General features: G+C 41.6%; 105 protein-coding genes, 1 tRNA gene, 1 pseudogene and 1 riboswitch (1 of these 108 running past the window's edge). Of the genes and pseudogenes, 87 read left to right on the forward strand and 20 right to left on the reverse strand.

Translation table 11 applies throughout. From position 1 onward, the window contains the following. The first annotated feature begins 182 nt into the window (after positions 1–182). Together istA and istB are read left to right on the forward strand one after the other, a co-directional pair. Positions 183–1,416 (forward strand): annotated as a pseudogene (gene istA, locus E6139_RS05340) (IS21 family transposase). 9 nt (positions 1,417–1,425) lie between these two features. Further along, complete coding sequence (gene istB / locus E6139_RS05350) at positions 1,426–2,175, forward strand: IS21-like element helper ATPase IstB (RefSeq protein ID WP_316402009.1); 750 nt, start codon at positions 1,426–1,428, stop codon at positions 2,173–2,175. 169 nt (positions 2,176–2,344) lie between these two features. Here the strand turns inward: istB and E6139_RS05355 are convergent, their stop codons facing one another. Then, the gene (locus E6139_RS05355; protein ID WP_316402010.1) at positions 2,345–5,098 is read right to left on the reverse strand and encodes a DNA methyltransferase; all 2,754 of its coding nucleotides are present in this window, start codon (positions 5,096–5,098) and stop codon (positions 2,345–2,347) included. A gap of 784 nt (positions 5,099–5,882) precedes the next feature. Between E6139_RS05355 and E6139_RS05360 the strand changes: the two genes are divergently transcribed. Beyond that, positions 5,883–6,380, forward strand: coding sequence for a type II TA system antitoxin MqsA family protein (locus tag E6139_RS05360; RefSeq protein ID WP_316402012.1), 498 nt, complete (start codon positions 5,883–5,885; stop codon positions 6,378–6,380). 130 nt (positions 6,381–6,510) lie between these two features. Here E6139_RS05360 and E6139_RS05365 read toward each other — a convergent pair whose 3' ends face one another. Then, on the reverse strand, positions 6,511–6,741 hold the full coding sequence (locus E6139_RS05365; RefSeq protein WP_316402013.1) for a type II toxin-antitoxin system RelB/DinJ family antitoxin: 231 nt from the start codon (positions 6,739–6,741) through the stop codon (positions 6,511–6,513). A gap of 235 nt (positions 6,742–6,976) precedes the next feature. Between E6139_RS05365 and E6139_RS05370 the strand changes: the two genes are divergently transcribed. The 8 genes from E6139_RS05370 (at position 6,977) to E6139_RS05405 (ending at position 16,557) form a co-directional block, all read left to right on the forward strand. Further along, on the forward strand, positions 6,977–8,170 hold the full coding sequence (locus E6139_RS05370) for an ATP-binding protein (protein WP_316402014.1): 1,194 nt from the start codon (positions 6,977–6,979) through the stop codon (positions 8,168–8,170). Between the two features lie 824 nt (positions 8,171–8,994). Then, positions 8,995–10,515 carry a hypothetical protein gene (locus tag E6139_RS05375; protein ID WP_316402015.1) on the forward strand — a complete coding sequence of 507 codons (1,521 nt, stop codon included), beginning with the start codon at positions 8,995–8,997 and terminating at the stop codon, positions 10,513–10,515. Positions 10,516–10,864: 349 nt separating this feature from the next. Beyond that, a complete protein-coding gene (locus E6139_RS05380) occupies positions 10,865–11,524 on the forward strand; it encodes a response regulator transcription factor (RefSeq protein WP_316402016.1) in 660 nt (219 codons plus the stop codon). Further along, complete coding sequence (locus tag E6139_RS05385) at positions 11,517–12,902, forward strand: HAMP domain-containing sensor histidine kinase (protein WP_316402017.1); 1,386 nt, start codon at positions 11,517–11,519, stop codon at positions 12,900–12,902. Before E6139_RS05380 ends, E6139_RS05385 begins: the two co-directional genes overlap by 8 nt. A 165-nt stretch (positions 12,903–13,067) precedes the next feature. Further along, positions 13,068–13,388: a hypothetical protein gene (locus E6139_RS05390; RefSeq protein ID WP_316402018.1), complete on the forward strand. Its 321-nt coding sequence runs from the start codon at positions 13,068–13,070 to the stop codon at positions 13,386–13,388. A gap of 28 nt (positions 13,389–13,416) precedes the next feature. Beyond that, a complete protein-coding gene (locus E6139_RS05395; protein ID WP_316402019.1) occupies positions 13,417–14,670 on the forward strand; it encodes an efflux RND transporter periplasmic adaptor subunit in 1,254 nt (417 codons plus the stop codon). Next, positions 14,663–15,325 carry an ABC transporter ATP-binding protein gene (locus E6139_RS05400; RefSeq protein WP_316402020.1) on the forward strand — a complete coding sequence of 221 codons (663 nt, stop codon included), beginning with the start codon at positions 14,663–14,665 and terminating at the stop codon, positions 15,323–15,325. The genes E6139_RS05395 and E6139_RS05400 overlap by 8 nt, the downstream gene beginning before the upstream one ends. A gap of 20 nt (positions 15,326–15,345) precedes the next feature. Next, positions 15,346–16,557, forward strand: a complete 1,212-nt coding sequence (locus E6139_RS05405) for an ABC transporter permease (protein ID WP_316402021.1) — start codon at positions 15,346–15,348, stop codon at positions 16,555–16,557. 201 nt (positions 16,558–16,758) lie between these two features. Here the strand turns inward: E6139_RS05405 and thyA are convergent, their stop codons facing one another. Then, positions 16,759–17,634, reverse strand: coding sequence for a thymidylate synthase (gene thyA, locus E6139_RS05410; RefSeq protein WP_316402022.1), 876 nt, complete (start codon positions 17,632–17,634; stop codon positions 16,759–16,761). A gap of 263 nt (positions 17,635–17,897) precedes the next feature. Between thyA and E6139_RS05415 the strand changes: the two genes are divergently transcribed. Continuing rightward, positions 17,898–19,292 carry an ATP-binding protein gene (locus E6139_RS05415; protein ID WP_316402023.1) on the forward strand — a complete coding sequence of 465 codons (1,395 nt, stop codon included), beginning with the start codon at positions 17,898–17,900 and terminating at the stop codon, positions 19,290–19,292. Positions 19,293–19,398: 106 nt separating this feature from the next. Beyond that, entirely contained in the window at positions 19,399–20,172 is a 774-nt protein-coding gene (locus tag E6139_RS05420) for an HAD family hydrolase (protein ID WP_316402024.1), read from the forward strand. 217 nt (positions 20,173–20,389) lie between these two features. Here E6139_RS05420 and E6139_RS05425 read toward each other — a convergent pair whose 3' ends face one another. Both E6139_RS05425 and E6139_RS05430 read right to left on the reverse strand, forming a co-directional pair. Then, complete coding sequence (locus E6139_RS05425; protein WP_316402025.1) at positions 20,390–21,706, reverse strand: HAMP domain-containing sensor histidine kinase; 1,317 nt, start codon at positions 21,704–21,706, stop codon at positions 20,390–20,392. Between the two features lie 4 nt (positions 21,707–21,710). Beyond that, entirely contained in the window at positions 21,711–22,385 is a 675-nt protein-coding gene (locus E6139_RS05430) for a response regulator transcription factor (protein WP_316402026.1), read from the reverse strand. 138 nt (positions 22,386–22,523) lie between these two features. Here E6139_RS05430 and E6139_RS05435 point away from each other — a divergent pair, with 138 nt between their 5' ends. The 7 genes from E6139_RS05435 to E6139_RS05465 all read left to right on the forward strand — a co-directional run bounded on the left by E6139_RS05435 (position 22,524) and on the right by E6139_RS05465 (position 31,944). Next, positions 22,524–23,999 carry an ABC transporter permease gene (locus tag E6139_RS05435; protein ID WP_316402027.1) on the forward strand — a complete coding sequence of 492 codons (1,476 nt, stop codon included), beginning with the start codon at positions 22,524–22,526 and terminating at the stop codon, positions 23,997–23,999. Positions 24,000–24,011: 12 nt separating this feature from the next. After that, complete coding sequence (locus E6139_RS05440) at positions 24,012–24,671, forward strand: ABC transporter ATP-binding protein (protein ID WP_316402028.1); 660 nt, start codon at positions 24,012–24,014, stop codon at positions 24,669–24,671. Positions 24,672–24,683: 12 nt separating this feature from the next. Then, a complete protein-coding gene (locus E6139_RS05445) occupies positions 24,684–26,318 on the forward strand; it encodes an aryl-sulfate sulfotransferase (RefSeq protein ID WP_316402029.1) in 1,635 nt (544 codons plus the stop codon). Between the two features lie 649 nt (positions 26,319–26,967). Continuing rightward, entirely contained in the window at positions 26,968–27,696 is a 729-nt protein-coding gene (locus E6139_RS05450; RefSeq protein ID WP_316402030.1) for a WxL domain-containing protein, read from the forward strand. A gap of 55 nt (positions 27,697–27,751) precedes the next feature. Then, positions 27,752–28,792 (forward strand): DUF916 and DUF3324 domain-containing protein, encoded by a 1,041-nt coding sequence (locus E6139_RS05455; RefSeq protein ID WP_316402032.1) that lies wholly within the window; start codon positions 27,752–27,754, stop codon positions 28,790–28,792. A gap of 112 nt (positions 28,793–28,904) precedes the next feature. Then, entirely contained in the window at positions 28,905–29,135 is a 231-nt protein-coding gene (locus tag E6139_RS05460; RefSeq protein WP_316402033.1) for an LPXTG cell wall anchor domain-containing protein, read from the forward strand. Further along, positions 29,125–31,944 (forward strand): L-type lectin-domain containing protein, encoded by a 2,820-nt coding sequence (locus E6139_RS05465; protein ID WP_316402034.1) that lies wholly within the window; start codon positions 29,125–29,127, stop codon positions 31,942–31,944. Before E6139_RS05460 ends, E6139_RS05465 begins: the two co-directional genes overlap by 11 nt. Positions 31,945–32,045: 101 nt before the next feature. Here E6139_RS05465 and E6139_RS05470 read toward each other — a convergent pair whose 3' ends face one another. After that, on the reverse strand, positions 32,046–32,882 hold the full coding sequence (locus E6139_RS05470) for an AraC family transcriptional regulator (protein WP_316402035.1): 837 nt from the start codon (positions 32,880–32,882) through the stop codon (positions 32,046–32,048). A gap of 130 nt (positions 32,883–33,012) precedes the next feature. On the opposite strand from E6139_RS05470, the gene E6139_RS05475 reads away from it, so the two are divergent. From E6139_RS05475 to E6139_RS05505, 7 genes are all read left to right on the forward strand, one after another. Next, the gene (locus E6139_RS05475; RefSeq protein ID WP_316402036.1) at positions 33,013–34,509 is read left to right on the forward strand and encodes an amino acid permease; all 1,497 of its coding nucleotides are present in this window, start codon (positions 33,013–33,015) and stop codon (positions 34,507–34,509) included. Next, positions 34,506–37,571: a beta-galactosidase subunit alpha gene (ebgA, locus tag E6139_RS05480; protein WP_316402037.1), complete on the forward strand. Its 3,066-nt coding sequence runs from the start codon at positions 34,506–34,508 to the stop codon at positions 37,569–37,571. Before E6139_RS05475 ends, ebgA begins: the two co-directional genes overlap by 4 nt. A 207-nt stretch (positions 37,572–37,778) precedes the next feature. Next, complete coding sequence (locus E6139_RS05485) at positions 37,779–38,339, forward strand: isoprenylcysteine carboxylmethyltransferase family protein (protein ID WP_316402038.1); 561 nt, start codon at positions 37,779–37,781, stop codon at positions 38,337–38,339. A 261-nt stretch (positions 38,340–38,600) separates the two neighbouring features. Continuing rightward, complete coding sequence (locus E6139_RS05490) at positions 38,601–39,041, forward strand: fructose PTS transporter subunit IIA (protein ID WP_316402039.1); 441 nt, start codon at positions 38,601–38,603, stop codon at positions 39,039–39,041. Between the two features lie 166 nt (positions 39,042–39,207). After that, positions 39,208–40,614, forward strand: a complete 1,407-nt coding sequence (locus tag E6139_RS05495; protein WP_316402040.1) for a fructose-specific PTS transporter subunit EIIC — start codon at positions 39,208–39,210, stop codon at positions 40,612–40,614. Further along, positions 40,614–41,474, forward strand: coding sequence for a ketose-bisphosphate aldolase (locus E6139_RS05500; RefSeq protein WP_316402041.1), 861 nt, complete (start codon positions 40,614–40,616; stop codon positions 41,472–41,474). The genes E6139_RS05495 and E6139_RS05500 overlap by 1 nt, the downstream gene beginning before the upstream one ends. 101 nt (positions 41,475–41,575) lie before the next feature. Then, positions 41,576–42,346, forward strand: coding sequence for a DeoR/GlpR family DNA-binding transcription regulator (locus tag E6139_RS05505; RefSeq protein ID WP_316402042.1), 771 nt, complete (start codon positions 41,576–41,578; stop codon positions 42,344–42,346). Between the two features lie 435 nt (positions 42,347–42,781). Here the strand turns inward: E6139_RS05505 and E6139_RS05510 are convergent, their stop codons facing one another. Together E6139_RS05510 and E6139_RS05515 are read right to left on the reverse strand one after the other, a co-directional pair. Continuing rightward, positions 42,782–44,557 (reverse strand): ammonium transporter, encoded by a 1,776-nt coding sequence (locus E6139_RS05510; RefSeq protein WP_316402043.1) that lies wholly within the window; start codon positions 44,555–44,557, stop codon positions 42,782–42,784. Positions 44,558–44,692: 135 nt separating this feature from the next. Then, complete coding sequence (locus tag E6139_RS05515; RefSeq protein ID WP_316402044.1) at positions 44,693–45,049, reverse strand: DUF488 domain-containing protein; 357 nt, start codon at positions 45,047–45,049, stop codon at positions 44,693–44,695. A gap of 320 nt (positions 45,050–45,369) precedes the next feature. Between E6139_RS05515 and E6139_RS05520 the strand changes: the two genes are divergently transcribed. The 12 genes from E6139_RS05520 to E6139_RS05575 all read left to right on the forward strand — a co-directional run bounded on the left by E6139_RS05520 (position 45,370) and on the right by E6139_RS05575 (position 62,042). Continuing rightward, positions 45,370–45,720, forward strand: coding sequence for a potassium channel family protein (locus E6139_RS05520; RefSeq protein ID WP_316402045.1), 351 nt, complete (start codon positions 45,370–45,372; stop codon positions 45,718–45,720). A gap of 159 nt (positions 45,721–45,879) precedes the next feature. Then, positions 45,880–46,815 carry a hypothetical protein gene (locus E6139_RS05525; protein WP_316402046.1) on the forward strand — a complete coding sequence of 312 codons (936 nt, stop codon included), beginning with the start codon at positions 45,880–45,882 and terminating at the stop codon, positions 46,813–46,815. A 951-nt stretch (positions 46,816–47,766) separates the two neighbouring features. Further along, positions 47,767–48,504 (forward strand): AraC family transcriptional regulator, encoded by a 738-nt coding sequence (locus E6139_RS05530; RefSeq protein WP_316402047.1) that lies wholly within the window; start codon positions 47,767–47,769, stop codon positions 48,502–48,504. A gap of 280 nt (positions 48,505–48,784) precedes the next feature. Further along, positions 48,785–50,218, forward strand: coding sequence for a family 1 glycosylhydrolase (locus E6139_RS05535; RefSeq protein WP_316402048.1), 1,434 nt, complete (start codon positions 48,785–48,787; stop codon positions 50,216–50,218). Positions 50,219–50,232: 14 nt separating this feature from the next. Then, positions 50,233–51,639, forward strand: a complete 1,407-nt coding sequence (locus E6139_RS05540; RefSeq protein WP_316402049.1) for a PTS transporter subunit EIIC — start codon at positions 50,233–50,235, stop codon at positions 51,637–51,639. A gap of 56 nt (positions 51,640–51,695) precedes the next feature. Next, positions 51,696–53,834 carry a hypothetical protein gene (locus E6139_RS05545; protein ID WP_316402050.1) on the forward strand — a complete coding sequence of 713 codons (2,139 nt, stop codon included), beginning with the start codon at positions 51,696–51,698 and terminating at the stop codon, positions 53,832–53,834. Beyond that, positions 53,834–54,481: a beta-phosphoglucomutase gene (gene pgmB / locus E6139_RS05550; protein ID WP_316402051.1), complete on the forward strand. Its 648-nt coding sequence runs from the start codon at positions 53,834–53,836 to the stop codon at positions 54,479–54,481. The genes E6139_RS05545 and pgmB overlap by 1 nt, the downstream gene beginning before the upstream one ends. 457 nt (positions 54,482–54,938) lie before the next feature. After that, entirely contained in the window at positions 54,939–55,772 is an 834-nt protein-coding gene (gene licT / locus E6139_RS05555; RefSeq protein WP_316402052.1) for a BglG family transcription antiterminator LicT, read from the forward strand. 627 nt (positions 55,773–56,399) lie between these two features. After that, positions 56,400–58,247, forward strand: a complete 1,848-nt coding sequence (locus E6139_RS05560) for a beta-glucoside-specific PTS transporter subunit IIABC (protein ID WP_316402053.1) — start codon at positions 56,400–56,402, stop codon at positions 58,245–58,247. A gap of 22 nt (positions 58,248–58,269) precedes the next feature. Further along, complete coding sequence (locus E6139_RS05565; RefSeq protein ID WP_316402054.1) at positions 58,270–59,679, forward strand: glycoside hydrolase family 1 protein; 1,410 nt, start codon at positions 58,270–58,272, stop codon at positions 59,677–59,679. Between the two features lie 148 nt (positions 59,680–59,827). After that, a complete protein-coding gene (locus tag E6139_RS05570; RefSeq protein ID WP_316402055.1) occupies positions 59,828–60,976 on the forward strand; it encodes a cation:proton antiporter in 1,149 nt (382 codons plus the stop codon). A 262-nt stretch (positions 60,977–61,238) separates the two neighbouring features. Beyond that, positions 61,239–62,042 (forward strand): hypothetical protein, encoded by an 804-nt coding sequence (locus tag E6139_RS05575; RefSeq protein WP_316402056.1) that lies wholly within the window; start codon positions 61,239–61,241, stop codon positions 62,040–62,042. A 45-nt stretch (positions 62,043–62,087) separates the two neighbouring features. On the opposite strand, the gene E6139_RS05580 is transcribed toward E6139_RS05575, so the two are convergent. Then, positions 62,088–62,687: a hypothetical protein gene (locus E6139_RS05580; protein WP_316402057.1), complete on the reverse strand. Its 600-nt coding sequence runs from the start codon at positions 62,685–62,687 to the stop codon at positions 62,088–62,090. A gap of 81 nt (positions 62,688–62,768) precedes the next feature. Here E6139_RS05580 and E6139_RS05585 point away from each other — a divergent pair, with 81 nt between their 5' ends. The 13 genes from E6139_RS05585 to E6139_RS05645 all read left to right on the forward strand — a co-directional run bounded on the left by E6139_RS05585 (position 62,769) and on the right by E6139_RS05645 (position 75,655). Next, positions 62,769–63,437: a cyclic nucleotide-binding domain-containing protein gene (locus E6139_RS05585; RefSeq protein ID WP_316402058.1), complete on the forward strand. Its 669-nt coding sequence runs from the start codon at positions 62,769–62,771 to the stop codon at positions 63,435–63,437. Positions 63,438–63,791: 354 nt separating this feature from the next. After that, positions 63,792–66,452 carry a pectate lyase-like adhesive domain-containing protein gene (locus E6139_RS05590; RefSeq protein ID WP_316402059.1) on the forward strand — a complete coding sequence of 887 codons (2,661 nt, stop codon included), beginning with the start codon at positions 63,792–63,794 and terminating at the stop codon, positions 66,450–66,452. Positions 66,453–66,460: 8 nt separating this feature from the next. Further along, positions 66,461–66,853, forward strand: a complete 393-nt coding sequence (locus E6139_RS05595) for an LPXTG cell wall anchor domain-containing protein (protein ID WP_316402061.1) — start codon at positions 66,461–66,463, stop codon at positions 66,851–66,853. After that, positions 66,828–67,553 (forward strand): WxL domain-containing protein, encoded by a 726-nt coding sequence (locus E6139_RS05600; protein WP_316402062.1) that lies wholly within the window; start codon positions 66,828–66,830, stop codon positions 67,551–67,553. Before E6139_RS05595 ends, E6139_RS05600 begins: the two co-directional genes overlap by 26 nt. A 32-nt stretch (positions 67,554–67,585) precedes the next feature. Continuing rightward, entirely contained in the window at positions 67,586–68,365 is a 780-nt protein-coding gene (locus E6139_RS05605) for a WxL domain-containing protein (RefSeq protein ID WP_316402063.1), read from the forward strand. Between the two features lie 109 nt (positions 68,366–68,474). Continuing rightward, positions 68,475–69,212, forward strand: coding sequence for a WxL domain-containing protein (locus E6139_RS05610; protein ID WP_316402064.1), 738 nt, complete (start codon positions 68,475–68,477; stop codon positions 69,210–69,212). A 67-nt stretch (positions 69,213–69,279) separates the two neighbouring features. Next, entirely contained in the window at positions 69,280–70,365 is a 1,086-nt protein-coding gene (locus E6139_RS05615) for a DUF916 and DUF3324 domain-containing protein (protein WP_316402065.1), read from the forward strand. Then, positions 70,343–71,107 (forward strand): class A sortase, encoded by a 765-nt coding sequence (locus E6139_RS05620; protein ID WP_316402066.1) that lies wholly within the window; start codon positions 70,343–70,345, stop codon positions 71,105–71,107. Before E6139_RS05615 ends, E6139_RS05620 begins: the two co-directional genes overlap by 23 nt. A gap of 26 nt (positions 71,108–71,133) precedes the next feature. Beyond that, entirely contained in the window at positions 71,134–71,724 is a 591-nt protein-coding gene (locus E6139_RS05625) for a hypothetical protein (protein WP_316402067.1), read from the forward strand. Beyond that, a complete protein-coding gene (locus tag E6139_RS05630; RefSeq protein WP_316402068.1) occupies positions 71,708–73,150 on the forward strand; it encodes a helix-turn-helix domain-containing protein in 1,443 nt (480 codons plus the stop codon). The genes E6139_RS05625 and E6139_RS05630 overlap by 17 nt, the downstream gene beginning before the upstream one ends. 103 nt (positions 73,151–73,253) lie before the next feature. After that, positions 73,254–73,724 (forward strand): MarR family transcriptional regulator, encoded by a 471-nt coding sequence (locus tag E6139_RS05635; protein ID WP_316402069.1) that lies wholly within the window; start codon positions 73,254–73,256, stop codon positions 73,722–73,724. Positions 73,725–73,728: 4 nt separating this feature from the next. Then, a complete protein-coding gene (locus tag E6139_RS05640; RefSeq protein WP_316402070.1) occupies positions 73,729–74,439 on the forward strand; it encodes a B3/4 domain-containing protein in 711 nt (236 codons plus the stop codon). A 181-nt stretch (positions 74,440–74,620) separates the two neighbouring features. Beyond that, entirely contained in the window at positions 74,621–75,655 is a 1,035-nt protein-coding gene (locus E6139_RS05645) for an LD-carboxypeptidase (protein ID WP_316402071.1), read from the forward strand. Positions 75,656–75,698: 43 nt separating this feature from the next. Here E6139_RS05645 and E6139_RS05650 read toward each other — a convergent pair whose 3' ends face one another. After that, entirely contained in the window at positions 75,699–76,550 is an 852-nt protein-coding gene (locus E6139_RS05650; RefSeq protein ID WP_316402072.1) for a Cof-type HAD-IIB family hydrolase, read from the reverse strand. A gap of 302 nt (positions 76,551–76,852) precedes the next feature. After that, on the reverse strand, positions 76,853–77,275 hold the full coding sequence (locus E6139_RS05655; RefSeq protein WP_316402073.1) for a hypothetical protein: 423 nt from the start codon (positions 77,273–77,275) through the stop codon (positions 76,853–76,855). A 525-nt stretch (positions 77,276–77,800) separates the two neighbouring features. On the opposite strand from E6139_RS05655, the gene E6139_RS05660 reads away from it, so the two are divergent. The 4 genes from E6139_RS05660 (at position 77,801) to E6139_RS05675 (ending at position 82,014) form a co-directional block, all read left to right on the forward strand. Continuing rightward, positions 77,801–78,376, forward strand: coding sequence for a Crp/Fnr family transcriptional regulator (locus tag E6139_RS05660; RefSeq protein WP_316402074.1), 576 nt, complete (start codon positions 77,801–77,803; stop codon positions 78,374–78,376). A 60-nt stretch (positions 78,377–78,436) separates the two neighbouring features. Continuing rightward, the gene (locus E6139_RS05665; protein ID WP_316402075.1) at positions 78,437–79,195 is read left to right on the forward strand and encodes an SDR family oxidoreductase; all 759 of its coding nucleotides are present in this window, start codon (positions 78,437–78,439) and stop codon (positions 79,193–79,195) included. A 712-nt stretch (positions 79,196–79,907) separates the two neighbouring features. After that, positions 79,908–80,579, forward strand: a complete 672-nt coding sequence (locus E6139_RS05670) for a peptidoglycan amidohydrolase family protein (RefSeq protein WP_316402076.1) — start codon at positions 79,908–79,910, stop codon at positions 80,577–80,579. 118 nt (positions 80,580–80,697) lie between these two features. Continuing rightward, positions 80,698–82,014 (forward strand): peptidoglycan amidohydrolase family protein, encoded by a 1,317-nt coding sequence (locus E6139_RS05675; protein ID WP_316402077.1) that lies wholly within the window; start codon positions 80,698–80,700, stop codon positions 82,012–82,014. A 240-nt stretch (positions 82,015–82,254) separates the two neighbouring features. Here E6139_RS05675 and E6139_RS05680 read toward each other — a convergent pair. Both E6139_RS05680 and E6139_RS05685 read right to left on the reverse strand, forming a co-directional pair. Beyond that, positions 82,255–82,349 (reverse strand) — tRNA-OTHER (locus E6139_RS05680). Between the two features lie 182 nt (positions 82,350–82,531). After that, positions 82,532–83,299, reverse strand: coding sequence for a DeoR/GlpR family DNA-binding transcription regulator (locus tag E6139_RS05685; RefSeq protein WP_316402078.1), 768 nt, complete (start codon positions 83,297–83,299; stop codon positions 82,532–82,534). 213 nt (positions 83,300–83,512) lie between these two features. Between E6139_RS05685 and rpiB the strand changes: the two genes are divergently transcribed. The 13 genes from rpiB to E6139_RS05750 all read left to right on the forward strand — a co-directional run bounded on the left by rpiB (position 83,513) and on the right by E6139_RS05750 (position 92,524). After that, a complete protein-coding gene (gene rpiB, locus E6139_RS05690; protein ID WP_316402079.1) occupies positions 83,513–83,962 on the forward strand; it encodes a ribose 5-phosphate isomerase B in 450 nt (149 codons plus the stop codon). An 11-nt stretch (positions 83,963–83,973) separates the two neighbouring features. After that, on the forward strand, positions 83,974–84,618 hold the full coding sequence (fsa, locus tag E6139_RS05695) for a fructose-6-phosphate aldolase (protein WP_316402080.1): 645 nt from the start codon (positions 83,974–83,976) through the stop codon (positions 84,616–84,618). Positions 84,619–84,806: 188 nt separating this feature from the next. Beyond that, positions 84,807–85,580 carry a triose-phosphate isomerase family protein gene (locus E6139_RS05700; protein WP_316402081.1) on the forward strand — a complete coding sequence of 258 codons (774 nt, stop codon included), beginning with the start codon at positions 84,807–84,809 and terminating at the stop codon, positions 85,578–85,580. 2 nt (positions 85,581–85,582) lie between these two features. Then, positions 85,583–85,966, forward strand: coding sequence for a dihydroxyacetone kinase phosphoryl donor subunit DhaM (gene dhaM, locus E6139_RS05705; protein WP_316402082.1), 384 nt, complete (start codon positions 85,583–85,585; stop codon positions 85,964–85,966). 36 nt (positions 85,967–86,002) lie between these two features. Beyond that, positions 86,003–86,425 (forward strand): Lin0368 family putative glycerol transporter subunit, encoded by a 423-nt coding sequence (locus E6139_RS05710; RefSeq protein ID WP_316402083.1) that lies wholly within the window; start codon positions 86,003–86,005, stop codon positions 86,423–86,425. A 28-nt stretch (positions 86,426–86,453) separates the two neighbouring features. Further along, the gene (locus E6139_RS05715) at positions 86,454–86,792 is read left to right on the forward strand and encodes a Lin0368 family putative glycerol transporter subunit (protein WP_316402084.1); all 339 of its coding nucleotides are present in this window, start codon (positions 86,454–86,456) and stop codon (positions 86,790–86,792) included. Between the two features lie 41 nt (positions 86,793–86,833). Continuing rightward, a complete protein-coding gene (locus E6139_RS05720) occupies positions 86,834–87,826 on the forward strand; it encodes a dihydroxyacetone kinase subunit DhaK (RefSeq protein WP_316402085.1) in 993 nt (330 codons plus the stop codon). 102 nt (positions 87,827–87,928) lie between these two features. Further along, the gene (dhaL, locus tag E6139_RS05725; protein WP_316402086.1) at positions 87,929–88,573 is read left to right on the forward strand and encodes a dihydroxyacetone kinase subunit DhaL; all 645 of its coding nucleotides are present in this window, start codon (positions 87,929–87,931) and stop codon (positions 88,571–88,573) included. An 18-nt stretch (positions 88,574–88,591) separates the two neighbouring features. Continuing rightward, positions 88,592–89,404, forward strand: coding sequence for a transketolase (locus tag E6139_RS05730; protein ID WP_316402087.1), 813 nt, complete (start codon positions 88,592–88,594; stop codon positions 89,402–89,404). Between the two features lies 1 nt (position 89,405). Beyond that, entirely contained in the window at positions 89,406–90,329 is a 924-nt protein-coding gene (locus tag E6139_RS05735) for a transketolase family protein (protein ID WP_316402088.1), read from the forward strand. Positions 90,330–90,500: 171 nt separating this feature from the next. Next, positions 90,501–91,277, forward strand: coding sequence for a DeoR/GlpR family DNA-binding transcription regulator (locus tag E6139_RS05740; protein ID WP_316402089.1), 777 nt, complete (start codon positions 90,501–90,503; stop codon positions 91,275–91,277). A 155-nt stretch (positions 91,278–91,432) separates the two neighbouring features. Next, positions 91,433–91,711, forward strand: a complete 279-nt coding sequence (gatB, locus tag E6139_RS05745) for a PTS galactitol transporter subunit IIB (RefSeq protein WP_316402090.1) — start codon at positions 91,433–91,435, stop codon at positions 91,709–91,711. Between the two features lie 48 nt (positions 91,712–91,759). Continuing rightward, a complete protein-coding gene (locus tag E6139_RS05750) occupies positions 91,760–92,524 on the forward strand; it encodes a DeoR/GlpR family DNA-binding transcription regulator (protein WP_316402091.1) in 765 nt (254 codons plus the stop codon). Positions 92,525–92,561: 37 nt separating this feature from the next. Here E6139_RS05750 and E6139_RS05755 read toward each other — a convergent pair whose 3' ends face one another. Further along, on the reverse strand, positions 92,562–93,497 hold the full coding sequence (locus E6139_RS05755; RefSeq protein ID WP_316402092.1) for a 1-phosphofructokinase family hexose kinase: 936 nt from the start codon (positions 93,495–93,497) through the stop codon (positions 92,562–92,564). 244 nt (positions 93,498–93,741) lie between these two features. Between E6139_RS05755 and E6139_RS05760 the strand changes: the two genes are divergently transcribed. The 10 genes from E6139_RS05760 (at position 93,742) to E6139_RS05805 (ending at position 101,843) form a co-directional block, all read left to right on the forward strand. Next, positions 93,742–94,194, forward strand: a complete 453-nt coding sequence (locus E6139_RS05760) for a PTS sugar transporter subunit IIA (protein WP_316402093.1) — start codon at positions 93,742–93,744, stop codon at positions 94,192–94,194. 15 nt (positions 94,195–94,209) lie between these two features. Further along, positions 94,210–94,488, forward strand: a complete 279-nt coding sequence (gatB, locus tag E6139_RS05765) for a PTS galactitol transporter subunit IIB (RefSeq protein ID WP_316402094.1) — start codon at positions 94,210–94,212, stop codon at positions 94,486–94,488. Positions 94,489–94,507: 19 nt separating this feature from the next. After that, positions 94,508–95,890, forward strand: coding sequence for a PTS galactitol transporter subunit IIC (locus E6139_RS05770; RefSeq protein ID WP_316402095.1), 1,383 nt, complete (start codon positions 94,508–94,510; stop codon positions 95,888–95,890). After that, complete coding sequence (locus E6139_RS05775) at positions 95,868–96,911, forward strand: galactitol-1-phosphate 5-dehydrogenase (RefSeq protein ID WP_316402096.1); 1,044 nt, start codon at positions 95,868–95,870, stop codon at positions 96,909–96,911. Before E6139_RS05770 ends, E6139_RS05775 begins: the two co-directional genes overlap by 23 nt. A gap of 4 nt (positions 96,912–96,915) precedes the next feature. Further along, a complete protein-coding gene (lacD, locus tag E6139_RS05780; RefSeq protein ID WP_316402097.1) occupies positions 96,916–97,923 on the forward strand; it encodes a tagatose-bisphosphate aldolase in 1,008 nt (335 codons plus the stop codon). A gap of 55 nt (positions 97,924–97,978) precedes the next feature. After that, a complete protein-coding gene (locus E6139_RS05785) occupies positions 97,979–98,860 on the forward strand; it encodes an aldose 1-epimerase family protein (protein ID WP_316402098.1) in 882 nt (293 codons plus the stop codon). 11 nt (positions 98,861–98,871) lie between these two features. Beyond that, positions 98,872–99,525, forward strand: coding sequence for an HAD family phosphatase (locus tag E6139_RS05790; RefSeq protein WP_316402100.1), 654 nt, complete (start codon positions 98,872–98,874; stop codon positions 99,523–99,525). A gap of 131 nt (positions 99,526–99,656) precedes the next feature. After that, positions 99,657–101,156, forward strand: a complete 1,500-nt coding sequence (gene xylB / locus E6139_RS05795; protein WP_316402102.1) for a xylulokinase — start codon at positions 99,657–99,659, stop codon at positions 101,154–101,156. A 218-nt stretch (positions 101,157–101,374) separates the two neighbouring features. Next, the gene (locus E6139_RS05800) at positions 101,375–101,650 is read left to right on the forward strand and encodes a DUF2187 domain-containing protein (RefSeq protein WP_316402104.1); all 276 of its coding nucleotides are present in this window, start codon (positions 101,375–101,377) and stop codon (positions 101,648–101,650) included. Next, positions 101,637–101,843: a hypothetical protein gene (locus tag E6139_RS05805; RefSeq protein WP_316402105.1), complete on the forward strand. Its 207-nt coding sequence runs from the start codon at positions 101,637–101,639 to the stop codon at positions 101,841–101,843. The genes E6139_RS05800 and E6139_RS05805 overlap by 14 nt, the downstream gene beginning before the upstream one ends. Before the next feature lie 125 nt (positions 101,844–101,968). On the opposite strand, the gene E6139_RS05810 is transcribed toward E6139_RS05805, so the two are convergent. From E6139_RS05810 to E6139_RS05820, 3 genes are all read right to left on the reverse strand, one after another. Next, positions 101,969–102,424, reverse strand: coding sequence for a pyridoxamine 5'-phosphate oxidase family protein (locus tag E6139_RS05810; RefSeq protein ID WP_316402106.1), 456 nt, complete (start codon positions 102,422–102,424; stop codon positions 101,969–101,971). Beyond that, entirely contained in the window at positions 102,424–103,023 is a 600-nt protein-coding gene (locus E6139_RS05815; protein WP_316402107.1) for an ECF transporter S component, read from the reverse strand. The genes E6139_RS05810 and E6139_RS05815 overlap by 1 nt, the downstream gene beginning before the upstream one ends. A gap of 129 nt (positions 103,024–103,152) precedes the next feature. Further along, positions 103,153–103,267: riboswitch (FMN riboswitch) on the reverse strand. 151 nt (positions 103,268–103,418) lie between these two features. Then, on the reverse strand, positions 103,419–103,850 hold the full coding sequence (locus E6139_RS05820) for a GNAT family N-acetyltransferase (RefSeq protein ID WP_316402108.1): 432 nt from the start codon (positions 103,848–103,850) through the stop codon (positions 103,419–103,421). A gap of 336 nt (positions 103,851–104,186) precedes the next feature. Between E6139_RS05820 and E6139_RS05825 the strand changes: the two genes are divergently transcribed. The 5 genes from E6139_RS05825 (at position 104,187) to E6139_RS05845 (ending at position 109,858) form a co-directional block, all read left to right on the forward strand. After that, a complete protein-coding gene (locus E6139_RS05825; protein ID WP_316402109.1) occupies positions 104,187–104,468 on the forward strand; it encodes a PspC domain-containing protein in 282 nt (93 codons plus the stop codon). Between the two features lie 539 nt (positions 104,469–105,007). Next, complete coding sequence (gene liaX / locus E6139_RS05830; protein WP_316402110.1) at positions 105,008–106,891, forward strand: daptomycin-sensing surface protein LiaX; 1,884 nt, start codon at positions 105,008–105,010, stop codon at positions 106,889–106,891. A 15-nt stretch (positions 106,892–106,906) separates the two neighbouring features. Further along, a complete protein-coding gene (locus E6139_RS05835) occupies positions 106,907–107,200 on the forward strand; it encodes a PspC domain-containing protein (RefSeq protein ID WP_316402111.1) in 294 nt (97 codons plus the stop codon). A gap of 346 nt (positions 107,201–107,546) precedes the next feature. Beyond that, on the forward strand, positions 107,547–109,085 hold the full coding sequence (locus E6139_RS05840) for a helix-turn-helix domain-containing protein (protein WP_316402112.1): 1,539 nt from the start codon (positions 107,547–107,549) through the stop codon (positions 109,083–109,085). Between the two features lie 341 nt (positions 109,086–109,426). After that, positions 109,427–109,858, forward strand: a complete 432-nt coding sequence (locus tag E6139_RS05845; RefSeq protein WP_316402113.1) for an Hsp20/alpha crystallin family protein — start codon at positions 109,427–109,429, stop codon at positions 109,856–109,858. A 402-nt stretch (positions 109,859–110,260) separates the two neighbouring features. On the opposite strand, the gene E6139_RS05850 is transcribed toward E6139_RS05845, so the two are convergent. From E6139_RS05850 to E6139_RS05860, 3 genes are all read right to left on the reverse strand, one after another. Beyond that, the gene (locus tag E6139_RS05850; protein WP_316402114.1) at positions 110,261–110,383 is read right to left on the reverse strand and encodes a hypothetical protein; all 123 of its coding nucleotides are present in this window, start codon (positions 110,381–110,383) and stop codon (positions 110,261–110,263) included. A 111-nt stretch (positions 110,384–110,494) separates the two neighbouring features. Further along, the gene (locus tag E6139_RS05855) at positions 110,495–111,016 is read right to left on the reverse strand and encodes a hypothetical protein (RefSeq protein WP_316402115.1); all 522 of its coding nucleotides are present in this window, start codon (positions 111,014–111,016) and stop codon (positions 110,495–110,497) included. A 180-nt stretch (positions 111,017–111,196) separates the two neighbouring features. Next, positions 111,197–112,015: a helix-turn-helix domain-containing protein gene (locus E6139_RS05860; RefSeq protein WP_316402116.1), complete on the reverse strand. Its 819-nt coding sequence runs from the start codon at positions 112,013–112,015 to the stop codon at positions 111,197–111,199. A 428-nt stretch (positions 112,016–112,443) separates the two neighbouring features. Between E6139_RS05860 and E6139_RS05865 the strand changes: the two genes are divergently transcribed. The 3 genes in view from E6139_RS05865 to E6139_RS05875 are tightly spaced (at most 35 nt apart) and all read left to right on the forward strand, a layout consistent with a single transcriptional unit that may run on beyond the window. Next, positions 112,444–113,421: a C-terminal binding protein gene (locus tag E6139_RS05865; protein WP_316402117.1), complete on the forward strand. Its 978-nt coding sequence runs from the start codon at positions 112,444–112,446 to the stop codon at positions 113,419–113,421. A gap of 11 nt (positions 113,422–113,432) precedes the next feature. Next, entirely contained in the window at positions 113,433–114,599 is a 1,167-nt protein-coding gene (locus E6139_RS05870) for a hypothetical protein (RefSeq protein ID WP_316402119.1), read from the forward strand. A 35-nt stretch (positions 114,600–114,634) separates the two neighbouring features. Next, positions 114,635–115,343: the 5' portion of a hypothetical protein gene (locus E6139_RS05875; protein ID WP_316402120.1), read on the forward strand. Its footprint extends 509 nt past the window's final position; 709 of the gene's 1,218 nt are visible here — the first part of the coding sequence; the start codon lies at positions 114,635–114,637; its stop codon lies beyond the right edge, outside the window.

Below are 115,343 nucleotides of genomic sequence, written 5' to 3' on the forward strand. Positions count from 1 at the left end.
AGGTGGCTCTCTATCTCCGATTCGAGTGGCTCAGTTTTTCCCGATTCAGGTGGCTCAATCACGTCCGATGAAGTGGCTCCCAAACTCCGTCGTATGCAGTAGGAAAAAGGCGATTTAAAATTGTTGGTTTTCCTACATTTTTTATTTTATACTTTTCTCATCGTTACAAGGAGGATCACAAGATGAGAAAAGACATTTACGAAAAGGTGCAACAATACGTGAAGCAAGAAATCAAACCAAACTATGCAGAAATTGCACGGCAATACAATGCGGATTATCGGACGATTAAGACCGCCTATGAGAAATTACTATCCTCTCAAAAAATCGAGAATGACCAGAAAAACCAATCGAAGCAACCGAGCAAGTTGAATCCTTTCAAACAGACAATCAATGAGAAGTTAGCACTTGGCTGCAGCGCAAAGGCGATTTTTAAATTTATTGAAAAGAAAGGATTCGAGGGAAAATACACGATTGTTCGCGAGTATTGCAAGAACCACAAAGCGGATAAAATCAAGCAAGCAACGATCCGTGTTACGCATCAGCCTGCACTTTCTGGTCAAGTCGATTGGAAGGAGGAAATGAAGCTGATAAGCAAGTATGGTGAAGTTTTCCAGTTCAATATTTTTCTTTACGTACTTCCCTATTCCAAAAAGAAATTTATCACATTGACCTTTGATCGCAAACAAGATACTTTATTTCAATGCTTAGATGACGCCTTTTATCACACTGGCGGCGTACCACAAGAAATTTGGTTCGACAATATGAAAACAGTCGTGGACCATTCTCGGACACAATTTACGAATGTTCAGTTTAACGAGCGGTTTTATGCCTTTAGTAAAGATGCAGGTTTTCTTCCAATCGCTTGTCGGGCCTATCGGCCTCAAACAAAAGGCGCCGTTGAAGCGCTGGCTCGCACGATGGAACGACTGCGGGTTTACAATTACGAATTTTGCGACAGTGTCGAGTTAATCAGCATCGTAGATGATTTTTGTGAAGAACTGAATCAAGAGGTATCCCAAGCAACAGAGTGTGTGCCGGATGATCTTTGGCTGGAGAAAGAAAGAAAAAGAATACCTACACTCTCTGCCTGACAACTTATTGACTCCCTATTTTGAAGACGATATTTGCCGTATCGTTTCAAAGGAATCAATGGTGCAGTTTAGAAAGTGTAAGTACTCCGTCGACCCTAAGTATATCGGTTGTGAAGTCATTTTGGAAGTCTCTGAGGTTGAAGATCAAGTAAAAATTTATTATAGCGGTGAAGAGATTCGCGCACATGAACTGACCATTCAACCATTCAATTATCATCAAGACGACATGCGAAATATTCTGAAATCAGATGTTTTCAAGTATCATTCAGATGATGAAATCGAGCGATTCATTGAAGCATCATTGACACAATACGATTTACTTTAGGAGGAGAACATGAGCAATTATCACCAACTGCTTAGCAATTTTGATCAGCTAGGTTTATGTCGAATCAAAGAATATTTTTCCAACTACTTAGAAGTCGTGAATGATCGATCCATTCCATTTACGGAAGCTCTTTTGGAGCTGACCAATCAAGAACTTCTCTATAAGCAATCAAAGAAGGTAGAGCGTGCGTTGATCAAGGCGCGCTTTCCAAAGGTAAAGCGAATGAGCGATTTCGAATTCGGATATCAACCAAGCATTAATAAAAAGCACGTCCTCGATCTACAACATTTGAGTTTTTTGGACAAACAAGAGAACCTTATTTTTATTGGCAATCCAGGTGTTGGAAAGAGTCATTTAGCAACCAGTATCGGTGTCGCAGCGTGTGAACAAGGGATCCGAACCTTGTTCATTAACTGCCACGAGCTTTTATTACGGCTGCAATGTGCGTATGAGAACGGCACGATTGAACGTGTCATGAAACGGTATGCGAATTATGAACTACTAATCATCGATGAAATTGGCTATCTTCCGATTCAACGCCAAGAAGCAGATCTATTATTCCAATTAATCAATGCACGGTATGAACGTCATTCGACTATTTTCACGACCAATTCGAGTCTTTCGGGTTGGGGTGACGTGTTTAAGAATCCAATCGCTACTGCAGCGATTCTCGATCGCCTGGTCCATCATTCACAGATTTTCAAAATTACTGGGAAATCGTATCGACTACGTGACCATCAGGAAAAACTACAAAAATAAACAAAACGAAACAGCCTTTTTCCTACAATTCCTAACCGCCATAAACCTACAATTTTAAACCGTCCTTGACATTTGGAAAGGGATCAATAGAGGTGGCTTTATTTGTCAAAACCTCTGTCCATAATGAAACGCTGTTTTTTGTTAGCCTGCAAATAAGTATTGTCTCAACTTATTTGCCAACCATGCTGATTAAGAAGCTTAATCTATCATTATCATTTAAGAACTCCCTTCCACTATAAGCAATTTCAACTATTTTATCTAATTTGGTATGAGCTTTTCTTAGATCTGGGGGCATTATTTTTCCGTATAAATTTGCGAGTGTATTTCCTTCAGCCATGTAGCTATTTCTAATTTCTATTATTTTTTGTGCCAAATGTTCAATTCCTTCTATCTGGGCAAGGGTTAGTTTAGGAATAGGGAATGTGTTATAACATAGAGTATTTGAGTAACGAAAATCTCCTTTTAATTTTCCTGTTACTAGCCTAGCCCAAACAGTGTGTAATCTAGTTTCTAATACACCGAATAGCTCTAATGGAGCGTTTGTAACCTGATATGCAGCATCGCTGATAATTGTATTTTCATCAAAATAAGCCATTGGTATATATTTTCTCGCTGAGGAGCTAGTTCTAGGAACACCAAGTACATTTTGTTTCCAATATCTGTCTCGTTTATATAGGGTGGGGGTTTCAGCTAACGTTATATCTTCTTTACTAACAGTTTTTCTAAAATCTGAAATAGCCGTCAATCTATCACTCAACTCTTTATTGTTAACGATAAGATTGAAAGGAATATCTTTTGCATAGATGGCATATCTACTAGGGGCAGTTGTGTTTAATATCTCTTTACTACCATAATATGGATGAATATAATTTTTTAACTCAGGGTATCTTTCTAACCATCTATGATACTCATCGGGTAAAAGTATAAAATTTTGATTATCTAATAATAAACTTCCAAGAGTCATATTTGGAAAATCTGAAATAGGATTTCTTAATTTTGTATTCAGAAGTAAAAAGCTAGCGTTTATTAGGTATTCGTTAATTTTTGGAACTATTGTTTTGATAGGACTTTTTGAAATGTCATCGTAAATAAACAATTCTTTATTACGTTTATTTTGAGTCTCCATTCCAATAATAACAACAAACACACTTGCCCCATTGTTATCCCATTTGAACGTTTGATGGGCAAATGAAATATTTATACCCATGTGATTAATTTTTTTCCACAAACTTGCTGCTTGTATTCCTTGAGATATTGAATTTGTTGCAACAAAGGCAGTTTTTACGTTAGGATTTTGATTCATTACAAAGGCGGATTTAATAAACCAACCTGAAACGAAATCCAAATTTTTTATTCCTTCTAACTCAGGTGCTACTTTGTATAAAATTTGTTTATTCTCCGGTCCCATAACTTTAGCGCCTATAAAAGGTGGATTTCCAAGAATGTAGTCTAATTGACTGCAATCAATAATATTATTCCAATTAGTGAGTAAGGCATCGGCAACACTTATTTTAGCCCCTGCATGAAGAGGTAATCTCAGTACTTGTTGCCCAAATTTATTACTAGCTTCCATATTCATAAGATGATCCATTAACCATAATCCTAGTTTTGCGATAGAGGCGGCATAGGCTTGTATTTCAATGCCATAAAATTGTGCCACTTCTACTTTTATACGATCTTCAATAGAAAAAAACGTATCTTGGTAGCTAATATCTAATTTGCGGTTAAAATCTTTTACCCCAATATTGTTATCACGGATGTACTCTTCTCTCAGCTCTGCTTGAATTACATCATGTTCCAATCTTCTTATTTCACGATAGGCTAGAATCAAAAAGTTACCCGAGCCACAGGCGGGGTCAAGAAATTTTAGGGAGGATAATTTATCATGAAATTGATTTAATCTTCTTAGTCGGTCAACTTTATAATTTAAGATTTCGTCGAATTCTGTACGTAGTTCATCAAGAAAAAGTGAGGAGATGACTTTCATTATATTTGTTTCAGAAGTAAAATGAGCCCCAAGATCGTGACGGGATTCATTATCCATAGCCCCCTCAAACATTGAGCCAAATATGATTGGGCTAATCATTCCCCAATCAAGCTTTGTAATTCGTATAAGCATATCTCTGGCTACTTTATTTAAAGGAACGCCTTCAAGCTTAACTTTAAAAAGACCACCATTAATAAATCGAAAATCTTGAATAGCAGTGTTTTTTATACGCAAATTTTTAGGTGTATCTAAAGCTAAAAACAAATCAAGAAGTTTATACAGTAAATCAGATCCATCTTCGTTTGTCTCATTTAAAATATAATTCCTAAACTGATCCTTTTCAAAAATCTCTGTATCATCAGCAAACATACAAAAAACAATTCTTGTCATGAGTAGTGATCTTGAATTTTTTGGATAGTTTAACTCTCTTAATGTATCATGGAATTTTTCTAACTCTTTAGCAGCTTCTGCATTGACTGGTGATTGTGGCTCTCTAGCCACAACCTCTTCACCAAAGAAAAAATCGAATAACTCGATGTACTTTGGTAATTCTTTTGTTAGAAATTTAAAGTGTGTATTTTTATCTAAATTATAAAGTACAATGTAATTGAAATCAGATACCATAACATACTTAGGAATATCATTATCTGATAATTCCATCACATAATCAAAAGCTTGTCTTTTAGCTACTTCTAAATCTTTTCCAGCACTTTTCATTTCGGTAAGCAATAATCCATTGAATAGATGATCAATATAACCACCTTTTACGCGATGTTCAAAACCAACGTTCACCTTTGATTTGTTGATGCCAAAAACATCTACGAAAAGATCGCGTAACCACATTTGAGCTTGTTGTTTTTCATCAGTGTAATCTTTATGCTCTTTTACAAATTTCAAAGCTTTGTTTATCAGTCCATCTCTTTTTTTTGAATCCAAGAACAACACCATCCCACTCTTCTATTTAGATAATTATATCAAATAAATATAGATAGAAGAATCCATGTATTAGTTTTCTGAATAAACATATATAAATAGATCTTGAATTGTTTTTTAAAACGATAAAAGAAGTAAAAATGACTCTTACACACTTCATTACAAAATTATTGAGTTCTATTCATGAAGCTAACCTCATATTTTAGGATGTATTCGAATTAGTTTGGTTTTTCTTCAGGGTTTGACAGCTTGCGGTATTAGTCAACCTTTATTGAAAACAAGAATAACTAATGCTTAGTAGTTCTTGTTAAAAAGAGTTTGCTTAAAATCGTACTATTATATAAAAAATGGCATTAATCTATTTACATGGTTTAAGTTCTTTACTATACTAAGGTTACTCAGGGGTAACCTCAGAGGGCAGATATGGCTGAATATCGAGAAATACAGAATATTATTGATTCATTCAAAAAGGATCTTAAAGTGGGAAAATGCAGTATCATTCCGCGAGAAAAGAATCAAGATACGCTTAACAGACTTCAATGGATCGATGAGGAAGCGTTGCATTATCTTGAAAAGAATCTAAAAGTTGAGCATTATCAATCGGGACCTGAGCAGCCGCATTTTAGGAGTGGGAGGTTGAGAACGGGATCAGTTTGGAAGTTCCTAATGCCTGTAGTTTCTTCAAAGGCTAATATTAGGCTAGAGGTTTACGTCAAATTTCATTATTGCAGAGACGGAACGATTTTTATTTCATTTCACGAATCAGTTTAGAAGGAGGGTGCTTTTAATGGAGAGAATGTGCTATGAGTGCGGCGATGACGAGTTCAAAGAGATTCATGTTTCAAAGAATGTGAAGGTCAAAGAGCTGGAATTTGAAGTTGAACATCGCTATTTCGAGTGCACAAGTTGCGGAGAAAGATATTGCGATTTTGATCATCCAAATGAAAATTTAGTGCGAAATTATAATAAGTACCGGAAGCTAAAAAAATGGCTGATTCCTGAAGAGGTCCGCAATATCCGCGGGAAGTACAAGCTAAGCCAGAAGGAGTATGCCAGTCTTTTAGGAATCAGCTATTCTACTTTGAGTGCTATCGAGAACGGTTCATTGCAAAATAAAGCTCATGAGTCACAATTCGTTCTGTCTCAAAGCGCTATGGGGATGAAGCAGCTGGTGGCTCACAATCAGGAGTTATTCAGCTCGCAAAAGTTATCCGAGCTGCTGAGCCTGCTAGATACTTTGATCGTTGATGAGTATCAAGAGGTGGTGAAGAAGTCTGTGATTTGATTAAAAACCTAGCGACCAGTATTTTTAATTGTATAGAGATATTGGTTGTAAGGTTTTTATTTTTTTATTTAGTCATGTCATAGTTTTTTTCAGAAATGATTTGAAGTTTCTTTTAAACACCGAAGTTCGTCTAATTTTCATCTAGTAAGTCTCTCATGAGCTCTTCTTTTGTAAAAAAAGTTTGGTACTCGCCATTTTCCATTTCCTTGATTGATTGTGCCAAATCATCATTTTTAACGGTCATTTCAAAAGGAATTCCTTGCTCCTTAACGACTTTAGTCAGATATATCTTAATTCCAGTTGTTAAATCTAAACCAAGTTCGTTAAAGATTTTGACTGCTTCTTCTTTTAAGTTGATCATCCACCCTAAAATTAATCTGAGCCATAATAACACATCCTTTCAACCTATATTACTATTACAGGAATGTTCATACGCTTTTGTGCATCCGTGAGCAAACCAAACAAAAACCTGTTACACTATTCTCTATAGGTTCATAAAATTTGAACTAAACTTCAAATTTTGATTAATTTTTCGAAAATTTGAAGTTTAGTTCAAATTTTTGTATAATAGAGAAAAATCTCAAAGGAGACTTCATATGTTTAAACGTGAGTTTTATCTTAATCAGATTGTGAAGTTTAAGGATACTGATTTCATAAAGGTACTGACGGGTGTTCGAAGATCTGGAAAATCAGTTTTGATGATGCTTTATAAGGAGTATCTAGAAAAGAATGGGGTTTCCAATGACAATATCATCTATATGAATTTTGAGGACTTCACGTATCAAACAATTACGACGGATGAAAAATTTCGAACGGCTATTCAAGCACGACTACCTAAAAATTCAAATAAAATTTATTTTTTGTTTGACGAAATACAAGCAGTAGAAAATTGGCAAAAGGTAGTTAATGGTTTAAGAGTAAGTTTTGATAGTGATATTACTATTACGGGTTCGAATGCGGATATGCTTTCGGGGGAGCTGGCGACACTTATTAGTGGAAGATACATTGAAATTCCAATCTATCCTTTGTCATTTCGGGAATTTTTGAGTGTAAAAGAAATTGATAGGAATTCTAGACAAGCGGATCGGGCTTATTCTGAGTATGAAAAATATGGCGGGTTTCCTAGTGTGGTGCTTGCGAATGAAGAATTAAAGGATACGATTCTTTCAGGTATTTTCGATACGATCGTCTTAAATGATGTGGCTTTACGATCTGGAATAAAAGATGCGGAGGTTCTGAAGGCCTTAATTGGTTTTTTGGCTGACAATGTAGGGCAGCTAGTGAATGCAAGTAAAATTGCCAACACATTAAAAAGTGAAGGCATAAATACAAGCGTCCATACAATCAATCGTTACTTGAATTTATTAGAAGCTGGATACTTATTTTATCGTGTACAGCAATACGATATACGTGGAAGAGAATATTTACGAACGAACGGAAAGTATTTCATTGTTGATTCCGGCATGAGACGGAACGCCGTTGGAAGAAAAGAGGGTAACTACAGTAATAGACTTGAAAATATCGTCTTTATGGAATTATTGAGGCGAGGGTATACGGTGGATGTAGGGCGTTTAGCAGATAAAGAAATCGATTTTATTGCAAAAAAGTTGGATGAAACGGTGTATATCCAAGTTTCGTATGAACTACCGAACAATACCCATGAGACGGATAATCTTAACAATATTAAGGATAACTATAAAAAGGTCTTAGTAACTGGTCGCTACTATGAAGTAGAACAAATAGATGGAATATGTATCAAATATATTGTGGACTGGTTGTTAGAAGATTAGAAAAAGAGCAGATCAATTACTAAAAAGTATTGATTCGCTCTTTTTTATAGAATTCAACCAATAGTGTAACCCTCAAAAAAAGTTATTGCCACTTCGCAAGTAACCACATGTCATACCTTTATTACCCGTTCGCCTCATACTTCAACAAATACTCATGTTCTTCTTTAATAAGCTGTTTGATATCGGTGAAATCTTCAGCGCAAAAAGGAACAGGTAGCGATAGCCAAAAAAAAGCAGAATAAGACATTAATATTAACTGTCGATGTTCCATCGGAAAAGAGTGGATCTAATCCGATGAAAAAACCTGCGGTAGATTGCCAAACAAGAATAATGGTACCTAAAGCATTTTATGGACGATTATGATCATAGACACAGGCAGCTGGATAATTAAATTTCTAGTTTTTTCTTTTTCTTTTAATATTCTCAAATTTTTGAGAATTAGATAGATCGTTGTCAGAAATGGAAGTGTCCTGCTAATTTGCTTTTAAAAGGTCCATTTAATAAAATGATTTGGATAATATAGCAAAAAATTGCTCAATCTGCAGAGAGATATAACAAAAAATTACATTATTAGTTGTTATTTTTATAGGTTGATCTCTAGAATAATGAAGCAAATCGCAACGGAATCATGCTTGCTTATCTAGTTCTAAACCTTGCAATTACAGGCGTTTCTGTGTTTTATTGAGATGCGTGAGTAATGGTTTTCATAAATCCATATTGTTTTTTCAACTTATTTATAGCATTATAAGTGTCTTGACATGGTTAAATGGTAATTATATCATTTTAATTGTAAACGCTTACGTTTTTAAAAAGGAGGAAGCTTCATGAAAAAAAGATTATTGTTGAGTATGATTCTTTTTTCTGGATTGGCGCTATTTTTCACCTCAAATGATGCAAAGGCGGCTTCTCTGACTCTATTTCGGGTATACAATCCCAACAGCGGCGAACACTTCTATACAAAGGATTCAAATGAAAGAAAGCATTTGATAAAGGTTGGATGGCATGATGAAGGAACGGCATGGGACACTCCTACTAGCGGAATAACTGTCTATCGCTTATATAATCCAAATGTTGGAGATCATCACTATACGATGGACAAAAAGGAGTATGATCATTTAGCTAAGGTTGGCTGGCGTAAGGAAGGAGAAGCATTCAAGTCAGTTGACAGAAACAGCAAAGAAAAACCAATTGGTATCCCTGTATACAGAGCGTATAATCCAAATGCTCGGACAGGGACTCATAATTTCACTATTAATACGAATGAACAGAAGCACTTGATCAAGGTCGGCTGGAGAGATGAAAAGATTGCCTTCTATGCTCACCACGGTTCAAACGATTACTTCACCATCAAGACTGTTCATAAGAGTGGGAAAACAGTACTAAAGGAATCATCTACTAAGGTGAAGGAAGGCTTCAACTATGTAGGTAGAGCTGAAAACTTCCCAGGCTATGAGCTAGTCGGCAGTAGTACGAAGGAAATCAAGAATATTCGGTCTAGTCAGGAGATCGTCTTCAATTACAATAAAGTGAACAAGGATAAATTGACAAGCGCAATAAAATCTGTCGATGCTCTAAAGGCGGATGACTATACCCCGGTTTCATGGGATAATTTGATAAATGCTAAGGATGCTGCGACGGCTGTTATCAACCGGAAAGAGGCGACACAAAAAGAGGTAGATGATAGCTTGAATGACTTGAATGCAAAGATTAAGGAGCTAGTTAAACGGGCGGACATTAGTGCCTTACAAACTCTTTATAATAGTGCAAAAGGTATGGGACCACAGCATTTTGTAGATTATCCGACTTATACAAAATTCCATGAGGCGTATGCGAATGCATATAATAAAATTCAAGATTTAAACAGTCCACAAAAAGACGTCGATGATGCATTAACGGGATTGAAAGAAATGATTAATTTAGCAAAACCAGATGCATCGCAAACGTTGTTAGATAATTTACAAGGGCTATACGATACTGGTATAACTAAGAATGAGGCAGACTTCACCCCAACTACTTGGCGTGAACTGAAGGCTTCATTAGATGCAGCGAAAACGGTTCTCGATAGTGAACGCCCAATAGAAGAGACAGCCCAAGCTTCATTCGATAAGCTGAAGGCTGCTTTGGATAATCTGGTAGAAAAGGCAGATAAAACTGATCTACAGGCGTTGTATGATGCTTCGCAAGGTTTGGGACCAGCAGACTTTGCTACACGTGACGATTATTTAGAATATCATAATGCGATGGGAGACGCCCGAAATGTTCTCGCGGATGAAAGCCATTCGCAACAACGCGTAGATGATTGTCTTGCTGCTCTCCAAACGGCAGTAGGTAAAAAGATAACCTAAGGGAAGTCCAAGGCAAACCAAATTTTATCAGCTATTGATGGATGGCAAGAAGTATAGCGTTTACTCTACAAATAGATTAAATTAGACTCTAAATCACAGAGACTTTATACGACCTCCAGTTTGATTGCTATTATGCGATCGGACCGGGGGTGTTTTTTTCAAGAAAGCTAAAAGACTGAAAATGAGCACGCAAATAGAGAATAGAGAAGCGTGGTATGATCGAATCAAGGAGAACAGAGCTACAGGAATGTTCATACGCTTTTGTACATCCGTGAGCAAACCAAACAAAAACCTGTTACACTATTCCTTACTAGGACCTGTGGGAAAAATGAAGGATTGGAGATAATGGATGAGACATATATTGGTAGTGGAGGATGAAAAGGAGATTCAGGACTTTATCAAGGAATGTTTACTGGAGGCGGGCTATGAAGTGACGACCGCTGATGATGGCGTGATGGCGATTGATCGTTTTAACAATGGCTCATTTGATCTGGTGCTGCTGGATGTCATGCTGCCGAAAATTGACGGTTTTGCTGTTTGCGAAGTAATTCGGCTGCATTCTTCTGTGCCTATTATTATGCTGACGGCCATGACCGAAGAGGAGGATCAGGTGCGGGGCTTTGATCTGCTGGTCAATGATTATGTCTGCAAGCCTTTCTCTTATGTCGTTTTATTAAAGAGGATCGAAGCAGCTCTGCGTCAGAATACTGTACCAGACACGAACGGCAAGCTGATCCTGCATGACATCGTAGTAAACAAGGGAACGCATGAGGTCTTTTCAAAGAATCGACCAGTTACCTTGACGAAGATCGAGTATAAGATGCTGGTGTTTTTACTGGAGAACAAAGGTCAGGTTCTGACCAGAGAACAGCTGCTGCAGGCAGGTTGGGAGCTGGATTATTACGAGAACAGTGACAAGCTGGTGAATCATCATATGATGAATATTCGTAAGAAACTGGAAACGAACGCGATCGAGACGATTCGGGGAGTGGGGTATCGGATTGTATAATAAACTACGAACGAGTCTGGGAACAAAGGTTTTTGTCTTCACGTTTCTGCTGCTTTCTATCTCAACGTTGGGGCTCTATCTTGTCATCATGTTTTCGGTTCCAGCGACTTACCAGGAGCAAATTGATCAGGAAGTCAGCAACTCCTTTTTTCAATTAGTAAAGGAATTGAAAGAGGACGGATTGGACGAAGATAAAATCGAGAAGTATAGTCAGCGTTATCAGGCGAATATCGATCTTACCGATAAAGCAGGAAATAAAATCGGCAGCTGGGGCAAGCTGCCTAAGCAGGATGGTACAGCAAAAGAAGGAACCGTCATTTCAGCGGCGACAGAATTAAAGATTGGCGAGAAGGAGTATTTTGTGACTATGACAGCGATCGCCGAGCCTGTAAATCAGATTACGGCAATCATGAAGGGACTGCTTCCGTATGTCTTGCTGGGTATCCTGATCTTCTCGACGGTCACCGCTTATATCGTTTATCGGATCATCGCCAAGCCGATCATTAAGCTGAGTGATGTTTCTAAAGCCTATGCAAACTTGGATTTCGACCAGGAAATGTCCATACACCGTAAGGATGAGATCGGACTGCTCTCGATGAATTTGGAGCAGCTTGCACATAATTGGTCGGGTGCTTTAGAGGAATTAAATCAGGCGAATGATCAATTAAAGGAAGAAATTCAGCATGAGGTTGCTCGAAAGCAGCAGCAACGGGAATTCTTTTCAGCTGTCTCTCATGAATTAAAAACGCCGATCACGATCATGAATTGTATGGTGGAGGGAATGATCCATCGCATCGGTCGCTATAAGGACCGCGACGAGTATCTGGTTCATACGCAGGAGACGTTGAGCGACATGGAACAGCTCGTCAAGGAGATCATGATGATCTCGAAATTAGAATCAGAGGCGGAATTAATCCGACCTGTTGATTTTGAGGTTGCTGCTTTACTTGAAACAACAATCGAAAAAAATGCGCAGCTTGCAGATGCTCGCGAGATTAAGATTGTCCAGCAGCTAGAGCGACCTGTGAGTATTCATGGGGATTATGATTTGCTGAAACTCGTTTTTTCTAATTTGTTTACCAATGCGCTCCATCACTCCCCTAAAGGAGAACAGGTTGAAGTGCTCATGGATCAGACAGCGGACCATCTGCTGATTTCTTTTGAAAACACGGGTGTACATATCCCGGAAGAAAAGCTGGCGGATCTGTATGAGCCGTTTCAGCGATTGGAGACCTCGCGAAATCGGAAGTACGGCGGCAGCGGTCTAGGGCTGTATATCGTCAAGACGATTCTCGAGAAGCACGCGTTTCGGTATCGCTTTTTCAATACAGACAAGGGTGTGAAATTTGAGATTCAATTGCCCTTGTCTGGTGAATAATCAAATCCTTTGCTTCACGAACGGCGATGAATATTGAGCCGTTTGTGAAGCTTTTTCTATATCTTGATCGAAACTACATCTTTTCTCGATTAAAACTAGATATTCCTTCGCTATAGTGAATTCAACGAAAGATAAAACAATAAAAAATAGTTGGAGGGATTCGTTATGAAGAAAATGGGTATCGGTCTATTGTTATTATTTGTTGTATTCGGCTTAGCAGGCTGCGGAGAGAAGAAGGAAGCGACTACGGAGTCTTCTGCTGCAAAGCAGGACAATCCATTGGAGGGTCTATCGGAAAAGGATGTTGTTTCCGAGGAAGAAACAGAGGTTGACGGCGAAAAGATCGTTATTAAGACACTGAAGGATGGACAAACGATCGCGTTGCCAAAAGGTATGACCATCGATGACGCGAAGAAGGAACAAGAAAACGGGAACGGAGAGCTTTCGGTTCATGAAGAAGAGACGAGCAAAGATCCGGAAAAATAGAGACTGAAGACGGAAGGAGCGGTGCCTGATGAAAAAAAGAGGGACAAAAAAGAAATCAAATAAAAAAAGCGTGCTGCTTATCCTGTCGTTGGTTCTATTCGGATTTGTCACAGTCATCTTTGTTTACGTTGGCTCAGGCACGGAAAAGCAGGCGGAAGAAAAGCTTATCCCCGTCAAAGTCTCAGAGCTTTCCAAGGATACCAAGGAAGGCGCGAATTTTCTCTTATCGGGAACCATCAAGCCTAAACGGAGCAGCGAGCTGTTCTTGGATGCCAGCAAAGGAAAAGTATTGGAGACCTTGGTCAAGGAAGGCGATAACGTGACGAAGGGGCAGGAGCTGTTTCGTTATGTCAGTCCAGAAAATGAGTTTGAAGTTAATCAGGCCCAGTTGGAGGTCGATAATCAAGCGAAAATTCTGCAGCAAAAACAGGAAGAGTCAGCATTTAAATGGAACCGCCACACGGAAAGACAAAATGAACTGAATGCCGCCACGCAAAAATATAATCAAGCCAGTGAGGAAGAAAAGGAAGCGTTGAAACAGGACAAGGATGCCAAAGCGGAACAAGTTCAGCAAAGCCTAGAAGAGGCACGGTTAGCAGAAACGGAGGTTAAAAATGCGGCATTGCTGGTGGAAAAGGCCCAGATCAATGTGAACTCGATCAAAGAAAAATTCGGGGACAGCACGATTCGTTCAGAGATTGACGGGCGGATACTCAAGATTGATCAGGATCAGCTCAATACTCCATCACAGTCGAAGGACGCCTTCATGCAGATCGTTGATGACTCGGCCCTCTACGTAGAAGGAATGGTGGACGAATTCCGCAAGGACCAGCTGAAGCTGGATCAGCCGGTGAAAATCGTTGATCGCAGCGGATCTGATCAAGTCTGGACCGGAAAAGTAACTAAGATTGACCAGCTGGCTTCTAGTGAGGACGCGGATAAGAAAGAGGAGGAGAATCCGAATTTATCGAAATATCCTTACCGAGCATTGCTTGATCCGTCTGACACCAAACCTGCGCTGGATAAAAATGTCTACCTTTCAGCTGAACCATTGGAAAATGAGGAAGCGTTATTTATCCCCCTTGATTATCTGGTCAAGGAAAACGGGAAGTATTATGTCTGGGTCGTCAAAAATTCAAAAATAAGCAAAACAGAAGTGGCGGCAGAAGAAGTGGCAAATCAAAAATATGCCCGAATTCCGTCTGGTCTCTCCGCGGATCAAGAAATCTTATTGCCGCAGGAAAGCCTAAAGGAAGGGATGTCGATCAGCGACCATGATTAAGCTAACGAATATTTCAAAAAAATATCAGCAGGGATCGCAGGAAATCATTGTGCTGAAAAACATCAACCTGACCATCCAGCAGCAGGAGTTTGTTGCTATTATGGGGCCTTCCGGCTCGGGAAAATCGACGCTAATGAATCTGATCGGTTGTTTGGATCAACCTTCGGAGGGCGAATTGCTGATCGATGGCATCGCTACCGCTCAGCTAAAGGATCACGAATTATGTGATCTGCGGAATCAGACCATTAGCTTTGTTTTTCAGAACTTTAACCTTTTGGCGAAGCAAACGGCGCTGCAAAATGTCGAGCTGCCGTTGATCTATCGAAAAATTTCCAAGAAGGAACGGATTGAACGTGCGAAAGAAGCACTGGCACGGGTGGGATTAGCTGAACGAATGAATTTTCTTCCGAGTGAGCTATCTGGCGGACAAATGCAACGGGTGGCGATCGCGCGGGCACTAGTCACAGATTCTTCGCTGATTCTGGCGGATGAACCAACTGGCGCACTGGATACTAAGAACAGCAGACAAATCATGGAATTCTTCAATGAGCTGAATGTGATCGAAAACAAAACAATCGTCCTGATTACGCATGAACCAGAGGTTGCTGAATATGCCAGCCGCAAAATCATCATTCGCGATGGCGCCATCGCTTAATTGAAAAAGGGGGAAGAGCGTTGATAGAAAACACTAAGCTGGCCTTAAAAGCCATTCGCGAGCATAAGCTTCGTTCTTTTTTAACGATGCTAGGGATCATCATCGGCATCGCAGCGATCATCGCCATTTTCTGTATCATCAGCGGCAACACGGAGAAGATGAAGCAGGGAATCGTCGGCAGCGGAAATAACTCGATCGACATTCTCTACGGCTCCAAGGCGACCTTCAGAAAGACCATCAGAAAATCAAAGGAGACTTTCCCTTCTTATGTGCCGCTGATTCCCGAAAAAGAGATCAATCAGCTGGACAATGCGCCGGAGATCAAAAATGCGACTCTTTTCCAAAAAGAATTCTTACGCATTTTCTACGGGAAAAAAAGCATTCAGTCCAATGTCTGTGCCATTGCGCCGAAGTTTTTTGCGATCACGCCGCATACGCTGATTGAAGGACGCTTCTTCAATGAAAGTGATTATGACGGGAATAAGCAGGTTATCCTATTGCCAAAGGACTTTTATCAGGAACTGTTTCCCCGAGGAAATGGACTCAATCAATTGGTTGAGATCAACGGTATTCCCTTTAAGGTCATCGGCGTGGTGGTCGATCCCAGTCGGAAAAATGAATACACCGAGCGACAGGCCTTTGTCCCCTTTAATAACTGGTCGATCCTATCGCAAAAGGTCAATCCCCAGCCGACCGTCCGCGTCCAAACACAGAATACGGATCAGTTGAAACCCATTAGTAATCAGGTAATCCGTTATTTAAATCAAAAAATACCGGCATCAGATTTTGAATTTGGGGTAAATGATTATGAGGATATCGCAAATAATCTGGAAGAAATCAATCAATCAAACTTTATTATGCTGGTGGGGATTGCCAGTATCTCGCTATTAGTCGGCGGGATCGGCGTAATGAATATCATGCTGGTCTCTGTCACGGAACGAACCAAAGAAATCGGCCTGAAAAAGGCGCTTGGTGCACGCAAGAGTATTATTTTGGCACAATTTCTGATTGAAGCGATCACATTGTCCTTTATTGCCGGAGTCATCGGTGTGTTTTTGGGGATCAGTGTCGGTTTTCTGGTGAGCCGTTCGATGGACTACCCCTTCATCCTTTCAGAAGTGTCAATCATCGGAAGCTTGCTGTTCTCAAGTACCATCGGGATCGTCTTTGGTTTTCTGCCCGCGTACAAGGCAGCGAAGCTAAGCCCTATCGAAGCGTTGAAGTTTGAATAATCCTATCAGAGCAAAGCTAAAATGTAACACGTGTTGATTGGAGGGGAACAAAGGAGTGGCTGAGTCGTTTAATGAGAATGAGGCGATAGAATCGATTTAGGTGAAACGATTTCTAGTATTCATTCATTTAAACGTAGATTTGTATTTTTACCAATCAAAAACAGAGCCGTAAACGATTATTCGTTTCGGCTCTGTTTGCATTTATTCCGCTATCTCATACTTGATAACGCCATTATTCTCATAGCCTTCCAGCTTCACATCAGACAGTCTGCGTTCAAAGAATGAGCGTTGGTTGCCATTCTCATCGTATTTGTCTGGCAGAACAAGCGTTGGTTCGCTGTCTGGGATTGGCTGTGACAGTTGTTCTTTCAGTGCATCGATATGACGATCGTAGACGTGAGCGTCATCGATGGACCAGTGCATCGTGCCAAGTTCGAAGCCTAGCTGATCCGCGATTAGGCGATGCAGGACGGCGTATTGATAGGTGTTGAAGGGCTGGCCTAGTGCCATGTCAGCGGAGCGTTGTTTGACATGGAGATCAAGGACACCGTTATTGACTTTCCAGTTGGTTGCCCAGACGCAGGGTTCCAGCGTCATTTCATCGAGATCATCGACATCCCACAGGCTAGTCATGATGCGGCGGGAGCCGGGATTGTTTTCTAATTGATGCAGGACGTATTCGACTTGGTTGAGTTTTTCTTCATGGTTTGGCAGCTTGCGGCATTTTTTGGCTAATTGGTAGCCGTATGCTTTGCCGATGGTATTGTTGTCATCGACCCATTCGTTCCAGACTTTACAGTTATGCTCCTGCAGCCACGTCACATCGTTGGATAATTCTTGCCAGATCCATTCTAACTCGATCAATGGCGTCTTTTGGAATACGCGCTTTGATTTTAAGATCGGGATACCGTCTGTTGGTTTGATCTTAAAGTTGACGCCTTGGATGAAGCGGGTAGGAGCGGGGCTGCCATCGGCATATTTTGCCCGAACTAGCGCAGGGTCTTGATCCGTGCCGTTTTCAATGATATCCATGACGATGTCGCGATAAATTTTGTCGAAGCCAGTATATTCAGTCACAAGAATTCTCCTCTTTTTATGCTTTTGTCTGAGTTTAACATATTTGGGTGAATTCGTGGATTAAAAATTCTTTAGAGATGTGTAGGGAAAGCGAGTGATTTTATCTTTGTACTCAAAAGCTTATTGCATCAACATTTGCTGTGGATTGACTGTTTTTGCAATTTGAAATTTATGAAATATTTTGATAAACTTAGTCATAGCTAACTTAGTCGTGACTAACTTAGTTACGACTAACTTAAATAACTGAAGGGGGCTGTTTGAACATGTTTGTGGGAAGAGAAAATGAATTGACGGCTTTGAATCAAGCGTATGAGCAGAATAAATTTCAATTTGCGGTTGTTTATGGACGTCGAAGAGTTGGTAAAACCACTTTGATCAATCGATTTGTTCAGGATAAAGAAGTGATTTATTTTTCGGCGGTTGAGGAGAATGAAAAAGACAATCTTCAGCGATTTAGCCAAGCGATTCTATCCTTTGATAGTCCGAACTTATCCTCACTAAGTTTTCCGACTTATGATGAAGCATTTCAATATATCTATGAAAAGGCTAAAACCAAGCGAATCGTCTTAGTGATTGATGAGTACCCTTATCTGGCACAGAGTTATCCCGCGATCAGCTCGATTTTGCAGTCGCACATTGACCACGACTATCTGAATACGAACTTATTCATGATTCTTTGCGGTTCATCGATGTCTTTCATGGAAAATCAGGTTTTAGGGTATAAGAGTCCTTTATACGGCAGAAGAACCCTGCAATTAAAAATTTCTCCCTTCAATTTTGATGAAACGCGTCAATATTTTCCAAAAATGGACAAGGAAGCAGCCTTTATCATTTATTCTATAACAGGTGGGGTTCCACAGTACTTATCATATATGTCAGAAACTGCCAGTGTAAAAGAGAACATCATGAAGACATTTTTGACCCCAACAGGCCCGCTTTTTGAAGAACCAAATAATCTCCTTATGCAGGAATTACGAGATCCAGGCAACTATAATTCGGTGATTCAAGCGATCGCGTTAGGCTCGTCGAAATTAAATGAGATTTCGACCAAGACAGGCTCAACGACAGGGAGCACAAACTTTTATATCAAGAATTTGCTGGATTTAGGTATTCTATCAAAGACCGTTCCGGTGACAGACTTTCAAAAACAAAGGAATAAAAAAACGTTATACGCCATATCTGATGGAATGTTTCGTTTTTGGTATGCCTTCATTCCGAAGAACATGAGCGCAATCCAAAGAGGACAAAAGGAACTTGTATATCAAAATATCGAAAAAGGCTTATCCGGCTTTTTAGGGAAAAGTTTTGAAGAGTTATCGAGAGAGTATCTTTGGCAGCATATTTCGGATGAAGCGATCGTTCCAACACCATTTAGTCAATTAGGGACGTGGTGGGGGACGGATAATCAGAAAAAAGCAGAGATTGAGATCGACATTATGGGCTTTGATTACGAAGGGAGGATCGGCTTCTTTGGCGAGTGTAAATGGAGAAATGATTTATTAGATCATTCAGTGTTAGATACATTAGTCTATCGTGCCAATTTATTTTCGTATCAATCCAAGATTCTCTATCTATTTTCTAAATCCGGCTTTTCAGCAGAGACAATTGATAAAGCAAAAGAGTTAGATGTACATTTAGTCGATTTTAATGATATGTAAAAACAACGAACCTTCAGGAAACTGGAGGTTTTTTTGTGGAATTTTCAATCTGCCAATTGTGATATAATTGTGACAAGTGTGATGAAGATGAAGGAGCGGGTGAGAAATGGAAACGAAGTTGTTTTTTTTTGATATCGATGGAACGCTGACGGATCGCAGGACTGGGCAGGTGGTTCCCAGTGCGAAGCGAGCGTTGGAGCTTTTAGAAGAAAATGGACATTTTGTGTCGATCGCGACGGGGCGGGCGCATTACAAGAGTCGGAGTTTGCTGACGGAGCTTGGGCTGGAAAATATGGTGTGCTCTGGCGGGATGGGCGTAGTCATCAAGAATAAGCTGGTAAAGAATACACCGCTGGATAAAGAGGAAGCGCTGGCGGTCATCCACGATGCGGAGGAAAAAGGTATCGGTGTGCTGATCGCAACGGATGACTCGGAGAAGGTCTATGCCCAGAATGATCTGTTTCGCGAACAGGTGGGACCAAGGCAGGAGCCGACGGAGTATTTCATTGATCCGGCTTTTAATGTGGATGAGGTGGCGGATATCTTCAAGTTTTACTTGGCGCTGCCTAAGGAGCAGGATCATCTGATCCCTGAGCCGAAAAAGTTTGCGAAGCTGCGCTTTGTTCCTGAATACACGATGTGCCAGCATGACAATAAGAAGCAAGGGATTCTCGATGTCTTGGATTATTTTGACAGACCGCGAAGCGATGTGGTGGTCTTTGGTGATGATGTGAATGATCTGGTGATGTTCGATAAAAGCTGGACCAGCATCGCGATGGGGAATGCAGTGGACGAATTAAAGGCGTTGGCGGATTATGTGACCGATCGCAATATCGATGACGGAATCTACAATGCGTGTAAGAAGTTTGGCTGGATTTGACAAACGGTAAATGAAATCTATAAATACGAAATGAGGCCGACTCATAAGTGTTCAGCGTCAAGAAATAAGAAGGAAATTCCGAAAATTGTTCCTCAAATTTTTGTGAATTTTCGGCTTATTTCCGCAGGCGCTACTTATGAGTCGCCGTTTGTTCGCGAATAGGAGCTGATCCGAAAGTCTAAAAGACTTTTGGGTCAGCTCCATTTTTTCTAATCATTTATTTCATGGGCAGCTTGATCTGAAACACCACACCCCGCGGCTCCCAATCCCGTACCGTCAGCTTACCCTTGTGTTGGGTAACGATCTGCTGGGCGATGGCGAGGCCTAGACCATAGCCGCCGGTTTCTTTGGAGCGGGAACGATCTTCGCGGTAAAAGCGTTCAAAGATGTGCTTCTTGTCTTCTTCGCTGATGGAAGGACCATTGTTTTTGACTTCGATCAGCCAATTATCGTTAGAGATTTCGGATTGCAGGATAATCTTGTCTTCTGCTTCGGTATATTTCAACGCGTTGTCCAGCAAAATTACCAAGGCTTGATGGATCCGTTTTTCATCCACCTGCATCGGCTTATCCGCGAAGTTTTCCAGCACGAATTGCTTGTCCTTCATTTCCGCGATCTCCTGGAAGGGCTGTGCCAGCTGCTGGATAAAGGCTTTCGGTTCAACAGCTTCCTTCTGTAAAAGCAATTGATTCGAATCACTGCGAGCCAGTGTCAGCAAATCTTCGGTCAAGCCGTTCATCCGCCGCGTCTCATTCAGTGCTTGGGCAATCGGTTCGGATTCCTCCATGATGGTGTGATCCGGTCTAGTGAAGAGCTGCTGCAGGCTATTTTGAATGATTGCCAGCGGTGTCCGCAGTTCGTGGGAGGCATTTTCCACGAATTCCTGCTGCTTGCGCCACGAATTCATAATCGGCTGCATATTCATTTTTGAAATATAGAAGCTGATACCGATCGAGATTAACCAAAAGACCACCATACAAATAATCAACGTCGTCTCGAAGGTCTTCATCGAGTCAGCGATCTGGTTAGTATTGGCTAAGAACTGAATATAGGCGATTCCTTCATAGTTCTCTGCCTTGATGGTATAGGAGCGGAAGGACAGCTTCTGACTTAGATCTGCCGAGGTTTTCAAGCTCAGGGCTTGAACAGAATCGAGCTGCTCCTTGTCCAAGGTCAAGTATTCCAATTCGGTAAAGCGCCCACCGATAACGTCCTTGTTCAGAATCTTGCCGTCCTTTGACCATAGAATGATCTGGGTGTTGAAGCGGTTGTTGCCAGCGGGCCCTTTGTCCATCCGCTCTTCATCCGGCATTTGAGCCAGAAAGGGATTATTCTGCTGGTAGCGATTGATCTCCATCTGGATGAGGTGCTCATTGTTCGCCATCTGCTCTAAAGAAAGATCCGTTTGTCGATAGGCTGAGCTTTGCAGCAGCTGCAGGGTAATGAAGCCCAGCAAGACAAAGATCGCCGCAAAAGCGGCAACATTGATGAAGAAAAATTTTAGCCGTTGTCTTCTCGAAATTTCCGTGTTCATAAAATCAATCCTTTTGCAAAATGTAGCCGACATTTCGCAGTGTTTTAAACAGGTGATCGACTCCAGCAGGCTTCAGGTGCTTGCGTAAATGGCTCATATAGACCTCCACGACAGTAATAGTGGTATCCGAATCAAAGCCCCAAATCCGATCAAAAATCTGTTCCTTGGTCAAGATAACACCCTTATTTTGGATAAAATAGACCAACAGATCAAATTCTTTTCCTTGAATCGGCAGGGCGTCATCATCAGCCGTCACTTCTTTGGTCGCGAGATTGCAGGTGACATTTTTATAGGTTAACTGATTTTCAGAAAATAAACCCAGCGAACGCTTTAGCAAAGCTTTGACCCGCAGGATCAATTCCTCGCGGTAAAAAGGCTTGGTTAAATAGTCATCGGCGCCTTTTTGGAAGCCTGTTACTTTATCCTCTAGGCTATCTTTGGCGGTTAGAATCAGCACCGGTGTCTGAATAATTTTCTCCCGCAAATCCGCCAAGACTTCATAGCCGTTCTTCTCCGGCAGCATCAGGTCCAGCAAAATCAGATCATACATTCCGCTTTCCGCCTCAAATAGTCCTTCCTCACCGTCATAGACTTGAGTAATTTCGCCTAGGTCGGTCAAAATTTCCTTTATATTTTCTGAAAGTGTCACTTCATCTTCTACTATTAATAGTTTTATCATGTTTCTGCTCCTTTTTTATTACTTATTCAGTGTACCATGTCTTTCCTAAACCAAGCTTAAAACTTTTTTCCTGTTGCTTAAGCTTAAGTTAAGACAGCTTGACTATTCTACAGGCAGACAGATGAAGGGGGAAACAGTATGAATTACATCAAACGGGCGATCCAAAACCTTTGGGCCAAAAAAGGACGCAGTATCTTAATGATCGCGGTCTTTTCAGCCATATTAATCTTTGTTTTAGCGGGGCTGACGATCCGCAGCGGCGCAGATCTTGCGACAACGAACGCGAAAAAAAGTGTCGGAGCGACAGTGACCTTATCGACGAATCGAGAGGCGATGTTCAAAAATGCTGATTCAGAGGATGAAAATAGTCGCCCTGATCCAGGCAGCTTCGAACGAACACCGGTCAATCTGAGCGATGCTGAAAAAATTGCGAAGCTAGACAATGTGAAATCCTATTCCTTTGAAGCCAGCACCTCGGCGGATAAAAGCTCGGGAATCACACCGATTTCAAGTGATACTGAAGAGGAAGAAACATCAGATGAACAGATGGGCGGTTTCGGCGGACAAGGGGCTCCCGATGGTATGAGCCAAGGGGATTTCCAAATCAAAGGTGTTTCTGAAAGCAGCTCTTATAATGATTTTTCTTCAGGAACAGCCAGCATCGTAGACGGTGAGGCAATTACTTCAGCAGATGAGGGTACCAATAATATCTTGATCGAAGAAAGCTTAGCCGAAGCCAACGAGTTGAGTGTCGGCGATAAATTTAAGATTAAGGACAGCGACGATAAGGATGTCGAGGTCACCATCAAGGGCATCTACAAAACCAGCAACTCCGGTGACAGCATGGGGGCGCGCTTCAACTTTATGAATCCAGCGAATACGATCTTTTCTTCTTATACGATGGTCAATACGCTGACTGGTTCAGATGGAAAAACCATCGATTCGGCAGTGTACAACCTAGATGATCCAAAGGAGATGGACAGCTTCGTGAAGGAAGCCAACAAATTAATCGATACTGATACCTTTAGTTTAGAAACCAACGATCAAATGTATCAGCAAATGCTGCAGCCATTGAACAATGTCTCCAGCTTCGCGAAAAATATCGTGATCCTAGTCGCAGCGGCTGGCGTGATCATTTTGACACTGATCATCATGCTGTCGATTCGTGAACGGAAATATGAGATCGGCGTATTGCTTTCATTAGGCGAATCCCGCGGGAAAGTCATCTCACAATTTTTCGTAGAGATCTTTGTCTGCATGGTCTTCGCATTAGGAATCGCGGCAGCCAGCGGAAATGTTGTCGGCAACGCAGTCGGTAACCAATTATTGAGTCAACAGACGACTTCGCAAAATGAAAGTCAGGCCAACGCAGCCGGAGATAATGGCGGACCGGGGCAAGGCGGACAAGGACAAATGCCTGGCGGAGGTCGTGGCGGACAAATGGGCGGCAATCCATTCACTCAAACAGAAGAGATCAGCGAATTGAACATCTCCGTTCAGCCGATGGAAATTCTCAGTCTTGCAGGGATTGGACTAGGCATCAGCTTATTCTCGATCGTGCTCTCATCCGCGGGAATTTTACGATTGAATCCGAAAAAAATCTTGATTTCATAGGAGGAAAATTTTATGACATTATCAACCAAAGACTTAGGCTACTGGTACGAAAACAACGGACCACTATTCGAAAAGGTCAATCTAACCTTTGAAAAAGGCAAGATGTACGCCATTTTAGGCACTAGCGGCTCAGGGAAAACGACTTTTTTATCCCTGATCGCCGGACTGGACACACCAAAAAGCGGGGAGATTCTTTATGAGGACGTCTCCTTGAAGAAGATCGGACTGCGGGAATATCGGCGCAAGGACGTCTCGATCGTCTTTCAAGCCTACAATTTACTGCCGTATTTATCAGCGGTAGACAATGTGGTCACCGCGATGGAGATCGCCCAAAGCCAGCAGGCGGACAAGAAAGCCTATGCCTTGGCAAATCTGGAGAAGGTCGGAATCACCAAAGAACTAGCCGAGAAAAAGGTCACCTTATTATCCGGTGGTCAGCAGCAGCGGGTCGCCATCACGCGGGCGTTATGCTGCGAGCATGACCTGATTGTTGCCGATGAACCGACTGGAAACTTAGACGAAACAACCTCGGGCGAGATCGTCAAGCTGTTTCAGGAGATTGCCCACGAACAGCAAAAGTGCATCATTTTAGTCACCCATGAGCAGGAAGTCGCCAAAGGATGCGATGTGGTGTATGAGCTGAAAAATCAAGCATTCAGGCAGGTTTCATAGAGGAGGAATTAGATGAGGACGACCCTAAAGAAGGTGAGCTGTTTTATCGGATTGACCATTTGTTTAGCGGGCTGCGGTGTGAGCGGTAGCGTATCGAATGAGGTAGAAAATGAAGCACTCTCGGTCTCACTGAATGAAGATTGGCAGGAAGATCAAAGTGAAAAAGAGAAGAAGTATCAGACACTATTGGCAAGCGGCGACTACGATGAAGACAATATTTATGTAAAGGTCGATCCTTATGATGCCAGCCCATTATCCGCACTGCTGCTTTTCCAAACAGAGGAAGCCGTGAAGGTGGATATTTCCGTCGCAGGCAAGGATGAAGAAACGACGATCAAGAACAGCTTTGATGACTATACGACAGAACACAGTATTCCCGTTTTAGGGCTCTATGCGGATCAAGAGAATGAAGTAACGGTAACATTGACTGACGAAACAGGAAACAGCGTGGAGAAAAAAGTAACGATTAAAACAGGAACGTTCCCGGATTCTATCGCGAAAATCGACGTCAAAGAAGCCGATACCGAAAAAATGGCGCTTGGCGATAGTGAACTGACCTTCGTTGTGCCAAGTACCAAACGCGCCTATGCCTTTGATGCCAATGGCGATGTCCGTTGGTATTCGACCCGCTACAACAGCCATATTTTCCAAGAATTAAACAATGGCAATCTGCTCTATCTGACCAAAGAATCCAACGACGCCGACACCTATAACGTACTGCTGGAGACGGACTACTTAGGAAAAATCTATAACCGTTACGATTTTTCCAGCTATAGTGCTGCAAATGATACAGGAAAGAGCGATGGGGAGATGACAGTCATCCATCATGACGGCATTGAGTGGCCAAGCGGTAATCTATTGTTGACTGTCAATGATGGCAGTAATTACATCGAGGATACCATGATCGAGCTGAATCGTGAGACCGGTGAGATCGAGAAAACCATCGATCTAAAAGACATTTTACCGGAATCCTTCTATGAGGAGTACGATTCAACAAGTCGCGAGGATGGCAAGATCGATTGGTTCCATCAAAATTCGGTAGAGTATGATGAATCAGATAACAGTATCGTCATTTCCGGGAGGCATCAGGATACAGTGATGAAAATCGATTATGAGACAAATGAAATCAAATGGATCATGGGAGACAGCAGCGGCTGGCCGGACAGTTACCAGAAATATTTCTTAGAAGGTGATGCCAAAGCCAGCGGCGGACAACATGCCGCAATCGTTCTGCCAGATCAAGATGATAACGAGGAAACTACCGATATTCTGTTCTATGACAACAATATCTCGGTGACGCGCGGCGACGAAGAGACTTCTGAAAAATACTCAGAAGCCCGTCAGGTTCGTATCAATGAAGAAGACATGACTATCGAAGAGATTTGGACCTTTGGCGAAGATTTAGGCAAAGAGTATTACACCAAAATCATCGGCAGTGCCCGCTACCTTGAAGATACTGGCAACCGCTTAGTCAACTTTGGCTATCGTGACGAAGGGAAGTCTAGCTCGATTATGGAAGTCACCGAAGAGGGTGAAACAGTTCTGAACGTTGATCTGACCGATTTCCCAACAAGCGCCTGGGCATATCGTGCAGAGCGATTCTCGCTGTATAACGAGAACTGGACATATCAATTAAATGAGGACTAAGTAATTACTACAGAACACGATGCTAAACGACACCACTAGATGAAAATATCAGTTCGCTGAATCAATAATTACAACTAAAAAATAAACACCAAAAGCAATCCTTTAAAAAAGGATTGCTTTTTTTCTGTTATTAAAAGTTGTGAAAATTCCTTCAAAACACTTTAAAAAAAACGGATTATCTGATTGATAAAAGCGGTGTTTGGACAAGCCGTAGACAGTCCCATTTATTTTAGACTAGCCAAATCATCATTTCAATCAAAGTCAAAGCTGCTGGGCTTCATTATGATTACTACACTCTCATGAGGAACCTTTTAACCGTTTTATATAGCATATAATTATCTGTGTTATGAAAAGGAAGAATTATATATTAAATAACTATAATACCAAGTGTTATTTTGTGGTTTACTATTATGCTATGCAATTGTAAACGATACATTTTTAGCATTATAACGTTAAAAAAAAACGAAATACGAAACCGATCATCAGGTGTTCTTTTTATAATAATTCTAAACAAGATTGTATACTAATGCTACGTGCTTTCACCTACAGTATCTGACAAGGAAGAATCATTTAGATATGATTTTGTTACTTCTAGTGCTAGTAGGTTTTATATAGATTGACTTTAATTATGGAAAGGAAGTATTACGTAATGAAAAAAATGCATCCAAAAAATTTATTCTATCTCAGTAGCTTGGCCTTAGCATTGGTCGGAACGCCAGCGTTTGCGGCTACTAATGGTCCAGGAACGGAGAGTTCAAATATCAGCGCTGGAACAGCCCAAGCAGGGTATGAAGCGGATACGACAAATAATGCAAGCGCTAATACGGTTGGGGAGTTCTCCATCGATGCCGGAAAACTGACGCTAGATAGCGTGCCTAACATGCACTTTGCTAAAGAAGATAAAAGCAATCCAACAATCTCAGATGTTTCTAACGGCATTACCTTGAAGCTCGCAGATGGAAAGATCACACCGAATGCGATTGAATCTTCAAAGGATTTTGATGGAAATGCCAATCTGGACCTAAGTGTTTCAGATTTCCGCGGGGACGATCAAAACGGCTGGAAGGTATATGCAACGGTCTCAGATTTCAAAAAGGATGCTTCTCACAGTCTAACAGGTACTACCTTAAAAATGACTGCTAAGCAAGCTGCCAAAACAGATACAGGAGTAGCTGTTGACGCTCCAACGGAAGTTTCTATTCCTGCTACAGGAGATGCTGGAATTGTTGTAAATGCAGCTTCCGGAAAAGGAACATTGGACAATCATTTTAATTTTGATAACACAACAAGTTTAACAATTGAAAAACAAGCAGCACAAGCTGGCTTGTATCAAGCGAAGATTACCTGGTCTTTGGCAAATGTGCCAACAGCTAAGTAACTAGAACAAAGGCGAGTCTATTCGATTCGCCTTTCATAGTATTAGGAGTGAATAGATGAATAACTATAAGAGATTGCTTCTGCTATTTACTGGCTTCTTTTTGTTGCTGACTCCGACCTTTGTGCAGGCAGCGAGTACCGAAAAGGCTCCATTTACGATGGAGGCAGTCTTGCCTGAAAATCAACGGAAGGATTCTGCAGCGACCTATTTTGATTTGGTTGTCCAGCCCGAGCACAAACAACAGCTAGCTGTCCGTTTTCAAAATCTTTCCGATAAAAAAATGACGTTACAGCTTTCCGAAAATAGTGCGGTAACCAACTCTAATGGTGTCATTGATTATAATAAAGTAGATTCCAAGAGGAGTCTGAACGCGAAATATCGGTTGGACGAGCTGCTGAGCATTCCAAATGAGGTCGTGTTAGCTGCTGGTGAGACGAAAGTGATTTCAGGGGAATTGTCTGTACCGAAGGATCGATTTGATGGCATTCTCTTAGGTGGGATTACTGCAACGATGACAGGGGAGAAGACCGCTGGTGAAAAACAAACGTCAGGCTTGGCGTTAACAAATCAACTGGCGATGACAGTTGGTGTTGTGTTAACAGAAGATACGCAACAGGTGGTAGAGCCTGAGCTGCGTTTGCTTCAGGTTCGGCCAGGATTAAGCAACGGCTATACCTCGGTATTAGCAACGATACAAAATTCGATGCCTCAAATGGTAGGACAAATGACCATCACTGGGAAAGTCTTTAAAAAGGGAAGCAGCGAAGTCATCAAAGAAACCGTTCGAAAAAATCAAGAAATGGCGCCCAATAGTCAATTTGATTTCCCAATAGATTGGGGAAAAGAAAGTTTAGAACCCGGCGACTACACATTAAAATTAGTCGCGCAAAACAAAAGTCATAAATGGGTCTTTTCAAAGGACTTTACAATAGCCAAAGCGGAAGCAGAAAAACTAAACAAAAAAGCTGTGGGACTTAAAAAAGACTATACATGGTTGTATATCATAATCGGAATTGTCCTCTTTATTTTACTACTGGTTCTAGCCTTTTTATTGGGCAGACGACAAAGAAGTGAAGAAAAAAATGAAGATTCATAAAAATAGTTCTCTCTTACTCAAGAGATTACGAATCGTGTTTATCCTATTTTTTAGTTTTAGCATATGTTTGGTACCAACTCTAAATGGACGGGTCAATGCTGAGGAAAAGACAGTGGCCGAACTAGAAATTCTACCAGGTAAAACGACTATTACGTTACCCAAACACATTCCAAATGGAGAAGTTCAATCCAAGAAAAGTGAAGCATCAGGAATGAGGTACCATCGATTTCCTCAAACCAATATGATTGGCAATCAGTATGCCTTGTATGGAATTCTCGTCGAGCTATTCCTACTATTTCTTTTTATTTTACTCTTGAGACGGAGGCGGGAAAATGATGAGTAAGCGAATGCGAGGGCTATTTAGCGGAGGGCTTCTTCTGCTTCTTTTCTTTTTCCGAACGACCGTCTCAGAAGCGGCGCCTGTGCCTCCTGTTCCGACATTGCCTTTAAGTTCTGGGTTAGTGAGAATGGAAGAGAACGGGAATTTACAAAATAGCAGTCCAACCAATCAGTATATTCAGGTTACCCCCTCAAAGACCAATCAAAAAGGAGCAGTTTGGTTTAATCAGCCAATTTCCTTTGAGAATGATTTTGATATTGAAATGTATGTCTATATTCAAAGCGGGGGAACTGGTGATGGGATGGGTGTACTTTTAAAAGATTCTTCAGAGACATCGACTTGGATTGGAGGGCATCGAGCGGGGACTTTAGGAATTTATGGTCCTGAGACCCTTCCATCGAAGCCTGTAAATAACGATTTTATTAATGGCGCCATCCCGAAGAGTTTTGCCATTGAATTTGATAATTACGACAATAAAAACGGAATGGACTACAGCGACGCGATTACTGGAAATCATATTGCCTATTCTTATCCTGGATTGCCTGCTTCTTACTCACCACATTATGATGGTCTATGGCCCTTTGGAAATAACATGAATGTTTTAAAGCACAATAGTGTTCAACAGATTTCTTTGGCAACAGGTACATGGAAAAAGTTCACAATGAAGTATTCTAAAGCCGCAAATCAATTAACTTATCAATATGAGGGATTGCCTGCTGTTTCAGTTCCTAATTTTGTGGGCGGATCAGAGACTACAAAAGAAACATTCGCTTCAGGAAAAGCCTATCTTGGTTTTGCCGGTGCTACTGGTGCAGACGCAGGGGCCGTGCAAGAAATGGCCGTTACGTTTACGAAAGGTCCGAATGTACTGGATATGAACGTGGAAAAACAGATTTCGCTGGACAATGAAGCCCCATTTTTTGACTCTAATACCTTAAAGGATACAACCGATGTCCCACAAGTGACATTGAAGAACAAAGATTCCGTTCTGCATTATAAGGATACGTTAGTCATTGACCCAAACTCATCATTGAGCAGTATTGGTAAAGGAACCTTCACGATTCATGCAACAAAAGGAATTAATTTTGATCAAGCAACCTTTCAGCTGGATGGTCAACCGGTTTCGGTCACTTTTGATGAACAGAAACAGGAATACCATATTACCAGCATGTCAGATATTGGCAAAGGGACGCATACGCTGACCTATAATGGAAAACCTCAGCTCGATCAGAATGGCAATCTTGACATAACGGTGAACACAGATACCCAAGTTACAGGTGCTACCTATGGAACGGCGTCTTTGCCGCAAAACAGAAATAGTCAGGCATTGAGCTATCAGGTTAAAGCCGTTACTTCATTATCATTGAAGGAGTCGGTGCAACGAATTTATGGTGCTCATCAAGGTGTTATCTGGGAATCACCTGATCCGCTAGCGGCTATCGAGATAGGAACTCAGCAAGAAAGATTGCAGGAAACGCTTGAGGCACGCGTTTCAACTGAATCAACGATTGAAAATCCCGGAAATGCCAAAATCACTTTGCCAATTTCACCATCATTGAACATTAATCCGAATACAATCACTGTTAATGGCGTTTTACTACCCGCCAACCAAGTCTTAAAAACGGACAGCGCGCTGATTATTGATACTAAACAACCTTTAAGCAAGGATAAAGCAGTAACGATAAAGTATACTGCGATTCCTGAAGCATTTAAGGTGGATCAAAAAGCAGAAGCAGAAGCAAACTTCTCTGCTCAACTAACAGGGGACATCGGATCAGCATCCTTAAACGGAACGACTAAGTTGATATTCAATGCTTTGCCGGAGATTTCGATTAATCAAGCACGTCCCTTTAATCAATTAGACCAGTTGGAAACGCAGCGACAATCGATTAAAAATCCTTTAGCGATTATCGGAAGTGACAAGGATGAAAATAGCACTACGATTAACTATTATGCGAAAGATTTTGGCGATCAAGCACCCACAGGTGATTATCAGCCAAACGACGATCAATCCGATATTCTTATCGGACAACATTCGAACCGTGAAGCATTAAATAATGGGACGGCACAAAACTTTTCAGAGATGATCTTTCCCAAAGATGCATGGCAAAAACTTGGTGCCGGTATTCATTATTTCGCTATTTATGGAACGGATCCCGAAAAGAATGTATCCAATGTCCACTATTTAAAGGTAAACATTGTTTCAGATAAATTAACACTTGATCGAGTTCCTAACTTAAATTTCAACAGTGAACCAGCGTTTAATAGTAATCAGATTGCAACGTTACCAGGTGAAGCCGATACCGTGGATTATTCTCTGCGCAGCTTTGAAGTGAAAAATCAGATAAATGCCTATGACGGTGATACACATAATGACGGGCAGATCCTAGTCACAGATTCTCGAACGGATCGAAGCAAACCGTGGGAATTAAAGCTTAGAATGACCGACATTCAATCATTAACGACTAAAAAATCATTGTCTGATCAAGCGGCAGTCGTGTTGCAGTTGGCGTTTAAAGACAACCCGAATAGCTTTGACATCCTGTACAGCAACTACAAAAATGAAACTGTGGAGCTGAAAGATTTAAACGCACCCGAGAAAACAATTTCTGCATCCAAAGAAGCGACGGTTTTGACAGCAGCAACGGGAAACACCTCCCAAGATATCGTACAGGCAACGCAATCAATTGATTTAAGTCGAACCTTTTTACGCTTCAAAAAAGGCAGCCAATCCGACTTTACAAAAGCGGATCAGTTTCAGTTAAAACTTGAGTGGGTATTAAGCACGCCTGCGGATGAAACAAGTAGATAGTAAAGAGTATTTAGTTAGAAAAGAGGCTTTGACATAAGTCTCAAAACAAGCTCCAGAAATGACGAATGAATCGTCGTTTTCTGGAGCTTATTTTGGTCCGATCAATTGATAATAAACTTTTTCCGATAAGTCGAAGGAGAAATGCTAAGTTTTGATTGGAAAAATTTTGAAAAATAGGAAGAGGAAGAAAAGCCAGTCTCATAGGCAATCTCCGTAATCGTCAGCGAACTTTTTCGCAGCAGGGAGCAGGCCTTTTGAAGCTTCAAATCCTGGATATATTCACTGGGCCCGATGCCTTTATGGGTTTGAAACAGCTTATAGAGATAGGTTCGATCAATATTATTTGCTTCTGCAATCTGATTGACGCTGAGATTCTCCGACATATTGTCATTGATATAGGTCAGAATAGTTTTAAAAAGCTGCTCACTTTGTGAAGTATTATCCGTTTTTAGATTAATTTGATCGATGGTATCGAATAGAATGAAGGAAGAAGCCATCGTACGAAAAAGATTGTCCTGCTTGAAGGAGTCATAGATATCTTGAAAGAGAGCATCGATCCGATGATCGAAGGAATGACTGATCACGCAATGGTGTTTATCTAATTCTAACTTTGAAAAATAATGATCCATCATTTTTCCAGAGAATCCGACCCAGCGATACTGCCAAGGGTCTTCACGATTGGGGTAATACACATTTTTACAATTCGAAGGAATGATAAAAAAATCTCCGGCTGTGATTTTTCTTTCAGGAAAAAAAGGTGTTGAGAAAAAGCCTTCGCCTTCGATACAGTAATGAATCACCCAATAATCGATTGGAGCATACTCCGTAGGCTTGGTTGAGCGACATTTTTCATAGCCTACTTCGCAAATGTGAAACTCTGAGCTTAGTGTATCATTGTTGATTAAAATGCTGATGTCGTTTGATAATGAGCTGTACATTCGATCCCTCCTTGAATAAAAAATTGCAACAGTCAACATTATTACAAGTTTTTGGAAACATTTCTTATTTTTTATATCATGAAAGCGCTATAAAATCAACGTGTAAGTAATTATTGAAAGGATGTTTGAGATGGAAAACTCTAAATCAAGACAGCGCTTAGGATCGGTCGCATTGATGCTCATGACCTTTTCAGCGGTATTCGCGTTTCCCAGCATTGTTAACAACAGTATTCAAATTGGGTTAGCGACAATTCCGGGGTATTTGTTTGGCAGTATTTTTTATTTTTTACCGTTTATTCTGATGATTGCAGAATTCGCTTCTGCTAACTCAGGGAAAGAGTCAGGTGTTCATAGCTGGCTGCAATCGGTTTTGGGTGACAAATGGGCCTTTTTAGGCGCCTGGTCGTATTTTTTCGTTAATTTGTTTTACTTTTGTTCTTTGTTGCCGAATACCTTGATCTACGGTTCGTATGCTTTCGTAGGAAGGAATGTTTTTCAGGGAGGAAACAGCACGATCATTATCGCAATCATTTCTATTGTTCTCTTTTGGCTGATGACGTGGGTCTGTATCAAAGGCGTGTCATGGATCTCAAAAGTTACTAGTTTTGCTGGGAGTGCGCGGTTGTTTATGGGTGTGGCCTTTGTGGTTCTGGCCTTCGTGGTTGTCTTTGGACTAGGGAATGAACCTGCGCAGGATTTTACCATGCAGTCGATCACGCCAAGCTTTAATTGGACCTTTTTCATGACGATGGCCTGGATCTTGCAAGCTGTCGGAGGTGGAGAAAGTATCGGTGTCTACATCAAGGACGTTAAGGGCGGCAATAAGACCTTCGTTCGTACGATGATTGGAGCCACGATTGTCGTTGGTATTATGTATGTTTTAGGGGCTGTAGCGGTTGGATTTGTCGTGCCGATGGATGTTTTGAAGGGGAATTTCTCAAACGGGATCTTCGATATCTTCAAAATCTTGGGTGCGTATTTCCATATTCCAAGTGGTGTGATGGTTCGGCTAGTCGGTTTGATCTTATTTATTGGCAGTCTTGGTTCGCTAGCGTTATGGACTGCGGCACCTGTAAAAGTCTTTTTCTCTGAAATTCCGGAAGGTGTCTTCGGAAAATGGCTGGTGAAAACGAATGAAGAGGGGAATCCGACAAATGCGCTGGTTGTGCAAGGGGGAATCGTTACAATGCTCTTGATCATTCCAGCATTGGGAATCGGCAATATGGACAGTTTCCTTTCAACTTTGATCAATATGACAGCGTCTACATCGCTGCTACCGGTATTGTTTTTATTGATCGCTTATATCGGTCTGCGCCTGAAGAAGGATTCAATGCCCCGCAGCTTTAAGTTCGGCAGTCGCCAATTTGGGATTTTTGCCGGCATCGCGTTACTAGTGCTTTTCATTTTCGTCTTCTTTATGTCAACAGTGCCTGATCCGCAGCTAATCATGGCTGAGATAAATGGGACGCTGCCGGCAGGTGAGGCGAGTCCGATTGGGATGCTGGTCTACAATGTTGTCGGACTGGTGATATTTATGGGCTTTGCGTGGATCTGCTGGAATCGCTATGAAAGAAAATCAAAAGTATTGAACAATGAAGAGACAAATGTAGAGGTGACTGGTAAATGAAAATTTGGGAAAACTATCAATTAGATCAGATCAATCGATTAGAACCACGGGCACATTTTTCGACCTTTCCAACTAAAGAAAAGGCGCTGCTAAATGAAAACAAATATACACACGCGTTTAAAAATTTGAATGGCATTTGGAAATTCTTATTGGTAGATGCGCCAGAATATAGTCCAAGCAAGTTTTATGAGCCGGATTTTGATACAGCAGAAATGGCGGACATCAAGGTTCCTGGTAACTGGCAGGTTCAAGGCTATGGCAAGATGCACTATTCCGATCTATGGTACAACTTTCCGATTAACCCGCCGTATGTTCCAACGGAAAATCCAACAGGAATCTATAAGCGGCAGTTTAGCATCGATGAAAGCTTTAAGGGCAAAAAAATCATTCTGCGCTTTTGCGGGGTCGATTCGGCTTACCATGTGTGGGTCAATGGTGAGGAAGTCGGCTACAGCAAGGGTGCTAGAAACGAGGCGGAGTTTGATATCACGGCCTTCGTTCAGGAGGATGCTGCCAATGATTTGACGGTGCGCGTCTATCAGTGGTCTGATGGTACTTATCTGGAAGATCAGGATATGTGGTGGCTCAGTGGAATTTTCAGAGATGTGGAATTACTCGGTGTCCCTTATGCCGGGATCAATGATCTAAAAGTTGTCGCAGATTTAGACGATGACTATCAGAATGGATTGCTGGATCTTTCGTTCACTCTACGGGAAAGCAAGGGGCAACGGATTGAAGTAGAACTGATCGATCCTTCAGGTCAACGAGTATTGCATCAAGAAATTACTAGCGAACAGGGAAGTCTTCAGGCGGAAATCCCCAGCGTCGCTCATTGGACAGCGGAAACACCTGAGCTTTATCAGCTGCTGATTTCGGTTTACGAAGGGGAAAAGCTAGTTGAAGTGATCCCGCAAAAGGTCGGATTCAGAAATATTCGCTTAGCAGGCGAGGTCTTTCTGGTCAATGGCGTGGCGATCAAGTTTAAAGGGGTCAATCGTCATGATTACAATCCTAGAAACGGGCGTGTTGTCTCGAAGGAAGAAATTGAAAACGATATTCGCCTAATGAAGCAATTCAACATCAATGCAATTCGCACCAGTCATTATCCAGCTTCTTCTTATTTATATGATTTGTGTGATGAGTACGGGATGTATGTGATCGATGAGACAGATTTAGAGTGTCATGGTTTTGAGTTGACTGGGAAATATGACTGGATCAGTAATGACCCTGAGTGGGAACTGGCCTATGTTTCCAGACTGGTCCGAATGATCGAGCGAGATAAGAATCATCCGTCCATCATCCTTTGGTCGTTGGGAAATGAGTCAGCGTTCGGTTGTAATTTTGTGAAGATGACAGAGGTTGCGAAAAAAATGGATCCCACTCGCTTGGTTCACTATGAGGGAGACTTTGAGGTAGAGGCCGCGGATATCTACTCAACCATGTACAGCTGGCTGGAGCATCCGACGAAGCAGCCATTAATGAGCACGATCATTGAGCAATCGAAAAAGCCCCATATCCTGTGTGAATATGGTCATGCGATGGGGAATGGACCTGGAAATCTGAAGGAATACCAAGACCTGTTTTATGCTCATGATAAGCTGCAGGGCGGCTTCATTTGGGAATGGTTCGATCATGGCATCGAATCCTATACTGAGGACGGAGAAAAATATTACCGCTATGGCGGAGACTTCGGCGATGATCCTTCTAACAAAGATTTTTGTATCGACGGGATGCTGATGCCGGATCGCACACCTTCACCAAGCTTGTACGAATACAAAAAGGTGATCGAACCGATCCAAACGACAGCGATCGATCTGAGCAAAGGAGAAATCGAGCTGTTGAGCCGCTTTGATTTCCAAGACCTGAAAATTTTTGATCTGCATTATTCAATTATGGAGGATGAAACACTGATTGAAGATGGAACGATTTCGCTGCCTTCGATTCCAGCGCGAGAGAAAGCCAAATTAAGCTTGCCGTATAGCTTGGATTTTGCACCAAAACCTGGCGCAAGCTATTTCTTGATCGTTTCCTATCAATTAAAAGCAACGACGACCTATGCACCAAAAGGTTATGAGTTAGCCTCAGCCAGTTTTGAGCTTCCAATCAAAATAGCGGGTGTAGAGATTTTACCAAGCGGCAAGCTGCAGGTGAATGAGACACAAACGACATTGAGTATTGAAGGAACAGATTTTATCGTCACGTTTGATACGGTTAGAGGAACGCTGCAAAAATTGGTCAGAGACGGCCAAACAATTATTGAACGAGGACCGAAATTCACCATGTGGCGTGCGCCGATCAGTAACGATATGGAAATCATCGATGAGATGAAAAAACAGTATTTCCTGCATTTAGAGCATGAAATAGTCGAATCCTTTGACTGGAAGGAAATCGATCAAGCCGTTCAAATCACCGTCCAGACGATCAATTCGACAACAAACAGTGCATGGCATTACAAATGCACCTATAGCTATACGATCTGTGGAAGCAGTGATGTTTTATTCAATCTGGAGGGGACTCCTAGCGGGAAGATCGACTCCGCGCCAAATATGCTGCCGCGTTTAGGCGTATCGATGCATGTGAATAAGGACATGAATCAAGTAAACTACCTAGGGCGGGGACCAAGAGAAAACTATGCGGATTCAAAAGAAGCAGGGTATCTGGGTGTCTATCGCTCAACCGTCGAGGCGATGTTTACGAATTATGTTGTTCCTCAAGCCAACGGAAACAGAATGGATACAAGATGGGTGGCGCTGACCAACGATCGCGGGCAGGGATTATTCGCCGCAGATGAAGCGGGCTTCAATTTCAGTACTTCTTATTATGAAGAAGCTGATCTGGATAACGCTAAACATACCTGTGATCTAAAAGAACGAGAGTATGTTGTCGTGAATATAGATTACAAGCAAAATGCGCTGGGCAGCTATTCCTGTGGGCAATGGCAGTTGGAAAAATATCGAACAACCTTCGAAAAATTCAACCTGTCTTTCCGCTTAACCGGATTCAATGCGAAGGAAGCCGATGCTCTAACACTGTCTCATGAAGTAATTAAAGCACCGTTTTAGCAGATAAATGAAATACTCCTTTCAAGTTTAGCGACGGTTACTTTCCGTTGCTGAGTGGAAGGAGTATTTTTTTGGAGCATTTTTAAATAGTTCCTTTTATGTTTATAATCCGGAATTTTATTCGATAGAGAACTTGACCAAAGAACACTCATATGAAATAATGAACATATGAACGAATAATCATGTATAGTGGAGGAGGAATAAAAAATGTTAGTACGGGTTCTCGCATTTACGGCTGTTACGCTATTTTATCTGATCTACTTGGTAAAAGGCCTGCTACTGAGAAAACAAGGAATCACCGTCAATCTGTTAGGGAAAGACGCGAAAAAAGAACAGTATTTTGAAATCGTTTTAAGGATCATGACAGGCGTCGGGGGAGTGCTCCAGTTCCTTGCTCCACTCCTGTTTGATATCAATCGAACCGTTTGGGTGCATGTTGGTTTAGGTCTGATTTTTGCGGGAGTTTTTCTATTTTTTATCGCGGTCAGGGCGATGGGGTTGAATTGGCGTGCAGGCTACAATGAAGAGCAGAAGACCGAATTGGTGACTACTGGGATTTATCGCTTCAGCCGCAATCCGGCCTTTGTGGCATTTGATTTGTTGTATCTTGGTTTGGCGGTGATTTTTCCGAATATACTTATGATCGCTGCAGCAATTCTCGCGTTGGTTTTGTTCGATCGGCAAATTCGCGGGGAGGAAGCTTATCTGATGTCGACTTTTGCTGAGAATTATCGTCAGTATCAATCGGAGGTTAGACGCTACTTATAAATGAAAAATGTACCCCAAAGGGCAGGATTAGAAATCTGCTTTTTGGGGTTTTCTTTGTGTGCAGAATCTTAAGTAATTGAGAAGTATTCAAAACAAGGGTGATTTTATGATCTGAATAGCTCATGTATTGTGAGCGAAAATATCGTAAAAAGAACTTTAAACCGTTCATTGTGCATAGTATTGAACGATTTAGATTACGATGCTATAGTGATCTCAAGAAATGAGAGAGCGCTAACATGGCGTAATGAGAGGTGTTTCTTGATGGAATTAAAAGAATTAATGTTGAACGATTTAATTATTTTTGATGAAGGAATTCGCTCAAAGGGTGATCTGTTTGATTGTTTAGCAAAAAAGCTTGATGAGCAAAATCGTGTAAGCAAAGCTAAAAAGATTATCAAGGATTTATACAAACGAGAGAAGGAAACGTCAACAGGAATCGAGGATGGTTTCGGGATTCCCCATGCAAAAAGCAAATATGTTCTGGATCCCACAGTTTGTTTTGCTCACACAGGATTGATGGAGGATTATGTCGGCTTGGATGGTAAGCCAGTCGAATGTATTTTTGCCATATTAGTTCCGCAGAAGGCTGCTGACTTACACTTAGATATTTTGAGTGGGCTGTCCAGAAGACTGATGAATCAAGAGTTTCGAGATCAACTGAAGAAGGCTAAAACCGCTGCAGAGGTTTTACATATATTGTAACTAATTGTCTCTTCAACTTTTCGCAGAACACGTATATCAGAAAAGTATTAAGTGTAATGATCTAACCCATTGATCGAGCACTTTAGTTGAATGATATACGGCATTCGAATCGGATTAATTTTTTCCAAAAAATTTATTACTTTAGAACAAATAAGGAGGAACAATCATGAATATTGTTGGAATTACTGCTTGTCCTACAGGAATTGCACATACCTACATGTCCGCCGAAAAACTAGAGGTAACCGCTACTAGTTTGGGTCACAAGGCAAAGATCGAAACGCAAGGAGCGAAGACAGAGAACGAATTGACTGTTGAAGAAATTTCAGCGGCGGATGCCATCATTTTAGCGATTGATAAGGATATCGATATGAGTCGATTTGCTGGAAAAAAGGTGAAAAGAGTCTCTACTGGTCGGGCAATCAAGGAGCCGGAGCTAGTGATTGAAGAAGCTCTCAATGACGAAGGAACGGTCAAAATCTCGGCTTCCAGCACAGGTGAAGAGAAGCCGCAAAAGGCCGGTATCTACAACCATTTTATGAATGGTGTGAACTATATGCTGCCGTTTGTCATCGCCGGCGGGATCATTATCGCTTTGAGCTTTGCTTTTGGAATCACAGCATCTGATCCGAAATCGGACGACTACAATGTATTGGCTGGTGCGTTGTCGACGATCGGCGGCGGCACGGCTTTCGCTATGATGGTACCGGCTCTTGGCGCGGGGATTGCTAGTTCAATCGCCGGAAAAGCAGGCTTTGCTCCAGGGATTGTTGCTGGATTGCTTGCTGCGAATGGCGGTTCGGGATTCTTAGGTGGGATGATCGGTGGATTATTAGCAGGTTACGCGACGGATTTCTTGGCAAATAAGATCAATATAAAGAAACAATTCGCAGCTATTTATCAATTGATCGTTGTTCCATTGGTTTCAATTTTAGTGATTGGATTAGCGATGGTTTTCTTGATCGATAAGCCGATTGCGTGGGTCTTAGATGCATTGACTAGCTGGTTGAATGGGCTTGGAAATACTTCAGGTCTGATGTTTGGCTTATTGATCGGCGTGATGATGGCGGCTGATATGGGCGGACCGATCAATAAATCGATCTCGACCTTCTCGATCGGGTTGATGTCTGCTGGTGTAAACGCGCCGATTGCCGCGTGTATGGCTGCCGGTATGACCCCGCCGCTGGGTCTAGCGTTAGCGACAATCTTGTTCAAAAATAAATTTACCAAAGAAGAACGAACTTCAGGTCAATCATGCTGGATTCTGGGAGCTTCCTATATCACAGAAGGGGCCATTCCTTTCGCGGTCGCTGATCCGATTCGGGTCATTCCAAGCTTGATGCTGGGCTCTGCCACGGCTGCCGGAATCTCTATGGCAGCGGGTGTCACTTCGATGGCACCGCATGGGGGAATCTGGGTGATGCTGATTCCCAATGTCATGAATAACCTGCCGATGTATCTCCTAGCAATTGTCGCAGGAACGATTGTGACAGCGATGGCTGTTGGACTACTGAAAAAACCGGTCACTGAAGAAACTATATCAAATGAAAAATTAACTAATGAGGTGGAAGTATAATGTTGTATACGATGAAGGATTTATTGAAGGTTGCGAAAGAAAACAAATTTGCGGTTCCCGCATTTAATATTTGCAGCTATGATATGCTGAAGGCGATCATGGAGGAAGTTGAGGCGCAAAATGCACCAGTCATTTTGGAAATTCATCCGGATGAGATTGCCTATCTAAATGATGAGTTTGTAGCCGCAGTGAAGGATTACGCGCATAACAGCAAAGTTCCGGTCGTCATCCATATGGATCATGGCGGAACGGTCAATGATGTGATGCGAGCGATTCGAAACGGGTATACATCTGTAATGATCGATGCCTCCGTCCAAGCCTATGAAGACAATCTGGAAATCACCAAACAGGTAGTGGAGTTAGCCCATGCTGTGAATGTCTCGGTGGAAGCGGAATTAGGGACGATCGGCAATAATGGCTCGGCAGAAGGAGGATCAGCCAACATCATTTATACAGACCCAGATCAGGCTGAGGATTTTGTCGAAAAGACCGGGATTGATACGTTAGCGGTCGCGATTGGTACGGCTCATGGCCTGTATCCAAAAGACCTGACGCCTAAGTTGAATATTGAGCTGTTGAAGGAACTGAACCAACGAATTGATTTACCATTTGTTTTGCATGGGGGGTCAGGAAATCCGGATTTAGAAGTCAGTGAAGCAGTGAAATATGGTGTCGCAAAAGTAAACTTGAGCTCAGACCTTAAGAGTGTCTTCTTTGATGCTTTGCGGGAGATTTTAAGTGAAAATCCAGCGATGTATGAACCAAATGAAGTGTATCCAATGGCAAACGAGAAGGTCAAAGAAGTGGTGAGACACAAGCTAAATGTGTTAAATACCATCGGAAAAGCCGAATTGTATTAATTCGAAAAGACAGTGCTTTCAAAAATTGAAGGCCTGTCTTTCTTTCCTTTTTCCACTTACGTATAATGATTAGAAGATACTATTTCCGAGGAGGCTGCTTTATGCTAAACGCCATTGAAGATCGTCAACAGCAAATCGTCAATTATTTGAAGGTGCATCAATTTGCTCGCGTCATTGATTTGATCGAGCTTGTCAATTACAGCGAGGCTACAGTAAAGAGAGATCTGGTGCTGCTGGAGCAAAGCGGCTTGATCCGACGAACACGCGGCGGCGCGATGATTGTCGATAATAAAAAGATCGATGTTCCTTATTTGATGAAGGTTACCCGATTGAATGAAGAGGATAACAAACAATATATCGCTAATGTCGCCGAGACGTTGATCAAAGACGATATGGTCATTTTTCTTGATTCAAGTACGACCAGCCTTCATTTGGTAAAAAACCTCAGCCGATTTGATGGTCTTCAGATCATTACCAATGGTGTACTGACGGCAGCTATGCTGAGTGAATTTACGACAGCGCATGTTTCGGTTTTGGGCGGCTCGATCGTACCTAAAAGAGCTACGATTAATGGTTCAAAGGCCTATAATGATATATTGACGTACAATGCGGATTTGGCGATCATCGGCTGCCGAGGTCTGGATTTCGATCATGGTCTGACTGAAACACATGAGGGCGAAGCCTTGATCAAAAAAGCTTTTCGCCGACAAGCCAATCATTTAGTCGTTTTGGCGACGAGCGACAAATTGGATCACAAATATATGTATCAAGGTGTTTCTTGTTATGAGATTGATTATTTGATCACGGACAAGCCACTTGAGTCAGATAAGATGGAAAAACTAAATCAACATCATATAAAATGTCTCTATTGATGAAACTAGGTAAGGAGCAGGCTTATAGCGAGTCTGTTTTTTTATTTGTTCAACAGGTCATACCAAACCTGTACATTATTCTGTTTTCCGCAAACAGGCGTAATGAACTCATGCTCTTGGAAGGCGTCATCTGTCATATCAATCAAAATAATATCGTTGTGTCGTGAATTTCTTGAACAGTACATTACAATTCTACGTAGTCCACATTCAAAATTTATCACGATTCATTTAACACTTTCTGTTGGCTTGATGAGATTGACGGCGGAAGAAAAAGATGCCCATTGGAGCATTCTGACTGGGAATTTTTATACCTTATAGAACAAAAGACGAAAAGTTGATTAAGCAACATCAAAAAAACTGCCAGTAATTTTGTGATTACTGACAGGTTAAGCAGATTAAGTTTAAGAGAATAAAAAGGATTGATTTGATGGTATCTTAATCTGCAGTGTACCCTTGAAGAGCTTCGGTTCCTTCATCGCTGTTGCTGATGCGAACCACATTATCCATTGCGGAAACGAAGATTTTGCCGTCACCAGGCTTCCCGGTATGCAAAATTTGCTTCATTGTATTGATTACTTGGTGGATCGGAATGCTGCTGATCACAACATCGACTTTAACTTTTGGCAGCAGCTTCGTTGGGATAACTGATCCACGATAGTATTCGGTATTTCCTTTTTGAATCCCGTGACCTAAAACTTGAGTAACGGTCAATCCTTCGATGCCGATTTTTTCCAGGCCTTGCTTTAAATCGTCTAATTTATTTTCGTTAATCACGACTGAGACCATCGAGATTGGTAGATTTTCAACTGCTTTTTGTGAGATTTTCTGCCATGTGGTTTTAGTATCATTAGAGCTTGCGATTGTATTTTCTGACGCTTCTAATTGTATGTCCGTCGCACCAGTCGCTAATATCGGTTCTTTGCCGAACATATTATTTGCTGATAGGGCGGTATTTGTCTGAGGAAGCTCATTCGCATTGGTCATATCTGGCGTAATCACAAAACCGCTATAGGCACTTTGTAACCCGTGTTCTGTAACATCCAATCCAGCTAGTTCTATTTCCTCAGAAACTCTTAAGCCTACGGTGTATTTCAAGGCTAGAAATAGGACAGTCGTAGTCGCACCGACCCATGCTGCGGTCACTAAGACACCAAAAATCTGTGTAAGGAAGAGACTTGTGCCTCCGCCGTAGAAAAGGCCGCCATCTAAAGCCAGTAATCCTGTCAAAATAGTCCCGAAAGCCCCGCAAACACCGTGAACGGCTACTGCACCAACAGGATCATCAACGCGAACTTTTTTATCAATAAATTCAACGGCAAAGATCATAGCCGTTCCAGCCAATAAGCCGATCAGACATGCCCCAGCGGAGCTTACCATGTCGCAGCCGGCGGTAATCCCAACCAAGCCGGCCAAAGTCCCGTTTAGTGTCAGTGAAACATCGGGCTTTTTATATTTGATCCAAGAAACGATCAGTGCCGCCAAAGTTCCCGTCGCGGCAGCGATGTTCGTATTAACTAACACATTAGAGGCGACCAGCATCGTATCATCGCCGGTCATAGAGGTAGTCGATCCACCGTTAAATCCAAACCAAGAGAACCATAAGATGAAAACCCCTAAAGCTGCGAGTGTCAAATTATGACCAGGGATCGCGTTGGATTTTTTGTCCTTCGTATATTTACCGATTCGAGGTCCAACGATCGCGGCACCCGTAAAGGCAGCTACCCCACCGACCATGTGAACAGCTGTTGAGCCAGCAAAATCATGGAAGCCCATTTCGGCTAAAAAGCCGCCTCCCCAGATCCAATGTCCGGAAATAGGATAGATCAAGCCGCTGATCACCGCGCTAAAAATACAGTAAGCGATAAAGTTCGTCCGTTCAGCCATTGCGCCTGAAACAATCGTTGCTGCAGTTGCACAAAAGACAGTCTGGAAAAGAAGAAAGGTTGGCGTCGGTAAATCAAACGTAAATGAATTTCCAGCAAATAAATGAATCCCACCAAAAATGGCGCTGCTGCCGCCGAACATAATCCCGAAACCAATCACCCAATAAAGTACGGTTCCAAAGCAAAAATCGATCAAATTCTTCATGATGATGTTTCCAGCATTTTTTGCTCTAGTAAAACCAGATTCAACAAGTGTAAAACCTGCTTGCATAAAAAATACTAAAAAGGCACCCAACAATGTCCAAATCACATCTACTGACGAATACATACTATCAACCCTTTCGTTTGTGTTAACTTTTCTGACATATTACACAGAAAAAAAGGATTTTTCAACCGATTTTCAAATTAAATTCTAATTTTAGTAAAAAAAGTTATAAAACAATACAAATGATGTCATAAAATATTACATGTGCATTCTCAAAAGATCACACAAGACCTGTGCATTATTTTGTTTTTCGTTTTTCGCCCCATAAATAAGGGTCACGACCTCATGCTCCTGAAGGGTCTTCTTCAATTCTTCCAGCGCTTCATTCTGTGCACCGGACTGCAGCTCTACGCGGTACTTCGCTTCAAACTCAGGATATTTTTCCGCTTCATGATTGAACCATTTTCGCAGTTCGGAACTGGGAGCAATCTCTTTTAACCAAAGATCGATTTTCTCGGTTTCTTTTGACTTTCCCCGCGGCCACAATCGATCCACTAAAACACGATAGCCATCTGAATCCTCTGCTGGCAGGTAGGCTCTTTTTATTTGCAGCATTTCGAACACTTCCTTTGTTCCTTTATTTTAGCAAATTGGAAAATATATCGTGAGTAAAAGCTATTTTGGTGCACTTTCTATGGTTGGTCAGATTATGACCTTTTCAATTAATAGTAGGATCATTGAAAAGCAAATTAAAATAAGGAGAGGCGAAGTTCCTTACTTAATGGAGGAACGATTTGTAGGAGATTCACTCATGACTAAATAGAAATGGGCAGCAATCGTCATTGATCGCTGCCTGTCTTTGTTTTATGACCGAGTCTTTATCTGCTAAAATAAATACGGAGACGATATCATTTTGGATCAGAAAGGCGGTTCTCATGGTTGCATTCGCGCTATTATTTAGAAGCTTGTGGCACATTTTAAAAATACTGTTTCGCCAAGAGGAACAAAAAGCGATTATGCTGGCGGTGCTTTTTATTCTGACGATCGGGACGATTTTCTATCACAATGTTGAGGGGATGACGTACTTAGATGCCTTATATTTTTCCGTCATGACCTTGGCGACTGTCGGGTATGGCGATTTGTCGCCCCACACGGCGTTGGGCAAGCTGTTTTCCATCATGTATGTGCTGGTGGGGGTGGGGATCATTACCGCATTGATTGCCAATTTCAATCGTGCTTTAGTGGAGTATCATCAAAAAAAGAAGCAGGATGAAGAAAGAGCATAGAAAAATTAAAAAAATTGCGGGAGTCAGGAGGATTATTTTCTTAATCTTTTTGACTTTTTTATGTGCTCGTTTTGTCATTTTTAAGCTGCTGATCGCTATTTATTTGAGGGCTGTTGGGAATTATGTTGCTCAAAACTTAAATATTTGGACGATGAATTCTTGCCAACATTATATGGTTCTCAAATCGCTCAATTTTTGGAAGAATTTCAATTTTTACTCGTGTTATTTATGCGCTATCATGAAGGTGTTGAAATCACGATTATCTATTTGGAAAAGGAGCGATTACACATGGAGAAGCAGCTAACGAGACGGCAAATTTTTACAATGAAGAGGAAAAACCTGGAGCTCAAGGTTCGTAAATTTTGGAATGATACACAAAATGCGGACTTAGTGATCGAATATATTGTCGCGATCATTGTGAGGAATGCGTTAGTAAAAAGTGATTTTTCGCAACCTTGTCCAGATGTTGTCAGAGAATTGCTTTCTCAAGCTGAGCCAAGTGAGACGTTCAAGAAATTCTGTATCTTTCTGAAGGATTATGTGGAGGAGCATGAGTGGTCTGCCATGATCAAGCGTGTCTTCCAGAATGAGAATAACTATTACAAAGCCACGAAAAAAATGCGTTTGTATGAAGGCTATTTAAAAAATCGAGGTCGTGCCGTACTTAATCAAGATTACGATCGCTACACCCTTGTTTCGATTTTCCTAGATGAGAAGGGGAAGAAGCATACTTGGAGACTGAGGGACGCTGATCCCAGCAATACCCTCGATGAAACCACACGGATACTCAAAATTTTGACTACCCTGACTATTTTTCAAAAGGACGATGTGCGTCAGTTCGCCAGCTATGTGGACTGCTTCTGCAAAGGTTCTTCGACGCTTTTCAGTTCGCGCACAACCAAAGACGAGCCACGGGAGCAGTCTGCCCAAAATTCAACAAGACCAACCGTTGAACTAACGGCGGAAACTGCATTGATAGACGGGTTTGATCTACAAACTTTGACAAAAACGGAACTTATTGTGATGATCAAGCGGATATTTGAAGAGGCTGAGGCTGCTAGTGTGGAAGAAGATACTGAGCCAAACAAAAAATAGATCCGACTAGGGAAGGAATTATCTATGATCATAAAACACGTCTGAAAGATAGAATCACTCCAGGAAATGAAAGCGGTTCATCGGGGTGCCAGCTAAGCAGCAAGAACCGAGTCTTGCCGCGGTTGCTGCTATGTCGAAAACGAAGGAAGAGAAACCGCCTGAAAAGCCAGTAGAACAAAAGCCGCGTAAAAGACCCACCAAGAAGGAGCGAGAACTCTTGAGGCGATTTAAAGGAGCTTAGCTTTCTGAAAATGTGGCTATTTGAGTTGTTTATTTGGTATGGCCAAGTGAGAAGGAATCAGACTTATTCGCTGATGAATGGGAATATGCTGGGAATGAAATCAATGCGTTCATTTTATCCTCAGGTTTATTTGGCAATTCATGTCACATCGGCAGGTTGGATCTGTTTTTAAAGTGGTAAAATGATTCGATTTTTTGAAAAAGATTGAATTATTTTTCGCTTATTTTCGTGCTAAACTATCTTTATGATACAGACTTTGTCATGGCTGTATCTATCCTTTTCCTGTGTACAGGAATACATTCGCTGTCGCTCTTTATGGGCGACAGATTTTTTGTGATACAAGTAATTATTCATGGAGGTTCGATATGTTCTATTTAGTAGCTGATGATCGAAGTTTATCATTGAGTATTTATTGGTTCGACAGCAACGAGCTTTTTCGGTATTTTTCTATTATTCGGAGGATGATTATGAGAAATCGAAAACTTGCTTTATTGAGTTGATCTAGCAATTTGTTTTATGGGGAGAGGGTTCACCTAAAAACGACGTTTACAATTGCAACGTTTTCCGCCAAAATGAATCGTGAGGTGAACGTGATGGCGATTTATTTAGAAATGCCTGAATTAGATAAAGAATTTCCCTTCCGTATACTGGTGAATGACGGTGATATTTTGACCACGCCTCATTGGCATCGCGAGGTGGAGCTGATCTAGGTGACAAAAGGGACAATCTCGCTGGGGATCGATGATGTGCCATATAAATTGAGTGAAGGGGAGATCGCCTTTATCGGCGGCGGCTTGATTCATTATGTCTTGGCTTCCCCCGGCAGCGAGCGGCTGGTCTATCAGTTTGATCTGAATTATTTTACGGCGGGAAATAAAGAAAACTTAGATTTGCAGAAGCTGTTTTCGGAATTATTGCCGATTAGTCCTTTATGGGAGAAGCACGATGAAATGATCGTTCGAGGATTGCTTGAGGCCATGAATCGCGAGATGGAGACTCAGCAGGCAGGCTATCAATTTGCTTTAAAGGCAGAGCTTTTCCAGCTGATCGCGTTATTGCTTCGCGACATTCCTAAACAAGCGAAGCAGCCGAAAAAGATTAATAAGCTTGCCACACAGGATGTACTGGAGAAGCTGGATGGGATCTTCAGCTATGTGGAGGCGCACTACCAAGAGGAGTTGACGTTGCAGAATATCGCGGAGGTCTCTGGCTACAGCTCGTTTTATTTTACGAAGTTTTTCAAGAAGAATACCGGCAAAACATTTCTGACCTTTTTAAATGAATATCGCATCGATAAAGCCAAGTGGCTACTGATCAACAGCGACCTGCCAGTATCAGAGATCATAACTCAGACTGGTTTTGAAAGTGATAAGACCTTCTATCGACTATTCAAGAGTTCGATGGCGATGGCACCGTTGGAATACCGCAATACGATGAAAATTGAATAAAAAAAGAAAGGCAATTACGTTTTTCGTAATTGCCTTGTTTATTCCACTAAAGAAGAGTGTGATGAGCATGAAAAAAAAGAACCCATCAGAGCGAAAAAGATCGAAGGATGGAAAGTTAAATATGTAATGAAATAAGACAACACAGTTTTGTTTGTAATCTTCATGGCAATATTTGAGAACAATACAACAAAAATGGGGGAATGAAAATTTTATTTCCTGACTATAATAAAAGTATCAACACCGATGAAAGCGAATACGTACCGAAAGGGAGAAAGAATAAATGAAGAATGAAAAGCAGTTTTTCTGGGGCGGTGCAGTCTCAGCGGCTCAAAGTGAGGGGAATTATCTGGCTGATGGTCGGAAGCCTTCAAATTTTGATTATTTGCCGCTAGATGATCGTCGTCTAAAAGCAGTATATAAGAATCAAGCAGATTCTATTTTGGAATCTACGGGTGATGAATTTTATCCCGGTCGAACCGGAAATGATTTTTATCATCATTATCGCGAGGATATTGCTTTATTGAAGGAACTGGGGCTGAATAGCTTCCGTTTCTCGATTTCCTGGTCGCGGATTTTTCCGACGGGAGAAGAGGAGTCACCGAACGAAGCGGGTCTGCTATTTTATGAAAAGCTGTTGACGGAGTTAGAGCGGCATCAAATGGAACCGATCGTGACCTTGTCGCATTTTGAGATTCCACTGGAGCTGGTGAAAAAATATAATGGCTGGGAAAATCGTAAGGTGGTGGACTTGTTCAGTCACTATGCGGAAACGGTGATGACGCACTTCAAAGGGCGCATCAAGTATTGGATTCCTTTTAATGAGATGAACATGGTGCTGCACATTCCGTTTATCGGCGGTGGGATTTTGTTTGAAGAAGGCAAGGACAATTTGTCGATCCAATATCAAGCGGGTCATCATCAATTGCTGGCGAATGCTCAGACGATCAAATTAGGAAAAGAAATTGATTCTGAAAATCAATTTGGCGCGATGCTGGCCGCGGGTAAAACCTACGCCTATACTTGTGATCCGAAAGACGTCTTTGCGGCGTTGCAGCAGGAGAAAGAAAACCTATTGTTCTCTGATGTGCAGGTTTTCGGTGAATATCCGAAATTCTTCGATCATTATATGGTGGAAAAGGGTTTGAAGCTGACGATTTATCCCGAGGATCGCGCGCTGCTTAAAGGGAATACGGTTGATTTTGTTTCCTTCAGCTATTATTCCAGTGCTTGTACCGCGGCAGAAGAAACGGGGATTGATCGGGTGGCGACAAATGGCTACACAACGTTGCGGAATCCGTATTTACCAAAGGGCAAGAGTGTTTGGCAGAACGATCCGTTGGGTCTGCGGATCACCTTGAATCAGTTGCAGGATCGTTACCACAAGCCGCTGTTTATCGTTGAGAATGGGATCGGAACGCCGGATGAGTTTATTGATGGCAAGGTGCATGACGATTATCGGATTGATTATTTGCAGGGGCATGTGCAAAACATGTTGTTAGCAGTGGAAGAAGACGGTGTTGATTTGATGGGCTACTTGATGTGGGGCATCATCGATCTGCCAAGTGTCAGCGAAGGAAAGATCAGCAAGCGTTACGGTGTGATCTACGTTGATCAAGACGATGAAAACAATGGGTCGCATCAGCGTTATAAAAAGGATAGTTTCGACTTTTATCAAAAAGTCATTTCGTCAAATGGTGCCGTTGTATTTGAATAGAAAGGGGAAGAAAAATGAAAAAGTATCAACAATTAGCAAAGGAAATCATTCAAGGTCTGGGGGGGACGGAAAACGTCAATTCCGCTGTTCATTGTGCGACGCGTCTGCGTTTTGATCTGAAAAATCCGGATACAGCAAATCTGGAGGAATTGAAGCAGATCGATGGTGTTGTGGGTGTGAATCCGACGCCGACGCAATTACAGGTGATCATTGGCAGTCACGTGGGAGATGTATTTGAAGAAGTCATTCGCCAAGGAGTGGTCAATGGCGACGTTGAAGGGAAGACGGAAACGACAAAAGCTGCTGCGAAGGAAACCAGTATTTTCAATAAAGTCGTGGATACCATCACCGGCTGTATGACGCCGATGATCCCAGCCTTGACCGCTGCGGGGATGATCAAAGTAATTTTATCGTTATCGACGACCTTCAACTGGCTGTCGAATGATTCAAGTACCTATCGTGTATTGGATTTTATTGGTGACGGCGCCTTTTATTTCATGCCGATTCTGTTGGCTGTCTTTGCGGCGAACAAATTTAAAGTCAATACATCGATTGCTATTATTGTCGTGGGTGTCTTTTTGCATCCGAATTTCAGTCAGTGGGTGGCTTCTGGCGATCCGATCTCTTTTCTTGGCATGCCGATTCAAGGTGTAATTTATGCGGCATCGGTGATTCCGGCACTGCTGACGATCTGGGCAATGTCCTATATTGAACGAGGCGTTGATAAGATCACGCCGCAATCATTGAAGATCCTATTGAATCCGACACTGACTTTATTGATCACTGCGCCTTTAGCGCTGATCGTAATCGGTCCATTAGGCAATTATGCAGGACAAGGCTTGGCTTGGGTAATCAACTTAATGCAGGGACAATTAGGATTTATCATGGTGGCGCTATTAGCAGCGACGATGCCGTTTATCGTCATGACCGGCATGCACCATGCCTTGACACCAATCTTTGTGGCATCTTTTGCGGCAACGGGAACCGAATCCTTGATCTTAGTGGCGCAAATCTGTGCCAACCTAGCGCAAGGCGGGGCAACGCTGGCTGTCGCCTTCAAATCAAAACAAAAGGACGTTAAATCAATCGCCGCAGCAGCAGGAATCTCAGCGATTATGGGGATCACTGAACCAGCTTTATACGGAATCACGATGAAGTACAAAAAACCGCTGGTGGCGGCTTGTATCAGTGCTGGAATCTCTGGCTGCTTCGCTGGATTGATGCACGTGACCTTGTATGTTCCGCAAAATAGCTTGATGGCGATTTTAGGCTTCTCAGGCGACAAAGGCACAGCCAATGTTATCGCTGGGCTATCCATGATGCTGATGTCCGTTGTTCTTTCTTTTGTATTGACGCTGTTTTTGCAAAAGGACGAAAAAATTGAAGCCGCACCAACAGAAAAACTAGCAATGAATTCATAATAAATAAAAGTAGGATAGAGGCTTAGTCTTCTATCCTGCTTTTTGGAGGAAAACCCATGAAAATCTATTTAAATGACTATCAAACGGAAACACTGGAAAAAGCCGAGAGTCTGCTGTTTAACGGCAATGGTTTTATCGGTTTACGGGGAAATTTGGAGGAAGCGTATTACGATCATTTTTCCACCAATCGCGAGACCTATATCAACGGCTTTTATGAGACCAAAGATATCCATTATCCTGAAAAAATGTACGGCTTCACACCAACTGGCGAAACGATGATCAGCGTGATCGATGGCCAAACGACTCTGATCACAATCGGCGGCGAACAGTTTTCCATCAACAATGGTGAGATTAGCGAGAATGAACGCTATTTGGATATGGACAAGGGGATCACGGTTCGAACATTGGTGTGGACATCGCCAGAGGGACGCGAAACCCGCATTACGATCTCACGGCTGACTTCTTTTGAGTACAAAAATCTATTCTCCATGAAGATTGATTTTGAGCGTTTGAATCATGAAGAAGAGATTGAATTGACGACGCACTTGAACTTTTACCCCGTGCGAACGATCGATAAAAATGATCCCCGCATGAGTCATGATCTGCAAAAAATCACGATCAAGGAGATTGATTTAGAGGGAAATCGCTGCACGTTTGGGACAGACTATTCTCAATTAGAAGCGGAGTTACGCTGGTCGATCGACAATCAAACCGTGTCTCAGACGATTGAAGAAGAACGCATCGTGATTCGTACAAAGTTGGAGGGCACCAGCTACCAAAAGAATCTGAGCTATGCCTTCCAAGAGCAGAAGCACGCAGGAATCGAAAGCAGTTTTGTAGAATTGGTTCAGGCTCAAACGGAGTATCTGACGGAGTTTTGGCAAAGTGCCAAAGTGACAATCAAAAGCATCGAAAATCTGGAGGAAAGTGTCAACTACAGCACCTTCGCCCTGCTGCAATCGCTTGGCACCAATGGTACGACCAGTATTGCGGCGAAGGGCTTGAGCGGCAGTGGCTATGAAGGACATTACTTCTGGGATGCGGAAATGTTTGTTTTTCCAGTCTTTTTACACTTGAATCCGGCGTTGGCGAAGCAATTATTGACCTATCGCTACAGCATTTTGGATAAGGCACGGGAAAACCGTCAGCTTTTCGGTTATCAAACAGGCGCCCTTTATCCGTGGCGCACGATTTCAGGCACGGAATCCTCACCGTTTTTCGAAGGCGGTTCGGCGCAGCATCATATCAATGCGGATATTGCCTATGCCTTCATTCAATATTATCGCTATACCGATGATCTGGCGTTTATGGCAGAGTGCGGCTTTGAAGTTCTGCTGGAAACAGCGCGAGTCTTCAGCGAAATCGGCTATCTGAAGGATGGTCAGTTCCATATTGATAAGATCACCGGACCGGACGAGTACACCGTGCTGGTCAACGACAATTATTATACTAATCAGCTGGTGGCCCATCAGTTTGAATGGATTAATCGCTTGGCACCAATGCTTAAGGCGCAATATCCTGCGGCTTGGGCAGAGTTGACCCAAAAGCTTCAGTTGGAAGAGGAAGAATTGCAGGACATGGCGCTGTTTGCGGAAGCGATGATGCTGCCAGTAGATGAAGAAAAAGGAATCATTGCGCAAGATCGTGATTTTCTAAATAAGGGCTTTTGGCCTTATTCGCCAGAGGACACGAAATATCCGTTGTTGCTGAATTACCATCCGTTGACGATTTATCGCTACCAGATTTCTAAGCAGGCGGATGGGGTATTGGCATTGATGCTATTCCAGGATTTCTTCGATCAGGAGACGATCGCGAAAAGCATCGCCTATTATGATGAGGTCACGACCCATGATTCTTCGTTGTCCTACTCGACGTTTTCAACAGTTTACAGTCGCTTAGGGCAAGTCGAAAAGGGCTATGAATACTTTATTAAAAATGCCCGCACCGACTTAGATAACAGTCACAAGAATACTAAAGATGGTATCCATACGGCTTCGATGGGCGGTACCTTTATGACCATCGTCTATGGCTTCTGTAATTTGCAGATAGTGGATGATCAATTAACGATTTCGCCGAATTTGCCAAAAGAAATCGAAGAGATTGATTTTTATACCTATTACAAAAATGAAAAATATCGTGTTTACGCCAGTCATCAGGAACACTGGATCAAGAAACAAGCGGAAGGAAGCAAGTAATGAAGGGATTTGTCTTTGATTTAGATGGCGTGCTGGCCGACACGGCGAAGTACCATTATATCGCGTGGAAAGAATTAGCCGCTGAGATTGGTATTACGATCGATGAAGTCTTCAATGAACAGCTGAAGGGCATCAGTCGCCAGGAATCGCTGGAACGCATTTTGGAGCATGGCGGGAAGCTTGGTGAATTTTCGGAAGAAGTTTTAGCTGAGCTGGCGGAGAAAAAGAATCAGCAGTATGTTGAATTGCTGGAGGAATTAACCCCGGAGGACGCGCTGCCTGGAGTTAGAGAGTTTTTGGCAGAAGCTCGAGAACTCAATATTCCCTGTACTGTTGCCTCCGCCTCAAAAAATGCGCCGTTTATTCTAGATAAATTAGCTCTCAGTGATCAATTTGTCGGGATTGTCGATCCGGCAAGCTTAACGAAGGGCAAACCTGATCCAGAAATCTTTATCAAAGCCGCAGAATTAATGAAGCTGCAGCCAAGTGAAGTGATCGGCTTTGAAGACGCACAGGCAGGGATCGATGGGATCAAAGCTTGCGGCATGTACGCGGTGGGAATTGGTGAGTCGGAGCAACTAATCGGAGCGGATCGATTGATCAATGATTTGTCCGAAATAACGATTGAGGAATTGATTTGTTTATAATGGAAAGAAGTAGAAGTCTGCCAGAATTTTTTTTGGCAGACTTCTTTTAAATCAATTAATTGTTGGCAAATTCACATTTAAAATAATAGGTAAATCAAGGAAAGATGAGCTTTTTTCTGATTATGAAGGTGGAGAATTAAGTGATGAAGATCGTTATGAATGGGATGATCCAGTAGGGAAGGAGCTTGTTTAGTCATGAAAAAAATAATTGTCAGCAAGGACAATGTCGGGAATGAAGACAATGTTTATGAGAAATGGATTAAAGAAGTTGTTGACAGAGCTTTGGGTTCATGATAACCTTTCCATAAGTTCTTGATGTTATTACTTCGGGTAAGCATGCGAGAATTAAAAATGAAAATTGTTGGATGTTATCACTTTATGTGAGCAGGACCTATTTACCGCACAATTGTCGTGTATGTAAATGGGCTTTTTTTGTGGCTAGCGAGGGAAATCATTTATGATCATAAAACGAGTGTTAAATAATAATACGGTTATTTCGTCAAATAGCAAGGGTGTTGACGTATTGCTGATGGGTAAGGGCATTGCTTTTGGAAAGAAAAAGGGACAGACGATCGACATGGAACTGATCGAAAAAACTTTTTTACTAAAAGACAAGGCGACTCAAAGCAAATTTACGGAACTTTTAATCAATGTACCGATGGAGCATATTTTGGTCTCTGAGAAGATTATTAATTTCGGTAAAATCAAATTAGGTAAGAACTTGAATGAAATCATTTATGTGAATTTGACCGATCACATCAACTCAGCCATTGATCGGTATCAAGAGGGATTGATTTTAAAAAATCCGCTTCGTTGGGACATCGCGCGTTTCTATCCGGATGAATACGCGGTCGGTGAAAAAGCCATTGAAGTGGTGCGAAACGATTTGGGTGTGGCTTTTGAGATTGATGAGGCCGCCTTTATCGCGATCCATTTCGTTAATGCTGAGATGGATAAATCATTCGATTTCGCTTACGAGATTGCCGAAATTACCAAAAAGATTGAAACAATTGTCAAAAATCATTATCGAACAGAGTTTGATGAGGATTCGCTCGATTATTATCGCTTCATTACGCATGTGAAATTCTTTGCTCAACGTTTATTAGCAGGTGATCACTATGATGATGAAGACGAGGAACTACTGAATACTCTGAAACAAAAATATGAAGGTGAATACGCCTGTGCATTAGAGATCAAAGCATACGTGCAAAAGGACTTTGAGTACGAGCTAAGCTCAACGGAACTGCTCTACTTGACAGCGCACATCCGTCGAATCACCAAAAATTTGTAACTAGGATTGTTATCCCACCGGAGCATGACCTAGAGCTTGTCAAACAAGGCAGCTTTAGGTCATTTTTTGCGAGTCCGACTTTTCACAGTTTATAAAATTTGACGAAAAGTTTATTGTCCCAAGGAATAATAAAGTACAAGAAGTATAGTCGGATCGTATGCGCAACGAAAATCAGACACATTTTTCTGGTTTTTAGAAAAATGACACCTTACCAAGAGGTAGCTGCCAGTTCCACTCTTGGCAGTATATGTAGTGAGGGGGCAGATTAGCTATAGGTAGTAAATTATTGCTCAAGAAGCCTAGTGGAATGGTATGCGCAGCGAAACTCGAACTCATTTTTCTGTTTTTTAGAAAAATGAATACTTAACACGAGATAGCTGCGAGTCCGACTTTTCACAGTTTGCAAAGGTTGACGAAAAGTCTATTACTCCAAGGTAAAAAAGGTACAAGAAGTACAGTCGGATCGTATGCGCAACGAAACTCGAACTCATTTTTCTGGTTTTTAGAAATATGAAACCTTAACACGAGATAGCTGCGAGACTGACTTTTCACAGTCTAGCTGATTTAGGAATGCTCCACAGAAAATGTATATAGTGTTTTTACCACATTCAGAAAAGAGGAGAAAAAATGAACTATCAACAAACTGCAAAAAAAATCTATGATGCCGTTGGCGGCAGTGACAATATTCAAACAGCCTCACATTGTATTACCCGGCTACGTTTGGTTTTAAAAAACCAAAGTCAAGTGGATGATGAAGAGGTTAAAGCAATCCCTGGTGTAATGGGGGTCATGAAAAAAGCGGGACAGTATCATATTATTTTAGGAAATGATGTCGCAAATTATTACCGCGCTTTTGCCAAATTAGGAAATTTTAGCACTGAGCCTGTGGCATCTGAAGAAAAGAAAAATCTGTTTGAAGCTTTAGTAGATACCATTTCCGGTTGTATGTCACCGTTGATCCCAGCTTTATTAGGGGGCGGAATGATCAAAGTTCTTCTGATCGTTTTACCGTTACTCGGTGTTTTGAGTGAGTCATCATCTACTTATAGCGTTTTGACATTTTTCGGCGATGCACCATTTTACTTCATGCCAGTGATGCTGGCATTTACGGCTTCGCAGAAATTCGGTGTGACACCGATGCTGGCCGTTGCGGTAGGGGGAATTATGCTGCATCCGAATTTTTCAGCGATGGTTACAGCGGGTGATCCGGTTAGTATTTTTGGTCTGCCGATCACGCTGGCGAGCTATGGTTCATCGGTAATTCCGATTCTGATCATGGTTTGGTTGATGAAATATATTGAAGCTTTTTTCAATCGGATCATTCCGGCTGTCATGAAAAATCTTTTACAGCCTCTGGTTGTGTTGTTACTGTCTGGTATCATCGCGTTAGTCGTTGTTGGACCACTGGGGACATTTGCAGGACAAGGTCTGTCATCGGCAGTTCTTTGGATCCAAGCGAAAGCTGGTTGGTTGGCTCTTGGTCTGATGTCCGCTTTGATGCCTTTGATCGTTATGACCGGGATGCATTGGGCATTTGCCCCGATTTTCTTGATTGCTTCTCCAGTGGCGCCAGATGTACTGATTTTACCAGCGATGTTGGCTGCGAATATTGCTCAAGGGGCGGCGGCAATGGCTGTTTCAATGAAAACCAAAGACAAAAATCTCAAACAAGTTGCTTTGGGTGCCGGAATTTCGGCTTTGCTGGCAGGGGTAACTGAACCCGCTTTATATGGTGTAACCTTGAAATACAAGAAGCCACTTTATGCGGCGATGATTTCTGGTGGGATCTGCGGAATCTTCATGGGAATCACGGGCGTCGAATCTTATGCTTTTGCGGTACCCTCACTTGTGGCTCTTCCGCAATTTATCAATGGTAGTATCGATGGTAATTTTATTAATGCTTGTATCGTAGCAGCTGCTTCGATCGTCATCACCTTCGTATTGACTTGGATCTTTGGGATCGAGGAAGAGGTAACGACAGAGGATACTGTTTTAGAAGTTGTTGAAAGCGGCAGCAGTGATCCAAAGAAGGTTTTAGCACCTGTTAAGGGGAAAGTGATTCCGTTGGAAAAAGTAAATGATTCCGCCTTTTCTAGCAAAATAATGGGGCAGGGAATCGCGATCATCCCTGAAGAAAATACGATCGTAGCACCATTTGATGGAACTGTATCGGCGCTCTTTCCTACGAAGCACGCGATTGGTTTGACCAGCGAAGCGGGGATGGAGCTTTTGATCCATGTTGGAATTGATACAGTGGAATTGGACGGCAAGTATTTTGAAAGCTTTGTCTCAGTCGGTGATTCTGTTAGAGCGGGTCAAACATTGTTAGCGGTTGATTTTGCGGCTGTCAAGGCGGCGGGCTATGATACAGTGATTCCGATCGTTGTTACCAATACCGATGCGTTCATTGATGTGGTACCAAAGGATGAGATGAAAACGGCGGACTATGAAGATGCCGTCTTGTATGTGATTTAAGAAAAAACGATGGAGGAAAAGCATGAGTAAATTTCCAAATGATTTTTTATGGGGCGGAGCAGTGGCCGCAAATCAATGTGAAGGAGCTTATTTAGAGGATGGCAAAGGGCTATCTGTGCAGGATGTGACCCGTAAAGGTTGGCACGAAGCACCGACTGAAGAGCCAATGGAGGATAATCTAAAATTAGTCGGGATTGACTTTTATCACCGATATAAAGAAGATATCCGGCTATTTGCAGAGATGGGCTTCAAGGTCTTCCGCTTATCAATTGCCTGGGCACGGATTTTTCCGCAAGGAGATGAGCAGGAACCAAATGAAGCAGGTTTAGCCTTCTATGATGCCGTTTTTGATGAATGTTTAAAATATGGGATCGAACCGTTAGTCACCTTGTCCCATTATGAAACGCCGCTGCATTTGACTCGAACCTATGACGGTTGGCGCAATCGCAAAATGATTGATTTCTTTGAGCATTACGCACGGACTGTCTTTACACGTTACAAAGATAAGGTCAAATATTGGCTGACTTTTAATGAAATCAACTCGATTACGCATGTCCCGTTTCTTAGCGGCGGCATCAACACACCGAAGGAAGAACTAACGCAACAGGATATCTATCAAGCGATTCATCATGAGTTAGTTGCTAGCAGCCGGGCAGTTCAAGCGTGTCACGAGTTGATTCCAGATGCGCAGATCGGCTGTATGATCTTAGGGGTGCCAGTCTATCCCTTAACCCCTAAACCAGAGGATGTCCTAAAAGCTTTGGCAACCGAGCGAGAAAACTTTTTCTTCTCGGATGTGCAGGTTCGCGGATATTATCCAAGCTATGCGAAACGTATGTTTAAAGAAAACGACATAGAGCTAGATATCCACCCGCAGGATTTGGCTGATTTAAAGAACACAGTCGATTTTATTTCCTTTAGTTATTATATGAGTGTGTGCGAATCAGCTGATCCGACGAAGGAAGCAGGGGAAGGAAATATTATTGGCGGCATTCCTAATCCGTATTTGAAGGCTAGCGAGTGGGGCTGGCAAATTGATCCAGAAGGTCTACGCTACTATTTGAACATCTTATATGATCGTTATCAAAAGCCTGTATTCATCGTTGAAAATGGTCTGGGCGCGGTAGACGAGCTCGTTACTCTAGAAAATGGCGAAAAAACCGTCATAGATGATTACCGGATCGACTACATGAATGATCACTTGGTCCAAGTCGAAGAGGCGATTGAAGATGGGGTGCCGGTGATGGGCTACACTTCTTGGGGCTGCATCGATTTAGTCAGCTTCACGACCGCAGAAATCAAAAAAAGATACGGCATGATCTACGTTGATCGGAATAGTGACGGCACGGGAACTTTGGAACGTTATAAGAAGAAAAGTTTTGCGTGGTATAAAGAAGTGATCGCCTCGAATGGGGATTCGCTAGTAAAATAAATCTGTAAAAAGAATCCGCGTGCTTGTTTGTCACAAGTGCTCGGATTCTTTTTCATTCTTGTCATTTTTGTCATAGACTTACTTGTTGGAAACGAATACAATTGCATTAACGCTAGCTTTTTTAGTTTGCGATTGTGGAGGCGAAGAGATGGAATTTATTGGTGTGTTGTGTCTGATTTTAGTGAGCGTTACCGTAGCGAGCCATTTCTCTCGACGAATTGGCATACCAGCGGTAGTCGGGCAGCTGCTCGTGGGAATCGTGCTGGGAAATGGTGGACTGAAGATCGTCCATCCGGATATTCTAGTGAAGGATTTTTCTGAGATCGGCGTCATTTTACTGATGTTCTTAGCCGGTATCGAAAGCAATCTGCCGCTGCTGCGAAAGTATTTTCGACCGGGCGTGTTTGTTGCTTTGCTGGGAATTCTATTTCCGCTTTTATTAGGAACAGGAGGAGGAAGTCTCTTTGGCGTTCCCTTGAATCAATCCTTCTTTTTTGGTTTGATTTTGGCGGCGACATCGGTGAGTATTTCGGTGGAGGTCTTAAAGGAGTTAAAAGCGGCGAATACCAAAGAAGGCTCCACCATTCTTGGTGCGGCGGTGGTAGATGACATTTTGGTCGTAATCATTGTCAGTTTATGCATGCCGTTATTAGGCGTGGAGGGTAGCAGTGACAAACCGCTGGGCTTCATGCTAATCGCGCAGGTGCTGTTCTTCTTCGCGGTCTTCTTCTTGATTCGCTGGGGCGCACCGTATTTAATGAATCTGAGTAAAAAAATATTCGCTCAATCCTCCGTGATCATCGTATCATTGACATTGTGCCTGAGCATGTCCTACTTGGCGGATTTTATCGGACTGAGTTCAGTAATCGGCGCCTTTTCAACAGGGATAGCGATCGGGCAAACGAATGTCTGGAAGGATGTGCGCTACAATATTGAAGCGATCGGTTATGCCGTCTTCATTCCCGTCTTTTTCATCAGTATCGGGTTGGAGGTCACCTTCGATGGCTTTGCCAAGCAATTGGTGTTTGTCTTGATTTTTACCATAATTGCAGTAGTCTCAAAATTGATCGGCGGCTTTATGGGAGGAAGATTCTCTGGATTTACTAACGATAGCAGCTTAATGGTGGGGTCAGGAATGGTTTCTCGCGGCGAGATGGCGCTGATCATCATCCAGCTGGGCTTTCAGGCACAACTCGTAACAGGAAAGTATTATTCTTCGATGATCTTGGTGATCCTTATTACTACGCTGTCATCGCCATTTTTATTGAAATATTTTACAAAGAAGGTTTACTCTTAATATGAAAATCACTCTAGCTGAATGCTCTCGGGCAGTTGGACTAGAGTTTTCTTATGATTAGGAAGACTTTTATATCAGAGAAGAAGTTCAGATACTTTAGCAATCTATTGTTCACCTTCAATATGATTGAATTGATCAAGCTTAATATAATGAATAATATACATAAAGTCCCCTTTTTTAACACTAGAATTAAAATCTCTGTTATCTTCAGACGCAATTACGTGATATACTGCAAATAATTAATGAAAAGTGGGAGGGTATTATGAAAAAAATAACAATTGTTCTTTTAGTGGCCAGTGCTCTGATCCTGTCATCCTGTGGGAACAGTAACAGTGAGGATGACAGCAGTTCCAGCAAAGCCCAAGAGAGCAGCAGTAAGAGCACTGATAGCACGAAAAAAGCCAGTAAATCTGGCAGTGATTGGAAACTTAAAACTTCTGGTGATAAAACCACACTGGTCTTCAGTACGGGCGAAGTAAAGGGCGGCTTTCCTGACGTAGATGCAGTCAAGGATGATTTTAAGCAGTATATGCACATCGAAGTGGATAGCTCCTTGGAGTGTCAGCAATATGGCTACGTTGGCAATTCGCATGGACGAGTCATGGAGTGGGCTAATTCTCCAGACGCAAAAGTAAAGGATATGACGATCAAGAAGGACGCGATCCCTGCTTCTTATTCAGTGAAGGATGATCAAGATCGCGAAATCCTTTATCATCTTTACGACGAAGCCCTCGAAAAGAAATACATCGAAGAAAGTGAAGAAGACGATCTCTATACCTATATGCAGCCGGTTCCTCCGCTGAACAAGTTCGATGAGAATCTGGCGGAATTAGAGGAAGAAGGCGCAACAGATATCGTGAAGAAAACCGGCGAGGCGGAAGGCTTAAAGTACACCTCCATGAGCTATCACTATGAGGATGACGAACCCGCTGACGGCGTTTTCTACGTCATCTTTGAACTAAGTGATTCGGTTAGATTCAGCTACAGAGTTCGCCCAGTTGGTGCTGATTTTGACCCGCAGGCAGAAGTAGACAAGATGGCGAAAAATATCACCTTAGATAAATAAAAATAAAAAAGTGGTCCTGTCCTTTCATCATGGCAGGACCATTTTTCACTCCTTCGTCCAAGCAATCACCGGTGAGAGCAGCAGAAAGCTGATCAGTGTTCCTTCCCGCACCATCAAGGTTAACTGGAAGGAAAAGGTCAAAATCAGTGCCAGCAGGATGCAAATCAGGTCAATACTGTAGCGGTAAAACTTGAAGCTGTGATTGGTACGCTCTGCCAGAAAAAGGCAAAAGGTTTCGATCGGAAATTTCAGCAGCTGGTATTTCAAGACTTTTCCTGTCCCAACACCAGCGATGATCGTTCCTAGAATAAAGAGCAGGCATTTAAAAAAGTAGGAATGCAACGTGAACAACGGAAAAACAAAATAGGTGAAGAGATTGATCGTTGAGCCAAAGAACAGCAGGGCTATACCCATCGTCAAGTAGTTTCTCAGTTTGCGATGTGGGTCCAGCAGCCAGCAGCTGATCAAAAAGAGAAAATTCAAACCTGCCGTGATCGTCCCGATCTTGATCTGACTAAATTCAGCTAAGGTAGCATTCAAGGAGTTGAAGCTGCTGACGCCGATATTGGCCTTCAATGTCAAACTGATGCCAAACGCGCTGAGAAGATAGAATAAAAATGAACGAGTGATTGTTTTGCGATTCATGATAATTGTTCCTCCGATAACTAATTGATAGGATGAGTATGCCAGAAGAAAAAATAGCCAACTAGGAGATATAGCCTAATCATGAAAAAAATTCCCTATAACGATTCAAAAAGAAATTTGCTAAATCAAGTCGAAGCCCCATTCTTAATAGAAGAAATGTTGCAGCAAAGCTCTTTCATCGATTATGAACGCAATGAAAAAATTGTCAGCCAAGCAGCGAAGCTGGATTATCTGTTCATCCTCTTATCAGGAAAAGCCCGCATCATCCAACAGGAGCCTAACGGAAAAAATTTGATCCTCCAATTTCTGGAAGCCGGAGACTTCATCGGCGAGTTGACCCTAGTAAAAGCTGAGGAAGCTCCAAAAGATGTGATCGCCATCGGTTCGGTTTGCTGCTTAGCGATCCCGTTGAAGGTTGTGGAGGAATTGCTAATGAAGGATGCGAAGTTTTCAACCTTCATCGCTCAGTACATCGGAAAGAAGCTTTTGCTGCGGATGGAGCATTTTTCCAATGCGCAAACCTTTGAACTGAAATACCGTTTAGCCGCATTGCTATTAGAAGTCTCAGTCAACAATCAATACAGCGAAAATAATACGCAAATCGCTGATTATTTGGGTGTTAGTTACCGCCATCTGACGCATACCTTTAAGTATTTACGGGAAAATGGGTATATTGAAAGGAATAATACCGGTTACGAGATTGTTCCCGAAAAGTTACAGAAGTTGATTCACCAAGGGAACGAAGGATAAAAAAACGTTCAGTCAAAAGTGAATGCTTAAGAAAATTAAAAATACCGCCTGATTGCCAGGTGGTATTTTTTTGTTATATATACACTTTTTTTTAGTAATTAAATTATACATTTTTTTAAAAATATTACTTATTTGTTTTGATGCCGTTGTCGAAAGAACAAATTCCCTTGTGTTTTCTTTGTGATGTGATGTTTGTTGTTAAATTAATGAAGTTCGAGCTTATTTTTTGTCGCTTTTTAAGAAATGCATTAATATATTGGTGGTTATAAGTTAATTATCATTTTTTATTAAAATAATTATAAAAAATGGGTTTTGACTATGTTAGCATTTTTATTGTGAAGGAGGTGAGAAAAAATGAAGCGACGCAGAATAAATCTCTGCCTATTACTGATCCTTTTATTTCCCAACGCGACTGTCTTTGCTACGGATTTCACAGAAGAAACATCCACAAGCGGCTATGAGGAAATAGACCAAGATAAAAAAGAAGCTTCAGCTGAGACGGAACAAAGTAGTCTAACGAATGATGCGCTTAAAGAAAGCAGCCTTCCTGAAGCGACCGCTGAAAAAGAACAAACAGAGGGAACAAAAAGCTCAACGGACTCCTCGCAGGAAGCAAACACGGAGAACTCAGAAACAAAGGCTGAGCCCAAAGAGGCTGAAAAATTAGAGCTTCGTCTGTTAGCGGCAAATGAAGCGGAGGCTAGTACGTGGGATGAATTTGTCACTGCCATTCGTGACGAAACCATCACGAAAATTATATTAACGGCCAGCTTTACTAACCCTAGTGCTTCTGATGCCAGTCTGTCTGGTTATTCCCGAAAAAATGATTTGGAGATTGATGGTCAAGGAAACCGCGTAGATTTTCGGAATTCATCCATTCAATTAGGAACACCAAGCAATTCAATCGGGCTTTTCCACATGCACGATATTACGTTAAATCAAAATTATGTTGGGGCTTCTTCAGAGGATATAGTTGGTACAAGGTTAAATTATACACAGAGTGCTAAATGGCGCTTTCGTTTCGGCAATATTACGACAGAGCCTGGTGTTCAGCGTTTAGCCAGAGCCTCTCATGCGGAGGTACGCGTGTACGGCAAGATGAATATTGATACACGAGCTGAAAACTTCTATTTGGGAAGCTTGATCATAGAAGACGGCACCGATTATCGCGGTAATGTAAACACCTATAACTTTTCTGTGTTTTGGTACAATGTGACAGCCGATGCAGGCTCCACTGGTGAATCCAGAGAATTTACGATTGGGAAAAATTGTCGGGTCGATGTCGGTCAAACCCAAACAATCGGTCGAACTTATCCTGCTGTATATCATCACTATCTTTCCTTAACAGTGGGAGAAAACAGTGTGTACAACGTGGACATGCCAGGGAATGCTGTTCGTTTTGATGATGACGGCGCTGGAATGACAATTAAAAAAGGAGCAGTCGTAAACTTAACCAGTAAGCAGGCGGCCGGTTCAGTAGTGGCTTTTAGTGCCGATAATACGTATCTGAATGCTGAACCTGGTAGTTACTTTTATGTAATTGGAACAAGTAATCAGCCTTTGATCAACGTGTCCGCTAATGGCACAGGAACTGCGAGCTATCGACGCACGGGAAATACGTTTGTTTTAAACAGTCCGGCACAATATGACCTGCGGAACCTAAACGATAGTCAATCAGCGGTAAATGTTGCATATAGTAATGACGCTTATAACAGTTTTTCGATTCTTGATTCAGATATTGATTTATGGAAGGTAGGAGTTCCTGTCTTAGGACCATCCAGTGAAACCTATGCGAAGATCCCAAGCTTTAAGGTAGACGGAAGCGGAACGAAAGAAGTCGTGACGACTGCGGATACTGAATTGAGCAAATTCAAGCAGGCAAATTATCGCCGAATCTCGGGGATGAACCAGAATCCAAAGATCGAATGGACGCCAGTTACTGATGCGGATAAGACAATCAAGGGGCGCGTAATTATCGGAGAAGTTCCTGATAATAATGGGTTAGTGGACGGCGAGATCAAATATATCCCGGTCTATGCCTCGGAGAATCAAGCCAATGTTCGTTTGACCGATACACATGGAAATGTTAGAGGTAACCTGTTGACCGATGTGAATGGTTACGTTTCTTATACAGACACAAACGACCCCATCCAGTTCCAAAAAGCTGGAGAAAAAATTTCAGGAATCGCCGAACGAGGCCCTTGGATCACGCCAGATCCGATTGAAACAACCGTAATTGATGTAACACCACCAGAACCCGCTAAAGTAGATAACTTGGACGCCATCCAAAGTATCACAAAAAAGTTAACGGGAACTGGGGAACCTAATAGCATTATAACACTAACTGTGAATGATCAGCCATCAGGAATTTCAGGACAGCTGGTCGGCGCAGATGGAAAATGGGAAATCGATATTTCTAGTTTGAATCTAGTAAAAGGAGATGTGCTTCAATTCTTTTTACAAGATCAGAGCGGAGGCATCACTGAACTTAGTGAAGCGGATCGCCCAAGTACAAATAATACTGTCGGAAATATCAATCCCAAAAATGATTTAACTTATCGTGATGCAACCTTTAAAGCAGCGACAAAAACGACCGTTGTCGGCTTTTTATCCTTAGCTTCCGTACCAGATGGACTGGAATTTGGAAGCAATCAAGTAACGAATAAGACAGAAATCTATCGCCCGACAGCCAGTGGTGATTTGATCGTTTCGGATACTCGCGGCGGAGAGAAAAAACCGTGGCGCTTGACTTTGAGTCAATCTGAAGGCTTGAAAAATGCGACCATTTCGCTTGAGGATACGCTTTATTACACCTCTCAATTAGGCGAAAAGCAAATAACAGCGGCGGACCAAATCATTGAGTCGGGAGAATTTACTTCTGACGGCTCAAAAAATATCTCTGCGGATTGGCAGGGCAATAACGGCTTCAAACTGACAGTCCCTGTTGAAAAACAACGAGTGGGAGACTACTCAGGAAAATTATCATGGAAACTAGAAGATGTCCCAGGAAATTAGGTGAGTAGATGAGACGATTAGTAATAAGTGGTTTATTGACAATGCTGGCGCTCTTTACTGCTATGCCTGTCCTTGCGACAGATGCGAACTATGATAGTAACGGGGTTACAGCATTTTATGGGAAATATGAGTACCCAAAAGATGAGCCTGCTAAAGATACGTTAACAAAAAAAGATGAAACAGGTAGTATTGCTACGATTGAAGAGCCACAGAGAGCAGTCCCAGAGACGACAGCCGAGTTAACGCGAGCGTTACCGGCTTATAAAGGAGAAGGAACAATTATTCCGGCGACGGGAGATACCTCTAATATGCTGCCTTCAATACTTGGAATCGCCTTATTGACAGTTGTCTTTTTTAAGCTGAAAGGGGTTGAGAATGCTGAAAAAGATTCAATTATTTAGTCTTCTCCTCCTGCTCTTCCCGGCTTTTACCAGTATTACAAGGGTACATGCTGATGAAACAGACACCCATATGAATTATCAAAGCGGTGGAGGACAAGCGGTTAAACCGCTTGATCCCCTGTTGCCAGATCCAACGAAGCCGGTGAGTCCTGTAGATCCAACCGATCCAGCTGGACCGCCGGCAGGTACCGGCGGGAGCCTGTCTTTGGATTTTGCCTCCAGCCTGCAATTTGGGAGCCAAGCAATTTCCACTAAAAACGAAACCTATTACGCACTTCCCCAAGAATATACCGATTTTGACGGCACCAAGAAAAAAGGTCCCAACTACGTTCAAGTAACTGATGTTCGGGGAACAGGTGCTGGGTGGCAATTAAGCGTGAAGCAAAATGGACAATTCCAAACAAGTGAAGCTCAAAAGCTTGCAGGCGCCGAGCTTCGCTTCAAAAATGGCGGCATGATTTCCAATCTTTCTAGTACCTATGCACCAAGTGGAAATGAAACATTGGTCATGCCGTTGGATACAGAAATTAATGTGGTGAATGCCAGCAGCGAACAGGGAATCGGTACGTGGCTATATCGTTTTGGCTCGGATGAGGCTAGCGGTGGCAGCTCTGTTCAACTGACCGTTCCCGGTAGTTCAGTAAAGTATGCAAAAAAATACCAAACTTCCCTGACTTGGAGCTTAAAAAACGTTCCATAAGGAAAGAAAAAACTTTTTGAGGAGAAAAAACGATGAAACAACTAAAACTTATAACAGTCGCGACATTGGCGGCATTATCTTTATCAACAATTGGCGGAATCGCTTCACAAGCAGCATCTGTTGATTATGATTCCAACGGAGCAGTGGAATTTATTCCTAATCCAGATCCAACAAAACCGGTCGATCCAACTGATCCAGACCCAACCAATCCGGTTGAGCCGGTTGATCCAACCGATCCAACTGGTCCAAAGCCTGGGACAGATGGCCCGTTGTCAATTGATTATGCTTCTTCACTAGATTTTGGGGTAAATAAAATTACCAATAAAGATGAGGTCTATTATGCGAGAGCGCAGCAATTCAAGGATGGACGCACAGCCACACCAAACTACGTTCAAGTATCTGACAATCGCGGGAACAATGCCGGCTGGACATTGAAGGTAAAACAAAATGGGCAATTCCAAGCAGCGGGGACACTAAACGATACTTTGACAGGGTCAGCAGTGAAGCTAGCCAGCCCAACAGTGAACAGCAACTCAACCGCTGTGTTTCCAACGGCAGCTGCAACAATCGAATTAGATCCTGCCGGAGCAGAAAGCTTGGTTATGTCTGCAAAGGTCAACCAAGGTGCGGGAACCTATTCGAATCGTTGGGGAACCGTTGAAACAGTTAAAGAAACAGACAAAGATGGAAATGAAGTCGACGCTGAGGTGACAAAAGCTGTGACATTGGAAGTGCCTGGCAGCACGCCAAAGGATGCAGTGAAATACAGCACCACATTGACTTGGAGCTTATCTGACGTACCAGGTAATTAAAAGAAACGACCATCCAACTTTATCTGATGAGCGAAAGTAAAAGGCAGTAGTTGGTAAGCATCTAATTTTAAAAATGCAATTATCACTATAAAAAAAGGAGAGCATTACAATGAAAAAATTTGGTTCATTATTTTTAGCAACAGCTATTTTAGCAGGAATTACTTTAGCGCCGGTAACAACTTTTGCGGCAGACGGCGGCAACTACGATTCAAATGGTGTAATCACTTTCGCCCCTAACACGGACATAACCGACCCAGTGGATCCAGTGGATCCTACAAACCCGGTGACACCGGTAGATCCGACTGATCCTACAGGACCAAAACCAGGTACAGCCGGTCCGCTATCGATCGACTATGCATCAAGCTTGGATTTCGGTACACAGAAGATTACGTCCAAAGATGAAATATATCAAGCAAAACCACAAAAATACTTAGATAAGGACGGCGTTGAAAAAACCGGTCCTAACTTTGTCCAAGTAACCGACAATCGCGGAACTGAAAAGGGCTGGACCCTGCAAATGAAACAAAATACTCAATTCCAGACGGTCGATGCAGAGGAATTAACAGGTGCAGAAATCACTTTCAAAAACGGAAATGTTGTAACGGCTTCTGCTTCAGGAAAACCAACTGGGGAAGCAACTATCGTAGCCGATCCATCAGGCGCCTTGAAAGATGTCATGGCAGCTGCAGACGGTCAAGGGGCTGGAACCTACTTGCTTGACTGGGGCACAGATGCTACAACAGCTGCAACAAGTATTGAGCTGAGTGTACCTGGTTCAACCACAAAATATGCGAAAAAATATTCAACAACCTTTACTTGGGTGCTTAGCGATACACCTGGAAACTAACGACGATTAAGAATGAAGAAGGGATGTACTCCAGCATCCCTTTCTTTCACTGAGAGGATAAGAGATCATGAAATTTAGAAAAATTGCGCTACTGGCGATGACTGTTTTTAGTAGTTTAACAATGGCAATGCCGAGCTTTGCTTCAGAGTTTAATTTTGCAGTAACCCCTAAACCATCAGAAAACCAAATTGATCAGCAAAAGACTTATTTTGATTTATTGCTGGAACCGAATCAGGAAGAGACACTGACGGTTGATTTACGGAACGATACGGCTGAAGAAGTAGTAGTAGAGGCTCAGATTAATCGGGCAACAACGAATGACAATGGCGTCGTTGAGTACAGCAAAAATGACATCAAAGCCGATCAAACGCTGAAATACGATCTAAAGGATTATGTGGAAGCACCGGCTGAGATCACCCTAAAACCACAATCAGCGGCTGAATACAAAGTAAAAATACATATGCCAAACGAAGAATTTGCAGGCGTGATTGCAGGCGGTATTACATTTAAGGAAAAAAATGCAGAACAAGCCAATGTTTCTTCAGATAAAAATGACAAAGGGTTGGCGATCAAAAATGAGTATTCCTATGTTGTTGCCTTATTGATGCGCCAAACAACCGAAAACGGAAATCCCGATTTGAAGCTACAAAGTGTCAAGCCCAATCAACGAAACGCTCGTAACGTCATTCAAGGGAACTTGCAAAATCCTAACGCAACCTATCTGAATCAGTTGGCAACCAAAACAACGATCACAAAAAAAGGCAGCTCGGAGGCTCTTTATACAGACGAACAGTCAAAAATGCAGATGGCGCCAAATTCTAATTTCAATTTATCCGTACCGTTAAAAGGCGATCGCTTAAAGGCCGGGACCTATACGATGAAAATCGAAGCCTACGGTCAAGAGGATCAAAATGGCAGCTATCCTTTCCAAGCAAAAGGCAGCCAAAAAGAGGGAAATTATCGCTATCATTGGTCATTAGAGAAGGATTTTGAAATCAAAGCAGACGTCGCTAAGAAATTAAACGATTCTGATGTCACGATCAAGAAGGATTACACGTGGGTGTATATCTTGATTGGCATCTTATTATTATTGTTAATTATCCTTTTCTTAGTATGGCGTAAGAAAAAAAATGACAAAAAAGATCCGGCTTAGCCTTATTTTAATTTATTGTGTGGCGATCTCTCTCTTATTTCTACCATTTTTAAAGCAGGCAGCAATTATTTATCAAACCCAAACTGTTTCGATCAAACCAAGTGAACTGATCCGTACTTCTTCGGAGGTTCCTCTGGAAGCTGTGCAGCCGCCTGATTTGTCTGAGGTTTTAGCCTTTGACAGGAATCGGACCTTTCGATCAACTGGACAAATCGTAATCCCAAAAGTCGAGATTAGTCTGCCGCTTTTTTCGGGGATAACAAATGATCAGCTTTTAGTTGGTGCAGGAACCTTGTTTCCAGAAAGAACAGCCGAGAATCAGAACATCGTTGTACTGGGACATCATTTGGGTCGGGAAAATTTATTGTTTGGCAAGCTGTTGAATATAACCATTGGTGATTCTATTTATCTGGAGTATCAAAATCAGTTTTATCAATATAAAGTGAGTCAAACGATGACCATTCAGCAAACGGAGCTTCAAGTTTTAGCTAATAGCAAGCAGGCAGAGCTCACCCTGATTACCTGTGATAAGCCAACTCATACAGAACAACGCTTTGTGGTTAAGGGCAAACTGGTTAATCAGCCCGTAAAGACAACGAAGCAAACAATAATGCAGCAAAAAAGTCAGATTAAAGAAAAAAATAGTCAAAAAAATCGTAAGTATTGTAGGATGATCCTGATTCTTTTTCTAGCCAGTCTTGTGATTGGTACCGGAATAATCATTCGGATCAGCAGAAAATAGCACCACAATATGGAAGGAGTGATGAGATGAAAAAAATGGTGGCACGATCATTGATGTTGGCCTTTGGGGCGTCGATTTTCTTATATTCCGAGCACGTCTTTGCCAATACGGTCATTTATGATCCATTGGATCCACATAATACGATCACTCCTGTTCCAAACAATGATCCTGAACCGAGCAATTCCTTGCTAGACGAAACTACTGAAGAATCAACAGTGTCAAGTCAATCAGAGGACTCAGAAGCCAAAGTGATCCTTGAAAAGACTTCAGATAGCGAGGCGCAGGTTGAGCAAGACCAAGGGGGGCGTCTGTCAGATAAGCTAGGACTTGAAGACTCTTTGAAACAAAAGGAAAAAGGCGGGAACCTCCCGGTGCTTGATCCTCAGCTGGCAAAATTAGCGATCCGCCAGAAAAACCATGTTCTGATGCTGGATGAGGACTTCTTTTCTTCGATCAATACAACTGCGCTGCCTCCTGATAGTGGTGGAGGGTCGGGTGGTGCTCCTAATGATTTTGCGGATATTGCGCAAAGCGCGTATCTGTTATCGGGTGTCGTTTTGTACGGCGGTGAAGCTAACGGAAATTTAGCAGCAAGGATGAGTGATCAGTTTGCTTGAGAATTTACTAGCAAAAGAAGAATGGCGGAAATACCAGCTCTTGAAGCGGCTAGAGCGGAGTTCTTACTTTGCCTTGTCAAAAAAAGAAATCATGGATTTCTTGGAAATTTCGAATTATGTGCTTAAAAGTACGATTGAACAGCTGATCCAAGATCTTGAAAAATATGATTTGTCTCAGGAAATCCAAGTCTTTCTGGAGGACCCCTTTGTTCAGCTGGAAATTACCGGAACCGCCAGTTCGGAGACGCTTTTAGAAAAATATGTAGAAGAATCTGTCGAATTCACGATTTTGTTAGGAGCTGTTTTGGGCAAGTTCAAATCATTAAATGAACTTTCTGAAAAGACCTTGCTTAGTTATCCCATCGCCTATAACAATTTCAAGCTGCTGAATAAGTACCTTGCTAATTATGAGCTTAAAATTGATAAAAAATTTCGGCTTGTTGGTGAAAGCGAAAAAAATGTCCGCTTGTTTTTGACAGAGCTGTTTGCCCGTATCTACAAAGGCCATTATGAATTTCTTGAACAATCGCTGGAAGGACCTGTGGCATTCAAGCTGTCTAAGATGGAAAGTGAGAAGATGACCATCCATCAAAAAATTGGTTTGCAGCATTTTCTCTATGTGACCAATCTGCGTATTCAGCAGCAGAAATATGTTGAGTCGGCAACAGAGGATGTTTTATTCAATGAAGATCTACAACAGGAAATGGAGGACGCTTTTTTTATGCGTGTTCCAGCGGAAGCACGAAAGGCGGAGGTCATCGCCTTCTTGGCTTACTATTATTCTCGTTCGGAAGAATTAGGTGAAAAGCTGCACTTAACTGAAAATAAACAGCTCATGGCTTGGAGTCAAAAGCTGCTGACGAGTCTAATTCAAGCTTTCCCTAAAATAATCGATAGTCCAGAAAAACATGGTGCTTTTTTAAAACGCAGTCAGTTCCTGCATTTTCAATTGATGGAAACCAGCCAGGCCAGTGAAACGATTCAGCCGGAAATCAATATCGTTTATTTCCAGCAGAATTATCCAACGGTTCTGGAATTTTGTCGTTTGTATATCAATCGTCTACAGCAAAGCGAGCCCGTCTTGTTTAAGAAAAAGAAACAGGTCCTTTTCCAATACCTCTTTTTGATCTTAGATACCTTTTCCAAAGAGGCGCTCGTTGAGACGATCAAGGTGTATGTCGATTTTTCATTTGGCAGCTTGTACAATCAGTTCATTACGGAGAATTTGAACTTTTTTAATTTGGTGGGCGCCAAAATTACTACAGATATCGAAGCAGCGGATATTTTGTTGACCGACTCTCGAGACTTGGGAAAAACTTATCAAGTGGACTGTGTCGTCTGGCTGTCTCCGCCACGCCCTCTAGACTGGGCAAATCTAGGGCAAAAAATCATCCAGAAAAGATCTGAAAAAAATAGTGAAGTGTAGAAAATCACCATCTTTTTTCTACACTTTTTTATTTGACAGGTTTTTGTTGCATTTGCAACAAAAATATTTTATGATAACGGAGTAACAGATAGGAGCTAAAAAAATGATAGACGTTCTTAGAGACATCGGCGCGATCGCCAGAGCACTGGACTCAATTGCCAATATTGAATTTAAGGATTTTCAATTGTCTAAAGGTCAGTATTTGTATTTGATCCGTATTTCCGAGAATCCTGGCATCATCCCCGACAAGTTGGCCGAAATGATCAAGGTCGATCGGACAACCGCCGCTCGCGCAATCAAAAAGCTGGAGGAAAAAGGCTTTATTAAAAAGAAAACCGATGTGGAAAATAAAAAGATTCGCCGCTTATTCATTACGGAAAAAGGAGCAGAGCTTGCGCCAATCATCAAGCTGGAAAATGACTATTCCAATCAAATTGCGCTGCAACAGTTATCAGAGCAGGAGATTGCGGCCTTCTCCCAGACCTTGAAAAAAGTGGTCGCAAACATTGATGATGAATGGCTCTCAGTCAAAAAAGGCAATAAATGGCCCTATTTAGAAAAAACGAAGGAGTAATTATATGACAACATTTATCGCAGATCCATCCTTTTGGGAGGTCTTTCCCAAAGCACAGCTCAATGTGCTGATCGTAAAAGGAATCGCAGACAATCAAGCAAAGGAAAATGATCCATATTTAACCGAGCTGCTAACCAACGGAAAGGAAGCGGCGAAGAAGTTTCTTCAGGAAGAAACCTTCAGCCAAAATCCCGTCATTGCTGAATGGCGTGGGGCATTCAGCCAATTCAAAACTAAAAAGGGTGCCCGTTCATCGATCGAAGCACTGCTGAAAAGAGTCAGTCAGGATCGTGAGTTTCAGCCAATTAATCCGCTAGTCGACATCTATAACAGCATTTCGCTGGAATTCGCAGTACCCTGCGGCGGAGAAGACCTGCAAAAGATCGCTGGCGACATTCATTTAGGTCAGGCAGTGGGTGGCGAAGCCTTCTTACCATTAGGCGCAGAAGCCGATGCGCCAGCTTTACCTGGAGAAATCATTTATTACGATGAAAAAGGCGCGATTTGCCGTTGTTTGAACTGGCGGGAAGCCCAACGAACGATGCTGACGGAAGAAACTAAAGACGTGATCTTTTTTATGGAATCAATCAATGCAGAACAGGCAGAGCGAGCTAATCAGGCGATGCAGGAATTAAAGAAGCGGATCACTGAATATTTCAAGGTTGAAGGAATAGATTTTGTGGTCAATGCGGAGAATTCAGAGGAAAACGTTTAGAAAATTCTGTGTGTACGTAGATGATTTATAGCGATCACTAGCGATTTGTAAAGTAAAAACAGTCAAAACCTTACAATAGTAAAGTTTTGACTGTTTTTACTTTATCTAAAGGGTTATTGGAAAACGCGAATAGTTTCTGCTATCCTCTTCTTATTAGATCATTTCACAAGGAGGTAGTAGTATGATCAAGCCAGACAGATTATCAGCGGGTGATACGATCGCATTCATTTCATTGTCTTCGGGTCTTGCAGGAGAACCCAAGATCAAATATAGATGGAAGACCGCCAAAAGTCGTTTAGAGGAGCTAGGCTACAAGGTTGTTTTAACACCGAATGCATTAAAGTCGGATACGTTTCTGAAACAGCATCCTGAGAAACGAGCAGAGGACTTGATGAATGCCTTAGTCGATCCACAGATCAAAGCAATTATCTCCATGATCGGTGGCGATGATACGATTAGATTACTTCCATACATGGATTTTGAGATAATCAGAAAGCATCCTAAGCTATTTGTTGGTTATTCAGACACCACGATCAATCATTTTATGTTTCATCACGCGGGTGTCACATCGATCTATGGTCCTTGTGTAATCCTTGAAATTGCCGAGAATGTTCGCATGCATCAATATACTTTGGAACATTTTCTTGAGCTAGTTTCCGGAAAAAATTTGCCAATGACACTGGAAAGTAGTCCGAAGTGGACCAGTGAATTTCTAGATTGGTTTGATGAAAAAAATCAAACGGTAAAAAGAAAGATGCAGAAGGAGAGTCGTGGTCACGAGTTTATTCAAGGAAAACAAACGGTCAGCGGGAAGCTTTTGGGTGGTTGTCTTGAAACCTTTCCCATGATGATGGGGACTGAGATATGGCCGAAAAAGGATGAGTGGAGGGACAAGGTTCTGTTTTTGGAAACTTCTGAAATGCAAATTAATCCCGATATGTTTACGATCCTTTTAAGGGGTTTGGCTGCACAAGGAATCTTCCATCAAATCTCTGGTCTGTTGGTAGCCAAGCCAATGGATGAAAAATACTATCAAGAGTACAAGGCTGCTTTGTTGAACGTTATTCGGACGGAATGTGACTTATCAGATTTACCGATCGTTTACAATCTGAATTTTGGACATACCTCTCCGACTGTTAGTCTACCAATTGGATGCGAGATTGAAATTGATTGTATGACCCAAAAAGTCGCAATTATCGAAAGCCCGGTAAATTAGTAAAAAACCAGCTAAGTCCAAAACTTAGCTGGTTTCGTGTGCGCTATAAGTATTTTTCCAACCCTGCCGCGATCCCATCTTCATCACAGGAAAGCGTCACATCATCCGCAATAGCTTTCAAATCATCTACAGCGTTGCCCATCGCGACACCGATCCCTGCATATTCGATAATCGAACGGTCATTATGCCCGTCACCAAAGGCGATCATGTTGTAAGAGTGAATCCCCATGTCAGGGAAAACAGTATTCAAGGCCTTTGCCTTATCGATTCCTTTATCCGTGAATTCAAAATAAAAGGGAGCTGAGAAAGTCGCGGTTACAACATCATCAAAAGGCGTGTGCATCGCTTTTGCATGCTCAGCCATGTAGTCTGGTTCTCCGGCAACTAAGATTTTATTGATGGGAAAATCGGCGAAGGCTGCTAGATCCTCTTGTTCACATAGCTTGAAATTTCCACCCCGCGCCTCGTATTCAATAATGCTACCGAATTCTTCCAGTTTAAAGTCAGCGGCGACTTTTTGCAGGTCTTTGTTGTAAACGTCATTTACATAAAGATAGTCTTCCTTGTCAATCATCGGAACAACATTAAATTTTTTCAGATGCTCCAAGATTGCTCGACCCGTTTCAACACTCATAGCTTGATTGAATAAAACTTCCTTCGTCAAACAATCCGTCACGCGCGCACCGTTGTATGAAACGAGGAATCCTTCATATTTCGTCATTTCTAATTGTTCGGCTAGTTCAAACATCCCTGTTGTCGGGCGACCTGAAGCCAAGATAACTTTAATGCCTTTTTCCTGAGTAGCAATCAATGCCTGCTTTGTTTTTTCCGAAACTACTTTTCCAGTTGTTAGTAGGGTACCATCGATATCCAGTATGATTGCTTTGATATCCATTCCATCACATCCTTATTGTGTTACTTTAAGTCTACTATCGGTAATAGGTGATGTAAATGGTTTCATTTGTAAACGACGGTGGAAAATTAGTGGTATGCTTTACGGTAATTTTTCTTTGACTATTTGTGGTTCAATTGGAAGTCCAAGGACAATAAATACAGCATTTACCACAGGAAAATCAGTCCATGAATGTTGCAGTTTAAACACTTTCTCCACTCAATCGCGTCAATTCAGAAGATAATCTTCCATAATATGTGCTGCATAGGCAACTTTTAAGATCCAGATTGGTAAACAAAACATCATCATACCTCGTCGGTTTCTTTCGACTTAACAGGAATCAGCCCATATTTATATGCAGCCAATAAATAGGCGAAGCTGATGAGCGTACCCACTGCTCCATAGACCGCATCGATGATATCTGTCGTATTCATAAAGCCCATCAGCGTTTCACATACAAGATTTCCAACTAAAAGAATCCCACCTAATAGAGTTACGTAGCCAAACTTTACCCCAGAAAGCAGCCAGGTGTAGCCAATGGTTAAATAGAACAGCATACTTAATGAAAAGTTGGAGATATGCGAGTGGATTTCCTGATTAATCACGACAAAATCAGGAAAAGGTACACTTAACCAGCGCCCAATCGTCAATAGAACACCCAAAATAAGCAGTAGATAATACCCAATAACAAATTTTTTCTTAAATGTATATTTTTCCGGAACGTTCATTGACTCACCTCAATAGAAATTATACAGGGCTTGCGGAAGAATACAATCGGCTGTTCGGTCTTCTTTATCGGCTTTTCTTCAGTATTCTTTGTACCATTGTTTCAATCAGCAGTTTAGCGGCGATTAAATGACTAAAGTTTTTGGCAAAGAGAGTTTTAGCTAAAGAACTAGCGGTTGATCTGCTTGTTTTCAGCGCTAAAACGCTGGTCATCCGAAGCAAATGTGCATAGTCGCGTGTTTGACCCTACCATGAATAGCTCAGAAGGCTGCTCATTAGGCGCACTATGTACCTAGTTTGTCCAGAGACACCGAGGAACAATACGATACTAAATGAACAAGGCAGTGAAATCAATCGTCCAAGCCAAAGAAGATGTAATTTTGTCAATATCCTGGGTTCATCGGTTGATGTTGGGAGGAAAACGATTATTCTTAAATAACCATCTCAACAATACGATGGTGACATTCAAATTTTTACTGGAGATTCCTTTCTCGTATGAGATACTTAAGCAAAAAGAGGTGAGTCAGATGCAAAGCAGTAAGTTATTAACAGATTTTTTTCAATTGAATCTTTCCGCTGAGCTAAAAAAACAGATTGACAACCTTGTCTTGCCAGTGTCTTTTTCAAAAGGTGAAACGCTGTTACATGAAGGAGAGCAAGGGACGTGTCTCTACTTTATCCTGCAAGGCGTGGTTCGCGGATATTACATTGACGCAGATGGCAATGATATCACCAAATGCTTTTCAGCCGAAAATGAATTCTGTTCGACAGAAGGCTTTCGGACGAAGCAGCCCTCTTCCTTTACCATTGAATGTCTTGAGGACTGTCAGTGTTTTGTCTTTTACTACACGTTTCTCCGGCAACTCATGACAGAAAGCCAGCAAGTTAACGATGCGATTCGAGAACTGTTTCAAGAGGAAGTAGAAAAGCAAGAAAGGAAAAATCGCAATCTGGTCCTTTTAAGTGCAGAAGAGCGCTATCGGGATTTTTGCCAATCTTTTCCTGAATTAATGGACCGTGTGCCGCTACGATGTATTGCTTCTTATATCGGTATCCATTTTGGCTCCCTCAGTCGCATCCGCAGCAAAATGAACTTAACCTAGGTGAACGACAAATGCTTTTTTTCCTTGCATAATTTTTGCGAAGAAAGGAAGTGTTTTATCATGGCGACTGTTTTGATTACTGGCGGGACGAGTGGGATCGGCTTTAGTTTAGCCAAAGAATTTGCAAAAAAGGGCGAAAATCTAGTTTTGATATCATCAAATCAGGAAAACCTGGAGCATGCTCAAACAGAACTGCGGAATAGAAGCAAAAGTGAGATCACGATTATTCAACAAGACTTAGCACAATTAGGAGCAGCACGGCAGCTGTTTGAAAAGCTTGATAGAGACATTGATATCCTCATCAACAATGCTGGTTTTGGATTAGTTGGGGAAACAGAAAAGATCAATCATCAAGAAGACGAGGCGCTGATGCTTCTGAATATGGTCAATTTAGTCGGTCTCTGCAAATTGATTTTGCCTTCGATGTATCAAAAAGGTGCCGGAAAAATCCTCAATGTTGCTTCAGTGGGTGCGTTTCAGCCCGGACCTTACACGGCTACTTATTTTGCCAGTAAAGCCTTTGTTTTGAGCTATAGTCGTGCTATTCGTTACGAGGCGAAAAAAAGAGGCATACAAATTTGCACGTTATGTCCCGGAGCCACGCAAACAAATTTTTTTTCAAAGGAACAAACGACGATGCCCAAAGATGCGATGACAGCCGATGAAGTCGCGCAAATCGCCATCAACAAACTCATGGAAAATCAATCTGTGATCGTTCCCGGCATGAAAAACCGCTTGATGCAGCTATTTCCAGAGAAGCTGAAAATGGCTTTTGTTGCAAGAAGGAAGGCTGGGGAAATCAAGGAACGAAATAAATAAATGAAATCCTGGCGACTGTTGCTATTACAACAAACGCCGGGGTTTATTTTATTATGGAATTCTATAAACAACTCATTGTGAACGTACATCGATTTTGCGTTAACTAGTATCGATAATGTGAAAAAAATCATTATTAACCTGTTTATTGAAAAGATAGTAGGATACGCAAAAGGCTGACAATTTTTTGGAAGACGTTAAGCAGAGTAATGTCATCATTATGGCACTTCTTTGACAGTTCAAAGTGTTTGTTCAACCAGTCGACATCTAGATAAAATCACAAAAAGTGATATTTGCTATAAAAAGATCGTTACGTTTTTCCAGATAATGAAGTGATCTCAAAAAATTAAAATTTTTTCGGAGTAGAGAAATCTACTCCTTTTTTTTGTTTGTTAGGATGGGAAATTATGCCACGTTCTGTGTAGCTTTTCGAAATTGAGCATGGCTTTTCCAGTTAAATTTCTGTTTTATCCGACGGTTGTTGTAAATAGTAGATATCTGTTTGGCATTCTTTTGACACTTTTAAGATGAATTTGAGCGTTATACTTATTTTAGAAATGAAGAACATATGTTTGTAACGTGGACGCACGAAACATCATTTCAAAAGGAGACGTGATATTGGGAGATATTAATAAGATGATTCATTCAGAGTATTACCGCTAAAAAAATGCAAATGGCGGGGGTGGAGAAACGACAATTCAGGAGGTGAAAAATAATGGCGATTAACATGGAAACAGCAATTAACAACATGTATGCATTAAAAAATCGAGGAATCAAATACTCAATGTATGGATCGAGAACTGGAGCGGATGGCACAGGCGATTGCAGTGGCACAGTTTATGACTCTATACGTAAGGCTGGAGCAAGCGATGCTGGATGGGTTTTAAATACCGATTCATTACATAATTGGTTGCTTCAAAACACCTTTGAGTGTATTGCGACTAATAAAGAGTGGACGGCTAAACGTGGAGATGTCGTGATCTTTGGTCCAAAAGGAGCCAGTGGAGGGTCCGCAGGTCACGTAGTAATCTTCATTAGCAACACGCAAGTAATTCATTGTACGTATAAATCAGCAACAGCAAATGGTGTTTATGTAGACAATGAAGCAGCAGGGTGTCCCTATAGTATGGGATGGTACGTTTATCGTTTAAAAGTATCGTCTTCAGGTAGTGAAACCCCAAATATAAAGAAAGGTGGAGATATTATGTTGTTGTTTAAAGAAAATGGAAGAGTTTATTTATTAGTAGGAAATCAATACACATACGTTAAAAACCCAACGGACCTAAGTGCAATTAAAACAATGATGACCAAAGCTGGCTACGACACACATGAGCACACAAATGTAACTCAAGTAGCTTATATTAAACGTGTTGCAACCGAAAAGTAATAATGTTATTTCTTCGCAGGTAATTTTATTCCCTGCTTTAGTTGGAATCAAAAAAATCCAACTAAAGCAGGGTTAGAAAAAACTGATGGTATAAATATATTGATAGGAGGAATGAGAAATGGCAATTAACATGGAAACGGCGATTAACAATATGTATGCATTAAAAAATCGAGGAATCAAATACTCAATGTATGGATCGAGAACTGGAGCGGATGGCACAGGCGATTGCAGTGGAACGGTTTATGACTCTATACGTAAGGCTGGGGCAAGCGATGCTGGATGGGTTTTAAATACTGATTCAATGCATAATTGGTTGCTTCAAAACAGTTTTGACTGTATTGCAACAAACAAAGAGTGGACAGCAAAGCGTGGTGATGTGGTTATCTTTGGTCCAAAGGGAGCTAGTGGTGGTTCAAATGGACATGTAGTAATCTTTATCAGCAACACTCAAGTTATTCATTGTACTTATAAGTCAGCAACAGCCAACGGTGTGTATGTGGACAACGAAGCAGCAGGCTGTCCCTATAGTATGGGGTGGTACGTATACCGTTTAAAAAGTTCAGTTTCATTACCACCAAAAAATATTGCAATGGCATTTTCAAAAAAAGGGATAAATTATGAATCGCATGTAAGAAATGTTGGTTGGATGAACAATGTTGCTGATGGAGCCTTATCAGGATCTGTTGGCTATAATTTACCAATGGAAGCCCTTAAAATTACTTTTGGTAATAATCATATTGATGGTTCTGTCCAATATCGTGTTCACATGAGAACTAAAGGTTGGGGGCCTTGGGTCAATAATGGAGCTGTCGCTGGGACAACTGGACAAGTATTACCCTTAGAAGCTTTTGAAGTAAAGTTGACCGGACAGGCTGCAAACTATTATGACATTGAGTATCAAGCTCATGTGAAAACAAATGGATGGATGCCAGTTGTTAAAAATGGTCAAACTGCAGGGACTACGGGAAAAGCTTTGGATATGCAAGCGATGAAAATAACTTTAAAAAGAAAACCAATTGTTCAAGGATCGAAGACGGTTCCAAGTACTGGTTTATCATACAGATCACACTTGGGAACTGAAGGTTGGTTAGGGTATGTAAAAGAAGGAGAAGTTTCAGGTACAACAGGGCTTAATATTCAGATGGAAAAACTCGAGGTTTTCTATAATGGATCAAACAAAGACCTAGAAATTGATTCTCATATTAAGAATGATGGATGGGTAAAAAACTCTGGAGGAACTGTTGGAGAAAACAAATGGATTGAAGCATTTCGTATAAGAACCAAAGGTGATTTAGCTAAGAATTACAATATTGAATATCGTGTGCACTCTACAAACAAAGGATGGATGGATTGGGTACGAAATGGGGAGCAAGCAGGCACCACTGGACAGAAATTACAAGTTCAAGCAGTTCAGATTCGATTAGTAAAAAAATAGAATTTAAGTAGGCTTCAGTTGATTGAATTGCTCTTTAAAAATTGGAAAAAACAAAAATGTGAAGTAGCTTTGAAAAGTATTACTTTTCGAGCTACTTCACTTTGTCATATCCATTGATTTATATTTTAAAAGTTCGTATTAGGTAGAGGAATTACACTTTCATAAATAAAATGGGAAAAGTACTTCAGAATTGCCTTTTAAAAAAGAAAATAAAAATCTTTGGAAATAAGAAATAAAAAACGTGGATGACAGGAATCGAACCTGCACCTCGTATCAAATGAAACAAACCGTCGTTTTAAGTCCCATTTCTGAGTTTAAACACCAAGTTCATCCACAAGAAGAGTGTACGAAAGCTAGCTTACAGAAAGCTTAAATAGAGAATAAGAAAGATTAAAGGAGATTCATCTTTCTTTGAAGCTCGATATTACGATTAAGTAGTCGAATGTGCAGGTGTTTAGTCACTGTAAAACAAAAAAACGATCGTTACGCTTTTTAGTGAAAGTGTAACGATCGTTTTTTAGTCTAAAAATTTCACAACATTACTGTAATGGTCCTTTACTTCAGTAAGGATCTCGTCATCCGTGATCAAACCAGTTAACTGAGGCAACGTTGCGAAGGTAGCGATCGATTTTTTCTCGAATTTCGAGCTGTCAATCAAGGCGATTGTTTGTGAAGCTAATTCTACCATTCGCTTTTTCAATTCCACTTCATATAAGTTGAAATCTGACAAGCCTTCTGTAGCCGAGATGGCATAAGCAGAAGTAAATAACGTGTCAATGTTGACTTTCTTTAGGATTTCTATACCTAGAATCCCTTCGACCGCGTTAGAGCTTCCCTTTACGACGCCCCCGATCAACACAACAGTAAGATTCAAGTTCTCTTTTAAAAGGGAAGCGGTACGAAGTCCATTCGTCAAAACAGTGATCCGCAAATCTGATTGACTAATCAGCTTCGCCAACTCGTAGCAGGTCGAACTAGCATCTAACACGATACATTCACCGTTTTCGATCAAGGGGAAGGCTTTTTTAGCAATCTCTGCTTTCTTCTCGATGTTCTTTTGTTTTCGAATGTCGTAGTTTTTGTCGATTTTTAAGGTTTCGTCTTCTTTCGAACGAGTCGCACCGCCGTGTGTTCGAATCAACATATTGTTATCGCTGAGATAGTTCAAGTCTGAGCGAATGGTTGCCTTTGATACAGCTAATAGCTCAGTCAAGTCATTGACTGAAACGGAATCCCGTTCCTGCAGCAGTGCAAGAATCTTTTCTCTTCTTTGATTTGTATACATAAATCTGTCCTCCATTAATAATGATTGTCTATAGTATAGAACAAAAAAGTAAATAAAACAATAGAAAACACTACTTTTGTTTTCGTTTTGCGTCAAATTACCAATTTTACTTTCGGAATTGAATAGCTAAACGAAAATAAACGAAAATAAAGATTGACAAAGCGAAAGCTCACAGTTATTATGAAAGTACGAAAAGAAAAAGGAGAGAGAAAAATGAAAGTTGGAATCGGATCAGATCATAACGCATTTGAAATGAAGCAAGAGCTGTTGGCATATATAGAAGCAAAAGGGATTGAAGTGAAGGACTATGGATGTTTTTCTCCAGAAGAAGTCGATTACCCAGATATTGCCTTTAATGTAGCAAATGGTGTGGTGGACAAGGAAATCGATCGCGGAATCCTTTGCTGCGGCACAGGGATCGGTATGGCGATGGCAGCAAACAAAATTCCCGGCGTCAGAGCGGCACAGGTACACGATACATATTCTGCGGAGCGAGCACAGTTAAGCAACAATGCACAGATCATCACGATGGGTTCAAAAATCATCGGTGTTGATGTCGCAAAGAAAATTGTCGACGAATATCTATCAGTTACTTTTGAAGGCGGCAATTCTGGCAGAAAAATTGATCAAATCATGGAAAAAGAAGCAGAGTATTCGAAATAGGAGGAAGAGTAATGAAATTCTTTTTAGACACAGCAAATGTTGAGGAAATTAAACGAATCAATGAATTAGGATTGGTAGACGGTGTCACAACAAACCCGACGATCATTTCAAAAGAAGGTCGCGATTTTAAAGAAGTCATCACTGAAATTTGCGGCTTGATCGAAGGACCAGTCAGTGCCGAAGTTATTGCGCTTGATACAGAAAACATGGTGAAGGAAGCACGTGACATCGCGACTTGGGCAGACAATGTAGTGGTAAAAATTCCCATGACAGAAGACGGGTTGCGGGCAGTCAACATCCTATCTAAAGAAGGCATCAAGACAAATGTGACCTTAGTTTTCACAGTCGCACAAGGATTGATGGCCGCCAAAGCCGGCGCAACCTTCGTTAGTCCATTCGTTGGACGTCTAGATGATATCGCGACTGACAGCTTGGCGCTTATCAGTAATCTGAAAAAAGTCTTAACACAATATGGCTATCAAACAGAGATCATTGCCGCTAGTATCCGTAGCTTAAAACACGTAGAAGATGTCGCAGAATTAGGATCAGATATCGCGACGATCCCAGGCACACTGTTCCCTAAACTATGGTCGCATCCATTAACTGATGCCGGCATTCAAGCTTTCTTGAAGGATTGGGAAGCATTTAAAAAATAAAATGTAGAAAAGTTTTTGAAAGGATGTCAGTTCCACTTTTCGCAGTTAGATCATCGTAAGGGATCAATCTACAAAACATAACTCTTATAAAAGAGAAAAGACCTAGTGGAATGATATACGGCTTGAAAATCGACCTAATTTTACGTCAGGAAAATTAATACATTAATATGAAAAAGGAGGTACTTATCATGCGTAAACCAATTGTTGGTATCAGCTTAAAGCTATACCAAAACCAGATCGACAACGCTCGGGATTTTGCTCATGCGATCGTCGAAGAGGTTGGGGACGAGAAAAAAATCGAGCAATTCATGTGTCCAGGAATGGGTGTACTTTATCCAGTAGCGATGATTTTGAAGGATTCAGAAATCGGGTTAGGTTCGCAAAACATCGCTCCAGCAGCAAACGGCGCCTATACAGGCGAATTTTCCATTGAGTCGCTCAAGGAAATGAAGGGCAGCTATGCGGAGATCGGACATATTGAACGGAGGACGTACTTTAATGAAACCGATGACATGATCAATCAAAAAGTTCGTTTGGCATTGGATTATGATGTGACACCAGTCCTTTGTATCGGCGAAGTCACGAAGACGGATAACTATCAAGAAATCAAAGATCTAATGAAGAAACAGTTATTCTTAGACTTATTCCAAATCGAAGGCAAACAAGCGGAAAAAATCATCTTGGCCTATGAACCAGCTTGGGCCGTAGGAAAAACCTGTGCAGCCAGCGCGGTGCATGTACAGCAGGTTCATGGATTGATCCGCGAATGTATCAAAGAGTTGTACGATATTCAAACGGCAGAAAACATTCGCATCATTTACGGCGGCTCTGTTTCACAAGAAAACGTCAAGCTGATCGTTTCCGATGAAAATGTTGATGGTGTGTTTGTGGGACGCTTTGGGCACAATCCTAAAAATTACGCGACAATCGTTGAAACAGTTAAGAAAGTGAAGGGGGAGTAAACATGTTTGGGATTATTCTCGTTTCCCACAGTCAAAAAATCACTGATGGGACGAAGGAAATGATCGAGGAAATGACAGGAACCAGCGATGCGGTGCGGATCATCTCCGCTGGTGGAACTGGTGATGGCAGGTTAGGGACGAATTCGGTCATGATTATGGAAGCAATCGAAGACAATGCGGACTGTGACCACATTCTAATTTTCTGTGATATTGGAAGCGCTATACTCAGCTCGGAAACAGCGATTGATTTGATCGAGGATGAAGCGCTGCAGGCGAAAACGGAGATCATGGACTGTCCATTGGTTGAGGGAGCTTTTGCGGCGGCCGTTCAAGCAACCGTTTGTCAGGAGAAGGAAACAATCATTCAAGAGTTGGCACAGCTGTAAAGCTTTGTTGAATAAAAAAAAAGAGGAGCGAAAAAAATGAAATTTCTGAGAAGTATGGTAGGGTACATGATTGCTGGCACCATTGTAATGTCTGTCTGGAATGAATTGGGCAGTTTTGGCATCTTCGGCGGTTACTTGGCAGCTGGAATTATTATTGGACCTATGTGGTTTATGAATCATTATCTCAATTTGACCGGTAACGAAGATGACGCGGCATTCGTAGACATGGGGCTTGCGATCGGTGTCTGCGGAATTGCTCGTGACACATTCATGCAAGGCGGTGCTGTTCTCACTGATGCGTTACCAACGATCGCACTAGTTATCGTGGGTGCGGTGATCGGCGGGATCGTTGCGGCAGCATTTGAAAAGAGCGTGGCGAAAGAAGAACAGCGGGATGAAAAAGCGCCAGAACCAGGCATGACAGAAAAAGAATTAGATCGTTTAGTTGGCGAAGAGTAGCATCATAAAAGGAACGGAGGAAAAACAAATGACTTTGGGCTTAGGACTTGCAACAATATGCGGCGGATTTTTATTCCCCTTTGTAATCCGTATGGCATGGGGAAAAATGGTGGATCACTGGGGACCGATCGGCGGATGGATGGCAGCACTCTTTATTGTTGGAACGGTTTGGTGTATTAATCACGGCATTTCAACACCGATGATCGCGCAAACAGGCGCGTGGGTCGATCAAGGGTTGGCAGCCGGTGTTGGAGTGTGGGTCGCTTCCGCATTAGTTGGCGGGAACGTGAAAAAATCATTACCAAAAATCGCCGCAGCCATTACGGGTGGATTATTAGGCGGATTGTTATTGTCTTTATTCTTATAAAAAAGTATCAAAAAAATATATTTTACAAGGAGAATGGGAATATGAAACGGTTAATCAATGATGGCTATGAAGTTGTAGAGGAAATGCTGGAAGGCTATGCAGCAGCGAATAAGCAATATGTGACACTAGATCCAGAAAATCGTGTGGTTGTCAGCAAATTAATGAGTGAAGAACCACGTGTGCGAGTAATCGTTGGTGGCGGATCAGGGCATGAACCAATGTTCTTAGGCTATGTTGGGAAAGATTTCGCTGATGCGGCGGTTGTTGGCAACGTTAATACGTCGCCTGCGCCAGATGCTTGTTACGAAGCAGTGAAAGCGGTTGATAGCGGCAAAGGCTGTCTGTATCTTTATGGAAATTATGCTGGCGATGTGATGAACTTCGATATGGGCGCGGAAATGGCGCTTGAAGAAGATGGCATTCGCGTAGAAACAGTGACGACAACAGACGATGTTTATTCCGCAAAAGACAAGAAAGATCGTCGTGGTGTCGCAGGTGATTTGCCAGTCTTCAAGGTAGCGGGCAGTGCAGCTGCAAAAGGCTACGATTTGGATAAAGTCAAAGCAGTAACGGAAAAAGCTAACGACAACACGTACTCATTAGGCGTGGCATTATCTTCTTCAACCTTGCCAGTTACCGGCGAAGTGATCTTCCAAATGGATGAAGGTGACATGGAGATTGGTATGGGGATTCATGGCGAGCCCGGCATTGAACGTCGTAAAGTTGAAAAAGCAGATGTCATTATTGATGAGATCATGAAGATCATCCTTGAAGATTCCAAGATTGGTGAAGGCGATGAAGTTTACGTGTTAGTCAACGGCTTAGGCGCGTTGCCGGTGATGGATCAATATGTCTGCTATCGTCGTGTGGATCAAATCTTAAATGAAAAAGGAATCAAGATTCATCGGACAGATGTCGGCAACTTCGCGACTTCGATGGATATGGCTGGCATGTCCGTTACACTGGTGAAATTGGACGACGAGATCAAAGAACTGCTTGATGCCCCTTGTGATACACCGTATTATAAATTGTAAGAAAAGGTTTTCATTTCGTGTCTCTGATTCGTTCAAATGGTCGTTAGTTAGTAGAAATGAAGCTTTTTTCCAAAGTGAAAAATAAAATAATGAGGTGTAAACATGGGTGAAATGGTATTAGATAAACAATTCTTTGCCGATAGTTTGGCAAAAATGGCAGAGCTTACGGAAGAAAATCGTGACTACTGGACCAAACTGGACTCAGATATTGGCGATGGAGATCACGGAATCAATTTAAGCATTGGCTTTCGCGCGGTGAATGCCAACCTGCAAGATAATTTAGAAAAAGCGGCTGACGTGACAGCTTTGCTGAAAAAATCAGGCATGCTGCTGTTGAGTAAAGTCGGTGGGGCTTCAGGACCATTGTATGGCAGCTTCTTTATCAAAATGGGCAAGGACGATGCTGGCAAAGAAGCGGTTTCCTTCCCAGAATTTGCGGGTATGTTAAAAAACGGTGTGGCAGCTGTTCAGCAGCGAGGCAAAGCGGAAATAGGTGACAAAACCATGATCGATGCATTGCAGCCGGGGATCGAGTATTTAGAGGCGCATAAAAATGACGACGATCCTGTGGCGGTGATGGAAGAAACCGTATCGATCATGAAACAAGGAGCAGAGTCAACGATTCCATTGATTGCGAAAAAAGGCCGGGCGATGCGTTTAGGTGAACGCGCGGTTGGACACAAGGACCCTGGTTCGGAATCTTCATGGATGTTGATGAATGTCTTCCTTGAGGAAATGAAAAAATAGATTGAATGGAAGATGAACATGACAAATTTAGCAGAAAAAGCCGTAGAATTGCGTGAGTGGATCATCCGCGCGCTGGCTTCCGCGGGATCAGGACATCCTGGAGGTTCTCTTTCGGCAATCGATATTTTAACGGTACTATACTATCAGGAAATGGATATTACTCTGGAAAACTATGATCAAAAGGATCGCGATCACTTTATCCTATCGAAGGGTCATGCGGCACCGGCTTTATATACCGCTCTAGCAGATAAGGGCTTCTTTCCCAAAGAAGAGCTGCTTGACTTACGGAAATTCGGTTGTCATCTGCAAGGACATCCAGATCGGATCAAAACGCGCGGTGTTGATACTTCAAGCGGCTCGTTAGGACAAGGGTTGTCGATTGCAAATGGCTTAGCCTTGGCAAAACGACTGGATGGTATCCAAAAGAACGTGTATATTTTGCTTGGCGATGGCGAATTACAGGAAGGCCAAGTCTGGGAAGCGGCGATGACTGCGGCACATTACAAATTGAATAATGTGATTGCATTTGTTGATAATAACGGGTTGCAAATCGACGGCACAAATGATGAAGTAATGGGCGTGCAGAACATTGGCAAGAAGTTCGCTGCCTTTAATTGGAACGTGTTGACTGCAGATGGACATGATTTTGCGTCATTAACAGCCGCGATCGGAAAAGCGAAAACATACGAAGAAGGCCCAACTGTCATTGTATGCCAAACGAACAAAGGCAAAGGGGTTAGCTTTATGGAAGACCAAGTCGGTTGGCATGGGAAAGCACCTTCCCAAGAAGAAGCCGAAAAAGCATTGGCAGAGCTGAAGGAGGCGTTTTAAAGTGAAAAAGGCAACAAGACAAGCTTACGGCGAAACGCTGGTAAAATTCAAAGAACATCAAGACTTAGTTGTGCTGGATGCGGATCTATCGGCTGCTACGAAAACCGATGTGTTTGCCAAAGCCTTACCAGAAAAATTCTTCAATATAGGCATCGCGGAAGCGGATATGATTGGCACGGCGGCGGGCTTAGCTTTGGGTGGAAAGCGGCCATTTGCCAGCAGCTTTGCAATCTTCGCAGCCGGCAGAGCTTACGAGCAGATCCGTAATGCCGTGGCCTATCAGAAATTGAATGTCACGATCGCGGCGACTCACGCAGGAATTACCGTTGGTGAAGATGGCGGATCACACCAAGCAATCGAAGACATCGCATTGATGCGGGCGATTCCGGGAATGACGATTATCAATCCTGTGGATGATCTAGAGACTGAAGCGGCGATTGAGACGATTTTGGAACATGAAGGCCCGGTTTATCTGCGCTTAGGACGCTTAGCCGTTGAACGAGTTCATGAGACGAAACAACCATTTACCATCGGAAAAGCGGAAACCCTAGTATCAGGAAACGATGGGACGATCATCGCCACCGGCTTGATGGTGCAGGAAGCATTGGATGCGGCAAAGCAATTGGCTGAACAAGATATCCATGTTCGGGTATTGAATTTTTCGACGATTAAGCCACTGGATGAAGCATTGGTACTTCAAGCGGCTAACGAGACACCTTGGATCATCACCGCTGAAGAACACAGCGTAGTCGGCGGACTAGGAAGTGCCGTTTCCGAATTCTTATCTGAAAATCAACCAACAAGAGTGGTAAAAATCGGAGTCCAAGACCAATTCGGTCAATCAGGAAATCCAGAATTACTGAAAGAACACTATGGCTTGACAGCGAAGAATATCGTTGAAAAAGCTGTTGCGTTAACAAAATAAGAATCACTAAACAGCGCCTGCGAGAATTCTTGCGGGCGCTGTTTTACTTTGCAAAGTAAAAATCCGTTTATGATTTTGCCTTTGTTTGCTATTTTTCGTTATTCTCCAAAAAATAAAGAATTATATGGTATGATAATACAAGAAGACAGAATAGCGGACAAGGAGAGCAAAATGAATTCAGAAGAACGTCGTGAGTTTATCATCAAAGAATTGGAAGAAAATCATGCGGTGAAAATATTGGATCTGAGCAAACGCCTAAAGGTAACCAGAGAGACGATCAGAAAAGATTTGTATCTCCTTGAGAAAAAAGGCTTGATCAAAAAAATCCATGGCGGCGCTGTTTTAGAAACAGCCAATAAAGAAACTGATTATGAAAAGCGCAAAAATGAATTTCATGCTGAAAAGACGGCGATCGCCAAAAGAGCAGCTTCTTATATCGAAGAAGGAGATACCATCTATCTCGATTATGGAACGACCACTTTAGAGCTAGCAAAAGAAATCTTGAAGATGAAAAACGTGACCGTGGTTACCAATACAATTCCTATCGTGAATCTTTTGTTAGCGAATGAGTCGGTTGACCTGATCATTCCTGGCGGGATCGTTCGCAACAACGAATCTTCATTATATGGACCCTTTGCATCAAATAATATCAAGGATATTTTTGTCACGATCGGGTTTTATGGCTGCAGCGGTATTGACGCCGCCAGAGGGATAACTTCTCATCATACTGGAGAGAACTTAGTCTCAAAAGAGATGATCGAGCACAGTCAGACAACGATCGTTTTGGCAGATCATAGCAAATTCGGCACGGTTGCCTTGAATAAAACCGCGACTTTTGATCAAATCGATATCGTTATCACCGATAGTCCAAGAAATAAAGAAGAATCTCAACAATATACACAGCAGGGTGTTGAACTGGTTTATAGCCTAAACGAACCTGAAGAATAAAAACAGCAATAGTAAGCAGTGGACAAAAATGTTCACTGCTTATTATTTTGCTTTAAATTTTGCTAAACTAATAAATGCAAAATAAAATATTGCAAAAAGCAAAAAATGTGTTATCCTTATGTTGGCGATTACAACAAAAGGAAGAAGGAATGAAGATGAAAAAAGTGATTGTAGCCTGTGGTGGAGCTGTAGCAACATCAACAGTAGCGGCGAACAAAATTCGTGAGTTGGCAAAAAGAGAAGGGATTCCAGTGGAAGTCAGTCAATGCAGAGTAAACGAGTTGGATTCTAAGAAAGATGGGATTGATTTGATCGTAACGACTGCCAAAGTTAGAAAGGATTACGGTGTACCAGTAATTCATGGAGTGGCCTTTGTCTCAGGCATCAATATTGCAGCTACGGAACAGAATATTTTAAACGTGTTGAAACAGTAAAAAGGACAGTTGCACTGTCCTTTTTGAATAGTGTGAAGGGAGGAAGTAATGAATCCAACAGAAAGAAAGGACTATATTTTAACTACTTTGGACACGAAGCATTCTGTCAGGATCAACGAGCTCAGCAAAGAATTGAAGGTAACGAGAGAAACGATTCGAAGAGATCTCTATACCCTCGAAGATGAGGGGCGGATCAAGAAAGTACATGGCGGCGCGGTTTTGGAAAGTCCTTCAGGCGAGACTGATTATGAAAAAAGAAAGATCGAAAAGCGGCTTGAAAAAGAGCGGATTGCCAAAACGGCAGTCAGCTATATCGAGGAAGGCGACAGTATTTATTTGGATTATGGCACGACCACGTTGGCTTTGGCACAGGAAATCGCCGAGTTGAAAAACATCACGGTCGTCACGAACACCATCCCGATCATCAATACGCTGATAAAAAATAAAGCGATCGACATTTTGATTCCCGGTGGTGTGCTGAGAAAGAACGAGTCCTCATTGTTCGGTCAGTTTGCCTTGAATAATATTTGCGATATCTTCATCACGATCGGTTTTTTCGGCTGCAGCGGGATCGACAATAAAGCGGCAATCACTAGCCATCACATGGGTGAAGTCCTGATTTCAAAGCAGATGATTCAGCAAAGCCAAACGACGATCCTGCTAGCGGATCAAAGCAAATTTGGCAATATTGCCTTCAATCGAACGGCTAATTTTGAGGACATTGACATTGTTGTGACTGATCAGCTGCCTAATGACAGCTATGAACTTGATTATCTGAATGAGCATGGGGTCGAATTGATCGCGTCAAGCTGAAAAAGAACTAGTGCCTATCACGACACTAGTTCTTTTTTTAGTATTTAGTTACTTTTAGTGAATCGAAAATCTCCGTTATTTGCGGATGATTCAATTCTGGATACCAGCTCAACACATTCGCGGTCGAGTAGCTGATCGCCTTTTTCAGTGTAAATTCAGGACTCTGACCGGTTGCCAGATTTTTAACGAGCCCACCCAAGAAGAAGTCTCCGCAGGCAATCGGATTCTTCGCTGCCACTTTTTTTGCTTTGACTGCTAAAATCTGGTCATTAATCTTGGCAATGATGCCATTTTCGCCAAGCGTAATAATGAATACTGGAATATTCGCTGTAGCTTCAGAGGCTAGGAGCGCCGCATAGGAATCAATCGTCGTCAGATCTGCTCCAGGAAAAATATCCAAAATCTCCTCATCGTTAATCTTAATGGCATAAGGTTGTGCTTGATACGCTTCACGTAAAGCATCTCCGCTGGTATCCACAAAAATCTTTACCTTCTGCACACGAAACTCATCAATAAATGCCGCAATGTAGTTTGCCGGCATGCCCTTCATCAATGAACCGCTGAATACAATGTAGTCTCCCTCATGGATCGATTCTTTTATCGTATCGGTGTATTCCTTCAATAACTCATCATTCAACTGAAAACTATTTTCGTAGATCGGGTAGGTGATGTGATTCTTAGTATCCATGATGATATTGCAAACTCGTGTATTGCGATCGATTTTGGTAAATTTCACGGGCACCTTATTTTGAATTGCCAACTCACCGAGATACTCACCATTTCGTCCACCAGCAATCGTATGAACACAAAACTCAACAGCAGGGTCTTCAAATCCAATAGCATAAGCGACATTAAATCCTTTGCCTCCAGGAAATTCTTTCACTTCATAAGGGCGGTTTGGCAAGCTTTTGACAAATCCATCAACCATTAAGGTCCTGTCGATCGCAGGGTTTGGACAAACTAAATGAATCATACATACATCTCCTCTTCTTTTTTTCCATAATAGCACCTTTGCCAAACTATAACAATGCATTTTGTTTGCTTTTTAATTGCAAATTGCAAATAAAGCAAAATTTAGTATTGCAAAAGCAAAATAATGTGCTATTATGATGTTAACGGTTACAGATAAATGCAAACGATATCACGGTATATTAGTTTGCAAATCCTGAATCAAATTGTACTTATCTAGAATTTGACTAGAAAATAGGAGGAAGAAAATGATTTCGCAGGATTTTATGTACTGTCAGTACACAGTTGATGACCAAGAAGCCTTATTTGATCAATTGTCAGATGCGCTAATGCAAAAAGGGATCGTCAATGAAGGCTTTGCCCAAGCGTTAAAGGATCGTGAACAAGAGTTTCCGACAGGTCTCCCAGTAAAACACGGTGTCGCAATTCCCCATACGGATGGAAGTTTAGTTCAATCAGATCAGTTGATTTTCGCCACTTTAACAAACCCGGTTGTTTTCAATGAGATGGGCGGCGAGGACGAAGATACGATTGATGTTTCGGTCATTGTCATGTTGGCAGTTAAGGATGGACCGAAGCATTTAGAGGTTTTACAGAAGTTGATCGAATCAATCCAGAAAGAAGGCTTTGTGGAAAGCTTGGTAAATGCTAAGGAATCTAGTGAGATGCTGGAAATCGTCAATCAATATTTATACCTATAAAGGAGGAAATTTAAAATGAAAAAAGTGATCGTAGCGTGTGGCGGAGCAGTGGCAACATCAACAGTGGCAGCCAACAAAATCAGAGAGTTAGCAAAAAGAGAAGGCATTCCATGTGAAGTGACACAGTGCCGGGTGAACGAATTGGAGTCAAAGAAAGACGGCGTTGATTTGATTGTTACCACAGCCAGAGTCAAAAAAGATTATGGCGTTCCAGTCATTCATGGGGTGGCCTTCGTATCAGGCGTCAATATTCAAGCAACAGAAGAAAAAATCTTAGTGGTTCTAAAAAAATAAAGGATAGGGGTTCATAAAAATGGGAGTTATTCAATACATTGTTGATCTAGGTGCAAGCGTAATGCTGCCAATCGTCATTTTCATTTTAGGCTTATTACTGAGACAGGGCATTGGAAAGTCCTTGCGCTCAGGGATCACCATCGGGATTGGTTTTGTTGGAATTAGTTTAGTAATTAGTTTGTTGACGGAGAACTTGGGAGCAGCGGCAGAAGCGATGGCGGAAAACTTCAATCTTGGTTTGAATGTCGTTGACCTTGGTTGGTCAGGAACTTCACCAATGGCTTGGGCATCTGATTTAGGCCTAGTAGCGATCCCCGTTGCTATTGCGGTGAATATCGTAATGCTTCTATTAAAAATGACACGAGTGGTTAACGTCGATATTTGGAATATTTGGCATATGGCCTTTACAGGGGCAATCGTGCAAACAGCAACTGGCAATTTTTATTTAGGTATTTTAGGCGTTGTGATTCACGCAGTTATTGCTTATAAGCTTGGCGATATGTTTGGCGATGTCACTGATGAGTATTTCGGATTGGAAGGAATCTCGATTCCTCACGGCTCATCTGCATATATGGGGATTTTCGCGAAACCGATCGATGATCTCATTGAGATGATTCCAGGTGTCAATAAAATCAACATTACGTCAGAAAAAATCGAGCAACGTTTAGGTGTGTTAGGTCAGCCGACGATCGTCGGAGCGATTCTTGGTTTTGCGATCGGAATGCTGGCGCGTTATACAGTCGGCGACTCGCTTCAATTAGCGATTCAAATGGCGGCCGTAATGGTCTTGATGCCAATGGTGGTTAAGCTGATTATGGAAGGCTTGATTCCAATCTCAGAAGCGGCCCGCGAATTGTTGGACAAGCACTTCAAAGGCAGCGAATTGAAGATTGGTCTGGATCCAGCCTTACTATTGGGAGATTCACAAGTAATCGCCGCAAGTTTAGTCTTCGTACCATTAACCATTTTAATCGCAGTTATCGTTCCTGGAAATCAAGTCTTGCCATTTGGTGATTTAGCAACGATCGGTTTCTTTATAGCGATGGCGGTCGCGGTGCATAAAGGGAACTTATTCAGAACATTGATTTCTGGCTCAGTCATCATGTTTATCACAATCTGGATCTCGAATCAAATGATCAATCTGCAAACACTGTTAGGTCAAAATGTTGGCTTGGTTGGTGCCGGCGAACGAGTTTCTTCTTTAGACCAAGCAGGTAGTCCAATCACTTACTTGTTGGCAAAAGGAATTACGTTTGAAATGGGTGCAGGCTTCTTCATCATCCTAGCATTGTATATTGGAGCATTTGCCTACACATTTATTAAATACAAGAAAAGAACGTTGTACGTAGAAACAGAAGAATTTGAAGGGACTGAAACTGGTGAAAGCATTAGTAGTAACTGATAAGCATAAAATGGCTTTACAAGATATTCCAAAGCCAGAAATCAAACCCGGAAAAGTTCTGATAAAGGTAGCTTATTGCGGCATTTGCGGGTCGGATCTTCCGCGCTATTTTGAAGGTGGGGTCCATGCCTTTCCGCAGGTTTTAGGGCACGAGTTTTCGGGAACGGTGGAAGCGATTGGTGAAGGTGTAAGTAACATCGAAACGGGAGAAAAGGTGGCAGTGGCTCCTTTAGTTCCATGTGGAAGCTGTGAAAATTGTCAAAAAGGGGAGCCGGCAATGTGTACCCAATATAGTTTCATTGGTTCTCGTGAACAAGGGGCGATGGCTGAGTACGTTGTCGTTCCTGAAAAGAACTGTGTGAAGGTTCCGACCGCTCTTTCTTTAAAGGAAGCCGCTTTGCTGGAACCTTTGACAGTAGCGATCCACGGCATCGAGCGCGTTCGCGTTCCTGCCGGGGCTGAGGTATTGGTGCTAGGAGCAGGTACGATCGGTCTTTTGACTGTCTTAGCTTTACGAGCAATCGGTGTTGGCAAGGTAACGGTTGTTGATTTAAATGAGAAGAAATTAGAGGTCGCAAAAGCAATCGGTGCAGATGAAACAGTTAATCCGCTAACTATAAAGCTGGAGGATCACTATAAAAAAAATCCACTGCCTGAAGTCGCGATCGAAACAGCCGGCAGTTCGATTACCCAGAAGCAAGCAGTCGAATTTGTCGCTAAGCGCGGGAAGGTCGTCTATGTCGGAACGAGTACCAGAGATGTCGTCTTTGATCCAGAAACATTTGAAAAAATCTTACGTGGCGAGCTAGAAGTAACTGGTTCGTGGATGTCTTATTCGGCACCTTTCCCAGGCTATGAATGGGAAACCGGCCTGCGCTACATGTCCACGGGTGAGATCAATGTGAAGCCGTTGATTACTGAGACTTTCAAGTTAGAAGATGTCGCCGTTCCTTTCGATAAAATGATCGAAAAGAATTCAGCCGCAGTGAAACTTTTATATGCCATTAATGAGGAGAAATAGCAGAATGAAAATAGTATCTGAATCACAATATGAAGCATTGAAGAATACAAGTAATCATGAAGGAGTTATCGGCGCGCTAGCAATCGATCAACGTGGCGCTTTAAAAAAAATGATCGCCAAGTACAAGGATGAAGCGGCTGATCAAGATATTGAAGATTTCAAAAAAATCGTTTCAGAAGAATTGACACCGTATGCCAGCTCGATCTTATTAGATCCAGAATATGGTCTGCCAGCGGCGAATGCCCGCGCGGAAAGTACCGGTCTCCTATTGGCCTATGAAAAAACCGGCTATGATGCAACGACGCCGGGGCGTTTGCCGGATTCGTTGAATGTTTGGTCAGTGAAACGTTTGAAAGAAGCGGGAGCAGATGCCTGCAAATTCCTGCTCTATTACGATATCGATGAATCCGATGAGATCAACGATCAGAAAAAAGCCTACATGGAACGGATCGGTTCGGAGTGTGTGGCGGAAGGAATTCCATTCTTTTTAGAATTGGTCTCTTATGATGCGAAGATTGCTGATGCTGCTTCAAAAGAATATGCGCGAGTAAAACCACATAAAGTCAATGATATGATGAAGGAATTTTCTGATCCTAGATATAATGTCGATGTTTTGAAAGTCGAAGTCCCAGTGAATATGAAATTCGTTGAAGGCTTCGGTGATGAGAGTGTTTATACAAAAGAAGAAGCGGCGAAATTATTCAAGGAACAAAGCGAAGCAACCGATCTGCCATTCATCTTCTTAAGTGCTGGAGTGAGTGCGGCGATGTTCCAAGATACCTTGCGTTTTGCCAAAGAAGCTGGCTCAACCTTTAACGGCGTCTTGTGCGGACGTGCCACTTGGGCCAACGGAGTGGAACCCTACATCACAAAAGGCGAAGCTGCCGCAAGAGCATGGCTGCAGACAGAAGGTCGCAAAAATATTGATGAACTAAATGCAGTCTTACGCGAAACAGCAACATCTTGGCATGAGAAAATCCATTGCCAGCAAGCAACTGCACGCTTTTCATAAAAATGTGAAGGTAGATTTGATCTGCCTTCTTTGTGTTTAAGAAAGAGGGGGAAAAATGGATTATCAAGTATTGGGAAATGAAGATTTAATCGTCAAGGTATTAAACAAAGGGGCAGAAATCAGCAGTATTCAATCTAAAAAAGACGGTACCGAGTATATTTGGCAAGCAGATGACAAATTTTGGAGCAGACACGCCCCGATTTTATTTCCAATCGTAGGCAAGCTGAAAGAGGATCAGTATCAGCTGGATGGAAAAACCTACCATATGTCTCAACATGGATTTGCTAGAGACCGTGAATTTCTTGTTATGAATCATTCCTCTGATACATTAGCAATGACGTTATCAGAGGATGAGGAAAGCTTGAAGATCTATCCATTCAAGTTCGAATTAACGATCGAGTACAAATTAATCGGTAATTGTCTGATCGTTCGCTATTTCGTAAAAAATGGAGACGAAGAGAAGCCGATGTATTTTGCCATCGGTGCGCATGCGGGCTTCAACCTGCCTTTGGATCAGCAAACAACCTTCACTGATTATTATTTAGAAATTTCACCAAAACAGTCACGAAAATTCATTCCAGTCACCGAAGAAGTCTTGCTGCATACGGATAAAGCGGTCGAGCTGGTGGATTCCATCTATCCGATCAATCGCGAATTGTTCAGTCAAGGCGTGCTGATCTGGGAAACAGCTGGAAATACACGAGTAGAATTAAAGTCGGATAAAACGGAGAAAGCGATCGTTTTCGATTATAGCAGCATGCCTTATTTGGGAATCTGGTCACCTTATCCCCAGGAAGCCCCCTTCATCTGCATCGAACCATGGTGCGGGGTTGCCGATACCTTTGATACGAAGGGGAATTATGCTGAAAAATTGGGAATCAATATGCTAGCACCGCAAGAGCAATTTCAGAGCTCTTATCAAATGACATTTAAGTAGAAGGGGAAAATATGGAAGCAGTAATTTTTGATATGGATGGGGTGCTGATCGATTCAGAGCCAGCTTCAAAACAAGCGTTCGCCAAAGCCTTTGCTGCGGTTGATATTGAGTTTACAGAGGACATGTATCAAAAAATGCTAGGTCGAAGTCTGAAGGATATCGAACAATTTCTTGCTAGATATTATGAAGACGCTCAATTAGCACAAAAAATCATTGAGATTCGTGAATACGAGTTCGCCCAACATTATAAGGTGTATCCGGTCGATCTGAAAGCAGGTGTTTTTGACTTATTGGATTTTCTCGATAGTCAGAATCTAAAAAAAGCGGTAGCCACCTCTGCGAAGAAAAATGTTGCTGAGGAATTGCTTAGACAAGCGAACTTATGGAATCGAATGGATGCTCATTGTTATGGATCAGAAGTGGAAGAAGCCAAACCGGATCCAGAGCTGTTCATTAAAGCAGCCTCACGTTTAGGTATCCCGCCTGAAAAGGCGTATGTCATCGAGGACTCACAGTCAGGCATCATCGCTGCCAATCGGGGCGGCTTTGTACCGATTTATGTTCCGGAAGAGAAGGATGAGTTTCCAGCGGTTCACTCATATAAGTATTCATTGTTTAATAACCTTTCTGAGTTTCAACACTCATTGTGTTCGAAGCGTAGTTAACTTATTTTTATGTTTTCTAGTCCAACTATCTTTTATGATTGAAGATAGTTGGATTTTTTTCGCAAAATACTTTTTCTAAGTATTATTTCTGAGATAATATAGAAAAATAATCTTATTACTAGGAGGGGAAAATGTATCTACTAGGTATTGATATCGGCATCTCGTCCTGTAAAGTGGCTCTATTTACCGAGGACGGAGAAGCAATTGCTCAATCAACTAAGAGTTATCCCGTTTTTCATCCGCAAGAGGGGTGGGCTGAACAAGATCCTGATGATTGGTGGCAAGCGGTCTGCCAAGCAATCAAGGAGTTATTAAGCGAATCTAAAGTCAAATCAGAAAAAATCGTCGGCATCGGAGTTGACGGACAAAGCTGGTCAGCGATTCCTATTTCAAATGATGGGACGCTTCTGCGTAATACCCCAATTTGGATGGACACACGAGCACAAGAAATTTGTGATGATTTGAAACATACTCTTGGGGAAGAGAGGCTGTTCGCTATCAGTGGAAACCCAATTCAGCACTCGTATACATTGCCTAAGGTTCTATGGTATCGTGATCATTTGCCTGAGTTATACAAACAAACCGCAAAGATTTTACAATCCAACAGCTATATTGTTTATAAATTGACAGGAGAAATCACCCAAGATATCTCTCAAGGCTATGGTTATCAGTGCTTCGATATGAAAAAAGGAGCATGGGATCGAGAGCTATGTAAAGAAATGAATTTACGTGAGGATATCTTGCCAGAAATCGCTGCCTGCCATGAAATCGTTGGTAGAGTTACCAAGGAAGCCGCGCAACAAAGTGGCTTGTCAGCGGGTATTCCTGTTGTCGCTGGGGGATTGGATTCTGCCTGTGGAACGCTTGGTGTCGGTGTGATCGCAAATGGAGAAACGCAAGAGCAGGGTGGTCAAGCAGGTGGAATGAGCATTTGTACGGATGAGTATCGTGCCGACAAACACTTGATTCTGAGTTATCATGTCACTTCTAAAAACTGGCTGCTGCAAGGCGGAACAGTAGGAGGTGGTGGTGTTCTGAAATGGTTTGAAGAACAATTCGGGCAAACAGAACGGATCAACGCTGAAAACAATGGAACGACTAATTTTGAAGAAATGAATCTATTAGCTGAAAACATTGAAGCTGGGTCTGAAGGACTTGTTTTTCTGCCTTACATGGCGGGAGAACGATCGCCTATTTGGAATCCGAAAGCCAAAGGCGTTTACTACGGATTAGATTACAGTAAAACAAAAGGCCATATGATTCGAGCAAGTATGGAAGGTGTCGCCTTTTCATTGAAACATAATTTGGATGTTGCGAAGCAAGCGGGTGCTGAAGTGAGTCGTTTGCGGGCAATGGGCGGTTCAGCCAATAGCCAGCTTTGGACACAGATCAAGAGCGATGTGACAAATAAGCCAATTGATGTACTTAATTCCGACACAGCAACCACTCTTGGCGCGGCGATACTGGCTGGTGTGGCGGTGGGTGTTTATAAAGATTTTGAAGATGCTGTCGCAAAAACGGTACAAATCAGAAGAAGCCATACCCCCAATCCATATAATTCAGAAGTCTATCAGAAGAATTATGAGTTGTATTTGAAGCTGTATGAGCAGTTAAAGGGTGTCATGAAGTAATCGAAAAGAAGTAAAATGTAAATGTAGTTTGCTTCTTTTTTGTGGCTATCAGTAATGCATCCATAGTGTTCCTTGTATAAATCAAATATTAATTTTTCATTAAATATTCCCGAATACATGCTTCTCTATCGGTTAGAATAATAACTAAGTGATGAGTTGAAAGAAGCCTTCTACACTTGAGTTTGCTTCTTTGAAAAACGTGAGGAGGACAGAATTGTATGAGTTATGGTCAAGCAATGGTGCCGAATATTTTAATGGAGATTCGAGAAAATGAGTATAATTTGCAATTTAGTATAGGAGATAAAATCAATTTTCTTTTTAATGAAGATCATTTCTTTTTATCTGGCACGATCGTCAAAAAATATACGAATAGCTGTCTCGTTGATATTAGCAAGACGGTTGTTCTGTCGGAGAAGGAATTGGAATTTTATAATGGAAAAGTCGTGATCAATTATAAGAAAATCGAAGGAGTTAAGTGGAATGAAAGAGCTTAGCTTTGAGGAATTAGAGTTACAGGTTCAAACGCTCTCTTTTCAGATTGAAAGCTTGAAGAAAAATAGTGCGGAAAATAAAAAAACACTAAAAGTTTTAGAAGAAGACTATCGCTATTATAAGAAACTGTATGATGAGGCCGTGAGTAATCTAACAGAAACCGTGTTCCAAGATAATCGTTTTGGGGATTGGTAACGCTCAATAATTTGCTGGTAAAGTCTTTCTGAATAATACTTAACGAACGTAAAGCCAAACGACCAATTCACTTTCAAAATTGATAGTAAAAAGTCATTTGGCTTTATTTTTGGATATATCAGTAACTAATCATACTTTTCAATCTCGGCTGCTTTCTGTTCAAAATCGATAAACAGCTGGAACCCACGATCATCCTTGTCCTGATCCCAGATTTCAACGAGTTTCGGAACGACTTCAATCAGGATTTCGCTATCTTTATGGGGATAGGCATTGTAGCTTTTCTCCCAATATTTTTGATACAACGTTTGAAAGGAGTCATCCTCCTGATCTGCGACTAATCCATGATTAACCGCGATACCTTCGACCTGAACACCCCAGTAGCAAATCGCCACCTGCGGATTCTCGATCAATTGTTGGGTTTTACGAAAATTCTTATCGGTTTTAAACAGAATTTTGCCTTCATGAATGATAACACTGACATTGCGCACCATGACATGGTCATTCAAACTCGTTGCCAAAGCCATGATCTTTTTTCGTCCCAATTTTTTATAAAATTGCTCAACTGCTGCTTCAAATTCCACTATAAATACTCCCGTCTAAGAAAAATCGCCCGCAATCGATCCAATGAAAAGTAAACGATGGCGGTAGTGACACCGTATTTAAACAAGTTGAAGGGAACGATCCCGATAATTACCAGCTTCCAAACACTGTCTACCAATGGATTGACTGCCTGTGTCATAGCGATGATCGCTTCCATCGACATCCCGTAAAGCTTGGTGTAAAAAGGAATGATGAAATACACATTCGAGAGGCACGCAACAAAAGTAACTAACGCTGTTCCAGCCAGCATCCCTTTTAAAGCCGAGCTTTTGTTCGTCGACCGCTGATAAAGTATACTAGCAGGCAAAATGAAGCTAAGACTTAAAATGAAGTTCTGGATTTCACCAGTAAACATCGAAGCGGTTCCGACTGTCGCTAATTTGATTAAGAGCTTGATCAGCACAATAAAGATCCCTGAAACAGGTCCCAACAAGAACGTCCCCAGCAATTCTGGAATACCTGCCAAATCAAAATCCATAAACGGCGGCATAAATGGCAGCGGAAACTTGAAGAGCATCAGCACGTAAGAGAGAGCACCAAAAATCGCGATCATCACTAGTTTTCTTGCAGTAAATTTCATTTCAACACACCTTTCTTAAAACATAAAAAAGAACCTTACAACAACATTTGCAAGGCACAGTCAAAGTAGAAAAAGGTGTAGTTGATTGATTCAAATAGGGTTTGTCATCTGAACGATCAACAAACACACGCTTTTCTTCTTCCATCCAGACTGTACTGTCGGTCCCAGAATTGCACTGAGTCAGCCAAAAGGCTCGCGGACTATCACCGCCGGTCGGGAATTAAACCCTGCCCTGAAGAACTATTTGTGTTTATTCTCACATGTTCTTAATGAAAATGCAAGCGTTTTTTTATTTTGTGCTGATGAAATGCGAAAAAATCAATCAAACGAAATGGAAAGGTTAAGTATCGGAAGCTAATAAGAAAAAACTTCCTAGTTCATTTTTGCTGAGTGAACTAAGAATTTTTTCCTGTATAAAGCATATTCCAATAAGCATCAGGGACTTTCACTTCATGAATCTTTTCCCAACCTTCTTTTTCATAGAAGGCGAGAGCAGGCGTATTTTTCGATAAGCATTTTAATTTCATCGGCAATTGCAGGTGTTGTTTAGCTTCCTTTAGAAGCAGATGACCCGTGCCTTGGCCTTTAAAATTCCTATCGACAAATAGGCAATGAATGAAATTATCAGGTACATACAGAGAAATAAAACCGATGAGTTTTTGCTGCGACTCCGCGACAAAAACGAGCTCTTCTGCTGTATCACGATCAAAATCTTCTAGATGCATTAACTCTGGATCAGCCCAATAAAAGGTCGTACGACGGCTTTCCAGGTAGAGGTGTCTTAGTTGGGGTTTATCATCAAGTATCATTTCACGAATTTGAATCAAACAAACATTCCTTTCTGATAATTATCTAACTTTTTTTCTAAAATAAACTTTATCATAATTCAACTATTTTTCCAGTCCCCAGAAGGAGTATCTCTCTCAAATACTTGATCTATTGCCCAATCAAGCCTATTCTTAAATCGTTTTAGTAGTAAGAACTAGAAAAACTCATACCAAATAACTAGATGAAAAATACGCCTTTCGCCCTATGACGAAACAAGCAAGATTCGGCATAATATGTTCATAAGATAAAAACACATCGCGAGTGGGAAAATAAAAAAATCAATCAAAACGGGTTCCAAAAATAGTGTTTTTGGAAAATAAAAGGAGAAAATTAAAATGAAAAAACTAACGAAATCACAAAACAATCGAGTATTAACAGGAACATTAGCCGGAATCGCAGATTATTTTGGAATTGATCCTACTATTGCACGTGTCATCTTTGTCTTCTCCATCTTTTTCTTAGAAGGCGCACCAATCCTGCTTTACTTGTTATTAATGTTTCTAGTTCCAAAAGCAGAAAACCATAGCCGTGGCTACGAACAACCTTATGAATACTCAAGTAGCAGCCAAGCAAAACAAGCCGAAGCAGTCGCTGACGACGCATGGAGCGACTTCTAATCAAAAAAAACAATGCTTGATCACCAGCTTAAATATATAAATCAGAAGAGTGGACTGTTAATAAAAAAAACAGTTCACTCTTTTTGCCAGTTGCACTTTTCGCAGTATATTTTTTTGAGGACAGATTTATTTATTTCAGGTTGGACCTTTGATCAAGATGTTTAGTGCAATGGTATGCGAAGCGAAAATAAGACTCATTTTTCTGGTTTTTAGAAAAATGATTACTACTTAGTGAGCTAGCTGCGAGTCCAACTTTTTGCAGTTTATCGAGTTTGAATAGGATTAATTGGGTTAGCAAATATAGATTTCAAGCAGTTTAGCATAGTCGTATGCGTGATGAGAATCAAAGAAACTCTTTCAGTTTTTGAAAAGTTTCTTCATTTCAAACGAATTAGCTGCCAGTTGCGACGTCTACTTTGACTAATTAAACTTTTTGATATCAAATTTATTTCGTAAAATATAGTCCTTTCGACCCATGACGGGGAGAAAATGTATGTGCATAATAGACTCATAGAAGAATTCGTCGAGGAGAGATCAGCATGAACGAACGCGAGAAGATTATAGAATCTATTAAAAAAGGTATCCTATCACCTGAAGAAGGTTTAGATTTACTGGAAAGTCTTGGCTTAAAGGACCCAGAACATAAAGCTGAGAAAACGTCAGAACCGGAAACAGCACCAGAGATTGAAACAGAAGTTGAACCTTTAACGGAAACTGAACCAGAGCCGGAAATAGTACTAGAAACTGAAAATAATCCAGAATTTGAAGAAACACCACAACAAGAAATTGATTTTGAAGCATCATCTAAACCAGAAGATTCTTCTGACTACGAAAAAGCGGTAGAAACTGAAGAATCGGCAGAATCCAATGAAGCTCCAGAACTTAAAGAAGATACAGTATCTGAAAAATTCTCAGAACCTGAAAATGAACCAACAACCGAAGCAACGCCAGAATATGAACCAGAACTAGAGCACGAAGATGGCTTGGAACCAGAAGAAGACTCAGATTTTGAAGAAATGCCAGAGCAGGAATTAGAACAGGAACCAGAAACGTTCGAAGAGGAGATTCCAGAAAAACCGCAACCTTCTGACAGTGTTTCCAGCATGATCGACGAGTGGGAAAACAAGGCACCAGAACCCGAAGAGGCAGATCCAGTCAGATCTAAGATCGATGAATTTGATGAAGCGTTGCAGACAAAAATAGAAACGCTGCGTGAGAAAAAGGAAGAATTTAGAGAGCTAAGCCTTGAAGCGGAGCTAGGAATCATCTCGCCTGAGAATAAAGTAATCTATGACAGCATGAAAATCGAACTGAATGAAATGGAAGAAGAGATTGAACTGTTGAAGCATGAACGCAGAGCGATTGATCAAGATCTTTTTGCCACTCCTGAGCAGCCATACGTCTCAGACGGTTTCTTTGAAGTACCAGATGATTTTGAAGAACAAAAATACCGTCCGATGGATCGTCCTCATGAAGAGCCGAATGATTGGGCAAGCCGTATTGCTCGAATGGTTACTAGAACAACGGAGCGAGTTTCTGACAAGGTAAATAATGATTTTGATTGGAAAAAGATCAATCAAAAATTTTATGGAACGGCTAAAACACATTTCAGCCATCAGTTTACATTTGAAGACATTGATGCTGGAACGATTGATATCAAATTAGCCAAAGGAAAAGTTATCTTGAAGACCTGGGAAGACGACACAATCAATGATGTAAAAGTCGAAGCAACTGTCGCTCTTTTAGGACCGATGGAGGAGTCAGATCCGATGGATGCTTTCTTGGAGCGCAGTAGAATTGATATCAATAATTATCAGATGTTGTTCCACGTTCCGAATAAAAGAGTCGACGCCAGATTGACCTTCTACTTGCCAAAACGGCATTACAATAATTTATCTGTTCGTTTATTGACCGGTGACTTGATGATCGAAGAAATCGCTGCTAAGAATGCCGCGATCAAGGCGACCAATGGGACTGTTTTGATCAAACAACTCGATGCTTCGATGTTGGAGTTTGAAGGAACCAACAATGATGTTGAAATTCGCGAAGGTCAAATTACGAATGCGTTGATTGAGACAGTGACTGGAACGATCATTTCCAAAGCGGATGTCGTGCGATCTGAGTATTCATTAATCAACGGCGACATCAAGGTAACCGCGGGAAATGATGATCTAAAAAAAATCGAGGCTCAATCCGTCAATGGAAACGTCAAAGTATCATTGCCGCAGACAGTCGGGATCGAAGGCGTAGCAAAAACCGGAATTGGTACGATCAACTATCGATTCGCAAATTGTGAAACCTTGCAGGAAAGAAATGGCAATACTCAAAAAGTACTGCATTTCCAACGATCAGCAGGGGAGCCCGCTCAGATTGAAGTTTCATCGAAGGCCGGCAATATTTTCTTGAAGGATACTGACAACTAGGAAGGAATGACCCACATGAGAAAAAAACTGACAAAATCACAAACAAATAGAATGTTAACAGGAACGATTGGCGGAATCGCAGAGTATCTCGGCATCGATCCTACCATCGCACGAGTGATCTTTGTATTCATCAGCATTGTTTTAGTAGGCGCACCAGTATTTCTGTACGTCCTATTAGTACTGATTATTCCTAGAGCGGACAGCAGTGCTAACCAATACCAACAATACAAGTATGAGCGTCCGAAACAATCGAAAAAACAGCGCAAGCAAGCTGAAGCAGTTGAGGAAGACAATTGGAGCGACTTCTAAGTCTATTAACTGTTATCTCTAGTAAGAACAACTAATTGAATCATAATGTATCACGACATTCCGTTATTTTTTATGGGATGTCGTTTTTTTACGTGAAGAAGCAGAAAATTACAATAGTATAGTCAAAAACAGTTTCATTTTTTATCTAATTCTCATGTTTCCTTTAAGGTATACAGTTAAAAACCACCCTTTACATTAATAGAAAAAAGGTAAAATGACTATATGAAAGCAAACGTTTTCTTTGGAGTGTTGTTATTTCAATCGTTCGGAGTGGAGTATTCATGCTGAGAACCGAGCACATAAACGATTCGCAACCATCAACGCAAGCTGATTTGGAGGAGATAAAATGGATTTTCGTCAGGTTTTAGGAACTAGTAATATTCGCAGATTAAAGCTGATTGAGCAGCTTTATTATAATCGCGGAGGACTGCCAAGTGAGAAGCTTATGAATAGATTGAACTGTTCGTTGCCAATCCTATTAAATGATATCAGTCTGATCAACGCACAGAAGGAAAGCTTTACTGTTGAGAAGGATAAGGGCTTATATAGTGTCAAACTTAAAGGTGATACAAGTATCGGCAAGCTTTACGCTGAAGCACTGAACAATTCACCGGAATTTCAAATTATTGAGGAGCTGCTTTATGAACGCTGTGACAATATTGGGGCTTTATCTAAGCGGCTTTTTTTGAGTTCTTCAAATATTCAGCGCTGCTTGAAAAAAATTGAAGGTGTTCTGGAAATAGCAGGCATTCAATTGTGCTATCGGCCGCTGCGTTTAGAAGGTCAGGAAAGTGTAATTCGTCATTTTTATTATCGCTACTTTATTGAGAAGCAATTTACCTTGAAAACAGTACTGCCAAATTTAAGAGACTATCAATTGAAATCAATTGAAAAATTTGTCCTAGAATTTACTAGAATCAATGATTTAGATAAAAAGTACATTTTCCAGAAACGCCTAACTTACAATGCATTCATCAGTTTGTGGCGGATAAAAAATGGTCATACCTTTGCGAAGGAAGAATTAAGGACAGATGGTTTGGTGTTGCCTAAAGAAGAGACAATCGCTGATTTCAGGGATATGCTTTCCAAAGTATTCCACTTGAATTTAACTGAGGAGGTCATGCGGGATTGCTTATGGCTTTCCTTCTCAGATTCGATTGTTTTCAGCAAGAAGCATAGAGAGGCGGCACTAAGAGATAATCCCCGTTACAGCCAGCTATTTGAAGACCATCTCGAATTGACCGATCATTTTGTTGAACTGCTGGGTGAAGAGTCCATTGGAGAAGAACGCAAACTTGAGCTTACGACTGTTTTACTGAATGAAATTTATCTGTATAAAACAAATGGAGAGTTTGTTACCATCCTGCGAAAAAACCGGACTATCTTTTTAGAAATGGTGAAAATCATGCATCGGCATGCCGTCGAGAAGGTCACGGAAATCGTTGAGGCATTCGTCCAGGAGCACGAGATTTATCGCTCGGAGGATTTTATCACAAATTATGTGTATGTTTTATTAACCGATCAGGTAGACAGTTTGGAGCTGTTGGCTTCTCAGGACAAAACGATCCATTTATTGCTGCTATCCGACCTTTCACCGACTGAAGAAGCCTTCATATCAACGATTATTACTCAGATAGTCTACGGGAATTTTGAGATTCATCATTTTGAGGATTTATGGGACAGTACGGATGAGCTGGTTCAGAGAATTGTGACCTATGATGGGTTAATCACCACCGGACCAAGAGAAGGTATTCCAAAAGATTTTCCTTTAGTCTCCATGGATCCCTATGTGACCCCGCAATCCATTGTGGCGATTCAAAACTTAGTCAATGAGCTGTCCGAACAGAAATCTGCCACTGAACAGTTGCCGATCCATCAGGCATAAATTTAGCGTAGAAATCAGACGCCAACCGCTTATTAGTGTGGTTGACGTCTGATTTTATGTCTGCGAAAAAATATTTTTTTTGACGTTTTTCTGTTGGTGAACGGTGATCAAAATGTGAAAGTAAAATAACTACACATCAATTCTCTGTTAAAATAGAGAACCACATCCAGCACTTATTAGTAAAGAATAGATAGCATTTTTTTCGTCGATCCATCTTGTTTAAATTACAACAATAAAGCTTTATTGTTTTGAAGTATTGCTTCATTTTTTACTTGAATTTTTACTTATTGTGAGTAAAATTATAAGTGAAGGAAGATAAAAAAAGGAAAGGAAGGATCAAGATGGCTAACAACATGATTCCCCGTCGCTCTGATTTATTTGACATGACACCTTTCAATTTTTTTGAGGACTTTGGACGGAATTTTTTTGAAGGATTTAAAGGCAACATGGTCAAAACAGATATTCATGAAACAGAAACAGAGTATATGTTAGAAGCAGAATTACCAGGGATTCCAAAAGAAAACATCCAAATCAATTATGAAAACGGTGTGTTGACGATCGAAGGACAACATCAAACCGACACGCAGGCCGAAGATGATAAAGGCAACTTAGTGAGAAGTGAACGAAGCTTTAGTAGCGTTCGCCGACAATTTGCAATAAGAAACATTAGAGAAGAAGAGATTAAGGCAGAATACAAGGACGGTATTTTGAAAGTAACGATGCCAAAAGCAGCAGAGAAATTGGAGCGGAAAACCGCTATTCCAATTGAGTAGTTATCTTTAAGAGCCCCTAAACATCTTATTTCAGGATGTTTGAGGGCTCTTTTTTCAATGAAACGGCAAAAGGATTCCAGAATGATCCGCTGTATTCAGAACTCAGCGATCAAACCCAATCACTTTCTTTTGACACATCAAAAAATTACGATGCTAGACGTTCCATAGAGAGATCTTGGCTTTCTTTTTAGAAAGACACTACGGGCACAAAATGCGGTAAACTTTAAATTCTATTTGAGGTTTACTTAATTATCGCGCTTTCAAAATAAGGTCTAGCCCATACATCCTAATCGTATCTATGACGAGAGATCTGGAGATACGACATAAAAAAACTCGTTACAGTCTGATATCTTTGCTGATAGCTAAAATAACAATAATGTGGAAATCATTGAGTTATCATTTTTAGTGAAAAATCCCATTGATAAAATATGAAAAGATCTCGAAGGGTGCGGAGATCAAAGAAGTAATCGCATCGATAAAACCACCGATCACATCCATCAGCATTTGAAAAAGAGCATCAAGCATATTATTGCCTCCTTTTTAGGAATCATAGCAGAAAAAGGTAGGAAATAAAGCAACCTAACAATACTGTTAGCCAATTGTATGAAGTAGTTAAGATTTATCCGGCTTCACTTGCTAAAAACTTCCCCAAATAATCGTTTGATTTTCAGAAGATAGAGCCGCTGTATATGGTTCGAAGACGAAAAGCAGGTCGCTTTCCTCATTTACTACGATGTCATTGTCAACATCTTTAAAAAGATAAGCAGTGACAGTATATTTACCATTGTCGAGTTCGATTCGGAAGGGTGCACATGACTTATCCGGTATCTTCTCATCATCAAACTGGGCTGCCATCGTCAAATTTGTGTAGTCAATCAGATAGAGTGAGTGATCAGTAACAGAAATATAATTGATCGATTTTTTGATATATTTTTCGAATGTCAAAGGAGACTGAGTGATCGAAATTTTCCAATCATCCTCGATGCCTTCTTGAGTCATTTGATACATCAAGATAGTGCCTTTTTGCTGTTCTTCAACTACATGAGGAATCAGATCAGTCACTAAATCCCAGTCTTCATCGACAAAACTATCATACGTATGTGCATCTACTAAGCTAATAAAATTCGTATCTCCAATATTAAAATTAAAGTGTTGCATGGTATCAGCTCCTTTTCAATCATTTTAACAAATATAAAACAGCCCACAAATCAATTCTCGATTTGCAGGCTGTTCGATTAACTAATTTTTGAACTAGTAATCGATACCAGTAATTTCCTCTAGAAGTTTTTTGAAATTCCACCAATCTATTATTTGTCTTCATGATTTATTCGATGGGCTCTAGACAACTCGTTCATAAAACCACAGTAGTTTTGCCTCCGAGTCACTCTCATTACACCAGCTATGATTTTCCTCAGAACTGTAGCTCAAACAATCTCCTTCCTCCAGCTGGTAGACGGTTTCTTTTCCTATCGTGAATGTAACTTCGCCGGAGAGGACAAAAACAATCTCATTTCCTGAATGGGGCTGCATTGTTGGGCGCTGTGAACCAGGGCTTAACGTGTACATCATGAAGGATAATCGAGAATTCTCTTGATTCAGCAGATTCTCGATCGTAACGCCACCGTTTTTATCAATCACACTCACTCGTTGCTCCTTCTTGACTAGCTGTGAAGCTTTTTTTTGATCGACAGGCAGAAAGTAAAGAACATTCTCGCCGTAATAGTCCGCAATTTTCTTTAGTACTTCCAAGCTGGGATTGACCTGCATGTTTTCTATTTTCGATAAATAGGATGTGGAAATCCCCACGGCGTCCGCGACTTCTTTGATTGTTTTGTTTTTAGACTGCCTGCTGTCCTTCCATTTTTCACTAAGCAATTTCTTACTGACAGAGTTTTCTTCTGCCGAAACATTGTTGTTTAAACTGTAGGAGTCAACCATCATTTTTACAGCTTGAGTCCCCATCTTCATATCGATCGACCAATTCTTTATTTTCTTTAGCATTTCAACATCGTGCTGGTCAAAGACACGATAACCGTTGCTACTCCTTTTAGGTGTAAAGAAACCGTGCTGTTCCCAGTTCCTGATCGTTGCGGGTACAACATTGATAATTTTTGCTACTTCTTGAATTTTGAAAACGATACTATCGGTTGTCGACATTTTGATGCCCCCTTGATTAATCATCCGAATCTAACTTCTTTAATTCTAGAGTAATTTTACTAACCTTGTCAATGAAGCTTATCAATAAGGGGAAACATTGTAAAAGGGTATCCATTATTCTAGGAATTATTATCGTTTTTTTTTGTTTTTTGTTTTATGAAAAAAAATGTTATTCTATTTTAGTTTTTTTAGTAATCAGCTTCTATAACTAGATGGAGTCGGGAGGAGGAAGCGACCTTGTTGTAATTCAAGTTATTTATGTAAATGAAAAAGTTCGCATTTTTTGTCTGTTAATTTCTTAACTTTTAAAAAACTATTTACAAAGTTAGGAAAATGATCTACGATGATTTTGAAAACGCATTCATAAAACTTTGCGCAAAGGACATTGAATAGTTTCGCCAATTTTTTCGAAATAGGGAGGCTCATTTATGAAAGTTGTACTGTTAGATTCGCAAGTAATTAGTGGATACAATTACGCCGTTGAACGAAAAATTATTGAGGATGCTGGATTTGATTTTATTATGGGAACGTGTAAAAACGAAGATGAGGTCATTGAGAAGTATCGAGATGCCGATGCTATTTTAAATATCGCCACAAAGATGACCGAAAAAAGCATTAGTCAGTTGAAAAACTGTAAAGTAATGATTCGCTATGGAATTGGGGTTAATGAGTTTGATATGGATGCGGCGAATAAGATGGGCATCAGGATTTGCAATGTAACAACCTATTGCATCTCAGAAGTGGCTATTCATGCAACAGCCTTGGCTCTAGCTTTGACGAGACAGCTGAAACATTTTGATAAGGCGGTAGGACGAGGTGTCTGGAACCAGGATTTGGGTACAAAGATGCGTCGACCATCCGCTCAAACGGTAGGATTAGTTGGTTTTGGCAATATCTCGAAGCAAATCGCACGCAATTTCCAAGGACTTGGCTACAATGTCATGGCCTATGATCCTTACGTACCAGCAGACGTTTTCACTGATAGCGGTGTGAAGCAGGCTGATTTAGATGAGTTGTATGAGGGTGCAGATATCATTTCATTACATCTTCCTGAAACTAAAGAGACGGCGGGAATGATTAATGCTGAAACAATTGGAAAAATGAAGGATAGTGTTATTTTAATCAACGCTGCTCGTGGCGGCTTGATCAATACAGAAGATCTGATCGAAGCACTGAAAAATGGAAAAATCGGGGGAGCGGGCCTGGATACGCTGGAAGGTGAGCCAATGAAGGATACCAGCAATCCGCTTCTAGGAATGAACAATGTGATTCTCACTCCGCATATTGCGTATAGTTCAGCAGAGGCGAATCAAGAGCTGTTCGCTTCGGTAGCCCAGACAGCGGTAGATGTGTTGAATGGAAAGAACCCTGCAAATATTTTGAACAAGAAGGCATTGAATTTATAAGGAGAAGCAGAATGGAAAAAAAAGAGACCACTCTCCAAAGTTTGCTTGTTTCATTTGGTTTAGCCTCTGTTTGGTTCGGCATCTATATCGGGCCAGGGTTTTCAGGAGGAGCTCAATTAGTCAGCTTCTTTGTAGGTCAATCTTGGCTAGGGGTATTTATTGGACCACTATTAACCACGATTGTTGCGGGAATCATTTGTTTTCTCGTCTTGGAATACTGCAGAACGTTTGAATTGTACGATTTTCGCTCATTTTATGATCGTGTATTTGGAAAATACAATTTCTTTTTCGCGAACGTAAAAGAATTTTCGGCTATCTTAGCATGTATCACTATCTCAGCACTAACATTTGCGACAGGAGGACGATTATTAGCAGAATTTTTTAATACCTCGTTTGTGGTAATGGGGCTGCTTACTTTTGGGATCGTCGTTATCTTAATTCTGGCGGGTCAAAAAATTGTCATCCGCTCCGCATCGTTTATCGCGATCGCGTTGATTCTTTTGATCAGCTATATCGCCATTAAGGGAGTACCTGCATCGTGGGAAGGAATGTCGAACTATGTTTCCAACCGAACGATGAACGCACCACTATCCCATGTTCTACTGCAAATCATTCTATACATCAACATTATGGTCGCTTTTATTGATGCTGTGATTCCAGCGTCTAAGGGTCAAGTAAAAACAAAGAAACACTCGTTGGGCGCGGCGGTTATCGGAAGCTTGATGGTATTCATCTCCACGATTGCGATGAACATCATTTTTGCAGCGGGAATGCCGGAGGTTGCTAGTCAGGACCTACCGACATTGTGGAGTTTGAATCATATTATTGGTGCCGGCTTCACTGTTCGTTTGCTTTACACTGGGATTGCCTATTTAGCGGTCTTATCAACAGGAGCAGGGTATTTGTATGGAATGATTGAACGCTATCAATTGTTAGTGCACAAAGTATGGAAAAACTCTTCCTACAATGCGCGTCGATTACTGTTAGTAGGAATTCTTACGGTATTGGCTTTCTACTTTGGGCGAGCAGGGATTCCGCAAATCGTTACTACGGCTTATGGGATTATTGGAAGAATTAACATTCCGTTGTTTGAAATTCCGTTTTTAGTCATTTTACCGTATCAGCTATACATGTATCAGAAGAATAAAGTAACGGCTGAGATCGAATTATCAGAATAATCAAATCAACTATCTATTTTAAGGAGGATTTATTAATGGGTTTTAGAGAAGAAGGAAAATGGTGGGTTAGCCCCTCAAATTATGATGAGCAGGTAACAAAGGAATTTAAGTTCGTGGACAACATCCAGTTTTTGGATACAACATTGCGTGACGGGGAGCAACAGCCAGGCATCGTTTTGACAAAAGATGAAAAGGTTGAAATTGCCAAAAAACTAGATGCGGTTGGAGTTCATCGGATTGAAGCCGGAACGCCGGCGGTTACAAAAGAAGATGCTGATGCAATTAAAGGAATCACATCATTAGGATTAAAAGCGGATATTTATTGCTTCGTTCGGAACATGGTCAAGGATATGGAACTAGCGAAAGAATGTGGTGTTGATGGGGTTGTCGCGGAAATTCCTGGAAGTGAACATCTGCTGGCTAAAGGAATCAAATGGGGTGCAGAGAAAGCGATTAAATCGGCGATTGAAGCTACAGCGAAGGCTCACGAGTTAGGGCTGAAAGTCCTATTCTTCCCAGCAGACGGCTCACGAGCAAGTATGGATTTTCTGATGGATACAGTACAGGCGATCGTTGATGGCGGCGGGCATATGGATTCGTTAGCTCTAGTAGATACATTCGGCGCCCTTTCACCAGAAGGAGCAAGATTACGGATTTCACAATTGATTGAGCGTTTCCCTGGAACACCGATCGAATGCCATTTCCATGATGACTTTGGCTTAGGAACGGCAACGTCATTAGCTG

Origin of the sequence: Enterococcus sp., from assembly GCF_032555305.1 — a bacterium.
Lineage (GTDB): Bacteria > Bacillota > Bacilli > Lactobacillales > Enterococcaceae > Enterococcus_A.

What these genes read in the sequence shown, in the direction of transcription:
- istB (WP_316402009.1), top strand. Translation starts at nt 1,426, where the DNA reads ATGAGCAATTATCACCAACTGCTTAGCAATTTTGATCAGCTAGGTTTA.
- E6139_RS05360 (WP_316402012.1), top strand. Translation starts at nt 5,883, where the DNA reads ATGGAGAGAATGTGCTATGAGTGCGGCGATGACGAGTTCAAAGAGATT.
- E6139_RS05365 (WP_316402013.1), bottom strand. Translation starts at nt 6,741, where the DNA reads ATGATCAACTTAAAAGAAGAAGCAGTCAAAATCTTTAACGAACTTGGT.
- E6139_RS05370 (WP_316402014.1), top strand. Translation starts at nt 6,977, where the DNA reads ATGTTTAAACGTGAGTTTTATCTTAATCAGATTGTGAAGTTTAAGGAT.
- E6139_RS05375 (WP_316402015.1), top strand. Translation starts at nt 8,995, where the DNA reads ATGAAAAAAAGATTATTGTTGAGTATGATTCTTTTTTCTGGATTGGCG.
- E6139_RS05380 (WP_316402016.1), top strand. Translation starts at nt 10,865, where the DNA reads ATGAGACATATATTGGTAGTGGAGGATGAAAAGGAGATTCAGGACTTT.
- E6139_RS05390 (WP_316402018.1), top strand. Translation starts at nt 13,068, where the DNA reads ATGAAGAAAATGGGTATCGGTCTATTGTTATTATTTGTTGTATTCGGC.
- E6139_RS05395 (WP_316402019.1), top strand. Translation starts at nt 13,417, where the DNA reads ATGAAAAAAAGAGGGACAAAAAAGAAATCAAATAAAAAAAGCGTGCTG.
- E6139_RS05400 (WP_316402020.1), top strand. Translation starts at nt 14,663, where the DNA reads ATGATTAAGCTAACGAATATTTCAAAAAAATATCAGCAGGGATCGCAG.
- E6139_RS05415 (WP_316402023.1), top strand. Translation starts at nt 17,898, where the DNA reads ATGTTTGTGGGAAGAGAAAATGAATTGACGGCTTTGAATCAAGCGTAT.
- E6139_RS05420 (WP_316402024.1), top strand. Translation starts at nt 19,399, where the DNA reads ATGGAAACGAAGTTGTTTTTTTTTGATATCGATGGAACGCTGACGGAT.
- E6139_RS05425 (WP_316402025.1), bottom strand. Translation starts at nt 21,706, where the DNA reads ATGAACACGGAAATTTCGAGAAGACAACGGCTAAAATTTTTCTTCATC.
- E6139_RS05430 (WP_316402026.1), bottom strand. Translation starts at nt 22,385, where the DNA reads ATGATAAAACTATTAATAGTAGAAGATGAAGTGACACTTTCAGAAAAT.
- E6139_RS05435 (WP_316402027.1), top strand. Translation starts at nt 22,524, where the DNA reads ATGAATTACATCAAACGGGCGATCCAAAACCTTTGGGCCAAAAAAGGA.
- E6139_RS05440 (WP_316402028.1), top strand. Translation starts at nt 24,012, where the DNA reads ATGACATTATCAACCAAAGACTTAGGCTACTGGTACGAAAACAACGGA.
- E6139_RS05445 (WP_316402029.1), top strand. Translation starts at nt 24,684, where the DNA reads ATGAGGACGACCCTAAAGAAGGTGAGCTGTTTTATCGGATTGACCATT.
- E6139_RS05450 (WP_316402030.1), top strand. Translation starts at nt 26,968, where the DNA reads ATGAAAAAAATGCATCCAAAAAATTTATTCTATCTCAGTAGCTTGGCC.
- E6139_RS05455 (WP_316402032.1), top strand. Translation starts at nt 27,752, where the DNA reads ATGAATAACTATAAGAGATTGCTTCTGCTATTTACTGGCTTCTTTTTG.
- E6139_RS05465 (WP_316402034.1), top strand. Translation starts at nt 29,125, where the DNA reads ATGATGAGTAAGCGAATGCGAGGGCTATTTAGCGGAGGGCTTCTTCTG.
- E6139_RS05470 (WP_316402035.1), bottom strand. Translation starts at nt 32,882, where the DNA reads ATGTACAGCTCATTATCAAACGACATCAGCATTTTAATCAACAATGAT.
- E6139_RS05475 (WP_316402036.1), top strand. Translation starts at nt 33,013, where the DNA reads ATGGAAAACTCTAAATCAAGACAGCGCTTAGGATCGGTCGCATTGATG.
- ebgA (WP_316402037.1), top strand. Translation starts at nt 34,506, where the DNA reads ATGAAAATTTGGGAAAACTATCAATTAGATCAGATCAATCGATTAGAA.
- E6139_RS05485 (WP_316402038.1), top strand. Translation starts at nt 37,779, where the DNA reads ATGTTAGTACGGGTTCTCGCATTTACGGCTGTTACGCTATTTTATCTG.
- E6139_RS05490 (WP_316402039.1), top strand. Translation starts at nt 38,601, where the DNA reads ATGGAATTAAAAGAATTAATGTTGAACGATTTAATTATTTTTGATGAA.
- E6139_RS05495 (WP_316402040.1), top strand. Translation starts at nt 39,208, where the DNA reads ATGAATATTGTTGGAATTACTGCTTGTCCTACAGGAATTGCACATACC.
- E6139_RS05500 (WP_316402041.1), top strand. Translation starts at nt 40,614, where the DNA reads ATGTTGTATACGATGAAGGATTTATTGAAGGTTGCGAAAGAAAACAAA.
- E6139_RS05505 (WP_316402042.1), top strand. Translation starts at nt 41,576, where the DNA reads ATGCTAAACGCCATTGAAGATCGTCAACAGCAAATCGTCAATTATTTG.
- E6139_RS05510 (WP_316402043.1), bottom strand. Translation starts at nt 44,557, where the DNA reads ATGTATTCGTCAGTAGATGTGATTTGGACATTGTTGGGTGCCTTTTTA.
- E6139_RS05515 (WP_316402044.1), bottom strand. Translation starts at nt 45,049, where the DNA reads ATGCTGCAAATAAAAAGAGCCTACCTGCCAGCAGAGGATTCAGATGGC.
- E6139_RS05520 (WP_316402045.1), top strand. Translation starts at nt 45,370, where the DNA reads ATGGTTGCATTCGCGCTATTATTTAGAAGCTTGTGGCACATTTTAAAA.
- E6139_RS05535 (WP_316402048.1), top strand. Translation starts at nt 48,785, where the DNA reads ATGAAGAATGAAAAGCAGTTTTTCTGGGGCGGTGCAGTCTCAGCGGCT.
- E6139_RS05540 (WP_316402049.1), top strand. Translation starts at nt 50,233, where the DNA reads ATGAAAAAGTATCAACAATTAGCAAAGGAAATCATTCAAGGTCTGGGG.
- E6139_RS05545 (WP_316402050.1), top strand. Translation starts at nt 51,696, where the DNA reads ATGAAAATCTATTTAAATGACTATCAAACGGAAACACTGGAAAAAGCC.
- pgmB (WP_316402051.1), top strand. Translation starts at nt 53,834, where the DNA reads ATGAAGGGATTTGTCTTTGATTTAGATGGCGTGCTGGCCGACACGGCG.
- licT (WP_316402052.1), top strand. Translation starts at nt 54,939, where the DNA reads ATGATCATAAAACGAGTGTTAAATAATAATACGGTTATTTCGTCAAAT.
- E6139_RS05560 (WP_316402053.1), top strand. Translation starts at nt 56,400, where the DNA reads ATGAACTATCAACAAACTGCAAAAAAAATCTATGATGCCGTTGGCGGC.
- E6139_RS05565 (WP_316402054.1), top strand. Translation starts at nt 58,270, where the DNA reads ATGAGTAAATTTCCAAATGATTTTTTATGGGGCGGAGCAGTGGCCGCA.
- E6139_RS05570 (WP_316402055.1), top strand. Translation starts at nt 59,828, where the DNA reads ATGGAATTTATTGGTGTGTTGTGTCTGATTTTAGTGAGCGTTACCGTA.
- E6139_RS05575 (WP_316402056.1), top strand. Translation starts at nt 61,239, where the DNA reads ATGAAAAAAATAACAATTGTTCTTTTAGTGGCCAGTGCTCTGATCCTG.
- E6139_RS05580 (WP_316402057.1), bottom strand. Translation starts at nt 62,687, where the DNA reads ATGAATCGCAAAACAATCACTCGTTCATTTTTATTCTATCTTCTCAGC.
- E6139_RS05585 (WP_316402058.1), top strand. Translation starts at nt 62,769, where the DNA reads ATGAAAAAAATTCCCTATAACGATTCAAAAAGAAATTTGCTAAATCAA.
- E6139_RS05590 (WP_316402059.1), top strand. Translation starts at nt 63,792, where the DNA reads ATGAAGCGACGCAGAATAAATCTCTGCCTATTACTGATCCTTTTATTT.
- E6139_RS05595 (WP_316402061.1), top strand. Translation starts at nt 66,461, where the DNA reads ATGAGACGATTAGTAATAAGTGGTTTATTGACAATGCTGGCGCTCTTT.
- E6139_RS05600 (WP_316402062.1), top strand. Translation starts at nt 66,828, where the DNA reads ATGCTGAAAAAGATTCAATTATTTAGTCTTCTCCTCCTGCTCTTCCCG.
- E6139_RS05605 (WP_316402063.1), top strand. Translation starts at nt 67,586, where the DNA reads ATGAAACAACTAAAACTTATAACAGTCGCGACATTGGCGGCATTATCT.
- E6139_RS05610 (WP_316402064.1), top strand. Translation starts at nt 68,475, where the DNA reads ATGAAAAAATTTGGTTCATTATTTTTAGCAACAGCTATTTTAGCAGGA.
- E6139_RS05615 (WP_316402065.1), top strand. Translation starts at nt 69,280, where the DNA reads ATGAAATTTAGAAAAATTGCGCTACTGGCGATGACTGTTTTTAGTAGT.
- E6139_RS05620 (WP_316402066.1), top strand. Translation starts at nt 70,343, where the DNA reads ATGACAAAAAAGATCCGGCTTAGCCTTATTTTAATTTATTGTGTGGCG.
- E6139_RS05625 (WP_316402067.1), top strand. Translation starts at nt 71,134, where the DNA reads ATGAAAAAAATGGTGGCACGATCATTGATGTTGGCCTTTGGGGCGTCG.
- E6139_RS05635 (WP_316402069.1), top strand. Translation starts at nt 73,254, where the DNA reads ATGATAGACGTTCTTAGAGACATCGGCGCGATCGCCAGAGCACTGGAC.
- E6139_RS05640 (WP_316402070.1), top strand. Translation starts at nt 73,729, where the DNA reads ATGACAACATTTATCGCAGATCCATCCTTTTGGGAGGTCTTTCCCAAA.
- E6139_RS05645 (WP_316402071.1), top strand. Translation starts at nt 74,621, where the DNA reads ATGATCAAGCCAGACAGATTATCAGCGGGTGATACGATCGCATTCATT.
- E6139_RS05650 (WP_316402072.1), bottom strand. Translation starts at nt 76,550, where the DNA reads ATGGATATCAAAGCAATCATACTGGATATCGATGGTACCCTACTAACA.
- E6139_RS05655 (WP_316402073.1), bottom strand. Translation starts at nt 77,275, where the DNA reads ATGAACGTTCCGGAAAAATATACATTTAAGAAAAAATTTGTTATTGGG.
- E6139_RS05660 (WP_316402074.1), top strand. Translation starts at nt 77,801, where the DNA reads ATGCAAAGCAGTAAGTTATTAACAGATTTTTTTCAATTGAATCTTTCC.
- E6139_RS05665 (WP_316402075.1), top strand. Translation starts at nt 78,437, where the DNA reads ATGGCGACTGTTTTGATTACTGGCGGGACGAGTGGGATCGGCTTTAGT.
- E6139_RS05670 (WP_316402076.1), top strand. Translation starts at nt 79,908, where the DNA reads ATGGCGATTAACATGGAAACAGCAATTAACAACATGTATGCATTAAAA.
- E6139_RS05675 (WP_316402077.1), top strand. Translation starts at nt 80,698, where the DNA reads ATGGCAATTAACATGGAAACGGCGATTAACAATATGTATGCATTAAAA.
- E6139_RS05685 (WP_316402078.1), bottom strand. Translation starts at nt 83,299, where the DNA reads ATGTATACAAATCAAAGAAGAGAAAAGATTCTTGCACTGCTGCAGGAA.
- rpiB (WP_316402079.1), top strand. Translation starts at nt 83,513, where the DNA reads ATGAAAGTTGGAATCGGATCAGATCATAACGCATTTGAAATGAAGCAA.
- fsa (WP_316402080.1), top strand. Translation starts at nt 83,974, where the DNA reads ATGAAATTCTTTTTAGACACAGCAAATGTTGAGGAAATTAAACGAATC.
- E6139_RS05700 (WP_316402081.1), top strand. Translation starts at nt 84,807, where the DNA reads ATGCGTAAACCAATTGTTGGTATCAGCTTAAAGCTATACCAAAACCAG.
- dhaM (WP_316402082.1), top strand. Translation starts at nt 85,583, where the DNA reads ATGTTTGGGATTATTCTCGTTTCCCACAGTCAAAAAATCACTGATGGG.
- E6139_RS05710 (WP_316402083.1), top strand. Translation starts at nt 86,003, where the DNA reads ATGAAATTTCTGAGAAGTATGGTAGGGTACATGATTGCTGGCACCATT.
- E6139_RS05715 (WP_316402084.1), top strand. Translation starts at nt 86,454, where the DNA reads ATGACTTTGGGCTTAGGACTTGCAACAATATGCGGCGGATTTTTATTC.
- E6139_RS05720 (WP_316402085.1), top strand. Translation starts at nt 86,834, where the DNA reads ATGAAACGGTTAATCAATGATGGCTATGAAGTTGTAGAGGAAATGCTG.
- dhaL (WP_316402086.1), top strand. Translation starts at nt 87,929, where the DNA reads ATGGGTGAAATGGTATTAGATAAACAATTCTTTGCCGATAGTTTGGCA.
- E6139_RS05730 (WP_316402087.1), top strand. Translation starts at nt 88,592, where the DNA reads ATGACAAATTTAGCAGAAAAAGCCGTAGAATTGCGTGAGTGGATCATC.
- E6139_RS05740 (WP_316402089.1), top strand. Translation starts at nt 90,501, where the DNA reads ATGAATTCAGAAGAACGTCGTGAGTTTATCATCAAAGAATTGGAAGAA.
- gatB (WP_316402090.1), top strand. Translation starts at nt 91,433, where the DNA reads ATGAAAAAAGTGATTGTAGCCTGTGGTGGAGCTGTAGCAACATCAACA.
- E6139_RS05750 (WP_316402091.1), top strand. Translation starts at nt 91,760, where the DNA reads ATGAATCCAACAGAAAGAAAGGACTATATTTTAACTACTTTGGACACG.
- E6139_RS05755 (WP_316402092.1), bottom strand. Translation starts at nt 93,497, where the DNA reads ATGATTCATTTAGTTTGTCCAAACCCTGCGATCGACAGGACCTTAATG.
- E6139_RS05760 (WP_316402093.1), top strand. Translation starts at nt 93,742, where the DNA reads ATGATTTCGCAGGATTTTATGTACTGTCAGTACACAGTTGATGACCAA.
- gatB (WP_316402094.1), top strand. Translation starts at nt 94,210, where the DNA reads ATGAAAAAAGTGATCGTAGCGTGTGGCGGAGCAGTGGCAACATCAACA.
- E6139_RS05770 (WP_316402095.1), top strand. Translation starts at nt 94,508, where the DNA reads ATGGGAGTTATTCAATACATTGTTGATCTAGGTGCAAGCGTAATGCTG.
- lacD (WP_316402097.1), top strand. Translation starts at nt 96,916, where the DNA reads ATGAAAATAGTATCTGAATCACAATATGAAGCATTGAAGAATACAAGT.
- E6139_RS05785 (WP_316402098.1), top strand. Translation starts at nt 97,979, where the DNA reads ATGGATTATCAAGTATTGGGAAATGAAGATTTAATCGTCAAGGTATTA.
- E6139_RS05790 (WP_316402100.1), top strand. Translation starts at nt 98,872, where the DNA reads ATGGAAGCAGTAATTTTTGATATGGATGGGGTGCTGATCGATTCAGAG.
- xylB (WP_316402102.1), top strand. Translation starts at nt 99,657, where the DNA reads ATGTATCTACTAGGTATTGATATCGGCATCTCGTCCTGTAAAGTGGCT.
- E6139_RS05800 (WP_316402104.1), top strand. Translation starts at nt 101,375, where the DNA reads ATGAGTTATGGTCAAGCAATGGTGCCGAATATTTTAATGGAGATTCGA.
- E6139_RS05805 (WP_316402105.1), top strand. Translation starts at nt 101,637, where the DNA reads ATGAAAGAGCTTAGCTTTGAGGAATTAGAGTTACAGGTTCAAACGCTC.
- E6139_RS05815 (WP_316402107.1), bottom strand. Translation starts at nt 103,023, where the DNA reads ATGAAATTTACTGCAAGAAAACTAGTGATGATCGCGATTTTTGGTGCT.
- E6139_RS05825 (WP_316402109.1), top strand. Translation starts at nt 104,187, where the DNA reads ATGAAAAAACTAACGAAATCACAAAACAATCGAGTATTAACAGGAACA.
- liaX (WP_316402110.1), top strand. Translation starts at nt 105,008, where the DNA reads ATGAACGAACGCGAGAAGATTATAGAATCTATTAAAAAAGGTATCCTA.
- E6139_RS05835 (WP_316402111.1), top strand. Translation starts at nt 106,907, where the DNA reads ATGAGAAAAAAACTGACAAAATCACAAACAAATAGAATGTTAACAGGA.
- E6139_RS05840 (WP_316402112.1), top strand. Translation starts at nt 107,547, where the DNA reads ATGGATTTTCGTCAGGTTTTAGGAACTAGTAATATTCGCAGATTAAAG.
- E6139_RS05845 (WP_316402113.1), top strand. Translation starts at nt 109,427, where the DNA reads ATGGCTAACAACATGATTCCCCGTCGCTCTGATTTATTTGACATGACA.
- E6139_RS05850 (WP_316402114.1), bottom strand. Translation starts at nt 110,383, where the DNA reads ATGCTTGATGCTCTTTTTCAAATGCTGATGGATGTGATCGGTGGTTTT.
- E6139_RS05855 (WP_316402115.1), bottom strand. Translation starts at nt 111,016, where the DNA reads ATGCAACACTTTAATTTTAATATTGGAGATACGAATTTTATTAGCTTA.
- E6139_RS05860 (WP_316402116.1), bottom strand. Translation starts at nt 112,015, where the DNA reads ATGTCGACAACCGATAGTATCGTTTTCAAAATTCAAGAAGTAGCAAAA.
- E6139_RS05865 (WP_316402117.1), top strand. Translation starts at nt 112,444, where the DNA reads ATGAAAGTTGTACTGTTAGATTCGCAAGTAATTAGTGGATACAATTAC.
- E6139_RS05870 (WP_316402119.1), top strand. Translation starts at nt 113,433, where the DNA reads ATGGAAAAAAAAGAGACCACTCTCCAAAGTTTGCTTGTTTCATTTGGT.